Source organism: Pseudomonas sp. LAMO17WK12:I10, assembly GCF_900215185.1.
In the GTDB taxonomy this organism is placed as follows: domain Bacteria; phylum Pseudomonadota; class Gammaproteobacteria; order Pseudomonadales; family Pseudomonadaceae; genus Aquipseudomonas; species Aquipseudomonas chlororaphis.
This window is the reverse complement of the sequence record NZ_OBDX01000009.1, coordinates 54,254-165,668: the sequence shown is the minus strand read 5'-3', so window position 1 is coordinate 165,668 and position 111,415 is coordinate 54,254. Positions and strand designations below refer to the sequence as shown.

Below are 111,415 nucleotides of genomic sequence, written 5' to 3'. Positions count from 1 at the left end.
CAGCCGCTGTTGCTGCAAACCTACACCCGCGATACCGGCGAGCTGATGCACGATTTGTCGGTGCCGATCAGGGTCAAAGGCCGGCATTGGGGCGGCCTGCGCCTGGGCTACAAACCGGAGCAGGCCGCCGTGGCCGCGCGCGGTTGAGCCTGGACAAGGGCCGGTCATTGTTACCGGCCCTGCAACGAAGCTGTGCCAGAGATGGCTTTTTCCCAGCATTGGAACTCATTAGTATGAGCGACATTGTTAGCTAGCTAACTAGTTACCAGGAGAAGTCCTCATGCAAAGCAAAGTCGATGTCGCAGTGATGATTGGTAGCGGTGTACCGGCCACCTTTCGCGCGGTCGGGCTGAATGTGTGCTGGGTCGTGCTGGTCAATGGCGAGCGCCGCGGCGCGCCGTTCGCCAGCCGGGAAGAGGCCCTGGAGTGCCAGGCGTCCTGGCTGGCCCAGCTGGCGCGGGACAAGGCCGGACACCCAGTGTTCAGCCGTTCGGCCTAACGGCGCTGATGCAGGCGCAGGTTGAGCTCGTCGACCACCCGCGCCCAATCGGCGTCTTCGCGCAGTTCTTCCTTGAGAAAGGCCGCCTGCCGGGGCGTCCAGAAGTCGGCGTCGATCATCCGCACGTCCGCGGGCAGTGGTGAATGTCGCTCGATGAACGCGTCGATGGCGTTGGGGCTGGAGTCCAGGCCGAGTTGATCGAACAGCCCTTTGAGGTCGTGGGTCGGCGAGTCCATGTTGATCTCCTTGCTGAGGGATTATCCGGGCATTGTCTTGCATCTGAGGTGCCGGGCAACCAGGAGTTCGATTGGCTTGCCGGGGGCTCAGACCTCGCTGCCGATCACCGCGCTTTCGGCCTGGAACAGCGCCACCTGGGCCATCGACAAGGCGCTGCTGGCGGCCTGCGCCTGGGCCCGGGCGGCGGACAATGCCTGCATGTGCGCGTCGGTTGTGCGATGCCGGGCGGCGCTTTGCACCATTGCCAGGCGCTCGTTGGCCTTGCGCAGCCGTTGCTGCAATTGCTCGATCTGTTTGCGCAGCAGCTTGATGCGTTTCTTTTTCGCTTCGAGCACGCCGTCGGGCGCGGCATTGGTTGCCCGGGTGATCGCGGTGCGCAGGTCAAACGGATCGCTCGCCGGGCTTTCGCTGGCCGCCGCGCCGGGCAGGGCGAACTCGGCCAGGGACGGCAGGCGGGCAGGTGGGTTGAGGTCGATCATCATGGCGCTCTTTATCGGAAGGCTCGCCAATATGTCGGTCGGGCGCGGCAATCCTTTATTGCCGTTCAGAGGTTCAGGGCGCCCTGGTCGACGGCCTGCTTGAGGGCGCGGGCGGCGTCCTTGGCGGCGGCTTCGGCCAGTTCCGCGGTCTTGAACCAGCGGTCCTTTTCCACCTGGTGGCAGCGCACGGTGCGCAGCGGTGGCTTGGCGCGCATCACGATCACGGCCTGGAACTCGCCCTCGACATCCCGGGCCTCGCCATGGATGAAAAACTCGCCTATATCGAATTCCGTCACGTCCGACTTTCCCCTGGAAATTATGTTGGTGAAGCCTGGCCGGTGGCCGGCTTCAAGGTCGCGGCAGTATGGCAGTTGTTGCCGGTCGATGGCTGAGTTAAGTCACGCAAGTGGCTGACCGGCAGGGTGAAAGAGGTTTTTTCAGCGATTTGCTAACGCATGGGTTGCTCTGAATACATAAAGTTGCTCTAGAATTGCCCCGGCAGTCAGAGATTGATGTTTACCTGCAGCACTCCCGTCCCATTAAGGGTTACGAAAGGATCGTGAGGTTTTCCGATCGACAGTGAGTGCGCAGCTTTCTCGGCGAGCTGGAATCACTTCTTCTGCGCTTGATGCGGGCCAAACGGTCCGGTAGTCCTTCCGGTCTTACTGGGGAGGGGCGCTCCGGTGTTTGCGCCTACGCGTTGGCGGGTGGTGCTTTTTCGGATTGTTTTCATGTGGAGTCACGGCGCCGGTTCGGCCGCCTTTTTCTGCTGTCCGTCGTTTACGCGGGCAGAGTCATTTTCAGTTTCGGGGATCTTTCCTTGGCAGTCAGTAATCTTGATATGCACGCGTTGTTCGTCCTGGGCGACTTGCGCGCAAAGTTGGTCAAACAGTTCCAGTCGCGTTTCGTCTACATCACCGAACAGACGCCGGAAGGCATTTACGTCGCCGAAATCGATACCGAGACGGCGCTGGTCGTGGACGACAAGCCGCGCCTGGAACTCAAGGTCGGCGACCATTTCCGCGCCGCGGTCCTGCCCAGCCGTGAGGGCGGCAAGTTCGAAATCCGGTTTCGCGAGATCAAGCTGGCCGTCTACGGCCTGGGCGAGTACGCCTTTGTCAGCACCGCCGACGGCCACGCCATCCTGTTCAAGGAAGGCCACAGCGTGGTGACGGTATTCGCCGCCAACCAGCAGTTGCAGGAAGGCCTGACCAAGACCCTGAAAGCCGTGACCGGCAAGGCCGCCAAATGGCGCAAGGGTGAACTGGTGAGCTTCAAGGCCAGCGAGTGAGCCGCGCCGAATTCCACCAGCAGCATCTTGCGCGCGCCCGCGCCGAGGCCCAGCGCCTGTTCGAACGCAAGGCCGTGCTGCAAGGCGCCTGGCTGGCCTGGGTGGCCTCGCAGCTGTATGTCCTGCAGCCGGCGGCATACGCCAGCATGGTGCGCCGCGAGTTGCAGCGCCTGCAGGAGCAGGGCGAAAACTGAAGTCCCCTCGAAAGCAGGAACCTCTACTACAGTCAGATGACTCAATTAGTCAGAGGCTTGCGGTCCCCGATCGCAAGACCATCCTGCAACGCTGTGAACAGCCAAAGGGGCACAGGCATGAAAGGACTGCGGACACTGCTGGGCGGCGCGCTGCTTGGCTTGGGTATTTTGCTGGCGCCCGCCGGCGCTTCGGCGGCACCGTCGGTACAGCCGGCACAGGCGCCGATCCACTTCGCCGACCTGAACTGGGAAAGCGGCAGCCTGATCACCGATATCCTGCGCACCATCGTCGAGAAGGGTTACGGCCTGCCGACCGACACCTTGCCGGGCACCACCATCACCTTGGAAACCGCGCTGGCCAATAACGATATCCAGGTCATCGGCGAAGAGTGGGCCGGACGCAGCCCGGTGTGGGTCAAGGCCGAGGCCGAGGGCAAGGTGGCGGCCCTGGGCGACACCGTGAAGGGCGCGACCGAAGGCTGGTGGGTGCCGGAATACGTGGTCAAGGGCGACCCGGCCAAGGGCATCAAGCCGCTGGCGCCGGGCCTGCGCAGCGTCACGGACCTCAAACGCTACAAGGACGTGTTCAAGGACCCGGAAAGCCCGGGCAAGGGGCGTTTTCTCAACAGCCCCATCGGCTGGACCTCGGAAGTGGTGAACAAGCAGAAGCTCAAGGCCTATGGCCTGACCGACAGCTATGTGAATTTCCGCAGCGGTTCCGGCGCGGCGCTGGACGCCGAGATCACTTCATCGATCCGTCGCGGCCAGCCGGTCCTGTTCTACTACTGGTCGCCGACCCCGCTGCTCGGCCGCTTCAAGCTGATCCAGCTGGAAGAGCCGCCGTTCGATGCCGAGGCCTGGAAAACCCTGACCGACGCCGAGCACACCAATCCACGCCCCACGCGCTCGCTGGCCTCGAAGCTGTCGATTGGCGTGTCCACGCCGTTCCAGAAGCAGTACCCGCAGATCGCCGAGTTCTTTAGCAAGGTCGATTTGCCGATCGAAGCGCTGAACAAGGCCCTGGCCGAGATGAGCGAGAAGCACACGCCGCCCCGGGAGGCGGCGCGGGCATTCCTCAAGGCGCATCCGGACGTGTGGCGGGCTTGGTTGCCCGGGGATGTGGCGGACAAGGTCAGCGCCAGTCTCGACTGAAGACGCTGTGGCGAGGCTGAGATCGCTATCGCGGGCAAGCCTCGCTCCTACAAGGGATGTGTCGTTCATACGGCCGTTGTAGGAGCGAGCGGGCGGCGATCCGTCTTGCTCGCGATGCCTTTAGAAGCGGCTTTGCACTGCCAGCTCGAAGGTCCGCGGCGTACCCAGGTAGTAAGCCGGCGACACATGGGCGAACTCGGCGTAGACCTCGTTGGTCAGGTTGCGTACCCGCCCGGTGATCGAGGTGTGGCTGTCGAGCTTATAGGTCAGGAAGGTGCCGTACAGGGTGTAGGAGGGCACGGTCAGGGTGTTGGCCGTGTCGGCGTACACCGAGGCCACATAACGCGCATCCACCCCGGTCTGCCACTGCGGCGCCAGGTCATAGGTCAGCCACAGATTGCCGACCCGGTCCGGCACGTTGGTCGGGGTATTGCCCTTGCGGGACACCACCACGCCCGCGGCGTTCTTCTCGGTGAACGCGTCGTACTGCGCATCGACCCAGGCGAAGTTGCCCTCGAGCAGCAGCTTCGGGGTGACCCGCAGCGAGCTGGCCACCTCGATGCCCCTGGAGGTCTGCTGGCCCACCGGGATGCTCAGGGTCGGGTCCAGCGGGTCGGTCACCGCAAAGTCCTTGCGCTCGATGCGGTAGGCCGCCAGGGTCGCCGAGCCGCGGCCGTCCAGGTAATCGAACTTGCTGCCCACTTCCCATTGCTTGCCCGTGGAGACATCGAAGTCCTGGGTGGCGCTGTTGGGCTGTTCGGCGGCAGTGCTGTATTGCACATAGACGTTGGCGCTCGGGAGGAACTGGTAGGTCAGGCCGACCCGGCCGGTGACCGGCTCCCAGCTGCGCTTGAGGTGCCGCGGGTTGCTCGCCGTCACCTGGCGGTGGTTGGTCACGTCCAGGTCGATGTGGTCGTAGCGCAGGCCGCTGAGCAGGGTCAGCCGGTCGGTCAGGGCCAGGCGATTCTCGACGAACAGCGCCTGGGTGGTGACCTCGTTGGTCTTGTCGGCGACAAAGCCCTGGCGGGTGCCCGGCAGGTCGTAGAAATGCCCCGGCTGGTAGTTGTTCGGGTCGACGCTGTTGGCCGCCTTGACGTTCAGTGGCGAGTGGGTGGTGCGGTTGACCTTGTACTCGAAGCCGCCGGACCAGGTGGTGTCGAGGCCGAAGATCGAGCTGTCGTGGCGCAGTTCGAACTGGTTGCCGTCCTGCTCGCCCTGGTGCCGCACCTGATAGGCCGTGGAGCGGTTCACCGCGCTGTTGTCGGCGTTGTACTGGTAGGTTTCCAGGTTGCGGTAATCGCGCTGGCTGTCCAGGTGATAGAGGGTGTTGCGCAGGCGGGTGCTGTCGTTGATCCGGTAGTCGACGATCGAGCGCACCCAGATCGTGCGCTGCTCGTAGCGGCCGTCCTCGACGTTGTAGTTGTTGAAGCGATTGTGCTTGTCGATCTTCAACTCGCCGGCCTTGGGGTTGAGCACCGGGGTGCCCCAGTACGGGCTGTCCTCGTGTTCGTCCTGGTACTCCACGGCCAGGGTGTGGGACAGGTTCGGCGTCAGGTCGCTGAGCAGGGAAAACGCCAGGCTCCAGGCATCCCGCTCCTGGCGGTCGATGTAGCCGTTGCTGGTGTTGTGGCTGACGTCGAGGCGGGCATAGTGCTGCATCTCGTCGCTGGCCTCACTGAGGGCGTGGTTGAGGCCGAAGGCGGTTTGCGTGGTGTCGTAGCTGCCGTAGCTGACCCGGCCCTCGATGGCCCGCTCCTGGCGGTCGGCCAGCTTGGTCACGTAGTTCAGCGAACCACCCACGGAGCCGGCGCCGTTGACCAGCGAAGAGGGGCCGCCGAGCAGTTCGACCCGGTCATAGATCCAGGCGTCCACCGGTCGCGCCAGACCGCTGGACACGTTGATGCCGTTGAACATCTGGGTGATCTGGCTATTGCTGAAACCACGGTACGAGACAAAACCGCCGAACCCCGGTGGGGCGCTGGCATTGACCCCGGGCAGGGTGTTGGCGGCGTCCTGGAAGTTCTGCGCGCCGCGCCGCTCGATATCGTTGCGGTTGGCCACGGCCACCGAGGCCGGGGTTTCGCGGACGCTCAGGCCCAGGCGCGAGGCCATGCCGCTGGACTGGTCGAGGGCCAGGCCGGGTTCGGCGGGTTGCTCGCCGTCGATGGTGATCGGCGCCAGGTCGACGCTGGATTGCGCCCAGGCGCTGACGGACAGGCAGCCGCACAGGCTGGCCAGCAGGGGAATGTGTTTCATCGGTAGATCCTGAATGCTTGGCTAGGAAGCAGCCCACGAACAAACACCGTGGGTTAAGGCACGGGGCGGGCTGGTGACAAGGACGAAAGACTCAGGCGAAGGCGGGCGGCGCGCGCGGGTGGGCCGCGGGCCAGGTGAAGCGGGTGGGGACGTCGGCGGTGGCGCGCGGCGCCAGCGGTGGGCTGTGGTGCTGCGGCAGGATCGCCAAGGTCAGGCTGGAGTTGAACGCCGGGCCCATGCCGCCGGTGGAGCACAGTGGGCAACCGAAGGCCTTGGACAGGGTCGGCAGCGATTCATCGACAGGAGTGGAGGAGGCCGGCGCCTGGGTGCGCGGGTCCACCGTACAGAACTGGCCGCCGATCCCGTTGAGCTGCTGGCCGACCATTTGCCCGTGGCCGATGCTGCAGGCGAACACGTTGAACAGGACGCAGCAATAGAGCATCCAGGCAACGAGCGAGCGATCGGTTCGGGCTAATTTCATGGGGCGGCACTTTACCATCGCAGGCGACGAACGTACTTACAAAAACGTGCGGGTGGGTCCATTCTTCAGCGACATTTTTTTGCCATGGACGTTTGCACATGAATGTTTTGATCGCGCAAGGGATGGCGGGAGCCTTCCTGCTGATCAGCCTGATCCACCTGTACTGGGCCGCCGGCGGCAAGCGTGGCAGCGACGCGGCGATTCCCCAGGTGCCGGGCAGGAGGCCGGGCGAGCTGGAGCCGGCGTTCAAGCCCTCGGGGTTCGCCACCTTGCTGGTGGCGGTGGGCCTGCTGCTGATCGCGATGCTGGTGTGCCTGCGGGTGGGCCTGTACCTGCCGACGGTGAGCCACCCGGCGCTGCAATGGGTGATCAGCGCGATGGCCTTGCTGATGTTCGCCCGGGCCATCGGCGACTCGAACCTGGTGGGGTTCTTCAAGGAGGTCAGCGGGTCCCGGTTCGCCCGGCTGGACACCCTGTTCTATTCGCCGCTGTGCGTGGTCCTGGGGGCGGGGCTGCTGGTGGTGGCCTGGAATTGAGTGGCTGAACTCAGCTGCCGCTTTCGCTGCGCCGGCTGCTGACCTCCGCCGGTACGTCGTCGCCGGCCATGCGCTTGCGGAACAGCGCCGCCCGCGCCAGCAGCAGGGTGGTCACCGGCACGGTGATCGACAGCAGGATCGGGATCAGCCAGGCGTGCAGCACCGGCCCCGACTTCATCCCCGAGAAATACAGGATCGACGCCAGGGCCACGCACCAGGCGCCCAGGGTCGAGGCCAGGGCCGGCGGGTGCATGCGCTGGAAGTAATCCTTCATGCGCAGCATGCCCAGGGCGCCGATCAGCGCGAAGCTGCTGCTGAGCACCAGCAGGATCGCCACCGGTATCTCGATCCACCACGACAGTTCACTGACGGCATTCATTCGATCACCTCGCCACGCAGGAGGAATTTGGCCAGGGCGAAGGAGCCGACGAAGCCGAACAGGGCGATCAGCAGCGCCGCCTCGAAGTAGGTGTCGCTGGCGTAGCGGATGCCCAGCACCAGCATCATCAGCATCGCCAGGATGTACAGGTAGTCCAGGGCCAGGACCCGGTCCTGGGCCGAGGGGCCCTTGAACAGCCGGACCAGGGTCAGGACCATGGCCACGGAAAACAGGAACAGGCTGAACAGGATCGCATTCGCGAGCAGGGCGCTCATTCGAAGATCTCCATCAACGGACGCTCGTAGGTCGTCTTGAAGTGGTGGATGAAAGCCGCTTCGTCGTCCAGGTCGAACACATGCAGCAGCAGGATGCTGCGGTCCAGGGACAGCTCGGACCACACCGTGCCCGGCACCACCGTGGTGATGGTCGAGAGCGCGGCCAGGCCGTTGGCGTCGCGCAGCTCCAGGGGGATCTTGACGAAGCGCGAGCGCGGCGGGCGGCGCCTGGCGTTGAGTACGCCCCAGGCCACGGCCAGGTTCGACAGCAGCACATCGCGGCCGACCACCAGGAGCAGGCGCAGGATGGTCGCGGGGCGGCGGATGCGGATCGGCAGCGGGCGCAACGGCCGCATCATCAGGGGCGCGCAGAACCCCAGCAGCGCGCCGAGCAGCAGGTTGCCGGGGCTGACGGACAGGTTCAGCACCAGCCACAGCAGCCACAGCGCCAGCGACAACCAGGGAGCGGGGAACAGGCGCTTCATGGCTGCACCTCCTGCAACGCCGCCTGGGCCTCGGGGCTGGGGACCGCCCGGGTGCCGAGCACGGCCATCACATACTGCTGCGGATCGTTGAGGCTGTCAGCGGCGGCCTGGGTAAAGCGCAGCAGCGGCTCGGCCTTGACGGTCAGCAGCATGCACAACCCAAGCAGGGCGATGATCGGCACGCACTCGAAGCGCCGCAGCAGCGGCGACGGCCGTTCTTCCGGGGTCCAGAAGCGCTGGATGCCCAGGCGCGAAAAGGCGATCAGCGACGCCAGGCCGGAAAGGATCAACAAGGCCAGCAGGCCCCAGGCGGCGCCGGACAACGGCGCATCCGTGGCCTGGCCCAGCCCGGCAGGGTTGAGCAGGGCGCCGATCAGGCTCAGCTTGCCGATGAAACCCGACAGTGGCGGCATGCCGATGATCAGCAGCGCGCAGGCGATGAAGCTCAGGCCGAGGAAGGCCATGGTCCAGGGAATCACCTGGCCGACCACGGCTTTCTGTTCGTCGTCGAGGTTGGTGCCCGGAGGGGGTTGCAGCGACTCCTGGGGCCGGGGCAGGGTTTCGACTTCATCCTCGAGGGGGATCTCGTTGGCCGAACGCGAACGCTCGATCAGCTCGGCCAGCAAGAACAGCGCGCTCAGGGCCAGGGTCGAGCTGACCAGGTAGAACAGCGCGCCGGCAATCAGCCTGGGCTGGGCGAAGCCGATCGCCGCCAGGAGGATCCCGGCCGAGACCAGGATACTCAGGCTGGCCATGCGTTCCAGGCGTTGCGCGGCGAGGATCGCCAGGGCCGCGCCGACGATGGTCGCCATGCCGCCGTAGATCAGCCAGTCGCCGCCGAAGTAGGCCGAGGCCCCGGCCTGGCCGGAGAACAGCAGGGTCCACAGGCGCAGCAGGGTGTAGACGCCGACCTTGGTCATGATCGCGAACATCGCCGCCACCGGCGCGCTGGCCGCGGAGTAGGCCGGCACCAGCCAGAAGTTCAGCGGCCAGATGCCGGCCTTGGCCAGGAACGCGGTGGCGAGGATCGCCGCGCCGGCGTGCAGCAGGCCACGGTCGGCTTCCGGCACCAGCGGGATCTTCAGCGCCAGGTCGGCCATGTTCAGGGTGCCGGTGACGCCGTAGATCAGCGCCGCGCCGATCAGGAACAGCGACGAGGCCAACAGGTTGATCGCCACGTAGTGCAGGCCGGCGGACACCCGCGCCCGCCCCGAGCCGTGCAGCATCAGGCCGTAGGAGGCGGCCAGCAGCACTTCGAAGAACACGAACAGGTTGAACAGGTCGGCGGTCAGGAAGGCACCGTACAGGCCCATCAGCTGGATCTGGAACAGCGCGTGGAAGCTGGCCCCGGCGCGGTCCCAGCGAGCCATGGCGAACAGCAGGGCGCTGACGCCGATGATCCCGGTGAGCACCAGCATCAGCGCCGACAGGCGATCGACCACCAGCACGATGCCGAACGGCACCTGCCAGTTGCCCGGCAGGTACACGCCGACGGAGCCGGGCACGCCGGTCTGCTGGGTCCAGCACAGCAACAGCACGGAAATGCCCAGGCCGAGCATGCTGGAGAACAGGTTGATCCTGGCTTTGAGCGGGCGATGTTTCTCGCCGAGCATCAGCATCACCGCGGCGGTCAGCAGCGGCAGCAGGATAGGCGCGACGATCAGGTGCGGCATCAGGTTCATTCCTTGGGCTCCCGGCCATCCACATGGTCGGTGCCGGTCAGGCCCCTGGACGCCAGCAGCACCACCAGGAACAGCGCGGTCATGGCGAAGCTGATGACGATCGCCGTGAGCACCAGCGCCTGGGGCAGCGGGTCGGTGTAGTGCAGCAGGTCCTGGGGCACGCCGTCCTTGATGATCGGCTCCTTGCCGATGAACAGGCTGCCCATGCTGAAGATGAACAGGTTGACCCCATAGGACAGCAGGCACAGGCCCATCACCACCTGGAAGGTCCGTGGCCGCAGCACCAGCCAGACGCCGGAGGCCGCCAGCACACCAATGGCGATTGCAATGACTTCTTCCATCAGGCGGCTCCTGGCTTGGCTTGGGGTTTGACTTGGGCACGCACCGACTGGTGCGCCAGCGCGGTGAGGATCAGCAGGGTCGAGCCGACCACCACGGCATACACGCCGATGTCGAAGAACAGCGCGCTGGCGATATGGATATCGCCCAGCAGCGGCAGGTCCAGGTGCAGGGTATGGGTGGTCAGGAACGGGTAGCCGAACGCCAGGGCGCCGAGCCCGGTCAGGGTAGCGAACAGCAGGCCGGTGCCCATCCAGCGCAACGGCCGCAGGCTCATCTGGGCCTCGACCCACTGGGTGCCGGCGACCATGTATTGCAGGATGAACGCCACCGACATCACCAGGCCGGCGACGAAACCGCCGCCCGGCAGGTTGTGGCCGCGCATGAACAGGTAGAACGACACCACCAGGGCGATCGGCAGCAGCAGGCGCACCAGCACCGCCGGCACCATCATGAAGCCCAGGGCGGTGTCGCTGGCGTGGCGCGGGTTAACCAGGTCGGTGACCACGTCGGGCGCCAGCAGGCGCTGCTGGGCCGGCAGCTGCATGCTTTCCTTCGGCGGGCGGAAGCGTCGCAGCAGGGCGAACACGGTCAGGGCCACGGCCACCAGCACGGTGATCTCGCCCAGGGTGTCGAAGCCGCGGAAGTCCACCAGCATCACATTCACCACATTGCTGCCGCCGCCTTCCGGCAGGGCGCGGCTGAGGTAGAACGAGGAAATGTCGTTGGGGGTCTGGCGGGTCAGCATGGCGTAGGACAGCACGGCCATGCCCAGGCCGACGGCGATCGACAGCAGCAGGTCGCGCAGGCGGCGGGCACGGGCCTTGGGCAGGCTGCTGGGCAGCGGCGAAACATCCTCGATCCGCCGGGGCAGCCAGCGCAGGCCGAGCAGGATCAGCACCGTGGTCACCACTTCCACCACCAGCTGGGTCAGGGCCAGGTCCGGCGCGGAGAACCAGACGAAGGTCACGCAGGTCATCAGCCCGCAGACGCTGACCATGGTCAGGGCCGCCAGACGGTGGTACTTGGCTTGCCAGGCGGCGCCGAGGGCGCAGGCGATGGCCAGCAGCCAGAGGGTGACGAAGACGATGGAGCCCGGGATCTTCGGTCGGTCGCCCCAGCTCAGGCTGCTGTAGAGCATCGGGATCAGGCCGGCCAGCACCGCCACCAGCACCAGCAGGAACAGCTGGGTCTGCAGGCGCTGGGTGCTGATCCGCCGTTCCAGGCGCCGGGCCAGGCGCATCATGCTCACCAGGCTGCGCTCGAACAGGCGCTTGCCGTTGAAGCGGCCGATCAGCGGCGGATAGGCAAAATCACCGCGCACCAGCGGGGCACGCAACAGCAGGTAGAGCACGATGCCGCCGGACATGGCGATCAGGCTCATGATCATCGGCGCATTCAGGCCGTGCCAGATCGCCAGGCTGTACTCCGGCAGCGTGCCGCCAACCACCGGCTGGGCGGCCGCGGCCAGCAGCGGGCCGACCATCTGCGCCGGGAAGATCCCCACCAGCAGGCAGGTGAACACCAGCAGTTCCACCGGCGCGCGCATCCAGCGTGGCGGCTCGTGGGGCGTGTGCGGCAGGTCTTCGGCCGGCTTGCCGAAGAACACATCCACGGTGAAGCGCAGGGAGTAGGCGACGCTGAAGGTCCCGGCGATGGTGGCGATCACCGGCAGGGCGGCCTCGACCCAGGCGGTGGAATTGATGAACACCGTCTCGGCGAAGAACATCTCTTTCGACAGGAAACCGTTGAGCAGCGGTACGCCGGCCATGGAGGCGCTGGCGACCATGGCCAGGGTCGCGGTGAACGGCATCAGCTTGATCAGGCCGTTGAGCTTGCGGATGTCGCGGGTGCCGCTTTCGTGGTCGATGATGCCGGCGGCCATGAACAGCGAGGCCTTGAAGGTGGCGTGGTTGAGGATGTGGAACACCGCGGCCACCGCGGCCAGCGGGCTGTTCAGGCCCAGCAGCAGGGTGATCAGGCCCAGGTGGCTGATGGTCGAGTAGGCCAGCAGGCCCTTGAGGTCGTTCTGGAACATCGCGCAGTAGGCGCCCAGCACCAGGGTCGCGGCCCCGGCGCCGCCGACGATCCAGAACCATTCTTCGCTGCCGGACAGCGACGGCCAGAGGCGAGCGAGGAGGAACACCCCGGCCTTGACCATGGTCGCCGAGTGCAGGTAGGCCGAGACCGGTGTCGGCGCGGCCATGGCGTGGGGCAGCCAGAAGTGGAAGGGGAATTGCGCGCTTTTGCTGAGGGCGCCGATCAGGATCAGCGGCAGGAGAATGGGGTAGAGGGCATGGGCTCGGATGAGATCTCCGGCAGCCAGGACCTGGTCCAGGTCGTAGCTGCCGACCACATGGCCGAGCAGCATGACCCCCGCCAGCAGGCACAAGCCCCCTGCGCCGGTGACCATCAGCGCCATGTAGGCGCCGCGCCGGGCATCGGAGCGGTGGTGCCAGTAGCCGATCAGCAGGAAGGAGAACAGGCTGGTCAGTTCCCAGAAGAACACGATCTGGATCAGGTTGCCGGAAATCACCAGGCCGAGCATGGCGCCCATGAAGGCCAGGAAAAACGCGAAGAAGCGCGGCACCGGGTCTTCCGGCGACATGTAGTAGCGTGCGTACAGCGACACCAGGGTACCGATGGCCAGCACCAGCATGGAGAACAGCCAGGCGAAGCCGTCCATGCGCAGGACGAAGTTCAGGCCGAGGCTAGGCAGCCAGTTGAATTCTTCACGGATCACGCCGCCATGGGCGATCTGCGGGTACATCGAGGCCACCGCCACGCTACCGGCCAAGGCGACCAGGCCTGCCAGCAGGGACTCGGTGTTACGCGCGTTGTGCGGCAGCAAGGCCGCCAGACAGCTGCCGATAAAAGGCAGAAGCAGTAGAACTATCAGGGACATAGGCTTCTAATCTGCGGGAAATTGTGATGCATCATACGTGCCGACTCTGTGATCACCAACCTTGAAGCTGTGGCAGGATCCTACAAAACCCCTTCGAACGGCGTTCAAGGCCGGGGACAAAAAGCCGGCTAGTGCGAAAATCATGGCAGTTTGCCCCGGGTGAATGACAACAAAGCGCTGCGCGCGGTGTTATGGTCGCGCCCCTCGGCAACGGACCCGCTTGAAAGGAAGCAGACAGGCCCTTTATGACCCTCGGAACCTTTATCCGCAAAACCCTCGCCAGTCTGCTGCTGATGGCCCTCGGCGGCTGGATCGTCTGGCTGTGGCTGACCCTGGCCGGACCCACTGCCGGCATGAGCCGCTTCAAGACCCTGGAACCCTTGTCGATCGAGGGGCAAGCGGCGGCGGCCTTGCCCGCCGGCACCGTGCTCTATTACGACACCGGCTTTGCCGAGGGCCATGGCCGTTACCTGGCGTACTTCTATCACAAGGGCGTCATCGCCCAGGAAGCCTTGCCCAAGGCCTTCTGGCCGGGGCAGGAGCAGATCAGCCCCTTGTGGTTGTGGAATATCGATCCCGAGCAGGTCGCGGATAAAACCATGACACGAGAAGACATTGTCGCCGCCGTACAGGCCGGCCAGCTCTCCCGGCAGGAACTGGCGGCCATCCTCCAATCGTTGCCGCGCTAGCTCAGCGTTGCGAGTCCGCGGTCTCATCCAGCCGATCCGCCTCGATCACCTCGCCACCTTTACCCTTGGTCTTCAACTCGCTGACGATCACCGCCGCGACGATCAGCGCGCCGCCCAGCAGGGCCAGGGCCGGCAGGCGTTCGCCGGCGATGCGCCCGACCAGCCCGGCCCACACCGGTTCGCCGGCGTAGATCAGGGTGGCGCGGGTCGGCGAGACGCTTTTCTGCGCCCAGTTCATCGCCACCTGGATCGCCGCGCTGGCGGCGCCCAGGCCCAGGGCGCTGGCCAGCAGCAGCCAGGAAAAGTCCGGGATGGCTTCCTGGGTCGGCACCACCATCAGGAACGACAGCACCGAGGTGGCAGCCAGTTGTACTACGGTGACCCGGCGCACATCGACCTGGCCGGCATAGGTGCTGATCAGGATGATTTCCGCGGCGATGGCCACGGTGCTGATCAGGGTGGCGATTTCTCCCGGGCTGAAGTCCAGCGCGGCGCCGCTGGGCCCGGAGAGCAGCATCAGGCCGGTGAAGGCCAGCATGATGCCGATGCTCGGCATCAGCCCCGGGCGCTTGCCCATGAACAGCCATTGCAGCAGCGGCACGAAGGGCACGTACAGCGCGGTGATAAAGGCCGACTGGCTGCTGGGAATGCTTTGCAGGCCCACGGTCTGCAGGCCGTAGCCGAGCATGATGGCGGTGCCGATGAAGACCCCGGCCTTGAGTTCGAACAGGGTCAGCCCGCGCAGGCTACGCAGGGAGAACAGCCCGACGATGCAGGCCGCCGCGGCGAACCGCAGGCCGACGAAGAACATCGGGCCGCTGACGGTCATGGCGTGCTGCACCGTGAGAAAGGTGCCGCCCCAGACCATGGTGATCAGCACCAGCACGCACTCGGCTTTGCTCAGTTTGAGGAAGAAGGAAGAAGATTTGCTGGAGTTCACCGACGTCATGCCCTTGCGTGCTACCCGGGGCGGCCGCACAATGCGCCGCGAAGTTGGGCAGTATACTGCGCAAATCCATACAGTGAGCAATATAGTGCACAAAGATCCTGGGCAGCGCGCTTCCGTGCTGCAGCATGTCAGTCACAACGTCCGGCGCCTGCGCCACGCCGCCGAGCTGAGCCAGAGCGCCCTGGCGGAAAAGTCCGGGGTCAGCCGGCGCATGCTGGTGGCCATCGAGGCCGGTGAGAAGAATGTCAGCCTCAGCACCCTGGACCGGGTGGCCGAAGCCCTGGACGTGGCCTTCAGCGACCTGATCCAGGCCCCCGATGCCCGCGACCCGAGCCGGATCAACGAGCTGGCCTGGGCCGGGCTGATTCCCGGGAGCAAGGCGGTGCTGCTGGCCAAGGCCAACGCCTGCCGCGAAGTGGAGCTGTGGGAGTGGCGCCTGGAGCCGGGCGAGCAATACCTGTCGGAACCGGACGCCGAAGGCTGGAGCGAGCAGTTGTATGTCTTCGAGGGTTGCCTGACCCTGGTCCTGGGCGAGCAGGAGCGGCGCCTGGACAGCGGCGAGTTCTTCATGTTCGCCAGCAACCTGCCGCATGCCTATCGCAACGATGGGGCGGTGGCGGTGCGTTTCGTGCGCAACGTGGTGATCTGAGCACTGTTGCCTGGGCAACAGTGCTTGAACATTTTGCCTGTTTTCAATTGATGCTGTTTCTTATAAATATCAATCAACTTACTGATTTATAAGACTTATAGTCTTCGGCACGACTTCTGCAATCTCCAGGTCAGAACGGATCTTCCGCATTCGACAGGACCTGGAGTCGGCCATGACAGCCACTGCTCAACCCACCCGAACCGCCCACATCATCCACTCCGACGCCGAGGCTATCGCCGTTGCCCGGACCCTGGCCGAACGTTTCGCCGTCGAAGCCAGCGTGCGCGATCGCGAGCGGCGCCTGCCGTTCGCCGAGTTGGACGAGTTCTCCGCCAGCGGCCTGTGGGGCATCACCATTCCCAAGGCCTACGGGGGCGCCGGGGTGTCCTACGTGACGGTGGCGCAGGTGATCAAGATCATTTCCGCCGCCGACTCGTCCCTCGGCCAGTTGCCGCAGAACCACCTGGGCGTGCTCGACATCCTGCTGCAGACCGCCAGCGAGGAGCAGAAGCGCTACTACTTCGCCAAGGTGCTGCAGGGCTATCGCTTCGGCAATGCGTTCTCCGAAGCCGGCAGCAAGCATGCCGGCGCCTTCGAGACCCGCATTCGTTTCAACGCCGACGGCGCGCGGATCGACGGCGAGAAGTTCTACTGCACCGGCGCCTTGTTCGCCCATATCGTGCCGGCGGTGGCGGTCGACGAAGAGAACAAGGCGTTCATCGCCTTTATCGAGCGGGACAACCCCGGCCTGACGGTGATCGACAGCTGGGACGGTTTCGGCCAGCGCACCACGGCCAGCGGCGGGGTCACCCTCGATGCGGTGCAGGTGCCACTGAGCGCGGTGATCCCGGCCCATCGCGCATTCGACGAGCCCACCGCCGACGGGCCGATCTCGCAGATCATCCAGGCGGCGGTGGACACCGGCCTGGCAGTCGGCGCCCTGGAAGAAGCCAAGCGCCACGCGCGCCAGTCGCGCCCCTGGATCGACAGTGGCCAGGATCATGGCTGGCAGGACCCGTTCACTATCGCCGCCATCGGCGACCTGGAATGGCGAGTGCACGGCACCGAGGCGATCCTGGAAAAAGCCGGCCTGGCCATCGACCAGGCACTGCGCGAACCCAACGAAGACACCGTGGCCCAGGCCTCGGTGGTGGTGGCGCAAGCCAAGGTGCTGTCGGCGGAAAGTGCCTTGCTCGCCAGCAGCAAGCTGTTCGAACTGGCCGGCACTCGCTCGGTGCTGGGCAAGTACAACCTCGACCGCTACTGGCGCAACGCGCGGACCCACACCTTGCATGACCCGGCGCGCTGGAAATACCACCTGATCGGCAACTTCCTGCTCAACGGCGTCAAGCCGGCCCGCCACGCCTGGAACTGAGGAACCGCCCATGAACGCATTGAGCCAAGCCACCGCCCATGAAAAACGCGCCGATGAACAGCCCGAGCACAGTCAGGACGACCTGCGCCGCGCCCGCGAACTGCTGCAATCGACCCTCAAGTTTGTCCGTGAGCAGGCCAAACCCTGGCCCGGCAGCGGCCTGGCCCGAGCCAGCGACGACCCTTATGTGATCAGCCGCTTTGGCGACCTGCTGATCCGTATCGAAGTCGCCGCCGCCCTGCAGGAACGGGCGCAATCCCTGCTCGCCAGGGAGCACGACGTCGCCGAAATCGGCGTGGCCCAGGCCGAGGCGGCCATCGCCAGCCGCGAGGCCTTGCTCGCGGTGAGCAACGCCGAGTTCGAGCTGACCGGCCAGCGCAGCCCGCTGCCCGCCGCGCAGGGTGAACCCTTGCGCTGGAAATACCCGTTGATCGGCAACTACCGCCTCAATGGTGTGGTGCCGCCCAGTTTCAGGAGTGCTGTTTGATGGCCCGGGAAATCCGTCTCAACGCGTTCGACATGAACTGTGTCGGCCACCAGTCGCCGGGCCTGTGGGCCCACCCCCGGGATCGCTCCTGGCAGTACAAGGACCTCGAATACTGGACCGACCTGGCGCGGATCCTCGAACGCGGCAAGTTCGACGGCCTGTTTATCGCCGATGTGCTGGGCATCTACGACGTCTACCAGGGCAACGGCGAGGCGGCGATCCGCCAGGCGGCCCAGGTGCCGGTCAACGACCCGCTGCAACTGATCCCGCCCATGGCCCTGGTCACCGAGCACCTGGGCTTCGGCCTGACCGCGTCGCTGTCGTTCGAGCATCCCTATCCCTTCGCCCGGCGTCTTTCGACCCTCGACCACCTGACCCGCGGCCGCGCCGGCTGGAACATCGTCACCTCCTACCTGGAAAGCGGGGCGAAGAACCTGGGGCAGAAAGCCCAGACCGAGCACGACGCCCGCTACGACTACGCCGAGGAATACCTGCAGGTTTGCTACAAGCTCTGGGAAGGCAGTTGGGAAGAGGGCGCGGTGCTGCGCGACCGGGAACGGCGGATCTTCAGCGACCCGAGCAAGATCCATGAGATCCAGCACTTCGGTAAACATTTCCAGGTGCCGGGCATCCACCTCTGCGAGCCTTCGCCGCAACGCACCCCGGTGCTCTTCCAGGCCGGGGCGTCGAGCCGTGGCAAGCAGTTCGCCGCCGAGCAGGCCGAGTGCGTGTTCGTCGCCGCGCCGTCCAAGGTGCTGCTGAAGAAGACCGTGGCCGATATCCGCCGCCGCGCCGCCGAGGCCGGGCGCGATCCGGCGCAGATCCTGATCTTCAACCTGCAGACGGTGATCCTCGGCGAGACCGACGCCAAGGCCAGGGCCAAGTTCGAGGAGTACAAGTCCTGGGTCAGCTACGAGGGCGCCATGGCGCTGATTTCCGGCTGGACCGGCATCGACTTCAGCCAGTTCAAGCCCGACGAGCCACTCAAGCATGTGCACACCAACGCCATCCAGTCGGCGGTGGAAGCCTTCTCCACGGCCGACCCGAACAAGGTCTGGACGCCCCATGAGCTAGCGGACTGGGTCGGCATCGGCGGCTTCGGCCCGCTGTTCGTCGGCAGCCCGGAAACCGTGGCCGACCTGCTCCAGGAGTGGGTCGAGGACACCGATGTGGACGGCTTCAACCTGGCCTATGCGCTGACCCACGAAACCTTTGTCGATGCCGTCGAACTGCTGGTCCCCGAGTTGCAGAAGCGCGGCGTGTACAAGACCGAATACGCCCCCGGCACCTTGCGCGAGAAGCTGTTCGGCGCCGGGCCGCGTTTGCCGCAGAACCATCCGGGCAGCGCTTATCGCGACCTGGCGGCCTTGCATCGCCAGGAGCAGCAGGTGGCCTCCATCCGGATACCGTCCCTGTAGCCGCTGCCGCAGGCTGCGATAGGTCCGAAGGACCTTCAGCGTCAGTGTGATCGTCACGACCTGTCGGTCGATCGCAGCCTTCGGCAGCGGCTACAGGTGCAGTGCAAACCAAAAAACAGCCAGCGGACCACCGCACGCTTTTGCCCAAGGAATCGAGGTCAGTCCATGAGCGTGCATGAACTCAAGCGTTCACCCCCGGCGGACGCGCGAACACCGGAACACACTGTGCTGCTGCCCGCGGCCCTGGAGCTGTTGCAGCACTGGGCGCAGGTCAGCCCGCTGGCCAGCGCGTTGCGTCACAAGCACCACGGCCATTGGTACAACTGGCGCTGGATCGACGCCGCGCGGGATGTCGAGCGCCTGGCCGACGGCCTGCGCCAACAGGGTTTCGACGAAGGCTCGCGACTGGCGTTGAGTGGCCTGTTCGAGCCCAACCTGCTGCTCCTGGCCCTGGCCGCGCAACGGGTGGGCGGCCAGGTGCTGACCCTGAGCGACGAGCTCGACCCGCAAGCCCTGCGCCAGGCCCTGTGGAACCTGCGCCCCAGCCATGCCTTCGTGCATTCGCGCCAGCAACTGCTGCGCTGGGTCGCGGCCGGCGAAAACGGCATGGCCCCGCAATTATTGATTGCCCATCAACCTGTTCCGCGCCTGCCGGAAGGTTCGCGCCAGCCGGTGCTGGCCTTCAGCGACCTGCTCGGCAGCCGGGAAAAGCCCCAGCGCCAGAACCACTGGCGGCATCCGGCCCATGCCGCGCAGCTGTGGAGCGAGGAGGGCACGCACTGGCCGGAAGGCCTGAGGGTCTTGCTGCACCAATGGCTGCACAGCGGCCATAGCCTGGCCTTCCCGGAAAGCCGCGGTTCGGCCAGCCGCGACCGCCGCGATGTCGCCCCCAGCGGCCTGCTGCTCTCGGGCCCTTGCCTGCAACGCCTGGCCGACGACATCGAAAGCCGCCTGGCGCCCGTGGGCAGTTGGCGCCGCCGCCTGTGCGACTGGGCCATTGCCCAGCCGCACCGCCCCCTGCAACGGCTGCTGAAGAACCGGGTGCGCCGGCTCCTGGGGTTCCAGCGCCTGGATTACATCTGGCAGGCCCCCGGCAACCCCTCGACACCTTCGGCGCCGGTGTGGCTGGCCGAACTCAAACGGAATATCGCATGAGCGCCGCCGACCCCATCCTGCAAGTCAATGCCATCTCCCTGTCGTTCAAGGGGGTGAAGGCGATCAACCAACTGTCCTTCGCGGTCGCGCGCGGCGAGATCTGCGCGCTGATCGGGCCCAACGGCGCCGGCAAGAGCTCCTTGCTCAATATCCTCAATGGCGTCTATCGCTTCGACGCCGGCTCGATTGTCTTCGACCGCGAAGCGTTCCAGCGCATCGACCCCTTGCAGGCCGCGCGCCGGGGCATCGGCCGCACCTTCCAGAACAACGCGCTGTTCAAGAAGATGAGCGTGATCGACAACCTGCTCAGCGGCCTGTCGCGGCACACCCGCGCCAGCTTTATCGAACAGGCCCTGGGGCTGCCCCGGGCGCGGCGCGAGGCCGAGGCCCATCGGCAACTGGCCCAGGGCATTCTCGAGTTCCTCGAGTTGCAGGCGCAGCGCGACGTGCCGGTGGGCAACCTGTCCTACGGCCTGCAAAAGCGCGTCGAGCTGGGCCGGGCCCTGATCGCCGGGCCCAGCCTGTTGCTGCTGGACGAGCCCATGGCCGGGATGAACGCCGAGGAAAAACAGGACATGGCGCGTTTCATCGCCGACATCAACCGCGACCTGGGCACCACGGTGGTGCTGATCGAGCACGATATGAACGTGGTCATGGACCTGTCCGACCATGTGGTGGTGCTGGACTACGGGCGCAAGGTCGGCGACGGCACCCCGGCCGAAGTGCAGGCCGACCCCGAGGTGATCGCCGCCTACCTGGGGGCGGTGCACTGATGAGCTTTTTCCTCGAAACCCTGCTGGGCGGCCTGCTGGCCGGCACCCTGTATTCGCTGGTGGCCATCGGCTTCGTGCTGATCTACAAGGCCAGCGGCGTGTTCAATTTCGCCCAGGGCGCGATGTTGCTGTTCGCCGCGCTGACCTTCGTCAGCCTGCACGACCAGGGCGTGCCCTTTGTCCTGGCGCTGCTGGCGACGGTGCTGGTGATGATCGCCGGCGCCTGGCTGATCGAGCGGCTGGTGCTGCGGCCATTGGTCAATCGTTCGCAGATCACCCTGTTCATGGCCACCCTGGGCCTGTCGTTCATCATCGAAGGCCTGGCCCAGGGGCTGATGGGCTCCCAGGTCAGGGCGCTGGACCTGGGCATCGACGACGTGCCGCTGTTCCTCGGGCCGTTGATGCTCAGCCAGTTCGACCTGATCGCCGCGGCCACGGCCGTGGTGCTGGTGACGGTGCTGGCGCTGCTGTTCAACAAGACCCGGATCGGTGTGTCGCTGCGGGCGGTGGCCGACGACACCACGGCCGCGCTGTCGATCGGCATCAACCTCAACCGCATCTGGCAGATCGTCTGGGCCGTGGCCGGCATCGTCGGGCTGGTGGCCGGGCTGCTCTGGGGCGCGCGCCAGGGCGTGCAGTTCTCGCTGTCGCTGGTGGTGCTCAAGGCTTTGCCGGTGCTGATCATCGGCGGCTTCACCTCGATCGGCGGGGCTATAGTCGGCGGGCTGATCGTCGGCGCCGCGGAGAACCTGGCCGAGGTCTACATCGGCCCGCTGATCGGCGGCGGCATCACCCCCTGGTTCGCCTATGTGCTGGCCCTGGCCTTCCTTTATATCCGTCCCGCCGGCCTGTTCGGCGAGCGCGCCATCGAGCGAGTCTGAACCCATGTCCATTCCCCTGACCCAGGCCACCGCGCCTGTGCTGTTGATCCCGCGCCGCCTGCCCTGGGGCCTGGGCGGCCTGCTGTTGCTGGCCCTGGTCGGCGTGCCCCTGGTGGGTAACGACTATTGGCTCAACGCCATTCTGATTCCGTTCCTGGTGCTGTCCCTGGCCGGGCTCGGCCTCAACCTGCTCACCGGCTACACCGGCCAGACCTCGGTCGGCGCCGCCGGCTTCATGGCGGTCGGAGCCTTCGCCACCTATGGCTTCCTGCTGCGCCTGCCGGAGCTGGGCCTGCCCCTGGCGCTGCTCGGCGGCGGCTTGATCAGCGCGGCGGTGGGCTGGCTGTTCGGCCTGCCCAGTTCGCGGATCAAGGGCTTCTACCTGATGGTCACCACCCTGGCGGCGCAGTTCTTCCTGGAGTGGCTGTTCGTCAAGTTTCCCTGGTTCTACAACTACGGCTCCTCGGGGACCATCTCGGCGCCCCGGCTGAGCCTGTTCGGCCATGACCTCAATACCCCGGTCGGGCGTTACCTGCTGACCCTGGCCTGCGTGCTGCTGTTGACCTGGGTCGCGTTGAACCTGGTGCGCAGCCAGGTCGGGCGCAACTGGATGGCGATTCGCGACATGGACACCGCGGCGGCGGTGATCGGCATTCCGGTGGCGCGCTACAAGCGCCTGGCGTTCGCCGTCAGTTCCTTCTACCTGGGCATCGCCGGCGCCCTGTGGGCCTTCGCCTACCTGGGCACCGCCAGCGCCAGCAGCTTCGATATCAATCGTTCGTTCCAGATCCTGTTCATCATCATTATCGGCGGCATGGGCAGCGTGGCCGGCAACTTCGTCGGCGCGGCCTTTATCAGCCTGCTGCCGATCCTGTTGAGCCACGCCGGGCAAACCCTGGCGGGCGGTGCGGTGGATGCCGGGCAGTTGCAGAACCTGCAGAAAATCATCTTCGGCGTGCTGATCATCCTGTTCCTGATCAAGGAGCCGGAGGGCTTGATCCGCTTGTTGGGCAATCTCCGTCAACGGCTGGGGCAGTGGCCGCTGCGTTTCTGAATTCCACTCCTGAGTAGAGAGAAGATATGCGTGCATCCTTGAAACGTTCCCTGGCCGGCGTCGCGGTGGCGCTGGCGATCCTCGGCGGCGCGGCGCCCGTGGCGCAGGCCGCGGCGGACCAGCAGTTCTTTCCGCTGGCCACTTACCGGGTCGGCGCCTATGCCTCCAGCGGGGTGCAGGTGTGGGCCGGCATGATCGACTACCTGAACTACATCAATCAGGTGGAAGGCGGGATCAACGGGGTCAAGCTGGTCTGGCAGGAGTGCGAGACCGAGTGGACGGCGGAGAAGGGCATCGAGTGCTACGAGCGCTTCAAGAACGGCCTGGATGGCGCGCCGGTGGCGGTCTACCAGCCCAACGGCGCACCGGCGGCCTATGCCCTGAGCGAGCGCGCCGAGGTCGACAAGATCCCGCTGATCACCCTGGGTTACGGCCGTACCGAAGCCACCGACGGCACGGTGTTTCCCTATAACTTCCCGGTGATGCTGACCTTCTACAGCGAGGCGTCGACCCTGGTGAACTATATCGCCGAGCGCGAGGGCGGCTTCGACAAGCTCAAGGGCAAGAAGATCGCCACGGTCTACCACGATTCGGCCTATGGCCGGGAAACCCTCGGCCCGCTGAAGCTGCTGGCGCAGAAGTACGGCTTCGAGAACATCCAGATTCCGGTGGCCGATCCGGGTAACGAGCAGTCGGCGCAATGGCGCCAGGTGCGCCAGCAGAACCCCGACTGGGTGTTCCTGCGCACCTGGGGCGTCTCGACCCCGGTGGCGGTGAAGACCGCCGCGCGCTTCGGCTTCCCGGTGGACCACATCATCGGCGACATCTGGGCCAGCTCCAGCGAAGACGTATTGCCGGCCGGCGCGGCGGCCAAAGGCTACCTGGCGCTGACGCCTTATCCGGCGGGAAGCGATTTCGACATCCACCGGCGTCTCAAGCAACACATCCTCGACCAGGGTAAGAGTGACCTTGCGGACCTGAAGAACTTCGGCAGCGTGTACTACAACTCCGGGCTGGTGAACGCCGCGGTGGCGGTCGAAGCGATCCGCACCGCCCAGGGCAAGTTCGGCCAGCGCCCGCTCAACGGCGAAGAAGGCCGCTGGGGCCTGGAGCACCTGAACATCGACGACGCCCGGCTCAAGGCCATGGGTTACCTGGGGTTGATGCAGAACCTCAAGCTGTCCTGCCGCGATCACGAGGGCGGCGGTTCGGCGCGGGTGCAGCAGTGGGACGGCGCCCACTGGACCCTGATCAGCGACTGGATCGCCGCCGACCGCGCCTTGCTGCGGCCGCTGATCGACGAGAAGTCGGCGGCCTTCGCCAAGGAGAAGAACCTCACGCCACGCAGCTGCGCCGGGGATGAATGAAGCATGAGCCAGACCGCTCCGGCCGCTACGGCCGACGACCTGTTGCAGGTGCGCGATATCGAGGTGATCTACGATGGTGCGATTCTCGCGGTGGCCGGGGTCTCCCTGAGCGTGCCCGAGGGCGGCATAGTCGCCTTGCTGGGGGCCAACGGCGCCGGCAAGAGCACCAGCCTCAAGGCGATCTCCGGGCTGCTGCGCGCCGAGCGGGCCGAGGTCAGCTGTGGCTCGATCGCCTTTCTCGGCCAGGACAGCGCCGGCGTCGATCCGAGCCAGCGGGTGCGCCAGGGCATGGTCCATGTGCTGGAGGGGCGCCATGTGTTCCCGCAGTTGACGGTGGAGGACAACCTGCGCAGCGGCGGTTTTGTCCGTGGCTTGAGCCGCCGGGAGCTGGCCGCCGACCTGGAGCGCATCTACGCCTGGTTCCCGCGCCTGAAGACCAAGCGCGGCACCCGCGCCGGGCTGACCTCGGGCGGCGAGCAGCAGATGGTCGCCCTCGGCCGCGCGCTGATGACCCGGCCGCGCCTGGTGCTGCTGGACGAACCGTCCATGGGCCTGGCGCCGATCATCGTCCAGGAGATTTTCGAAATCGTCGCGCAACTCAATCGCGAGGCGCGGGTGAGCTTCCTGATCGCCGAACAAAACATTAATGTGGCGCTCAAGTACGCCTCCAGGGCCTACGTGCTCGACACCGGGCGCGTGGCCTGGTCCGGCACGACCGATGAACTGCTGGCCCGGGGCGATCTGCAGGACTTCTACCTAGGCAGGCACTGACCCGTGAGAACCCCATGAGCCAAACACCCAACGGACAGGCGAGCGGCGCCACCCGTGACGCCGATGTGCTGATTGTCGGCGGCGGCCTGAGTGGCGCCTTGCTCGCCGCCCAACTGCTGCGCCTGCCGGGCCGGCGCCAGGTGCTAGTGATCGAGCCGCGCAGCGAACTGGGGCGCGGCGAGGCCTACAGCGCCGTCGAACTGGGTCACACCCTGAACGGCAACGCCGCGCGCATGAGCGTCGACCCGGACAACGCCGATGACCTGACTCAATGGCTGACCGATTACATCGCCGCCGGTGGCTGGCCGGAGTCGAAGCAGCAGCCTGTGCCCATCAGCGAGCTGTTTCCTCCGCGCGGGATCTTCGGCCTGTATGTCCAGCAGCGGCTGGCCGAGGCCCAGGCGATGGGCGCCTCGCAGGGCTCGACGGTGGCGCATGTGCGCGCCGAGGTGGTGGGCTTGCAGGCCGACGCCGAGGGTGCCTGGCTGACCCTCAACGACGGCCAGCAACTACGCGGCGCCTTTGCCGTGCTGGCCACCGGCATGTTCCCGGCGGCACGCACGCCGCAGACCCAGTCCAGTGGCCTCAATGCCGCCGCGCTGGACCCCTGGGACGTTTCGGCCATGAGCCGGCTCGACCCGCAGGCCACGGTGCTGATCATCGGCTCCGGGCTGACCATGGTCGACGCCGTGGTGTCCCTGGAGCAGGCCGGGCATCGCGGGCCGATCGAGGTGTTCTCGCGCCACGGCCTGTTGCCCCATGTGCGGCGCCAGCCACCGGCCTGGGTCGACTTCCTCGCCGAGGATCCCAGCCTGCGCAGCCCGCGCCAGTTGCTGCGCGAGCTGCGTCGGCAATGTCGCCAGGCCCTGGCGAATGGCGTGGACTGGCAGGCGCCGCTGGACACGGTGCGTGCCCATATCGGGCGCTTGTGGAGCCAGGCCACGGACGTGCAGCGCCGGCAGTTCGTGCGCCATGTGCGGCCGTGGTGGGAAAGCCATCACCACCGTTCGCCGCCGCTGAGCGCCGAGCTGGTGGCGCGTTTGCACGGGGAAGGGCGCTTGCGCATCCAGGCGGCCTCGTTCAAGGGCCTGGAGCCTTCGGCGGATGGGCGCCTGGCGATTTGCATCCGCCGCCGTGGCGAAGCGCAAGCCCGCTGGGTCGCGGGGGATGCGCTGATCAACTCCAGCGGCATCGAATACGACTGGCGCCGGGTCGCTCGGCCGTTGCCGCAGCAACTGCTGGCCCGTGGCCTGATCACGCCGGGGCCGCTGGCCCTGGGGATCTGTGCCGATGCTGGCGGCGCGGTGGTGGATGGCGAAGGGCAGGTCGCCCGCCGGCTGTTCGCCATGGGCCCGCCCTTGCGCGGCATGTGGTGGGAAAGCACCGCGGTGACCGACGTGGCCAGCCAGGCCAAGGCTCTGGCCGCACGCCTGGCGGCATTACCCTTGTAGCCGCTGCCGCAGGCTGCGAACGGCTGCGCAGCAGACGCCGCGATCCTGAGGCCGCCAAGCAAGGTCCTGCGGACCTTTTCGCAGCTTCGCCTTGGCTCAGCAGCGGCTACAGGGTCACCCAGCGCTGTTCGGCGGCGGCAAGGCGGATCGCCGCCGCCAGGCGCTCGACCTGCCAGGCCTCGGCGAAATCCGTCCCGTCTTGCCCTTGGCCGCTAAGCGCCATGATCAGCTCATGGACCTCCAGGGTCTTGAGCTCGTTGTAGCCCAGTTGATGCCCCGGGGCCGGGCTAAAGGCGGCGTAGCCGGGCAGGGCGGGCCCGGCCAGCAGGCGCTGGAAGCCGCTATCGCCGGCCCGGTACAGGCGCAGTTCGTTGAGGCGTTCCTGGTCGAAGGCCAGGGTGCCGCGGGTGCCGCTGATCTCGAAACTCAGGTGGTTCTTGTAGCCGTGTTTGAGCCAGCTGCTGCTGAAGGTGCCGCGGGCGCCGCTGGCGAAACGCAGCAGGGCGTGGGCCTGGTCGTCCACGGCGATCGGGCGCTGCTCCTGGCTACCGGCGCTGGCCGGGCGTTGGTGGTGCACGGTCTGGCTGTCGGCGCAGACCGCCTCGACCTCGCCCAGCAGATAACGCGCCATGGCCAGCAGGTGGCTGCCCAGGTCGGCCAGGGCGCCACCGGCGTGCTGCGGATCGCAGCGCCAGGAGAAGGGCGAGGCCGGGTCGGCCATGAAGTCTTCGCTGAATTCGCCCTGGAAGCTGACGATCTGCCCCAGTTCGCCGCTGTCGATCAGCGCCTTGGCCTGCACGATCATCGGGTTGTGCTGGTAGTTGTAGCCGACCCGGGTGACCACCCCGGCGGCCTTGGCCGCTTGCTGCATCTGCTGCGCCTGTTCGACGCTGACCGCCAGGGGCTTTTCGCAGTACACCGCCTTGCCGGCCTTCAGGGCGGCCATGGCCATGGGGAAGTGCAGGTGATTGGGGGTGGTGATCGCCACCAGGTCGACCCTGGGGTCGTCGATCAGCCGTTGCCAGTCGCCGTGAGCCCGGGCGAAACCCCAGGCCGCGGCGCAATGTTCGGCGCGCTGGCGGTCGGCATCGGCCAGCGCCGCCAGGTGCAGGCGCACCGGCAACTCGAACACCGCGCTGACATTACGGAACGCCAACGCATGGGCCCGGCCCATGAAGCCCGTGCCGATCAAGCCTATTCCAAGTTCACCCATCGCCGACCCCTTGCAGAATTGTTGTTGTAAGGAGTGCTCTTTATGGAATAAAAATTCCGTAATTGCAATCTATGGAATAAATTTTCAGCAGCGCGCTGCTGCTCGGCAACCCGGCCGGGAAAGCCGAAGGGCGCAAATAAAAAGGGTGCAATGAACAGTCATTGCACCCATGGGCCGATCACCTGAGCAGGGTCAGAACTGGAAGGTGAACCCCAGGTTGACCGAGCTGCCACCGCCATGGCCGGACACCAGCCCGGTGTAGTTCAGCGACACCAGGGTGTCTTTGCTCATGGCCATTTCCGCAGCGGCCTTGACCACCGCGCCATCGCGAGACACCGGCACGCCGTTCACCGCAAAGGCCGCCGCACTGCCGGCAAATTTCAATGAGGTTTCACGATCCAGGTCGCCGTACTGGTGTTCCCAGCCCAGCTCGCCACGCAAGGTCACCGAGCGGGTGGCGCTCACCGGCAATTGCGTATGACCTCGCAGGCCAAGGGTCGAGAGCGTGGCGTCCTGGCTTTGCTTGCTGCCATGCAAGGCTGCTGCACCGCCGCGTTCCTTGAACGAGTCGTTCTGGAAGTTGATGTAGCTGAGGTTGGCGAAGGGCTCGAAAGCCGCCCACCGGGTGTAGCCGATTTCGCCGAACACCTGATCGGTACGCGCGTTGTAGTTGGCTTTTTCATGGCTCGACTGGTTGCCGTACGCCACGTCACGGGAAGTGTCGAAGCGGTGCCAGGTGGTGGCTCCGCCGAGGCGCAGGGCGATGCTGTCGAAACGTTTGCCGCCATAGATCGACAGGTGATAGTTGTCGCTGTCGGCGGAAGTCCTGGAGGCTCCGTTCAGATCGGTTCTGGTGTAGCCGGTTGCCGCACCGACGCGCCAGCCATCGCCGACGTCGGTGTCCAGACCGAGCAGGACGCCGGTGGTGGAAGTGCTGTAGCGCGTGGCGTTGTGATCGGCGTCGACTTGCCTGTGGCCGCCGAGCAATTGCACCCAGCCACCATTGCTGCTGGCCTGGATATCCATATCGGTATCCAGGACCTGAGCCTGTTGCAGGCGGCCGTTGACTGCGTCGCGCAGGTAACGGCTGTCAGCGATCTGCGCAGCGGCGATGTCGGAGTGCACCTGGCCATCGAGCTGGTTGAAGGCTTGTCGCGCCAGTTCCGCCGAGTCGGAGGCCAGGATGCTCTCGTACACCGGATTACCTGCGCTCAATGTGTCGATGGCGCTGGCGACGGCACGCTCGTTACGGGTCAAGGCTACGCTGGCGAACGCGGTCTGGTTGCGGTAGATGCCCAGGTTCAGCTGGTTCGGCTGGTAGTTCAGGCGGGTGTCGAGGAACAAGAAACCGGGGGCGACGGAAGCGAACTGGCCGTTGATACCCTGGCTGGCGCTGAGGATGTTGAACTGCTGGCCCAGGTAGCTGCTGGCCTGGGCCGCAGACAGCAGGTTGGGGCTGTTTTCCATGGAGAGGGTGACCTGTCCGCCGTTGAGAGTAGCCACGCCCGTGCTCTGGAGGGTGTCGGTCTGCCCGTTGGCGGCGACTTCCACCGCGTACACCGAACCCGGGTTGAACGTGACGTCGCCGGTGTGCAGGGTGCCGACCGAATGGCCGGGGGCCACGGTACCGCCGTTATTCACCAGCAGGGTGCCGATGCTGCCGTTACCCGCCAGGGTGCCGCCGATACGGGTGACCACCTGGTTATTGGCATCGACGGTGCCCACGGCGCTGCCATCGACCGTCACGCTGGAGGTCAAGCTGCCGTCCACCGAGAGCTTGCCGCCACGGACCCAGGTACTGCCCGAATAGCTGCTCTGGCCGTCGAGTAGCAGTTCCCCATCCCCGGACTTTATCAGGCTGCCGACATAGGTCTGGCCGGTCAGCGGGTCCAGGCCGCGGGTCAGCGTTGCCTGTTCCCGGGTCATGCCGATCTCGTACTGGAATTGATCGTCCGCCGAGGCCCCGGCCGGTAGACCGTTGCCCCAACCTTTGTGCTGCTTGATCGCGCTCCAGGTGGCCTGTTCGGCGGCGTCTTCACTGCGTCGGGCACGGATCGCTTCGTCGGAGATGTCGTTGGCCCAGATATCGCGGGTGCCGGCGGGCAGCGCCACGGCCAGTGCTCCGACGAACTGTCCCGGGCCCTGCATGGCCTTTTTCAGGTTGGGCAGGCCCCAGCCGTTGACCACGCCTGGCACCTGCGGGGTGCCGGGAGCGGCGTCGTGCACCGGTTGCAGGTTGTCGTAGGTGCGTCCGCCCGTTCGGTCGCCGACCGCGGTGTCCGGGCCGTCCGGGGTTTGCAGGGTGGAGGTGGTCAGCAAGACATCGCGGGCCTGGCTCGCGGTCATGTAGGGAAAGCGCTGGATCACCAGGGCCAGGGCGCCGGAAACGCTGGGGGCGGCCGCCGAGGTGCCGTTGGCGTTGGGGATGATCTCGCCTTCCGGTCCTGCGGACGGAATGCCGGAAACCCCCATGACGCACCACCACTTGGAGGTGCCGCAGCGGTTGTAGACCTGGGCGCCGCTCTCGTCATAACCGGTGATGGACAGCCACTTGGATTCCAGGTCCGGCTTGAAATAGGGGAGGTTGGCGTTGGTGTCCGGGTTGGCGCCATGGCTGTCGTTGCCGGCGGAGATGATCTGGATGAACGAGTACTGCCGGCCGGCGTCGGCCATGGCATCCATCCAGGTCTTCTGGCCCGCGTGGGCCTTGTCCCAGAACGGCCGGTAGGCGGCGGTCATGTCCCTGAGGATATCCTGCGGGCTGTCGCCGACAGTGCCGAAGTGGTTCTCTACGTCATTACGCGAGTTCTGCCCCCAGCTCTGGTTGACGATCGACACTTTTTTCGCCGCCAGCGCGTCGTAGCTGGCCATGAAGGCGTTGTAGTCGAGGTCGTTGGAGCCTTGATAACGGTCGTTGTCGCTGCCGCCGGTGTTGGCCACGAACAGATTGGCGTCGAAGGCGATGCCGTGCATGCCGGTACCATTGCGACTGGCTGCCAGTACTCCGGACATTTCCGTGCCGTGGCCGTCGTTGAAGCTCGGGTCGTACTCACCCGCAATACTGAAGTGCTCACCTTTGTGGAACTCGCCGGCAGGCACCTCCAACCGATAGCGCGGATGGGTTGCGTAGTATTCGCCGGTAGAGGTGACTGCCTGCACACGGTTTTCGCCTGCGGCGTTCTTGCCCTGGAATTCCGAATGTTCACTGAGGATGCCCGAGTCCAGCACGCCGACGTTTACCCCTTTCCCGGTGATACCCAGGGCATAGGCGTAATAGGCGTTGGTCCGGTCCAGGCCGGAGTTGACCTGGGCTTCCGGAGTCTTCCAGGTTTGCGCGTTATTGCTCCAGTTGCCGGTCGCGGCGGACCATGACTGTCCGGCATTGAGTTGTTTGTGCAGGTCCGTGGCCACACCCGGCTCTATATAGGTATAAGGTTGGGCCGCCGGCAGGTTGGCAATAATCGCTTTGGCGAAATCGAATATGTTCTGGGTATAACGGCCGGAGTTGCTGAACAGGCGGCTTTTATAGCGATCCAGATTGTTGTTGTAATCAAGTGGCTTGCTCGTATCGCCGAGCATTGCACTGATCGACAGGTTTTCCGTCTGCAACTCGTAGTTCTGCTGGAGCAACGAGTCGAACTTTGTCGATTGTGCGGCAAACTCTTTGGCTGCCAGGTCCAGGGTATTGCCTACACCAAAACGCAAGTTGGTATACACGGCGGTACCCGGCGCGAATGACGCAGCGGCTTTCCTGAACGCAGCCTCCAATACCTGGGGTGTATAGGGCGAGCCGGTGGGCGGATTATCTGCCAGAGCCATCTGGCCCTGACCCAGCCACAAGGCGATGGCCATTGCGACAGGGCTCAGGGAAGCCGGTTTTAAATGGTTGCTGCGTTTGTCTGAAGCGATACCTGCTACGTCCATGTTCCTTTTCCTTGAGATATGTCCTTGGTCGAAACTGATGTTTCGATCTCTTGTAATAGGCAGGGTGTAAATGATGGGCTGAAACAAAGGTGCTGTTTAGAAGCACGTGGTGTGCTTATTGTTTTTACTGAGCAATAGGGAGTTCAGTCTCGGTTATCGTTACTGTATCGCTTGATACTCACTAGGTGGTACATATTGGGAAGTCGACAATCAACGAATGGTTAGTTGTTGATCCTCAAGTTGTTTTTCTTTAAGACACACATCGACCTCCGCTGTTTTCAAACAATGGTTTTTCGCATGAGTGGTGTTGCAGAAAACTAACTGCGAGAGGGTTATAGCATGACAAATGAGCGTGTAACAAAATATTTATAGAGTGTTACGAGCTTGATACCAGAACTGTGACAGGTTTGGTTTTCTGTTTGAGAAAGGTTGGGGCGAGGTGCTGGTGCCGGGCACTAAAAAGGCAGCCCGCAGGCTGCCTTTGTTGTATTGCGAAGGTCGATCAGGACAGGAAACCGCCGTCCACATTCAGCGATACGCCCGTGGTGTAGCTCGAGGCATCACTGGCCAGGTAGAGCACGGCGCCGGCCATTTCGCTCGGGTCGGCCACGCGCTTGAGGGGGATCTGCGCCAGGGCGGTCTTGAGGATGGCGTCGTTCTTCACCAGCGCCGAGGCGAACTTGGTGTCGGTCAGGCCCGGCAGCAGGGCGTTGCAGCGGATACCGAACTGCGCGCATTCCTTGGCGAAGACCTTGGTCATGTTGATCACCGCGGCCTTGGTCACCGAGTAGATGCCCTGGAAGATGCCCGGGGACACGCCGTTGATCGAAGCCACGTTGATGATGCTGCCGCCGCCGCTGTCGCGCATCAGCTTGCCGGCCTCCACCGACATGAAGAAGTAGCCGCGGATGTTCACATCGACGGTCTTCTGGAAGGCGCTCAGGTCAGTGTCCAGCACGTTGCAGAACTGCGGGTTGGTGGCGGCGTTGTTGACCAGGATGTCCAGGCGCCCGAACTGTTCGCGGATACCGGCGAACACCTGGCTGATCTGCTCCATCTCGCCGATATGGCAGGCGATGGCGGTGGCCTTGCCGCCAGCGGCGACGATGGCGTCGGCCACATGCTGGCAGCCTTCGAGCTTGCGGCTCGAGACGATCACATGGGCGCCTTGCTGGGCCAGCAGCTTGGCGATGGCTTCACCGATGCCGCGGCTGGCGCCGGAGACGAAAGCGATCTTGCCGTCGAGGTCGAACAACTGAGTCTTGGACATGGTTTTTCCTTATTGTGTGCCTGGCGCGTCGGGACGATCAGAGGCTGGATTTCTTGATGACTTGCAGGCTCATCTGCTCCAGCAGCTTGTTCATGTGAATGAACTGCGCGAAGCGTTTGTCCTGGGTCTGGCCATGGAAGAAGCGGTAGTAGATCTGTTGCACGATGCCGGCCAGGCGGAACAGGCCGTAGGTGTAGTAGAAGTCGAAATTGCCGATCTGGATGCCGGCGCGTTCGGCGTAATAGTCGACAAACTGCTGGCGAGTCAGCATGCCCGGGGCGTTGCTCGGCTGGCGGCGCATCAGTTGCACCGGCGCCGGGTCGCCCGCTTCGATCCAGTAGGCCAGGGTGTTGCCCAGGTCCATCAGCGGATCGCCGAGGGTGGTCAGCTCCCAGTCCAGCACGCCGATGATCTGCATCGGGTTGGCCGGGTCGAGGATCACGTTGTCGAAGCGGTAATCGTTGTGCACGATGCTGGAGGTCGGGTGATCGGCCGGCATCTTGTCGTTGAGCCAGGCCTTGACCGCTTCCCACTTGGGCGCATCCGGGGTCAGGGCTTTCTCGTAGCGGTCGCTCCAGCCCTTGATCTGGCGTTGCACATAACCTTCGGGCTTGCCCAGGTCGCTCAGGCCGCAGGCCTTGTAGTCGACGCGGTGCAGCTCGACGAACTTGTCGATGAAGCTCTTGCACAGGGCTTCGGTCCTGGCCGCGTCGAAACCCAGCTCCGGCGGTAGGTCGGAGCGCAGGATGATGCCCTTGACCCGTTCCATCACATAGAACTCGGCGCCGATCACCGATTCGTCGGTGCAGTGCACATAGGCTTTCGGGCAATACGGAAAGCCGTCCTTGAGCTGGTTGAGGATGCGGTATTCGCGGCCCATGTCGTGGGCCGACTTGGCCTTGTGGCCGAAGGGCGGGCGGCGCAGGACGAATTCCTGCCCGGGGTATTCCAGCAGGTAGGTCAGGTTCGAAGCGCCGCCCGGAAACTGGCTGATCTGCGGGGTGCCGGTCAGGCCCGGAATATGCGCCTTGAGGTACGGATCGATCAGGTTGGCATCGAGTTCCTCGCCGGAGCGAGTACGGGTGGACTGGTCAGTAAGCGCCATGCTTATCCCTTCTGCTTATTCTGGAGGCCAGAGATTATTGGCTAATCTAATGCGCCCACCTGAGCGCCACAATCGCCGCAGGCCTTTATAGGTGAGCGTGTTGCCGGGCAATCATTGCTTTTGATACAAGCGTTTGAATGGGCCCGGCTTGACTCTAGTCCAGTTCGCCGGGCCTGAATGAGTATTCCGACCGGAGCGGCGCACAACACTGTTTCTGCCTAGCGCCGAAGGCGCCCAGCGCGGGGCATGGCCTGCGTGGCGTCTGTGGCGGCGCCTGGTTCAGTTCGGGGCAGGCAGGGCGATGGGGGTCAACAGCGGCTGGCCGCTGAAGTGGGCGACGAGGTTCTTGCCCACCAGCTCCACCGTGGCCTGGGTCGCTTCCGGCGACAGCCCGGCGACGTGGGGCGTCAGCACCACATTGTTCAGGGGCTTCAAGGCGTCCGGCACCCGCGGTTCGTCGTCGAACACGTCCAGGGCCGCGCCGGCGATGCTGCGTTGCTCCAGGGCTTGAAGCAGGTCGGCGGTGTTCACCACGCTGGCGCGGGCGATGTTCACCAGGAAACCCTCCGGCCCCAGGGCCTGCAGCACGGCTTTGTCGATCAGTTGGCGAGTGCCTATGCCGCCAGGCGTGGCGACCACCAGGAAGTCCGAGTGCCGCGCCAGTTCGGTCGGGGTCGGGCAGAAACTGTAGGGCACGTCGCTGCGGACCTGCCGGTTGTGGTAGCTGACGCTCATGTCGAAACCGTTGGCGCAGCGCTTGGCGATGGCCAGGCCGACGGCGCCGAGGCCGAGCACGCCCAGGCGCTTGCCGGCCAGGGACGGGCGCATGACTTTCGGCCATTCGCCACGTCGCACGGCGGCATCGGCGCGGGGGATGTCACGCACCAGCGACAGCAGCAGGGCCATGGCATGGTCGGCCACCGACGAGGCGTTGACCCCGGCGCCGTTGCTCACCGCTATCCCGCGGTTGCTCGCCGCCTGCAGGTCGACCTGCTCGTAGCCGGCGCCGATCACACAGATGATTTCCAGGTGCGGCAGGGCGGCGATTTCTTCGGCGCTCAGGCCCAGCGGACCACGGGTGAGCACCGCGTTGATCTGCCCGGCATGGGCCCTGATGGCGTCCGCCCGCTCGCTGGGCGTCGGCGCGAGGATCAGGTGGAAGCCCTGGTTTTCCAGGATCCACAGGTAGTCATTGATGGTTTCGACGAGGACCAGAACGGTGGCGGGCATGCGTGTCTCCTGAAGGACTGAAGAGGGACGGACGGCGTATGGCGCAGCGACGGCAACCGGCGTACGGCTCAGGGAGCTGCGGTACCGTGATAAACCACTCAAGGGCTCAAGATTGCGGATTGCAGGGCGCTTTGGCAAGGCGCGGTCGCGGGTTTTTCCCGCGACCTCGGCCTGGAAAGCGTCGCCGCCCTCGAGGGCCTTATCGCCAGCAAGCTTGGCTCCTGCAGAAGCAATCTCAACTCTGCCTCGCTCCTGCAGAGAGGGCATTCAGAAGCGGATATCGGCGGTTTTCACTCGCCGGACAAAGGCGCCGTCCAGGGTCGCGTTGTGGTGGTCGATGATCGCCCGGGCCGGGAGCGCCGGCGTGTCCATGCAGGTATGGGCATCCTCCGCCAACACGGCGGCAAACCCCAGGTCCAGGGCGGCGCGGCAGGTGGCGTCGATGCAGTACTGGGTTTTCATGCCGACGATCACCAGCTCATCGACCTGCGCCGCCCGCAGGTGTTCGGCCAGCCCGGTGCCGACAAAACAATTGGGGCGGGTTTTGTCCAGCCGTTGGTCGCTGGCCTCGAGTTGCAATTGCGCCAGCAGTTGCCACGGCGCGCTGCCGGCGGCGATGGGCGAGCCTTGCGGGCCGGTATGGCGCACGGCGATCACCGGCGCGCCGGCCTGCCGGGCGCGGTGGATCAACTGGTTGATGTTGTCGAGTACGCGCTGCCCCTCGAAGGGCTGCTCTGGCCCGTGAAACAGGCCGACCTGCATGTCGACGATCAATAGGGCTGGGCGCTGGGCCTGGGGTGACGGCATGGTGTTTCTCCTTGTGAGCCAGCTGGACGGAGAAACAAAAGGCCCCGTCCATTGCTGGCGGGGCCTTGGGTTCGACTGCGCTGTTGTCAGCTCATGCAGCGACCACACGACCCGCCGGAAGCGGTCGTGGTGGTCGTGCGGGTGAGATGGCGCGGGAAGAGATTCATGGCGCCGATCTTGGGGCCGGGGGTAGCCCACTGTCAATCCGAGGGGGATGCTTGTTTGGGCCGGGCGTGGGCGTAATCGACATCCCCGTGGATGACGCTGACCTTGCTTCAGCTTCTTGAGCGCAGGCGGGTCAGCGCTCCTGACCTCTAGGTCGCTTTCAGGACACGATGGGTCGCCTGGGTGCAATCGCCGGACCATGGCGATGGGCAAGCTTCCAGGATGCCCCGGACCCGGTGCGCCAAGACACTTGGCCGGAGAGCAAGAATGGCGACCGACAATCCACGCCTCCGTGACGTGGCCGGGCGCTGCAGCCGAAGACTCCGGACGGCTACCGCTATGTAGCGATGTCGTTCGAGATGCCGAGGTACGTTTATGTCTGATGACACGCTTCACCTGCCTCTGATTCACAGCGTGTTGGAGCGCGAAAAGGACACCCCCGGTGCCTTGTTGCCCATTCTCCACGCCATTCAGGACGGTTGCGGGTACATTCCCGACACCGCCATCCCCGAGATTGCCCATGCCCTCAACCTCAGCCTGGCTGAAGTGCACGGCGTGATCAGCTTCTACCACGATTTCCGTACCACGCCGCCCGCGCGCCATACCCTGCGCCTGTGCCGGGCCGAGTCCTGCCAGAGCCGGGGCGCCGAACGCCTGGCTGCGCAGCTGCGCGAACAACTGTTGCTGGACGACCATGGCACCACCGCCGACGGCAGTATCAACCTGCGACCGGTCTATTGCCTGGGGGCCTGCGCCTGTTCGCCGGCCCTGGAACTGGACGGCGAACTGCACGCTCGGATCACCCCCGAGCGCCTGCGCCAGCTGGTGAGTGGCTGCCTGGAGGATGGCGCATGCTGAAGCTCTATATCCCCCGCGATTCGGTGGCCCGTGCCATGGGCGCGGACAAGGTGGCCGTTGCGCTGGCGCGTGAGGCCGAACGTCGACAATTGCCGTTGGAGCTGTGCCGCACCAGCTCCCGTGGCCTCTATTGGCTGGAGCCGCTGCTGGAAGTGGACAGCGCCGACGGCCGCCTGGGTTTCGGCCCCCTGACCCCGGAGGACGTGCCGAGCCTGCTCGACGCCCTGGCGGGCGACCCCGGCAGCCATCCATTGGCCCTGGGGCCGGTGGAGCAGATCCCTTATCTGCAGAGCCAGCAACGCCTGCTATTTGCTCGGGCCGGCATCACTCAACCGCTGTCCCTGGATGACTACCGCGCCCAGGGCGGTTTCCGCGGCCTGGCCCGGGCCCTCCAGATGGAGGGCGCGCAGGTGGTCGCCAGCGTGCTCGACTCCGGCCTGCGCGGTCGGGGGGGCGCGGCCTTTCCGGCGGGGATCAAGTGGCGCACCGTGCGCGAAGCCGCGGGTGCCCAGAAATACGTGGTCTGTAACGCCGATGAAGGCGACTCCGGCACCTTCGCCGACCGCATGCTGATGGAAGGCGACCCCTTCCTGCTGATCGAAGGCATGATCATCGCCGGCATCGCCGTGGGGGCCAGCAAGGGCTACATCTACGTGCGCTCGGAATACCCGGACGCCATCGGCACCCTGAACGAGGCCCTGCGCATCGCCCGCGAGGCCGGTTACCTGGGGGCGAACGTCGGCGGTAGCGGCCGTCCCTTCGAGCTGGACGTGCGGGTGGGGGCCGGCGCCTACATCTGCGGTGAGGAAACGGCGCTGCTGGAGTCCCTCGAGGGCAAGCGTGGCACGGTTCGCGCCAAGCCGCCGCTGCCGGCCCTGCAGGGCCTGTTCGGCTTGCCAACGCTGGTGCACAACGTGCTGACCCTGGCCTCGGTGCCGATCATCCTGGAGAAGGGCGCGCCGTTCTATCGCGACTTCGGCATGGGGCGTTCCCTGGGCACCATGCCTTTCCAGCTGGCCGGCAACGTTCGCCAGGCGGGCCTGGTGGAACGCGCCTTCGGCCTGAGCCTGCGCGAGCTGGTGGAAGGTTATGGCGGCGGTACCGCCAGCGGCCGGCCATTGAAGGCGGCGCAAGTGGGTGGGCCGCTGGGGGCCTGGGTGCCCCCCGCGCAGTTCGATACGCCGCTGGACTACGAGGCGTTCGCCGCCATGGGCGCGATGCTCGGCCACGGTGGCGTGGTGGTCGCCGACGACAGCCTGGACATGGCCCACATGGCCCGTTTCGCCTTGCAGTTCTGCGCCGAGGAATCCTGCGGCAAGTGCACGCCGTGTCGGATCGGCTCGACCCGTGGGGTGGAGGTGGTGGACCGCTTGATCGCCAGCACCGACGCCGCGGCCCGTGAGGAACAGGCGCTGCTGCTGCAAGATCTCTGCGACACCCTGCAATACGGCTCGCTCTGTGCCCTGGGCGGGATGACTTCCTACCCCGTCGCCAGCGCCCTCAAGCACTTTCCCGCCGACTTCGGTCTGGCGACCACGGAGGCCGACCAATGATCAATATCTTCGACCCTACCAGTGATATCGACCTCGGCACCCCGGCCCGCGAAAGCGCGGTACAGGTCAGCCTGACCATCGACGGCCGCGAGATCAGCGTCGCTTCCGGCACCTCAGTGATGCGCGCCGCGGCGTTGCTCGGCACCACCATCCCCAAACTCTGCGCCACCGACAGCCTGGAAGCCTTCGGTTCCTGCCGCATGTGCCTGGTGGAGATCGAGGGCATGCGCGGTTATCCGGCCTCCTGCACCACGCCGGTGACCGAGGGCATGGTCGTCCACACCCAGACTTCCAAGCTCGCCAGCCTGCGGCGCAACGTGATGGAGCTGTATATCTCCGACCACCCGCTGGACTGCCTGACCTGCTCGGCCAACGGCAACTGCGAGTTGCAGACGGTGGCGGGGCAGGTGGGCCTGCGGGAAGTGCGCTACGGCTACGAGGGCGCCAACCACCTGGACGAACAGAAGGACGTTTCCAACCCTTATTTCGACTACGACCCGAGCAAGTGCATCGTCTGCAACCGCTGCGTGCGTGCCTGTGAGGAAACCCAGGGCACCTTCGCCCTGACCATCAGCGGGCGCGGCTTCGATTCCCGGGTGGCGGCGGCCGGCGGCGACAGTTTCCTCGACTCCGAGTGCGTATCCTGCGGCGCCTGCGTGCAGGCCTGCCCGACCGCCACCCTGATGGAAAAGAGCGTGGTGGAAATCGGCCAGCCCGAGCGCAGCGTCATCACCACCTGCGCCTACTGCGGCGTGGGCTGCTCCTTCCGCGCGGAAATGAAAGGCGAGCAACTGGTGCGCATGGTCCCGGACAAGAACGGCCAGGCCAACCACGGCCATTCCTGCGTCAAGGGCCGCTTCGCCTGGGGCTACGCCACCCACCCGGACCGCATCACCAAGCCGATGATCCGCAAGCACATCAGCGATCCGTGGCAGGAAGTCAGCTGGGAAGAGGCGGTCACCTACGCGGCCAGCGAGTTGCGCCGCATCCAGCTGAAATACGGACGCGACTCCATCGGCGGCATCACCTCCAGCCGTTGCACCAACGAAGAGACCTACCTGGTGCAGAAGCTGGTGCGCACCGCCTTTGGCAACAACAACGTCGACACCTGCGCCCGGGTCTGCCATTCGCCCACCGGCTACGGCCTCAAGCAGACGCTGGGCGAATCCGCCGGCACCCAGAGTTTCGACTCGGTGATGCAGGCCGACGTCATCCTGGTGATGGGCGCCAACCCCACCGATGCGCACCCGGTATTCGGCTCCCAGCTCAAGCGTCGCCTGCGCCAGGGCGCGCGGCTGATCGTCATCGACCCACGACGCATCGACCTGGTGGATTCGCCCCATGCCCGTGCCGACCTGCATTTGCAGCTGCGCCCGGGCACCAACGTGGCCATGCTCAACGCATTGGCCCATGTGATCGTCACCGAGGGTCTGGTCAACCAGCCTTTCGTCGATCAGCGCTGCGAAGCGGCGGACTTCGCCCGCTGGCGCGATTTCGTCAGCCTGGCGGAGAATTCCCCCGAGGTCCTGGGGCCGATTTGCGGCGTGCCGGCCAGACAGATCCGCGACGCCGCGCGGCTTTACGCCACCGGCGGCAACGCGGCCATCTACTACGGCCTGGGCGTCACCGAGCACAGCCAGGGCAGCACCTCGGTGATGGGCATCGCCAACCTGGCGATGGTCACCGGCAACATTGGGCGCGAGGGTGTCGGGGTCAACCCGCTGCGCGGGCAGAACAACGTCCAGGGCTCCTGCGACATGGGTTCCTTCCCCCACGAGCTGCCTGGCTATCGGCATATTTCCAACGAGGCGGTGCGCGCCGAGTTCGAACAGGCCTGGAACGTGACCCTGCAACCCGACCCGGGCCTGCGCATCCCCAATATGTTCGAGGCGGCCCTGGACGGCACCTTCAAGGCGCTCTACTGCCAGGGCGAGGACATTGCCCAGAGCGACCCCAACACCCAGCACGTGACCGCCGCCCTGACGGCCATGGAGTGCGTGGTGGTGCAGGACATCTTCCTCAACGAGACGGCCAAGTTCGCCCATGTGTTCCTGCCGGGCAGCTCCTTCCTCGAGAAGGACGGCACCTTCACCAACGCCGAGCGCCGTATCTCGCGGGTGCGCAAGGTGATGGAGCCCCTGGCCGGCAAGGCCGACTGGGAGGCCACCATCGCCCTGGCCGAGGCCCTGGGCTACAAAATGCAGTACAACCACCCATCGGAGATCATGGATGAGATCGCGCGCCTGACGCCGACCTTCCACCGCGTCAGCTACGCCGAGCTGGACCGGCACGGCAGCCTGCAATGGCCGTGCAACGATGCCGCGCCGGACGGCACGCCGACCATGCACATCGATGAGTTCGTGCGCGGCAAGGGCCGCTTCATGCTCACCGGCTACGTGCCCACCGAGGAGAAGGTCAACAGCCGCTACCCGTTGCTGCTGACCACCGGGCGCATCCTCAGCCAGTACAACGTCGGCGCCCAGACCCGGCGCACCGACAACGTGGCCTGGCACGAGGAGGACCGCCTGGAAATCCACCCGACCGACGCCGAGAACCGCGGTATCGTCGATGGCGACTGGGTCGGCATCGGCAGTCGCGCCGGGCAGACAGTGCTGCGGGCCAAGGTCAGCGAGCGGGTGGCGCCGGGGGTGGTCTACACCACCTTCCACTTCCCGGAGTCGGGCGCCAACGTGATCACCACCGACAACTCCGACTGGGCCACCAACTGCCCGGAATACAAGGTGACGGCGGTAGAGGTGGTGCGGGTCAACCAGCCTTCCGAATGGCAGAAGCGTTATCAGGCGTTCAGCGATGAACAGGGGCGCCTGCTGCGGGAGCGTCGTCACGCCGAGAAAGCCGAGGTGCGCCGATGAGCAGCGAAAGCCTGATCAAGATGGCCAACCAGATTGCCCAGTTCTTCGCCAGCGAACCGGACAAGGCCCAGGCAGTGCGTAGCGTGCGCCAGCATCTGAAGAGCTTCTGGACGCCGGCCATGCGCAGAGAGTTGACCGCCTGGGAGGTGACACACCCCGGCGCGGCGCTGCACCCCCTGGTGCAGGCGGCGTTGAAGGACGAGGAAGCGCAGACCTAGCGTTTGCCGATGGCGGGCACACCTTGAACCGGACCGCCTCGTTGCAGCTAACCAGAAGCCAGGGCCTTGCCCTGGCTTCTGCTTTTGATGGGCACACCTGCTGCCTTCAGGGGTATGCCGATGGGGATGATGATCCGCGCGCCCGGCACGCAGGCCAGCCGAAACCCGGGGCCAGCGCTTGCCACAGATCAATGAAACCTTGTGCCCGACCCCGCAAAACCGCGCTCCAGACATCTGCACCGGCAAACCGTTCCTCAGCTAAGTCTTTGCTTCTGGTGAGTAATCCCGGACAATCGCGCCCCTGTTTCGGCGAGGGCTCTGTCTGTCGGGTACTCCGACGCGCCCTGGCCGAGTGGCAAATGACCGGAATGTGGAGATCCCACCGGATGAATGATCAGGCCAACAGCGTTGATCAACGCTTTGAAGCGGCAGCCCCAGCGACCCTAGCTAGCTGGAATCGCCAAGACACTACCTGGATGCTGGGCCTGTTCGGCACCGCCATCGGCGCTGGCACCCTGTTTTTGCCGATCAACGCTGGCCTGGGCGGCTTCTGGCCGCTGCTGGTCCTGGCGCTGCTGGCCTTTCCGATGACCTTCTTCGCCCACCGTGGCCTGACCCGCTTCGTGCTTTCCGGGCGTGACGGCGCGGACATCACGGAAGTTGTAGAAGAGCATTTCGGGATCAAGGCCGGCGCCCTGATCACCTTGCTGTACTTCTTCGCCATCTTCCCGATCCTGCTGATCTACAGCGTGGCCCTGACCAACACCGTGGGCAGCTTCATGGAGCACCAGCTGCACATCATGCCGCCGCCGCGCGCCGTGCTGTCGCTGGTGCTGATCCTCGGCCTGCTGGCCGTGGTGCGCTGCGGCGAGCAGGTGATCGTCAAGGCCATGAGCCTGATGGTCTACCCGTTCATCGTCGCCTTGCTGTTCCTCGCGGTGTTCCTGATTCCGCACTGGAACGGCGGCATCCTCAGCACCGCCAGCACCCTGCCTGAGCCTTCGGCGTTCCTGCACACCCTGTGGCTGGCGATCCCGGTCATGGTGTTCTCGTTCAACCACTCGCCGATCATCTCGGCCTTTGCCGTGGACCAGAAGCGCCGGTATGGCGCCCACGCCGAAGAACGCAGCTCGCAGATCCTGTCCCGCGCCCACCTGCTGATGGTGGCGATGGTGCTGTTCTTCGTCTTCAGCTGCGTGCTGACCCTGTCGCCGGCCCAACTGGCCGAGGCCAAGGCGCAGAACCTGTCGATCCTGTCCTACCTGGCCAACCACTTCAGCAACCCGACCATCGCTTTCGCCGCGCCGTTGATCGCGTTCGTGGCCATCGCCAAGTCGTTCCTGGGCCACTACATCGGCGCCAGCGAAGGCCTCAAGGGGCTGATCGTGAAAAGCGGCCGTCGCCCGGGCGCCAAGGCCCTGGACCGCATGACCGCGGCCTTCATGCTGGTGGTGTGCTGGATCGTCGCCACGCTCAACCCGAGCATCCTCGGGATGATCGAAACCCTGGGCGGCCCGGTCATCGCGGCCATCCTGTTCCTGATGCCGATGTACGCCATCCGCAAGGTGCCGGCCATGGCCCGCTACCGTGGCCAGGCCTCCAACGTGTTCGTCACCCTGGTCGGCCTGGTGGCGATCACCGCGCTGGTCTACTCCCTGAGCGCCTGACTCGCCGGCGGCCCACCGCGCGTTGGCGGTGGGTTGCCGCGCAGAAATGCCTGATTCAGCGAAGCCACGGCCGCTGACTGCGTATAAAGCGCGGCGCGGCCGTTTTTCTGATAGGCCGCAAAGTCCAGGGCCAGCAAGTGGTCGCGGTTGACCCATTGCGGCTGGCCGAGCCGGCTCAGCGCCACGCCATGGCGCAGGAAATAACGCTCCAGCGCCGGCGTGGTCACCGCCACCACCGAGTTCGCCCCCAGGGTCCAGGCGGTGTGCAGGGTGTGCCAGAACACCCGCATCGGCAGCTTGCCGCCTTCCAGCGCCGAGGCGGCGAAACGCGAGATTTCCCAGGTGTCGTACTGCCGTGGCAAGGGCCGGTCGCAGAGAAAGCCGAACACGTCCGCCAGCAGATAGGGCTGGGTGGTCGGCAGCAGCCGGGCGCAGCCGTGGACCTTTTCCTCGCTGTCCAGTGCCAGGGTGTAGCGGGTGTCGGCGTGGTCGAACTGATCGAGCTCCTGCCCGCACTGGCTGGCGCTGGAGGGCAGTCGCCAACCCAATTGCTTGATGAAGACCGCATGGCGATAGCGGCTGAGGTCGTCGCGCAGGGCCGGCGAAAGCTGGCTTTCATGCCGTGAAATCACAGTGATCATGGGTCGATATCCTTATCGTCGGATGAAGCGTCAGATCAGCCCCAGGACGGCGGCGTAGGCGGCGGCCAGGGTCTTGTTGGCCGCGCCGAATTTTTTCTGGATGACCTTGAGGTGAAAGTTCACGGTATTCACCGAGATGCCCAGGATCAGGGCAATCTCTCCGGAACTCTTGCCGTCGGCCGTCCATTGCAGGATTTCCCGCTCGCGCGCGCTCAGCTCCAGCTGTTCGGCCTGGCTGCTGGGGTGCCCGAGTTCGCCGAGGCGCATGGTCGCCAGTTCGATGATGCAGCGCAGGCGCAGGCGGATTTCTTCCAGTTCCACGGCGCTGATCGCCGTGCATTCACGGGCCACCGACAATACGCTCAGGGCACTGTCGGGCGTGTGGATGGGCAAGGTGGCGCCCACCCGCAAGCCCCATTCCCGGGCCTCGCCCCACAACACCGAGCCTTTGCCGAACAAGGCGTCGCTCCAGACCACCATTTCCGTGGAACGCAGGCCGTTGAGGATCGTTGGGTCGATCGCGGCGTAGTTCTGTTGCTGGTAACGCTCCACCCAGGCTTGCGGATAAGAGCCATAGATGTCGATTTTCGGGCGGGTGAAGGGGATCGAATGCCTGACTCCGTAAGCGTAAAAATCAAACCCCAGGGACCGGACTTCCCGTTCCAGCAGCGCAAATACCTGTGCGCTCTCCTGTTGCTTGAGCATCTCCATGCGCAGGTCGTTCCACCAGTGCATGAAATCCTGTCGTTTCTCCATGGCGTTCGCCTTGATTCCTTGCACGTCAGGGAATCTAGTCCAGGGCAATACGCTGTCAATATTCATGAAATTCATAGGAAACCCCGCAACGGCCCTGATCCGGCGCTCTGCACCAGGCCACCCGGGTGCGGGGCCGTCAATTCGGGCGGTGGTAGGCGTGGAGGGGGCTCACGGCCGAGGCTGGCCTGCGGCGCTATGTCACTGTGTGGCGGGGTGCCGCAAAGGCACTGGCCAGGCCGATAAGGGCAAAAGACCTCCCCGGCAAAACCGCTGGCGAGCATGCGCATAACTCTTTTCCTTGAGTGTTCTGGCCGTCTCTGGCCAAGGGGCAGGGGACAGCTTCAGGCAAGGCGCAGGCGGGTGATGGGTTCCACAGCGGTGGCTGGCTCGCGGGCTGCCCGGGCGCGATGCACGCTGTCGGCGGCGGTTCTCGATTCCAGGTCGAGAAAATGCCCGCTACCCTCGACCACCGCGAAGCGGCAATCGCGCACATGAGTCTTGCGCTGCGGGTCGTTGCTCGGTTGTTCGACATGTCCGGGGTAGTCGTTGAGCGCTTTCTCGATCACACAATGGTTACGCCACATAGCACACCTCCATTTGTTGCTTTTGACGGGGCGAAAGAATCCGCGGCAGCTGAGATCCAGCTGTCGTGCGCGGAATGTTTTTATAGTCGTGTGAGCGCTTCGAACGATCGGCGCGGGTTGACAGCTGTCATCCCAAGGCCATGGCAAGCAGGCAGCGTTCGACATTCGGGCGAGCGTCGGGCGCCGTTGGCAGTGGCGTGATTTTTAGCAAGGGCGGGGGAGGGCTAACAACTACCAGATCTGGTAGGTAAAGACGCCTGGCGTTCTGCCGCCAGAGCGACTAGCGAGCGGATCGCCGGGATAAAAAAAACGCCGCGTATCGTCGTGGGATACGCGGCGTTCTTCATTGCCTTGCAGCCTTAGGCTTGAACCACCGGAATCTTGGCGTTCGCGGCAGCCTCACGGAACTCGGCGATCTGGTCGAAGCTCAGGTAGCGGTACACGTCCGCTGCCATGCTGTCGATCTTGCCGGCGTATTCCATGTACTCCTCGACGGTCGGCAGGCGACCCAGGATGGACGCGACGGACGCCAGCTCGGCCGAAGCCAGGTAGACGTTCGCGCCGTCGCCCAGACGGTTCGGGAAGTTACGGGTCGAAGTCGAAACCACGGTGGAGTTCGGCTCGACGCGGGCCTGGTTACCCATGCACAGCGAGCAGCCCGGCATTTCCATGCGCGCGCCAGCCTTGCCGTAGATGCCGTAGTAGCCTTCCTCGGTCAGCTGGTGAGCGTCCATCTTGGTCGGCGGCGACAGCCACAGACGGGTTGGCAGCTGGCCCTTGACCTGATCCAGCAGCTTACCGGCAGCGCGGAAGTGACCGATGTTGGTCATGCAGGAACCGATGAACACTTCGTCGATCTTCTCGCCAGCGACGCTGGAGAGCAGGCGAGCGTCGTCCGGGTCGTTCGGCGCGCAGAGCACAGGCTCCTTGACGTCGGCCAGATCGATCTCGATGACTTCGGCGTACTCGGCGTCCTTGTCGGCTTCCAGCAGCTCAGGGTTGGCCAGCCAGGCTTCCATCGCCTGGGCGCGACGCTCCAGGGTACGGGCATCGCCGTAGCCTTCGCCGATCATCCAGCGCAGCAGGGTGATGTTCGACTGCAGGTATTCGGCGATCGACTCTTTGGACAGCTTGATGGTGCAACCGGCAGCCGAACGTTCGGCCGAGGCGTCGGACAGTTCGAAGGCTTGCTCGACGGTCAGGGTTTCCAGACCTTCGATCTCCAGGATGCGGCCGGAGAAGGCGTTCTTCTTGCCTTTCTTCTCGACGGTCAGCAGGCCTTTCTGGATCGCGTAGTAAGGGATGGCATGGACCAGGTCACGCAGGGTGACGCCAGGCTGCAGCTTGCCCTTGAAACGGACCAGGATCGATTCCGGCATGTCCAGCGGCATGACGCCAGTGGCGGCGGCGAAGGCCACCAGGCCGGAACCGGCCGGGAACGAGATGCCGATCGGGAAGCGGGTGTGGGAGTCGCCACCGGTGCCGACGGTGTCCGGCAGCAGCATGCGGTTCAGCCAGCTGTGGATGATGCCGTCGCCCGGACGCAGGGACACGCCGCCACGGGTCATGATGAAGTCAGGCAGGGTGTGGTGGGTGGTGACGTCAATCGGCTTCGGATAGGCCGCGGTGTGGCAGAACGACTGCATCACCAGATCGGTGGAGAAGCCCAGGCAAGCCAGGTCCTTCAGTTCGTCACGGGTCATCGGGCCAGTGGTGTCCTGGGAGCCGACGGTGGTCATCTTCGGTTCGCAGTAGGTGCCTGGACGCACGCCTTTCACGCCGCACGCCTTGCCGACCATTTTCTGCGCCAGGGTGAAGCCCTTGGTGCTTTCGGCCGGCGCTTCCGGCTTCTTGAACAGGTCCGAAGGTGGCAGGCCCAGTTCGGTGCGGGCCTTCTCGGTCAGGCCGCGGCCGATGATCAACGGGATACGACCGCCGGCACGGACTTCGTCGAGCAGGACCGGGGTCTTCATTTCGAAGGTGGCCAGGACTTCGTCGCTGTTGTGCTTGGTGACTTTACCGGCGTGCGGGTACAGGTCGATCACGTCGCCCATGTTCATCTTCGACACGTCGAATTCGATCGGCAGGGCGCCGGCGTCTTCCATGGTGTTGTAGAAGATCGGTGCGATCTTGCTGCCGAAGCAGAAGCCGCCTGCGCGCTTGTTCGGTACGTAAGGAACGTCGTCGCCGAAGAACCACAGCACGGAGTTGGTCGCCGATTTACGCGACGAACCGGTACCGACCACGTCGCCGACGTAGGCGATCGGGAAGCCTTGGCCGCGCATTTCCTCGATCTGCTTCATCGGGCCGGTCTTGCCTTGCTCGTCCGGAACGATGCCGTCACGGGCCATTTTCAGCATGGCCAGGGCGTGCAGCGGGATGTCGGGACGGGACCAGGCATCCGGGGCAGGGGACAGGTCGTCGGTGTTGGTTTCGCCCGTCACCTTGAACACGCGCAGGCTGATCTTGTCGGCCAGTACCGGGCGGTTCTTGAACCACTCGCCGTCGGCCCAGGATTGCAGTACGCCCTGGGCGTGAGCGTTGCCGTTCTTGGCTTTTTCCGCGACGTCGTGGAAGGCATCGAACATCAGCAGGGTGTGCTTGAGCTGTGCGGCCGCGACCGGCGCCAGCTCGGCGTCGTCCAGCAGCTCGACCAGGGTCACGATGTTGTAGCCGCCCTGCATGGTGCCCAGCAGTTCAACGGCGCGCTTCTTGTCCAGCAGAGGGGATTTGGCTTCGCCTTTGGCCAGCGCGGAGAGGAAACCGGCCTTCACATAGGCGGCTTCGTCGACTCCTGGCGGAACGCGATTGGTGATCAGGTCAACGAGGAAGGCTTCTTCGCCAGCGGGGGGATTCTTCAGCAGCTCGACCAGGCCTGCAGTTTGTTCGGCGTTTAGCGGCTGGGGAACGATACCCAGGGCTGCACGCTCTTCGATATGTTTGCGGTAGGCTTCAAGCACAGTATTACCCTCATCAGTGGTCCCAAATGGGTGTCCGGGACGCTCATCCCGAAATTGCCGTACTCATGCGCTGCGTGACGTTATGGGTCGCTTAGCCAGAATTACCGGCAATTCCTTACAGAAGCTGCTTTCAAAGTTTTACGCCTGCAGAACGGGAGCTGATGAGGGTTGGCGCTGGGCTTTCCCCGCTGGAAAGACCCATCGCCAACACCGCTCTGAAGGAACGACTGTGCTCGTGACGCTTTGAAAACAGCTTCTAACGGACATTGGCGCCTAAAAAGGCTGGCTGATTCTACGGCAAAAAAAATTTAAAGGTAAGACAGGGTCTATTGGACTTTGGTGGCGAGCCGCGTTGCTGGGCCAACGTGTGCGAGGCAAGGCGCGGGATGCCGCCAATGGTTGTTCCCTTGGCAAATCCCGCAACGCAGCCTCGCGCACGTTGGCACGCAACCCGAAGGGACGGGGCCCGCTTGGTGCAGGGCTGCGTTGCTCGGAACTTATTTGGAACAACCAAACTGCGTTCCTCGCGCCTTGCCCTGCACCAAGCGGGCATCCGTCGCGGCCGCCACCAAAGTCCAATAGACCCTGATGCCTCGAAGTTTGAGGGGTGATCAATGTTAGACAAAGGGCTAACATGCGGGCCTGTTTCGCTTTTTCCGCCAATTGCCTACTTATGCCCAATCAGACCATCAAGACCCCCTGCGTCGGCCTCTGCTCCACTGTCTACGGTGACCTGGTGTGCCGTGGCTGCAAGCGTTTCCACCATGAAGTGATCCACTGGAACGGCTACAACGAGGAAGAAAAGCACGCGGTGTGGCTGCGTCTCGAGCAATTGCTGGTGCAGGTGATGGTGGCCAAGCTGGAAGTCTTCGACCCCCAGCGGCTGCGCGAGCAACTGGAGCAGCGCAAGATCCGCTTCGTGCCGCACCAGTCGGAATATTGCTGGGCCTATCAGTTGATCGCTCGCGGGGCGCGGGTGATCAACCAGCTGGAAGCCTATGGGATGGTGTTGCTGCCGGAGTTTCGCGACTGGGAACTGCCGGAATTGCGCGATGCCATCGATCGGGAGTTTTTCCTCCTGTCGGAAGCCCACTACCAGCGTTATATCGCCCCGGGGTTCCTCAAGGACGCCTTTGGCGCCTGACCGCTAAAAGCATCGCGGGCCAGTCGGATCGCCCGCGATAGCGCTCTCTTACCCATCCCTCAATGCTTGCCGGCCAGCTCTTCCAGGTGCTCCATGATGTCCTCCGGCTTGAGCACCAGCACGTCGCTTTCCAGGGCATCGAGCACCACTTCCGCGGTGTTGCCGATCAGCGCCCCGGAAATCCCGGTGCGCGCCACGGTGCCGATGATGGTCAGCGCCGCCTGCAGCTCATGGGCGGTGTGCGGGATCAGCACGTCCGCCGGGCCTTCCTCTATATGCAGGTGGGTATCGTCGATGTCGAATTCGGCCTGGAACGCCTTGCACTGCTCGCGGTAGCGCGCCTCGATGGTTTCCTTGAGCTGGAACACCGGGTCGGACGCCGACAGCATCGGCGACGGATGGGCGCTGATCACATGCAACTGCGCCTTGGCCAGGCTGGCGATGTCGAAACCATGGTCGATGATGCTGGCATGCAGGGTGCGGTGCTCGCCGTCGGTGTTGCCGACGTCGATGGCCGCCAGGATCACGCCGCCGGCCCAGGGCTTGACGGTTTTCACCAGCAGCACCGGGCTTGGGCAGTAGCGCAGCAGTTTCCAGTCGGCGGGGGTGAGCAAGGCCTTTTTCAGCGGGTTGTCGGCAAAGTGTTGCTTGATCACCAGGCCACAGCCTTCGGCCTGCTGCACGTCGATGATGGTGTTGTGCAGGCTGTCGTTCCAGGCCTGCTCGGTGGTCACGCTGTAGCCCTCGCTCAGCAGGCTGCTCTTGAGCACGCTCAACAGCGCCGAATGCTCGTGCTTCTTGTCGCACACCAGCAGGTGCAGATGGGCCTGGGTCACCCCGGCGATCAGCTTGGCGCGCTTGAGTGCGAGGCTTTCGGAATGCTCGGGCTCGATGACCACCAGGATGCTGCGGATGGCTTGCATGGTCGGGATCTCCAGAGAGGGATGAAGGCTATGTTGCACAACTATAGTTGCTGCGCGTCGCCGTGGCTGTTGACGCACATCAAGCGCCGCGGCTGGTGGTCTGTGGCGCGGCCGGTATAATCGGCGCCCTTCGCCGTGAACCCTTATGCCGTGAGCCCCATGTTATCGATCCCTGAAGTCGCCACCGTCCTGCCTTGCGCGATCATTCCCTTGAAGGCTGCCCTGAAGGACGAACGACCATGAACCTGCCAGAAATTCATGAGTTCCTCGGCTGCCGCACGCCGGATGCCTGGGTCCGGGCGGCCCTGGCGGATCAGGAAACCCTGCTGATCGACCACAAGAACTGCGAGTTCAAGGCGGCCAGCACGGCCCTGAGCCTGATCGCCAAGTACCACTCCCATGTCGACCTGATCAACATGATGTCGCGCCTGGCCCGGGAAGAGCTGGTGCACCACGAACAGGTCATGCGCCTGATGAAGCGGCGCAAGATCGAACTGCGCCAGCTGTCGGCCGGGCGTTATGCCTCGGGCCTGCGCAAGGTGGTGCGCAGCCACGAACCGGTGAAGCTGGTGGACACCCTGGTGGTCGGCGCCTTTATCGAGGCCCGCAGCTGCGAGCGTTTCGAGGCGCTGGTGCCGCACCTGGACGAAGAGCTGGGCAAGTTCTACTTCGGCCTGCTGAAAAGCGAGGCCCGGCACTTCCAGGGTTACCTGAAGCTGGCCTATCAGTACGGCGACGCCAAGGACATCGCCCAGGTGATCGAGAAGGTGCGCGCCGCCGAGCGCGAGCTGATCGAGTCGCCGGACGTGGAGTTCCGCTTCCACAGCGGCGTGCCTACTCTGTAGAACGGCCCAAGTCGGTTCAAAACTACGGGCAAATTGTAAAAAATTCTTAAAAGCATGAAACATCATTGAAAACCGGCCATCTGGGCCGGTTTTTGCTGTCTGCCCTGGTCTCAGATTTATCCGATGCCGCCTATAATGCGCGCCCCAATTGTGTGCACTCAGACTGGTATTTATGGATAACCCGGGTCTTGGCAAAGTATTGCTGGTGGAAGATGACGAGAAGCTCGCCGGGCTGATCGCGCACTTCCTGTCCCAACACGGTTTCGAGGTCCTGACGGTACATCGTGGCGATGTGGCGCTGGCGGCCTTTCTCGAGTTCAAGCCGAAAATCGTCGTCCTCGACCTGATGCTGCCGGGCCAGAGCGGCCTGCACGTGTGCCGGGAGATCCGCAACGTGGCGGACACGCCCATCGTCATTCTCACCGCCAAGGAAGACGACCTGGACCATATCCTCGGTCTTGAGTCCGGCGCCGACGACTACGTGATCAAACCGATCAAGCCGCCGGTGCTGCTGGCCCGCCTGCGCGCCCTGCAACGGCGCCAGGTGCCGGAGCCGACGGTGCGCGGCGCGCTGGAGTTCGGCAGCCTGACCCTCGACCGCAGTTGCCGGGAAGTGCGCCTGGCCGGCGAGCTGATCGAGCTGACCACCATGGAGTTCGAGCTGCTGTGGCTGCTGGCCAGCTCGGCGGGCAAGATCCTCTCCCGCGACGACATCCTCAACCGCATGCGCGGCATCGCCTTCGACGGTCTCAATCGCAGCGTCGATGTCTACATCAGCAAACTGCGCGGCAAACTCCAGGACAACCCTCGCGAGCCGGTGTGCATCAAGACCATCTGGGGCAAGGGCTATCTGTTCAATCCGTTCGCGTGGGAGCTCTAGATGCTGCGGCTGTTTCTGCGTCTGTACATCATCCTGGCCCTGGGGCTGGCGGGGGCCATCTGGGCGGTCAACTACACCTTTTCCGAGCTGTTGCCGGACGCCAACGAAACCTACAACCGCGAGGCCATGCGCGGGCCGGGATACAGCCTGGTCAACCAACTGTCGCCGGTCACGGGGGCGGCGCGCGAGCAGCGGCTGGCCGAGCTGCAACAACACTACGGCATGCGCCTGAGGCTGTTGCAGGCGGATGGGCTGGACCTGTCCGAACGCGAACGCCAGCTGCTGGCCGAGAACAAGCTGGTGGTGCGCGGCGACTTCAGCGAGTTCATCGCCAACCTCGACGGCGGCCCGCAGTTGCTGAGCATCCGCCTGCCGGAAGAACCCAAGTGGCTGTACATCTGGGCCTATGCCTTCCTCGGGGCCAGCCTGGCGTTGGTCCTGTATTTCTGGGTGCGCCCGCATTGGCGCGATCTGGAACTGATTCGCCTGGCCGCCCAGCGTTTCGGCAATAACGACCTGGGCTCGCGCATCCGCTTGTCGCGGCGCTCCAGCGTGCGCGACCTGGCGCAGCACTTCAACCAGATGGCCAGCCGCATCGAAGGCCTGATCGCCAATCAGCGCGAGCTGACCAACGCGGTGTCCCATGAGTTGCGCACGCCCATCGCCCGCTTGTCGTTCGAGCTCGACCAGCTCAAGCAGTCCGACCCGCAGCAGAACCGCGAGCTGATCGCCGACATGTACGCCGACCTCGGCGAGCTGGAGGAAATGGTCTCCGAACTGCTGACCTACGCCAGCCTGGAACACGGCGCCACGGTGATCAACCGCGAGACCATCCAGGCCCGCAACTGGCTCGACAGCGTGGTCGGCAGTGTCGCCCTGGAGGCGGAAGCGGCGGGGGTGCAGATGGCGATCCGGGCCTGTGAGGTCGAGTACATCAGCATCGAACCGCGGTTCATGGCTCGGGCGGTGATCAACCTGCTGCGCAATGCCATTCGCTACGCCGAACGGCGCGTCGAGGTGTCCCTGGTGCAGCTCGGGCAGGGCTATGAGGTCCAGGTCAACGACGACGGCCCGGGCGTGCCGGTGGCAGGGCGGGCAAAGATCTTCGAGCCGTTCTCCCGGCTCGACGCCAGCCGCGACCGCCGCACCGGCGGTTTCGGCCTTGGCCTGGCGCTGGTGCGGCGGGTGTCGCAGTCCCACGGCGGCCAGGTCGAGGTGACGGATTCGCAATGGGGCGGCGCGTCGTTTCGCATGACCTGGGCGCAGCTCGAATAGCCCAGGCAGCTTGCGCGCGATAACGTCAGAACGGCCAACACCGCTTAAAAGCTGTACTCCAGGGTGGTGGCCAGTGACGTCTGCAGCCGCCGCTCGACAATCGGGCTGTCCGCCGCCTCCCGGCCCAGGTACTGCAGCGCCAGCACCGTCGATACGTTCATCTGTTCACTGACCGGCACTGTCCAGGTCAGGTCGCCGCCCCGGCTGAGAAAACCGCCCTTGGGCCGATAGGCGCCGAAGCGGGTCCTGTCGGCCTGGGCGCTGCTGACGCCATACCAGGTGCGCAGGTAGTCGCCGTCGCCGAACTGGCTGTTGAGACTGCCCTCGAGGCGCCCGTACCGGCCCTCATACAGCATGCTGCCGATGCTCAGTTGCAGGTGGTTGTAGGCCGAGCCGGTGTCGTGATCATCATTCTTCTTCAGCGCGTGCTGCAGCGTGGCCCCGAGCTCCACGGTGCCCAGGGTGTAGCCCAGGTGAGCGCCAAACTGCGCGCGGGACTTGATCGAGCCCATGCCGGCGAGATGGTCCGAACCCTTGTAGCCACTCTTGCGGTCCTTGCGTGCCGCGCTGGGGCCGACCCAGGTGCTGAACGCCAGGTCGCCCCATTCGTTGCCCCAGCCAAGGCCCTGTTCGGTGTTGAGAAACACCCCGTAGGGGCTGACGATTGCGCCGCCCAGGATCGGCGCGACTGTGCGTTCGTCGCTGCCGCTGTAGCGCGGCAGGCTGGCCACGCCGGCTTGTAGTTGGTATTGCCAGTCCGCGGCGTAGAGCGGGCCGCTGGATGTCAGCAGGCACAGCGAAGCCAGAGGCAGCGTAGCAAGGGACAGGCACAAGGTTTTCGGACGGATCGAGGTCTTCATCGCGGCTAGAAACTCAGCAGGGTGTGGGAGTGGTCGTTGGCTTTGGAATAGGAACTGCCCAGGCCATCGCGCGGGCGCTGGGCGACCTTGCGCGCCGGGGCGACAGGGGCTGGCTTGGCGCGGAGGGCGGTCTCGGGTGGCGTGGCGATTTCAGGCGGCGGTTCGACGCTGGGCGTCGGGGGCGGCGTGCCCTGGCAACTGAGGCCGCCGAGCAGCACACCCATGAGAAGCGTGGAAAACCGACCGTACATGGCGCACCCGTGGGGAAATGGATGCGCTCATGCTAGGGACGCGGGCGCGGGCAATCTTTGGCAGCTTTGTCGCAAAACTGTCAAAGACTGTGAATGCCCGGCGCTTAGCGTTGCAGGTCCAGGCGCTCATGCCACTGGGCGATGGACTCCTCGGGGTAGTGGGCGAATTGCAGGTCGTGGGGATGCCAGTCGATTTCCACCCAGGGCGCCCGGGAGTCGAGCATCAGGTGGGTGTGTTCCGGTGGTATCGGCAACGGCGTGTCGATGGCCGAGGCAAAGGGATGGATCAGTTCCGGCCACTCTGGGCTGAACAGCCACAAACCGGAGCCGCAGCGGCTGCAGAAATGCCGTTCGGCGCTGCTGCGCCGGGCGCGTTTGCCGGGTTCCCTGAGCAGCGCGTGGTAGATCGAGATGTGCTGGCGGCCGCGGACTTTCAGGCTGGCGGCATCGCCGCCGAGGTTGATCGCATACCCACCGCCGCCCTGGGTCTTGCGGCAGATCGAGCAGTAGCAGCGCTGATAAGGGTAGGGGTGGGCGCTGTTCAGGCTGAAGTGGACAGCGCCGCAATGGCAGGAACCTTCGAGTTGCATGACGACCTCCGGCGATCCATGGGCTATGACCGTCAGCCTAGCCGCGTTTTTGCCAGCAGTGCGGGACCTCGCTGCAGCCCGCCGCGTGCCGCCAGTGCGGCAGCACGCTGGGCGCCGGCGCGCGGTTTTGCGCGCAGTGTGGCGGGGCGGCGGGCTGAGGCCGGCCTACAGCGCCAGGTGGTAGCGGACCTGGGTCGCGTCGTCCGGATCGATGGCGCGGTGGAAACCCAGGGTCGCGGCCAGTTCGCGCATGCGGTGATTGGCCGGGCAATCCAGGGAGTACATCTGCTTGAAGCCCTGGTCCTTGGCCCGGTCGACCAGATGGCGCATCAGCAAGGCGTCCAGGCCCTGGTGCTGCCATTCGTCGGCCACGGTGACGGCGAACTCGCAGGTGTCCGCGTCGGCGCCGATGGTGGCGTAGCGGCTGATGCCGATTTCCCGCAGCGAGCCGTTGTCGTGGACCAGGGCCACGTAAGCCACGCGCTCGCAGCCATCGACGTCCATCAACTGGCTGAGCAGGGCCTCGCCGACTTCCTTCACTTCACCGAGGAAGCGGTGGTGCCGGGTGGTCGGCGAGAGGTTCTCGATAAAGGCCTTTTCCCGCTCGCGGTCTTCGGCGCGCAACGGGCGGATCAGCACCGGGCTGCCGCCGTTGAGGGCGTCTATCCAGTGTTCGCCTTTGTACTGGGCGAAGGCGGCCAGGGCAGGCGTGTGGAGGGCGGTGCTGGTCATGGGCAAGTCTCCGTGAAGGTGCAGAGGATTGCCTGAACATTCACACCTGTCAGGCGCCGGGCCCTTGATTCAGGTCAACGGGCGGCGGTGTCGCAGAGGGTTTTGCGCCAGGGGGTAGATTGGCCCCGAGCGATCAGGCCTCGGGCATCAGGGTGGCGATCAGCGCCCGCACGGTGCCGGGCAGGGCCTCCAGCTCACGGACGATGATGCTGCGCTCGCGCACCGCCCAGGCCTCGTCGAGTTTCACCGTCACCAGCTGCATGGTGTGGCTGTGCCGGATCGCGGCCGATTCGGGAATGATGCCGATGCCCACACCGGCCTCGACCATGCGGCAGATCGCTTCGAAGCTCGATACCTGGATCCGCAGCGACAACTGCTTGCCGGTGCGCTCCACGTGTTCGCGCAAAAAACTCAGCAAGGTGCTGCCTTCGTGCAGGCCGATGTGCTGGTAGGCCAGGGTCTGCTCCAGGGTCACCGCCGGCTGCGTCGCCAGCGGGTGGTCGACCGGCAGGATCAGCACCAGGTGGTCGGTGCTGAAGTGCAGGACCTGCAGGCCGCTGGCCTCCACCGGGCCGGCGATGATGCCCATGTCGGCGGTGCCGTCGAGCACGCCACGCACGATGTCGCGGGACAGGCGCTCCTGCAGGTCCACCGTGACCCCCGGGCGTTTCGACAGAAAGCCGGCGAGGATCTCCGGGAGGAATTCGGTCACCGCCGTGGTGTTGGCGAAGATGCGCATATGCCCGGTGGAATCGCCGCCGTACTGGGTGAACTCGCTTTTCAGGTAATCCACCTGGCGCATGATCAGCCGCGCATGCTGCAACAGCCGCTCGCCGGCCGGAGTGACTTCGACACCGCGGCTGTCGCGGTACAGCAGGCGGGTCTCGAGCTGGCTTTCCAGGGCCTTGATCCGCGCGCTGGCCGCCGCCGGCGAAAGAAAGGCGCGCTTGGCGCCCTGGGTCAGGCTCGGCGATTCGGCGATATGGATAAACAGGCGCAGGTCGGCCAGGTCGAAATGCATGGGCGGGCTCCTGGAGTGAAGAGGGGGCAAAGCGGCGTTCAGCATAACCGAACGCCGGTTTATTGAAATGCAAATTCTCAGAACGCACAGCGGCTTGCATGATCGGGCGCACCACCACTGCCACAGGACCCGACCCGATGAGCGTGACCGACCCCAGCGCCTGGACTGGCCGTAGCCAGCAAGCCCGAGACCTGCTCAGCGACAACCTGCTCAAGCGCATCGCCGCGACCTTTGGCGAACCCGTGCCGGCCCCTGGCGAGGCCTTGCCGCCGCTGTGGCAATGGTGCTTTTTCCAGGAGCCGCTGGCCGAAAGCGCCCTGGGTGGCGACGGCCATCCGGCCCGTGGCGGCTTCCTGCCGCCGGCGGCCAATCGCAACCGCATGTGGGCCGGTGGCCGGCTGGAGTTCTTCGAGCCGCTGCGCGCCGGGTTCGAAGCGCAATGCGTGTCGACCATCAGCCAGGTCGAGGAAAAGACCGGGCGCACCGGCGCGCTGCTGTTCGTTACTGTGCGCCATGAGTATTCCCAGGACGGTCGCCTGGCGATTCGCGAGGAACAGGACATCGTCTACCGCGAACCGACCCCGCCCAAGCAGGGCAGCGGCGAGCCGCTGATCCAGGGTGACTGGCGCGAACCCGTCGAGCCCAGCCCGACCCTGCTGTTTCGCTACAGCGCCGTGACCTTCAACGGCCATCGCATCCACTACGACTTTCCCTACGTCACCGCGACCGAAGGTTATCCGGGGCTGGTGGTCCACGGCCCATTGATCGCCACCCTCAGCCTGCGCGCCTTCTGTCGCGCCCATCCCGAGGCCCGGCTGCGGCGTTTCTCTTATCGCGGCCTGCGGCCCTTGATTGCGCCGCAGCCGTTCGAGGTCGGCGGGCGCATCGTCCGCCCCGGCGTCGCCGAGCTCTGGGCCGGCAACGAAGCCGGCCTGGCCCAGCGCGGCGAAGTGCTGTTCGACGCCATTCCGGAATGACCCCATCCCAGCACAATAACCACAGGCGGAGAGCCGTTCGATGAACCCCAACAGCAACGAAGAATTGAATGCCATCCGTGAAGGCGTGCGCGCCCTGTGCGCCGAATTCGATGCCGCCTACTGGCGCAAGATCGATGAAGAAAAAGGTTTCCCGGAACGCTTCGTCAAGGCCCTGACCGACGCCGGCTGGCTGGCGGCGATGATCCCGGCCGAATACGGCGGCTCGGGCCTGGGCCTGGCCGAAGCCTCGGTGATCCTGGAAGAGGTGAACCGCTGCGGCGGCAACTCCGGCACCGTGCACGGGCAGATGTACAACATGTTCACCCTGCTGCGGCACGGCAGCGAAGCGCAGAAGCGTTTCTACCTGCCCAAGCTCGCCAGCGGCGAACTGCGCCTGCAATCGATGGGCGTCACCGAGCCCACCACCGGCACCGACACCACCAAGATCAAGACCACCGCGATCAAGCGTGGCGACAAGTACGTGATCAACGGGCAGAAGGTGTGGATCTCGCGGATCCAGCATTCCGACCTGATGATCCTGCTGGCGCGCACCACGCCGCTGGCCGAGGTCAAGAAGAAATCCGAAGGCATGTCGATTTTCCTGGTCGACCTGCGCGAGGCCATCGGCCACGGCCTGACCGTGCAGCCGATCGCCAACATGGTCAACCACGAGACCAACGAGCTGTTCTTCGACAACCTGGAAATCCCCGCCGACAGCCTGATCGGCGAGGAGGGCAAGGGCTTCAAGTACATCCTCGACGGCCTTAACGCCGAGCGCACGCTGATTGCCGCCGAGTGCATCGGCGACGGCCGCTGGTTTATCGAAAAGGCCAGCCAGTACGCCCGCGACCGCGTGGTGTTCGGCCGGCCCATCGGGCAGAACCAGGGCGTGCAGTTCCCCATCGCCGAAGCCCATGTCGAGATCGAGGCCGCCGACCTGATGCGCTGGCGCGCCTGCGAGGAATACGACAGCGGCGGCAACGCCGGGGCCAGCGCCAACATGGCCAAGTACCTGGCGGCCAAGGCCTCGTGGGAGGCGGCCAACGCCTGCCTGCAGACCCATGGCGGTTTCGGCTTCGCCTGCGAATACGACGTCGAGCGCAAGTTCCGCGAGACCCGCCTGTACCAGGTGGCGCCGATCTCCACCAACCTGATCCTGTCCTATGTGGCCGAGCACCTGCTCGAACTGCCGCGCAGCTTCTGAGGAGCCGAGCATGAGCCATACCCAAGCCTTGGCCGGGTTCCTTGCCGGCCTGAGTTACCCGCAGTTGCCCGACAGCGTGCTGGCGCGCACCGAAGAGTTGTTCCTCGACTGGCTCGGCTCGGCCCTGGCCAGCCAGGGCGCGCATCCGATCCCGTTGTTCGAGCGTTACGCCCAGCAGATGGGCCCGGCCGATGGCCCGGCGCGGATCCTGGTCAACGGCCGCGGCAGCTCGGCCTATTTCGCCGCCCTGGTGAACGCCGCGTCTTCCCACCTGGTGGAGCAGGACGACCTGCACAACAGCTCGGTATTGCACCCGGCCACCGTGGTGTTCCCGGCCGCGTTGGCGGCGGCCCAGGACCTGGGCAAGTCCGGCCAGGAGCTGCTGCTGGCGGCGGTGGCCGGCTACGAGGCGGGGATTCGCATTGGCGAGTTCATGGGCCGCTCCCATTACCGGATCTTCCACACCACGGCCACCGTCGGCACCCTCGCTGCCGCCGTGGCGGTGGGCAAGCTGATGGGCTTCGACCAGGCGCAGTTCATCAACCTGCTGGGTAGCGCCGGGACCCAGGCCGCCGGCCTCTGGGAGTTTCTGCGCGACGCCGCGGACTCCAAGCAGCTGCACACGGCCAAGGCCGCGGCCGACGGGCTGCTCGCCGCCTACCTGACCCGCGACGGGCTGACCGGCGCGCGCAATATTCTCGAAGGCGAGCAGGGCATGGCCGCGGGCATGTCCTGGGATGCCGAGCCGGCGCGCCTGTCCGACCGTCTGGGCAGTCGCTGGGCCTTGTTGGAGACCTCGTTCAAGTTCCACGCCTCCTGCCGCCATACCCATCCGGCCGCCGATGCCTTGCTGGCGCTGATGCAGCGCGAAGGCCTCAGCCATGAGCGGATCGTCAGCGTGGAAACCCGCGTGCACCAGGGCGCCATCGATGTGCTGGGGCGGGTGAGCGTGCCGCAGACCGTGCACCAGGCCAAGTTCTCCATGGGCACCGTGCTCGGCCTGATCGCCGTGCATGGCAAGGCCGGGCTGCCGGAGTTCCAGGAGCTGGCGCTGAACGACCCGGCGGTGGCGGCGTTTCGCGACAAGGTGTCGATGGTCCTCGACCCCGAGGTGGACCGCGCCTATCCGCAGCGTTGGCTGGGCCGTGTAGTGGTCGGCACCGACGATGGTCGCACCCTGCACGGTGCCATCGACGAGCCCAAGGGCGACCCGGGCAACGGCCTGTCGCGGGCCGAGCTGGCGGACAAGTTCCAGCGCCTGCTGCGCTTCTCCGGCGCCCGCACCCCGGAGCAGGGCGCGGCCCTGATCCGCCAGGTGTGGAACCTGCGCGACACCGCGCGACTGAACGAATTGCTTTGAGCCCGCCCCGAGGACGCCTTATGACACTCAATACCGCACAACCCCGGCCGCTGGACGGCATCACCGTGGTCAGCCTGGAACACGCCATCGCCGCGCCGTTCTGCACCCGCCAACTGGCCGACCTGGGCGCCCGGGTGATCAAGGTCGAGCGCCCCGGCAGCGGCGATTTTGCCCGTGGCTACGACGAGCGCGTGCGCGGCCTGGCCTCGCATTTCGTCTGGACCAACCGTTCCAAGGAAAGCCTGACCCTGGACCTCAAACAGGACGCCGCCGGCGACATTCTTGAACGCCTGCTGGCCCAGGCCGACGTGCTGGTGCAGAACCTCGCCCCGGGCGCGGCGGCGCGCATGGGCCTGTCGTTCGAGGCGCTGCATGAACGCTTTCCGCGGCTGATCGTCTGCGACATTTCCGGTTATGGCGAGGGCGGCCCCTATGAGAAGAAAAAGGCCTATGACCTGCTGATCCAGAGCGAGGGCGGGTTCCTGTCGGTGACCGGCGGCCCGGGCGAGGAGCAACTGGCCAAGGCCGGCTGCTCGATCGCCGACATCGCCGCCGGCATGTACGCCTACAGCGGCATCCTCTCGGCGCTGTTGCTGCGCGGCAGGACCGGGCAGGGCAGCCGCATCGACGTGAGCATGCTGGAAAGCCTGGTGGAGTGGATGGGCTACCCGATGTACTACGCCTTCGACGGCGCGCCGCCACCGCCCCGGGCCGGCGCGGCGCACTCGACCATCTACCCCTACGGGCCGTTCCCGGCGGGGGATGGCGGCACGGTGATGCTCGGCCTGCAGAACGAGCGCGAGTGGGCGGCGTTTTGCGACAAGGTGCTGCTGATGCCCGGGCTGGCCGGCGACGAACGCTTCTCGGCCAACTTCAAGCGCTCGGCCAATCGCCAGGCGCTGCGGCAGATCATCGTCGACAGCTTCGCCCGGCTGACGGTGGAGGCGGTGATCGAGCGGCTGGAGCAGGCACAGATCGCCAGCGCCCGGGTCAACGACATGCAGGGCGTGTGGCAGCACCCGCAGCTCAAGGCCCGCGACGGCTGGCGCGAGGTCGACAGCCCGGCCGGCAAGCTGCCGTCGCTGCTGCCGCCGGCGCGCAATGCCGCGTTCGAGCCGCGCATGGACGGCGTCCCCGGGCTGGGCCAGCACAACGGCGCGATCCTCGCCGAACTGGGGCTGTCCAGCGATGCCATCGAGCAGCTGCAGGCCAATGGCGTGATCTGAAGTCCCGGCTTTTCTACTCCCCACGTACAAGGAGGGGGAGACAGCACGGTCCACGGACCCCACATCACTTACAAGGAATTCAACATGTCCAACCCTATTGTCCGCTCTGCCTTGTTCGTCCCGGGCAGTCGTCCCGAGCGTTTCGGCAAGGCCCTGGCCAGCGGCGCCGATGCGGTGATCGTCGATTTCGAGGACGCCGTGGAAGAGCCGCTCAAGCGCCAGGCCCGGGACAACCTCGGCCAGTTCCTCAACAGCCAGCCCCAGGCGCGGCTGTGGGTGCGGGTCAATGCCCCGGAACATGCCGAACATGCCGCCGACCTGGCGTTCTGCAAAGCCCAGGCCGGGGTGGTCGGCATCCTGCTGCCCAAGGTCGAAAGCGCCGCCCAGGTGGCGACCGTGGCGGCCACCGGCAAGCAGATCTGGCCGATCATCGAAAGCGCGCGCGGGCTCTTGGCTTTGGCGGAAATCGCCCGGGCTCCTGCGGTGCAGCGCCTGTCCTTCGGCGGCCTGGACCTGGCGCTGGACCTCAACCTGTGCAGCGGTTCGGCGGCAGCGCAGTTTGCCCTCGACCAGGCGCGGCTGGCGCTGATCCTGCATTCGCGCGCCGCCGGCCTGGTGCCGCCATTGGATGGTGTGCACCCGGCGATCGATGACCCCGAGGGTTTGCGCCAGTCCATTCGCCACGCCTATGAAATGGGTTTTGCCGGCGCCTTGTGCATCCACCCGAAACAGGTGCCGGTGATCCACCAGGCCCTGGCCCCCAGCGCCGAAGACCTGGCCTGGGCGCAACGGGTGGTGGACGCCGGCAGCCACGGCGCCGGCGCCTACCAGATCGACGGCCAGATGGTCGACGCGCCAGTGCTGCTGCGGGCCCAGCGCCTGTTGGCGCTGAGTCCCTGAATACTGCAATCGCGCAGGAGCGCGTTACCAACTGCCATAGGGAATGCCGTATCGCTCTATGTAGCGCTTGGAGTTTTCGGACAGGGGGTAATAGTGGCCGTTGGATTTGCCCAGGTGTGGGCCCAGTGGCTCGATTTCACCCTGGGCGCGGGCGACTTTGACCGGGTGATGGCATTCGTCCCTGACCCAGACTTGTACGATGCCGCCAGGAGCGAGGCCCAGATAGACCGATGCCATATAGCGGGCAGTCTGGTGCGGAGTTTCCGGGCAGCGTCGATTCGTCGAGGTGGTCATGATTTTCCGGGCTTCTTCCGGGATATCTACCCAGGCTCGATAAGTTTTGGGTTCCACGACCGATTGCCAGCGCACGAAAATGCGTTTGGGTAGGTCTGCGCCAACTACCGATTTACCGTTGCCTCCAACTCCACCACTCCATCCTCTGGCCCACTCTTTGTCGTAACCCATATCACCGCCCGCAGCGGAGCCGCCACCAGTACGACGGAATAGCTTGCCGTTGATATCTTCAACAGCGCTGTCTTCGACCCAGACCTCCATGTAGAACGGCTCGATAAAGCCAAGCTCCCACCAAGGATCTTTGGGGTCGTGTTTTCCGGAAAGCGGATCAGCGTGGCAACCAATTAACAGAAGTGTGCCCAGCAGGGCGATGAATACTCTCATTACCAAAGCGTCCAGTCAGGTACGTGAGGATGTTGCACACGCACGGCATCTACCGTGGGGGCGTTGATATAGACGACTTTAAGGCTGCCGCCGTGTTGTTTGCCTAACGGGTGATTCCAGTGGGCCGAGAGATGGATATAACGCAGCTTGAGCAGGGTCTCCTCGGCTGGCGTCGTACTGTAATCACCGGCGACAAATCTGTCACAAAGGGCTTGAAGCTCTTGCGGGATGGCGTAGTCCGGATCCTGTTCGTCGATGACCTTGAAGCGCACGCCATTCTGCTTGGCCAGTTCATACATGACGCGTAGATACGCCCTCGATAACCTGTTGCTTATAGAGCGCTTGAGCTGCAGGCCGGCATACACCCGTTTTCTGCGGGGGGCGAGGCGGTCCTGGAGATCCTGGGGCAGCAGCATCGGCTCCGGCGTGACGATTTCCAGCCATTGTGCAGGCCAGCTCTCGGCCAGCCAGCGTTTTCTCGTCTGGACCGCCTCCCGGTAAATCGAGGTGTGGATCACATCGGTAGTGATCGGCACCTCCAGCGCCTGCATCGGACTGATCAGTACACATTCCTGAGCATCATCCAGATAACCGCCGCCGATATCCGAATGGGCGCCAGGCAGGGTGATTTCCACATGGTCGGGACTGACCCGGCTCAGGGCAAAGTTGGCCCGGTACTCGTCGCGCGCGACCAGTTGCACCACCGAGCGAAAGTAGCGGCGGTCGAGGTGCAGCTTGATACCTGGGGCAATGGCGCTGCGCACGTTGCCCAGATTGTCCAGCCCGGCAACCGACGGCACCGTATCGAACAGACCAATAAAGCCCATGTCTACGTCGTGGCCGTACTGTCGGTTGAAGCGAGGGCTGAAGGCACTGGAGTAGTCGTGGAGAATTAGCTCGAGTGGTCCGAGCCAGCGCACCACTTCATTGGCGAAATGTCGGGCCGCCGCCGCACCTCGGCTAAAGCCGAAGGCATCGAAGGTCAGAGAAGTGATTTCGCTTTCGGGATTATCTTCGTGGGCTTCACGGATACGTTCCTTGATCGCACGAAATGCTTTCTGCACGCACCCTGAGATTCCTGTGTCGCCACGCCCTGTACCCGAGGTGAGCAGGCTGTCTTTTTCACCGGCCTGTGTGCCGATGCCATCAATATAGATTGAGCGATAGGCGCGCTTTTGCAGTTCCTCACCCTCTACTTTCCGGTTGGAATAGTACAAGTCACTCAACCGCTTAACATTGCTCACATCATTCCCATAACTACTCTGCGGATCGCTCATATACGGCTTGCAACTGGCATCGATGTCTTTGGGCTCGATGGCATGCTGGGCCCCGCAAATCTCACCCATCGCCGAGTTGCCAGCGTTGTTGCCGGTCCCGTCGAAAAACACGCCGATGCGCAGCGCTACCTGGGCTTTGGCCGGCGGTGGGATGGGTTCCTTGGCATATTTCTCGTACTGCGCCCAGAGCTGTTCGCCGTAGCTGGGTTGTTCGGTCTCTGCGGCTCGTTCAGCGGGGCTTTGGTTGGGATTGGCGGGCCGTAGAAGGTTGGGCATTGGCCCGGGTCCGTTGCTGGCCATGGCGGGTCCTGGTTCAAGCGAAAGGGTCGCTGAAAACCGTACCGGGAAGGGCGGGGCAGGGATTTAGGAGGAATCTGCAACAGGCTCGGTTGCGGCTGATTCCATCGTAGGGGGATGGAACTTCAGGCGCCTATCGCCGGTAGCGCGCGGCGTTCGGCCCAGGCGAACGCAGGTATCAAAAATTCAAAATTCTCAATACGCGTGCCCTTAGGCACTCTGCGATCAACCACAACAATAAGAAGGTGAAGTCCATGTTCAAGCTCTCCCGGGCGTTGTTCTGTGCCGCCGCATTGCTGGGCGCCGGTCTTGCGCAGGCCGCCGACCCCATCGTGATCAAGTTCGCCCACGTGGTGGCGGAAAACACCCCCAAGGGCCAGGGCGCCCTGCTGCTCAAGAAGCTGGCCGAGGAGCGCCTGCCGGGCCGGGTCAAGGTCGAGGTGTATCCGAACTCCTCGTTGTTCGGCGACGGCAAGGAAATGGAGGCGTTGCTGCTGGGCGATGTGCAGTTGCTCGCGCCGTCCCTGGCCAAGTTCGAGCAGTACACCAAGAAGGTGCAGATCTACGACCTGCCATTTCTGTTCGATAACCTCGCCGCCGTCGACCGCTTCCAGCACGCCGAGGGCAAGCAGCTGCTGACTGCCATGCAGGACAAAGGCATCCTCGGCCTGGCCTATTGGCACAACGGCCTCAAGCAGCTGTCGGCCAACAAGAAGCTGGTGGAACCCAAGGACGCCCGTGGCCTGAAGTTCCGCGTGCAGGCTTCCAGCGTGCTCGAGGAACAGTTCAAGGCGGTGCGCGCCAACCCGCGCAAGATGAGCTTCGCCGAGGTCTACCAGGGCCTGCAGACCGGCGTGGTCAATGGCACCGAGAACACCTGGTCGAACTATGAAAGCCAGAAGGTCCATGAGGTGCAGAAGTACTTCACCGAGACCGACCACGGCCTGATCGACTACATGGTGATCACCAACGCCAGGTTCTGGAGCGGCCTGCCGGCGGATGTGCGCGGCGAGCTGGAAAAAATCATGGCCGAGGTCTCGGTGGAAGTGAACAAGCAGGCCGAAGCCCTGAACCAGACGTCCCGGCAGAAGATCATCGACGCCAAGACCAGCGAGATCGTCGCCCTGACTCCCGAGCAGCGTAACGAGTGGCGCGAAGCCATGCGCCCGGTGTGGAAGAAGTTCGAGGGCGACATCGGCGCCGACCTGATCCAGGCCGCCGAAGCCGCCAACCAGGCGCCATAACCACCTGCATCCCGGCCGCTGCGCTCGCAGCGGCCCATCGGCAGCCGCTATCGGGCTGCACTCAACTGGCACTTTCGCGGAGAACCTCAATGCACAGGCTGAGGCGGTTCTGGGAACATTTTGAAGAGGCGTTCATCGCCTTCCTGCTGGCGGCCATGACGCTGGTGACTTTCGTCTACGTGGTGCTCAACAACCTGTACCCGCTGTTCTACGCCATCGGCGATGCCTGGGAAGGGGGCAGCACGCTGTTCCTGGGGATCGGCGACTTCCTCATGGAGCTGGCCCAGGAGATGGTCTGGAGCGTGGCGCTGACCAAGATGCTGTTTGGCTGGCTGATCTTCTTCGGCATTTCCTACGGCGTGCGCACCGCCGGCCACCTGGGGGTGGACGCGCTGGTCAAGCTGGCCTCGCGCCCGGCCCAGCGCCTGCTGGCGGTGATCGCCTGCCTGTGCTGCATGGTCTACGCCGGGCTGTTCATGGTCGCCAGCTTCAAGTGGCTGATGGCGCTGATCCAGGCCGGCATCGAAGCCGAGGACCTGGACCAGTTCGGCATCCACCTGTCGCACATCGCGATGATCGTGCCCTTCGGTTTTGCCCTGGTGCTGATCCGCTACCTGGAAATCATGTGGCGCATCCTCATGCGCGGGCAGATCAACCTGGGCCTGGCCGATGAGGCGGCCGAGGCCAGCAAGCTTGCCAGTCACCACGAGGATCAGCACTGATGGCCATTCTCTGCCTGTTTCTGATGCTGTTCGTGTTCATGTTCCTCGGCGTGCCGATCGCCATTTCCCTGGGCCTGGCCGGCGCCACGTCGATCCTGCTGTTCAGCCCGGACTCCCTGAGCTCCCTGGCGATCAAGCTGTTCGAAACCTCCGAGGCCTATACCTTGCTGGCGATCCCGTTCTTCCTGCTGTCCGGGGCCTTCATGACCACCGGCGGGGTGGCGCAGCGCCTGATCGATTTCGCCAACGCCTGCGTCGGCCATATCCGTGGCGGCCTGGCGATTGCCGCGGTGCTGGCGTGCATGCTGTTCGCGGCGCTGTCCGGGTCGTCGCCGGCGACCGTGGCGGCGGTGGGTTCGATCGCCGTGGCCGGCATGGTGCGTTCCGGCTACCCACGGGAGTTCGGCGCCGGGATCATCTGCAACGCCGGGACCCTGGGCATCCTGATCCCGCCGTCGATCGTGATGGTGGTGTACTCGGCGGCCACCGAAACCTCGGTCGGCAAGCTGTTCATGGCCGGGGTCGTACCGGGCTTGCTGCTGGGCGTGATCCTGATGGTGGTGATCTACATCGTCGCGCGGATCAAGAGGCTGCCGGCGCAACCGCGGGTGTCGTTCCGCCAATGGCTGAGCACCGCGCGCCGCGCCTTCTGGGGCCTGCTGTTGCTGGTGATCATCCTCGGCGGCATCTACAGCGGCCTGTTCACCCCGACCGAAGCGGCGGCGGTGGCGGCGGTGTATTCGGCCTTCGTCGCGCTGTTCGTCTACAAGGACATGCGCCTGCGCGACTGCCCGAAAGTGCTGGTGGAGTCGGGGCGGCTGTCGATCATGCTGATGTTCATCATCGCCAACGCCATGCTCTTCGCCCATGTGCTGACCACCGAGCAGATCCCGCAGCAGATCACCACCTTCGTCATGGACGCCGGGCTGTCGCCCATCGGCTTCCTGCTGATGGTCAACGTGGTGCTGCTGGTGGCGGGCAGTTTCATGGAGCCCTCGGCCATCGTGCTGATCCTGGCGCCGATCTTTTTCCCGATCGCCATGAAGCTGGGCATCGACCCGATCCACCTGGGGATCGTCATGGTGGTCAACATGGAGATCGGCCTGGTGCATCCGCCGGTGGGCCTGAACCTGTTCGTCACCTCGGCGGTGACCGGCCTGACGCTCGGCCAGACCATCCGCGCGGCCTTGCCGTGGCTGATGATCCTGCTGGCGTTCCTGATCCTGGTGACCTACGTGCCGTTCATTTCCCTGGCGTTGCCGAACTGGCTGGGGATGAACTGAAACGTGGGCGTGCAGGGGCTCTGCAGGAGCAGCCGGTCGACGCTTGATGACTGGCGATGAGGGCCGTGAGGGCGATGTCGTGATCGTCAGCCAGCCTGGCAAGGCTTGCCGCCCGGCCCCGAGCGCAGGCAGCATGGATGCCTTCATTTCGGGGGCTTGGATATGCGACGTCTGCCTTCCCTGGCGGCATTACGGACTTTCGAGTGCGCGGCGCGGCATGCGCATTTTGGTCGGGCGGCGGCCGAGCTGTGCGTCACCGACAGCGCGGTGAGCCATCAGATCCGCCAGCTCGAAGAGCAACTGGGGGTGTCGTTGTTCGTCCGCGAGGGCCGGCAGATCCGCCCAACCCTGGCGGCCGGGCGGCTGATGCAGAGCCTGCAGCAGGCTTTCGAGCTGATCGGCGAAGCCTGCGACGAGCTGCGCGATCCGTCTTCCCTGGCGGTGCTGCGCCTGGCGGTGACCGCCGAGCTGGCGCAGAAATGGCTGATGAGCCGGCTGGCGGACTTTTCCGCGCGTTACCCGCATATCACCCTGCATCTCTATGAACAGCCGATCGACGCCAGCGTGCCGGGCGAAGACATCGACCTGGCGATCACCTACGGCAGCGGCCCGCAGGACAGCAGCGCCTACTTCGTGCGGCCGTTGCCGAGCCTGCAGTTCTTCCCCGTGTGCAGCCCCGGGCTGTTCAACCAGGGCACCCTGAAAAGCCCGCGGGACCTGGCCCGCCATTGCCTGTTGCACGACGATCAGGACGGCAAGACCTGGACCGCCTGGCTGACCAGCCATGCCGGCGATTTGCGCCCGGCGCGCCAGTTGTATTTCGCCCATGCCGGGCTGGCGCTGGAAGCGGCGGCGCAAGGGCAGGGCGTGGCCATGGGCGATAACCTGACGGCCCAGGAAGACCTGCTCAATGGCCGTCTGATCCGGCCTTTCAACGCCGCCAGCATGACCGCCCTGGGGCAGTACGCCCTGGTGTGCGAGCGGGTGCGCCTGGAGCGCCCGGCGCTGATGCAGTTGCTGGACTGGTTCAGCGATCAGTTGAGCGATTGATGAGTTGAATTCAACTGTTGCGCAATATTCATCGTTGGTGCCTTGACCCGGTGCGGCGCTAGTTTGGTGGCCATTCCCCAGCACCGACGAGGTTTGCCCCCATGGCCCGATTGCTCGACACCACTCCCAAACACGATGGTTTCCGCCTGCCCGGCGAATTCGAAGCCAAGGCCGGTTGCTGGCTTGGCTGGCCGGAGCGTACCGATGTCTGGCGCAACGGCGCCAAGCCGGCGCAGAAGGTCTGGGTGCGGATCGTCACGGCGATTGCCCAGAGCGAACCGGTCACCGTCTGTGCTTCCGCCGCCCAGTTCGCCAATGCCCGCCGGCTGTTGCCGCCGCAGGTGCGGGTGGTGGAAATGACCTGCAACGACACCTGGTTCCGCGACAGCGGGCCGTGCTTCGTGGTCAACGACCAGAGTGGCGAAGTGCGCGGCGTCGACTTCGAGTTCAACGCCTATGGCGGCCTCGACGGCGGCCTGTATTACCCCTGGGACAAGGACGACCAGATCGCCGCCAAGATCCTCGAGATCGAAAACCTCGACCGCTATCGCGCGCCGCTGATCGCCGAGCTGGGCGGCATCCAGAGCGATGGCCAGGGCAGCATCCTCACCACCGAGCAGTGCCTGCTCAACCGCAATCGCAACCAGCACCTGGGCAAGGCCGAGGTCACCCGACGGCTCACCGACTACCTGGGCGCGGAACAGGTGATCTGGCTGCCGCGGGGCTGCAAGTTCGACGAGACCGACGGCCATGTCGACGATCTGGCGTGCTTCGTGCGCCCCGGCGAAGTGGTGCTGCAATGGACCGACAACCGCGACGACCCGCAGTGGGAAATCTACCAGGAGGCCTACGACATCCTGCGCAGCACCCGCGACAGCCGTGGCCGCGAGCTGGTGGTGCACAAGCTGCCGCAGCCCGACGTGCTGGAATGGACCGCCGCCGAAGCCGAAGGCCTGGACCAGCTGGACAGCACCCATGCGCGCCAGGCCGGCACGCGGATCTGTGCCTCGTACATCAACTACTACGCCGGCAACAGCGCGATCGTGGTGCCGCTGTTCGGCGACCGTAACGACAAAACAGCGTTGGCCACCCTGGCCGAACTCTTCCCCCGGCACCGCATCGTCGGCATCGACAATTCGCGGGAAATCCTCCTCGGCGGCGGCAACGTCGCCTGCATCACCATGCCGCAATACGCGGCTCCCCGGCGCGCCGGCGAAGAGGGCTGAACATGAACCTGCACAGGCTGGGCGGCGCGTTGCTGCTGGTGCTGGCGCCGTTGTGCGCCCAGGCGGCCGACGAGGCCGAACCCACGGTCAATCTGTATATCTGGGGCGAGTACCTGGCCCCGGACACCCTGGACAACTTCGAGCGCCAGACCGGCATCCGCGTGGTGGTCGATCACTTCGATTCCCTGGAAACCGTGGAGACCAAGCTGCTGACCGGGCGCAGCGGCTACGACCTGGTGCTGACCGCCGGCCAGCACCTGTCCCGGGCCATCGCCAGCGGCGCGCTCCAGCCCCTGGACAAGCAGCGCCTGCCGCACCTGGCCGGGGTCGGCGAGGAGTTCCGCCAGCACATGGCGGTGTTCGACCCGGGCAACCGTTATGCCGGGATCTATGCCTGGGGCACCACCGGTGTGGGGTATCAGGAGCAGGCGGTCAGCCAGCGCCTGGCCGATGCGCCGCGGGACAGCTGGGCGATGCTGTTCGATCCGGCGGTGGTGGCGAAATTCGCCGACTGCGGGGTCAGCCTGCTCAACGATCCCAACGAGGTGTTCGCCGCGGTGATGAAGTACCTGGGCCTGGACATCAACCGGCAGAACCTCGACGAGCTGAAACTCGCCGAGCAGCAACTGGCGAAGATCCGGCCCTATATCCGCTACTTCGACAACGACCTGAACATCAGCGACCTGGCCAACGGCAACACCTGCGTGGCCATGTCGTGGAACGGCAACGTGGCGATCGCCGCCGGGCAGGCCGAGGCGGCGCACAAGCCCTTCACCTTGCGCTATCGCATCCCCAGGGAGGGCACGCTGATCTGGTTCGACGCCATGGTCATTCCCAGGGACGCACCGCACCCCGAGGCCGGGCTGGCGTTGATGGATTACCTGATGACCCCGCAGGTGATCGCGCCGATCACCGACACCATCCATTACGCCAACGCCATCAGCGCCGCAGATGCCCTGGTCGATCCGGCGATCCGCAACGACCCAGGCACCTATCCGACCCCCGAGGTGCGGGCCTCGCTGTACAGCAAGAACGACAACGGCAAGGCCTTCAACCGTGCGTTGATCCGCGCCTTCAGCCGCCTCAAGTCGGGGCTGTGAGCGCGCGCCAGGCGGCGTAGGCTGGCGCCAGGCAGCGGGCGCAGGGCCGATAACCGGCGCTGCGGGCGCTGGCCTCGTCGGCAAAGAACACCCGCTGGCGGACATACCCGCCGCGGGCGATGGCGCGCAGGGCGGCCGGGCAATCCAGCCGCCCGTAGATCCGACTGCCACGGTGGCCGCCGAGGGTGCCCGGTTGTTCGCTGAGAAAGGTATTGCCCTGGGCATCGAGCAACCGCCAGCTTTTTTCGGCGTTCATCCGTCCCTCCTGCATCCGTCCCTCCTGTAGCCGCTGCCGAGCCTGCGAGGCTGCGATCGACCGCGTAGCGGTCGCCAGGCCAACGCCAACTGTATCGCCAGGCTTACGGGGCTGCGCCCCGATCGCAGCCTCGCGGGCTCGGCAGCGGCTACAAGTGTTGGCATCCGCTGTACCTGCGCGATGAACACACCTGTCAACGCCCCGGCACCCGCCACAGATACCAGGCCGCCACCGTGCGGTGCGGGCGCCAGGACAGGCCGATTTCGATCATCTGCTTGCGGGTCGGCTGCTGTTCCAGGCCCTTCAGGCGCCGGTAGCCTTCGCGCACGCCGAAATCGTCGGCGGGCAGGATGTCCAGGCGTTCCAGGCTGTAGATCAGCAGCATCTCCACGGTCCAGCGACCGATGCCGCGCAGGCGGGTCAGGCGCTCGATCAGCGCCTCGTCGTCCATGGCCCGGGCCGCGTGGTAATCCGGCACCACACCGCTCAGGGTCGCCTCGGCGATGCCGCGGAGGGTGGCGATCTTGCCGGCGGAAAAGCCACAGGCGCGCAATGGCTCGAAATCGGTGGCGAGGATCTGCTCGGGGGAGGGGAAGGTTTGCCCATACAACCCCAGGAAGCGCCCGAGAATCGCATCGCCGGCGCGAGCGTGCAGTTGCTGATAGGCAATCGCCCGCACCAGCGCCTCGCAGGGCTCGCGGGCCGGCTTGGCCTGGTGCAGGCACGGGCCGACCGCCTCGACGTGGCGGGCCCAGTCAGGGTCGAGCCCGGCCAGAAAGGCGCGGGCCTCAAGAAACGGATCGGGCATGGAGAGTCCTGGACCATGGGCGTTGCCAGAGATTAACCAGCAATGCCTGGCGCTGCACTCGGTCTCTTGCGCTGGAATTCCGTGAACCTAGATCGAACGCTGATTGACCCGGCTGGACAGCGCCGCGGCGCTTTCCTTGCGTTCCGAGTAGCGGTCCACCAGCAGGTCGGCGCGGCCGCGCAGGAGCAGGGTGAACTTCATCAGCTCCTCCATCACATCCACCACCCGGTCGTAGAAGGGCGAGGCCTTCATGCGGTCGTTGTCATCGAATTCGAGAAAGGCCTTGGGCACCGAGGACTGGTTGGGGATGGTGAACATACGCATCCAGCGGCCCAGCACGCGCAGCTGGTTGACCGTGTTGAACGACTGCGAGCCGCCGCAGACCTGCATCACCGCCAGGGTCTTGCCCTGGGTCGGGCGTACCGCGCCGAGGGTCAGGGGGATCCAGTCGATCTGCGCCTTGAACACCGCCGACATCGCGCCATGGCGTTCCGGCGAGCACCAGACCTGGCCCTCGGACCACAGCACCCGTTCGCGCAGTTCCCGGACCTTGGGGTGATCCACCGGCGCATCGTCCGGCAGAGGCAGGCCGCTAGGGTCGAAAATGTAGGTTTCGGCGCCGAGGAACTCGAGAATGCGCGCCGCTTCCCGGGTCAGCAGGCGGCTGAACGAGCGCTCGCGGGTGGAGCCGTAGAGCAGCAGGATGCGCGGTTTGTGCGCGGCGGTTGTCGGGGTTTCCAGATGCTCCGGCGCCAAGGCTTGCAGCAGCTCAAGATCAAGGGCGGACAGCGGTTCTTCGCTGCGCTTGCGGTCGTCGTTCATCACAGCGCTCCGATGCGGTCGAGGGCATTTTTCAGCTCGGTGGGCGAGAGGTGGTCGAGGTCCAGGGCGAAGAAGGCGGCGCAGCGCTGGCGGATTTTCTCCACGGTCTGCTCGAAGGCGGCCTGGATTGCCTGCTCATCGCCCTGGACCTCCGAAGGGTCCTCCAGCCCCCAGTGGCTTTTCAGCGCCGGGCCGAAATACACCGGGCAGGGCTCGCCACTGGCTTTGTCGCAGACGGTGATGACGATATCGGGCGGGCTGTCGGCGAAGACTTCCGAACCTTTGCTGTACAGGCCTGCGGTGCTGATACCGGCCTGTTCCAGGGTGGCCAGGGCGCGGGCGTTGAGCGTGCCGCTGGGGAAGCTGCCCGAACTCACCGCCTGATGAGCGGCCGGCGCCAGGTGATTGAACAGGGCTTCGCAAAGAACGCTGCGGCAGCTGTTGGCGGTGCACATGAAGAGGATTTTCATCGGGGGCTTCCGGGCAGGGGGGGAGCCATGACGTTAAACAGGCGTCACGGGTTTTAATATATGGTTATTCGAATATACGGATGTGAAAGAGCGTTGCCAAGCCGCCGATAGGGGGAGCGACCGAGCGTAGCTGCGCGTCTCGGTGCCGGATTGGGCAGGGGGGCTGCGCGCGCAGCCGCTTCCAGGCGGGTACCCAAAACTGGGACAAAAAACTGCTGGCGCTGGCTCCCGCCGCGCTGGCAGCAGCGCTGCTGGTCCTGCGCACGTCATGGGAGGACCAACTGTTGCAGGCCGAGTTGCCCGGTTATGCCGACTATTGCCAGCGGGTGCGCTGGCGCTTGGTTCCCGGCCTCTGGTGAGCCTCGGGAGCGATTACGCCCGGACGAAATGGCGCTGGCGCAAAAGCCGCTTTGCTACAGCAGCTGGTCGATCAGCACCGCGTTGCTGTAGATCAGGCTGCCATCGCTGGCTCGGTGCCCCACCAGATGGAACTGGCCACGGCCGTGCTGCAGGTAGACGCGCATCCGGCAGTCGGACAGAGGGGCGTACCCCTCGGGCATGATCAGCTCCATGGTGTCCATGTCGACGTCGACCATGGCGTCCTGTTCATGGGTTTTCTGCAGGCGTTCCTCGGCTTCTTCCAGGCGCAGGTGCAGGGGGCCATCGACGTAGAAATGGATCTCTCCCAGCGGCGTGGATTTTTGCCCATCGCCGGCCTTGCACCAGCCTTCGATTGTCAGGGCGCTCATGACGAGACCTCCAGTGTGAATGACAGGGCGTTGTGGTGCGGCCCCATTCTCAATGCCATCACTGTTCAGACCGTTGCGAGGGTTGGTTCGTTTCCTTGGCGGGTGCCTGGCGGGCTACCGCGGGTCGCGTCAGGTCTTCGCGGGTCGATGGTCGCAAACGCCAGGCTTTTGCCAGCTTGCGCGCCACCTTGCCCGGCAGCACCGTGGAGCCGCTGTGCCGCACCGTCCTGGCATGCTCGGCCAGCCCCTCGACCAGCACGGCCCATTCCGGCCGCGGGTCGTTGACATAATCCCAACCCAGCCCCAGCCAGGGGCAACGCCCACCGATCCAGGCCTGCACCGCGGGTGTCGCGCGCCGGACATAGTCGGGGGCCTTGGCCGCCTTGGGTCGCAGCGCGCGCGCCTTGACGGCCGGTATCTGCAAGCGTGGGGTGCCGTCTGCCTCCTGGGTCACCTGCATGGCTCCGAGCAAGGCAATGTCGAAAGGTACCGGCTGGCCTTGGGCGGCATAAAAATACGCCAGGCGCCGGATGCTGTCGTAGTCGGCAACGGCACGGTACAGGTAGGCGCAGATCACCCCCAGCATGGGGTCGGCATGCTTTTTATGGCACACGCCAGCGGCGAACCGGTCGATGTCTTCGGCCTGTAGCCGGCCAGCGGCGAAATCGTCGATCGCGCCAAGCATCGCCAGGTATCTGTCGGGGGCCTTGGGCATTCCATAGGCCTGGAAAATATCGCCGAGGGGGCTGGGCATCACCACGGCGTACTGACCCGCATAAGGCACCACCGGGGTAGAGGTGCCATCGGCCAGTTCCACCAGGACCGGCATTCCCTGGGGATCGCTGGTGGCGCGGAACGTCTCGAACCGCGAGGAGCTGTCCAGTCGCTCGATCCGGGCCCGGGACAGGAGCTTCGCGCCCCTGCCATAGACGATCAGATTGGCCTCGCCAGGGTCGCCGATCTGTTTCATCCGGCGGCGAACTTCGGTGGCCGCGGACTTGCGCATATCGGCGGCGGCATCCGCTTCCAGGCGCTGGACCAGCGCCTTGACCTTCTGTTTTTTCTCGGGAAAACGCGGGCTCTGCTGGCGGAGCACCACCAGATCCTGCAGCAGCTCCTTGCTCGAGTCGGGAATGCTGATCATCTGGTCGGCGGGAACCGCCAGGTCATGCTGCTTGAGCCCGAAATCGGCGCCGAGCATGCGCTCGCGAAAGGCCGCGTCGCTGTGTACCCGCTCCAGATTGTGCTCGGCGGAATCCGCCGGGCCGGCCGCCGGGGACGGGCCCATGGTGGCGGCGTTGCCCGCGGCTGGCCAGGGCTGCAATGCGGCGGGGTCCGGCAACGGCTGGGCGGTGTTGTAGAGCACGGCCGGTTCCGGATCGACCAGGCACTGCGGGTTGAGCTTGAGGCGATATTCTTTCGCCCGCTCGGTGGTGCGCGAGCGCACGCACATGCCGAGGGTCGCGGTGGTGATCAGGCCATTGCTGATGGCGGTCGGCTCGATGCCCCACAGCGCATCGGCGATCACCCCGGAGAACACGCATTTGCCCGGAACGCCGGACATCGGTTCGGACACCATGTAACCCAGCTGCCCGTCCTGGCAGGCGGCCAGGCGATCGAACCTGGGGTTTTCCACTTGCGTGCCTTGCACGACGATCCCGCGCACCGGATCCAGTCGCGTCAGGTCGAGATTCTTTGGCGCCTCGCGGCAGGCATCGGTAATCAGGGTGATGCGCTGCACGCCGTGCAGCAGCAGCTCGGTGTAGAACGAGTCGGCCAGGACGCGGTATTTCTGGCGCAGCGAATCGCTGAACAGCCAGGAGATCGAGCCGATATTCGCGTCGGTCAGGCCGTGGCCGCAAAACGCCAGGATCAATTGCTCGACCACTTCGGCGCCCGAGGGAAACAGCTCATCCACCGCTTGTTGCACCCGTTCGCGGGTGACCGGATTGCCCTGGCCGTCTATGGGACCGTCGTCGACGATCCTGACGTTGTCGGCGCCGAAGCCCGAGCGTAGCGCCCAGTCGCCGATCGAACGGGCGGCGAGCACGGCGCCGTCCAGGTAGGCGAAGCGCAGCGTCTGGTTTGGCAACGGCGTCAGCGTGCTCACGCCGATCGCCAGGCAGGTCCGTCTAGTCATGGGAGTGCGCCACCTTGCGCGTAGTCAGGAGCCAGAGATCGACTCGGGGGAGTATCACCGGCCAGTGCCAGCGCGGCCGATCGCCCGGTGCCAGGCGTTCGACCAGCATGATGGCCCCGGCCACCAGCATCAGCGGAATGTGCCAGGCCCCGCCCAGCAGCGGCACCAGCATCCAGGCCCAGCATGAGGCGATGCACCAGGCCCCGTGGCTTGCGCCGAAGACCAGGCAATCGCGGTCGGCGGCCCAGCCGAAGAGGCCGATCCGGCGCAGGCGATGGCCACGGTTGAGCGCCGCGCGTTGCCACGGGCTGGCGCTCCACAGCAGGGCAACCAACAGCGCCGTGGCCAGCGCCGCGTCGGCGACGCTCAGTTGCAGCAGCAAGGCAAGCACCATCAACAGCGGACCGGCGGCCAGCCATAAGGCGCTGTAGCCCAGCAGGAAGCCGAGCGCCGCGCGGATGCGCCGGCGCGGCAGGCTGGAGCGCCACACATGCACGAGCGGCATCGCCAGCAGCGGCGGCATCATCGCCAGCAGCATCAGGGCCCAGTCCGCCAGCATCTGTTGCACCGGGTTCAGGGCCAGCTCGGCCTCCAGCACGGTGGGCCAACTGGCAACGATGGACAGCGCGGAACCGCAGAAGGCGGGCAGGGTGCTGTGCCCGGCGGTGTAGAGACACAGGGCGAGGCCCAGCCCGGCCGTCGCGAACAGCAACGGCCAGGGCGCCCGGGTGAAGCTGAGCAAGAGCGGTCCGGGTTGCATGGGGCGTGACTCAGCTGACGATACCACTGCGCTTGAGCACGCTGATCCGCTCCACGGTCACCGGTTTATCCGCCGATACCTGCTCGCCCGGGACCAGGGTCACCCGCAGATAGTCGGGATCGAAATCGCCGGCGTCGGTCAGGCGCTGGGCCAGGTCGGTGATGTCGATCGTATAGCCGAGCCCGTGGCCGCCATGGCCGCCGTCTGGCCGCGAGGCGACGTTCAGCCCAAACAGCGTCAGGCTGCCGGCATGGCACTCGGGATGCTGCTGCGGATCGCTGTCTTTCGGCAGGTTGATGTACACCGCAAGCTGCGGCGAGGGCGCGGAGCCGCGCACCGATTCCAGCGCCAGGTAGAGCCGGGTCACCGGCTGGCCCAGGTCCGTCGCGCCCATCGCGGCGATGCCGGTGCTGGTGGCCTGGCGGTCGAGGTCGACCTGGGTGCGCACCGGCGCGCCGCCGACCGTGACCACCGAACGGTTGGCACCGATCGGTTCGATGTTCTGTTGTTCCGGCGCACCCATCTTGACCCGTGTCACGGCCTCTACTCCTGGTTTCACGCCCGTGCCGATGCTCAAGTCGGCATAGCGCGGATGCAATTTGCCATCCTTCAATGTGTCGCGGCCGGTGAACTTCATGCCAGGGTCATTGCCGCCGACCTGCGGCATGATGAAACGGCGGTCGGCCGGACCGTCGAGCCAGCGCGGATCGTGGACCATGGTCTTGCCCGGGGTGTTCATCCAGGCCTCCCAGAGCCGGTCGACGTTGCAATGGTGCAACCAGAAGAGCGGGTCCAGGGCGGCGAGGTACGGGTCGGCCATGAAGCCTTCGCCCCCGCCGATCAGACGATGCACGGTGTTGTGCGGGTTGTTCTCCAGGTCGCCGGTCCAGCGGGCGAACTGGGCGAAATTGCCGGTGACCCCGCCGCCGAAGCCGATGCTGCCGTCATTGCCGACCTGGAAATCGTTCTCCTGCATCGCCGCCAGGCTGAAGGCATCGAGGGAGTTCGGCCGCAGCGTGGTAAAGCCCTGCCGGCGAGGGTATTTCTTCAGCGGGTTGGGGCTGCCGTCAGGCAGGGTGTCGGCCAGGAACGCCTCCGGGGCCCGCCGCGCATCGGGGTTTTTGCTATTGAGGTAGTTCCAGTACGGCAGCGCCCAGTCGTCGCCCGTCAGTTCCTTGACCTTGGCCGCGACAATCGCCTCGAAGGCCGCCAGGTAGCCGCGGTGCCAGGACAGGAAGTACCAACTGCCGTGCTGGCACTGGCTGCCGTAGGTAAAGTTGGTCAGGTCCTTGGGAACCGGATCGGCATCGCCCAGGACATCCACCTCGACCCACAACTGCCGATCGAAGCCGTGGATGGCGCCGAGGAACTTCCAGCTGTTGCGGTTGGTGATCGGCAGTTTGTCCAGCTCGCGCATGGCCAGCGCGTAGTTGAGCAAGACCTTGTTGTCCCATCCGGAGCCGAGTGTTGCCACATCCTGTCGGATCGTGTTCATGAATGCACCTTCCTTGCAGCATCAGGCCAGGTGACGCGTATGGCGCCACACCCCTCGCAATCCTTTGCCGCTGGCGACTTCATGTTCACGGCGGAACTGCGCTCAGGAGGCCCGCAGTGCCGGTGCGCGCCTCGTCGAAAATGAGTATAGAGGCCTGGCAAAAACGCCATGGCCGATTCCCATTATCCCGATGAACGACACGGGTTCCGGTGGCTTGGGCGGACGGACGGGGGATTGGCGTGGGTGTAATGAAGGTGGTTCACAACGCCTGCAGCAGGCGCTGCAACTGCTGGTGTTCCCAGATGCTCAGCAGTTTGACCGGGTCGGTGCCGTAGCGCTGCCAGGCGTCGAGCGTTTCGACCCGGCCATCCGGCGAGCGGCACTGCTCGCAGTGGCTCAGGGTCTGGCCATGGTTGACCAGGGTCAGGGTCCAGCCTTCGATGTCGAGCCGCACGTGCCAGCTATCGTCCGCCGCCAATACGCGCTGGCTCGATGGGCCCAGGGTGCGGGTGCCGAGGGCCAGTTCTCTGAGCACCTGGCAGATTTCGCGGGCGGTAAGGGTGGGGGTGGCTGGAATGGGACAGTCTCGGGCGTGGGCGGCGGCTATTTTGCCATTGTTGCGGGCCGGCATCAGGCGGAATGACTGATGCCCTAGGCTGAAAAAAATGCCCGTATCGCGCGATACGGGCATTTTCCATGGGCCTCCACCTGGTCCAGGCGGGGCCGGCCGGGAGGCCATCAGCGGTATTCAAAGAAGGGGGCAAGGCTTACTTGGCGGACTTTCGCACGTTGGACGAACGCCAGGCCTTTTCTTCCCCGGGATGCTGCAGGGTCAGGTAGGCCCTCACGCCCAGTCCCGCCAGACAAAAGACCATGCCTGCGATGAATTGAAATGTAGTCATGACATGCCTCCAAAACAATCAACAGGAGACCATCTCATTTAAGCGCTGCCTGGGCCAGCCGGAGTTGTTACAGGTTGTCTAAGGACGAGCTCATCCGGCTGATGAAGGATGGGCGTAATGGCAACGGTGCCGGTTCGGGGTTCAACTGGTCGGCACGCGGGCCGGTTCCGCGGTGGCGACCTTCGCCGGCCGGGCGTGCAGCAGGGTATTCAGGGCCTGGCGGTAGCGCTCGCCGGCCAGGCGCATGCTGTTGTTGTGGGTGGCTCCGGGAACCAGCAGCAGTTGCTTGGGCTGTCGCGCGGCGTCGAACAATTGCTGGCTGAAGCGCGCCGGCACGTAGCGGTCGTCCAGGCCGTGGACGATCAGCAGCGGCATGCCGATATGGGCGATCTTGTCGAGGGAGTCGAACTTCTGCGACAGCAGCCAGCGCACCGGCAGCGAGGTATTGCCCAGCTCGGCGGCGATAGCGGCCAGGGAGGTGAACGAGGATTCGACGATCAAGCCGCGGGCCGGAATCGGCGTGCCGTCGCGGACTGCCTGCTGCCCCAGTTGCGCGGCCAGTTCCACCGCCACCGCGCCACCCAGGGAATGGCCGTAGATCAGGCGTTTGCCGGCGTCGGGTTGCAGCCTTTGCAACTGCTCCCAGGCGATCCGCGCGTCCTCATAGACGCTGGTTTCCGACGGTGGTTCGCCCAGGCTCTGGCCGAAGCCGCGATAGTCGATGGCCAGCACCGAGAACCCCAGGGCGTGCAGTTGCTCGATGCGGAACAGCTGCCCGGTGAGGTTCCAGCGCACCCCATGCAGATAAAGGACGGCCGGCGCATCGGCCCGCTGGGCCGGCCACCACCAGGCATGAATGTTCTGCTCGGGCTTGAGGCTGTCGCCCTTGAACTGCAGTTCGCGTACTCCGGCCGGCAGGCCGCGATACCAACTGGCATTGCCCGGCTCGACGCGAAACACCAGTTCGCGCTCCTTGTGCTCCAGCACCTGGCAGCCCACCGGCAGGCCTATCAACAGGGCAGCCATGCCAAGCAGCGACCACCAGCGAGGTCGCCAGCGCGAGAAGAATGAGGAGGACATGGGCTGTGGCACCGCGTACGGATAAAAACCGCGTTTTAGCAGATGTCCCACCGGCGCAATAATCATTTCGCCAATCGGTGGCCGGGGATGCTTTACAAAATGTGGCGGCAGGGCCGGAGGCGGGGGCTCTGAAAGATAAGGTCACAACCCTTGAGGTGGACTGTCGGTCCATGGATAAAAGCTGTGCGTTTGCCCTGAGGGTTTTGATGTATTGGATCCATTGTTGCCGGGCTCTGTAGCCATTCACAGCCAGAGGATCCTCAACAGCCTGTGCCTTCTAAGTCTGGTCGATAATCGCCCGAAAATATCAGTCAACGATTTATTGATTAAGTCATTGATTTTTATATTTTAAATAAAAATTCATCAGACTTTCTCCAGAAGCTTAAGCGATTTTTCCAAGGCTTCGCCCGATCTCGCCTCTTGTGAGTGGATCCATTGAATGATTGATTAGCCACCTGGCGATGGCGGGTCCCTCCCGACCGTCCCCCGATAAAAACTACAAGAAGGGTCTCGTCATGAATGGCTTATCAAGGGCGCGGAACTGCCTGGGTTCCGTCCGCCACCTCTCTGTGTGCACGCCGCTGTTTTCCCTCTCGCCGTCGCCGGTAGGCGGTGTGGAGGTGCGCTCATGACGCTCGACCTGAAGAGCCGCGTGGACAGCGGGCCGATGAGTTCCTTCCAGTGCCTGGCCATCGGCATCTGCATGGTCTTGAACATGATCGATGGCTTCGACGTGCTGGTGATGGCCTTCACCGCGGCCTCGGTCTCGGCCGAGTGGGGGTTGAACGGGGCGCAGGTCGGCCTGTTGCTCAGTGCCGGGTTGTTCGGCATGGCGGCGGGTTCGCTGTTTATCGCGCCCTGGGCCGACCGGTTCGGCCGGCGCCCGCTGATCCTGTTCTGTCTGGCGCTGTCCGGGCTTGGCATGCTGCTCTCGGCCCTGAGCCAGACACCCCTGCAACTGGCGCTGCTGCGCGGCCTGACGGGTCTGGGGATCGGCGGCATCCTGGCCAGCAGCAACGTGATCGCCAGCGAATATTCCAGCAAGCGCTGGCGCGGCCTGGCGGTCAGCCTGCAATCCACCGGTTATGCCCTGGGCGCCACCCTGGGCGGGCTGTTGGCGGTGTGGTTGTTGAGCCATTGGGGCTGGCGCTCGGTGTTCCTGTTTGGCGGCGCGGTGACCTGGCTGGTGATTCCCCTGGTGCTGCTGTGGCTGCCCGAATCCCTGGACTTCCTGCTTGCCCGCCGCCCGGGCAATGCCCTGGTGCGGATCAATCGCCTGGCCCGGCGCCTGGAGCAGCCTGAGCTTGCACAGTTGCCGCCAGAGGTGCCCAGGCAAGCCGGCGCGCCCAGTGGTTTCGGCCAGTTGCTGGCGCCGGCCATGCGCCGCACCACCTTGCTGATCTGGCTGCTGTTTTTCCTGGTGATGTTCGGCTTCTACTTCGTCATGAGCTGGACCCCGAAACTGCTGGTGGCCGCCGGGCTGTCGGCGCAGCAGGGGATCACCGGCGGGGTGCTGCTCAGCGTCGGCGGGATCTTCGGCGCGGCGCTGGTCGGCGGCCTGGCCTCGCGCTGGCCGCTGGGCCGGGTGCTGGCGCTGTTCATGCTGATCACCGCCGGCCTGCTGGTGCTGTTCGTCGGCTCGGCCTCGTCGATCGCCGCGGCGCTGGGGCTGGGGCTGCTGATCGGGCTGTTTGCCAACGGCTGTGTGGCCGGCCTCTACGCGCTGTCGCCGGTGGTCTACGACGCCTCGGTGCGCGCCACGGGTGTCGGCTGGGGCATCGGCATCGGCCGCATCGGCGCGATTCTTTCGCCGACCGTGGCCGGTTTCCTGCTGGATGGCGGCTGGCAGCCGCTGCATCTGTACGGGGTGTTTGCCAGCGTGTTCGTGATCGCCGCCGGCTGCCTGTTGCTGCTCAAGCCGGCCCGGGCCCGGGCGCAGCCGGCGATGGCCAGCGTCTAGCCCTGGCCCTGGCCGCTGATGATGGCGTCGGCGATGGTGTCGCAGAACCAACGCAGGGCGGCGGAGCTGTCGCTGTTGGGGTGCCAGTTCAGGGACACGGCGAACTCGGCCACCGGGAATGGCAGTTCGAGCATCTTCAGCTCGCCCTCGTGGATGAACAGCCGGGCGATCTGCGCCGGCAGCACCGCCAGCAGGTCGGTGCCGGGAATGATTTTCGGCAGCACCGAAAAGTGCGGCACATGCAGGCTGATGCGCCGTTCCACGTTCATGTTTTTCAGCACGTCTTCGACATTGCCGTGGCCGCTGGTGCGGGTCACGGCGACGTGCCGTTCGGCGAGGAACTGTTCGAGGCTCAGCTGCTGCTCGATGCGCGGATGGCCGGTGCTCAGCAGGCACACATAACGCTCGTGCATCAGCACCCGGCTGCGGATACCGGGGACCGGCTGGCGGCAGATCGCGGCATCGACCTTGCCGCTGGCCAGCCACTCGCCGACCTGGTCCACCTGCAGCGGCAGGACCTCGACTTCGGCCAGCGGCGCGTCCTGGTTCAGGCGCGCCAGGATCAGCGGCAGGAAGCCGATTTCGCCGAGGTCGGAGAGGGCGATGCGAAAGCGCCGCTCGGTGCTCGCCGGGTCGAACTGGCGGCAGCCCTGCACGGTGCTTTCGATACGGGTCAGGGATTCGCGCAAGGGGCCGTACAGCTGCTCGGCGACAAAGGTCGGCTGGATGCCGTCGCGGGTGCGGCTGAACAGCGCGTCGTCGAACAGTTCGCGCAGGCGCGCCAGGCCATAGCTGACCGAGGGCTGGGTGACGAACAGGCGCTCGGCCGCCAGGGTCACGCTGCGGGCTTCGTAGAGGGTGACGAAGGTGCGGATCAGGTTCAGGTCGATGTGGCTCATGCTGGCTCTGGATATAGACCGATTTTATTTTTGATAGAGATAGTATCGATTTGATCAATTTCGTAGCGGCTGCAAGAGTAACCCGAAACCTAACAACAAGGGTCCTTATGAAAACCGTTCACTCTGCGTCCTACGAGATTCTTCGCGAACAAGGCCTGACCACCATCTTCGGCAATCCTGGCTCCAACGAGCTGCCGTTTCTCAAGGGTTTTCCCGAGGACTTCCGCTACATCCTTGGCCTGCACGAAGGCGCGGTGGTCGGCATGGCCGACGGTTACGCCCTGGCTACCGGCAAGCCGATCTTCGTCAACCTGCATGCCGCCGCCGGCACCGGCAACGGCATGGGCGCGCTGACCAATGCCTGGTATTCCCACAGCCCGCTGGTGATCACCGCCGGCCAGCAGGTGCGCTCGATGGTCGGCGTGGAAGCGATGCTGGCCAATGTCGATGCGGCGCAGCTGCCCAAGCCCCTGGTCAAGTGGAGCCACGAGCCGGCCTCGGCCCAGGACGTGCCGCGCACCCTGAGCCAGGCGATCCATATGGCCAGCCTGGCGCCACGCGGGCCGGTGTATGTGTCGATTCCCTATGACGACTGGGCCTGCGCGGCGCCGGCCGGGGTCGAGCATCTGGCGCGGCGCCAGGTGGCCAGCGCCGGCCTGCCTTCGGCGGCGCAACTGCAAGCGCTGGCCGAGCGCCTGGCGGCGGCACGTAGCCCGGTGCTGGTGCTCGGCCCGGATGTCGACGGCAGTGGCAGCAACGGCCTGGCGGTGCAACTGGCGGAAAAGCTGCGCATGCCGGCCTGGGTCGCGCCTTCCGCTTCGCGCTGCCCGTTCCCCACCCGCCACCCGTGTTTCCGTGGCGTGCTGCCGGCGGCCATCGCCGGGATCAGCCGCTGCCTGGCCGAGCACGATTTGATCCTGGTGGTGGGCGCTCCGGTGTTCCGTTACCACCAATACGCTCCGGGCGATTACCTGCCGGCGGACTGCGAACTGGTGCACTTGACCTGCGACCCGGGCGAGGCGGCGCGGGCGCCCATGGGCGATGCGCTGGTGGGCGATATCGCCCTGACCCTCGAAGCCCTGGTCGGCGCGCTGGCACAGAGCGAACGGCCGCTGCCGAGCGCCTTGCCGCTGCCGGCGCCGGTGCGCGAGGAGGGCGGCCTGCTGCGCCCGGAAACAGTCTTCGACCTGATCAACCAGCTGGCGCCGCGGGACGCGATCTACGTCAAGGAATCCACCTCCACGGTGAGCGCGTTCTGGCAGCGGGTGGAGATGAGCCAGCCCGGCAGCTACTTCTTTCCCGCCGCCGGCGGCCTGGGTTTCGGCTTGCCGGCCGCGGTCGGCGTGCAGCTGGCGACGCCCGGGCGGCGGGTGGTGGCGATCATCGGCGACGGCTCGGCCAACTACGGCATCACCGCGCTGTGGACCGCCGCCCAGTACGGCATCCCGGTGGTGTTCATCATCCTCAAGAACGGCACCTACGGCGCGCTGCGCTGGTTCGCCGATGTGCTGCAGGTCAGCGATGCGCCGGGGCTGGACGTCCCGGGTCTGGATTTTTGCGCCATCGGCCAGGGTTATGGCGTGCATTCGGTGCATGCCGCGACCCGCGCCGAGTTCGCCGCTGCCTTCAGCGCGGCCCTGGCCGGCAATCGCCCGGTATTGATCGAGGTGCCGACCCTGACCATCGAGCCCTGATTCTCAAAGTCCGGGCTCCCGGCGCCGGGCTGAAGATCCGGCAATGCCAAGCGCGCCTGGCGCGTACACCACAACAATAAAAAGAGGTGGCTATGAACACGACTTCGGTCAGTGAAGTTATGGAGGCTGGGCCCCAGCGGTCGAGCCCGGTTTCCGGCAGTGCCGACATCGGCACCTTGCTCGACGACGGGCCCTACACCGGGATGCAGAAGATCGTGGTGTTGTTGGCTGCGCTGTCGATCGTGATGGACGGTTTCGACGGCCAACTCATCGGTTTCGCCATACCGCTGATGATCAAGGAATGGGGGATCACCCGTGAGGCCTTCGCCCCCGCGGTGGCCGCCGGGCTGATCGGCATGGGCATCGGCAGCGCTTGCGCGGGCCTGTTCGCCGACCGTTTCGGCCGGCGCATGGCGGTCATCGCCAGCGTGATCCTGTTCGGCACCGCGACCTGCGCCATCGGCCTGGCGCCGGATGCGTTGACCGTGGCGGCGCTGCGCTTTATCGCCGGGCTCGGCATCGGTGGCGCGCTGCCCAGCGCCACCACCATGACCGCTGAGTTCACCCCGGCGCGCCGGCGGACCCTGGCGGTCACCGCGACCATTGTCTGTGTGCCCCTGGGCGGGATGTTGGCGGGGCTGTTCGCCTCCCATGTACTGCCGCTGTACGGCTGGCGCACGCTGTTCTTTATCGGCGGCAGCCTGCCCATCGTGCTGGGCCTGTTGCTGTTGGCGACGCTGCCGGAGTCGCCGCGTTTCCTGGCGCGCCGGCCGCAGCGTTGGGGCGAGTTGACTGCGCTGCTGGGACGCATGGGCCGACCGATGCCCGAGGGCGTGCGCTACACCGATGCGCTGGAGCAGAAGAGCGAGCAGCAGGGCGGCTTTCGTGCCTTGTTCGCCCCCGGCTACGGGCGCGATACCGTGGCGGTCTGGGTGGCGTTCTTCATGTGCCTGACCGCGGTCTACAGCGCCTTCAGCTGGCTGCCGACCATGCTCTTGTCCGAAGGCCTGTCGCTGGCGGTGGCCGGTTCCGGCCTCACCGCCTACAACCTGGGCGGGGTGATCGGCGCGCTGCTCTGCGCGGTCGCGATGACGCGCTGGGGCTCGTTCTGGCCGCTGCTGATCTGCTGCGCCGGCGGCGCGGCCAGTGCCTTCGCCATGCAGGCCGTGGACGTCAACCAGAACACCAGCCTGCTGATCTTCGGCTTTGGCGTGCATGGCCTGTTCGTCAACGCCGTGCAGTCCACCCTCTATGCGCTGTGCGCCTTTATCTATCCCACCGCCGTGCGCGCCACCGGCACCGCATCGGCCCTGGCCTTCGGGCGCATGGGCGCGATCCTCAGCGCCTTCGTCGGCGCCACGGTGATCACCCAGGGCGGCGCCCACGGTTATCTGACGCTGCTGGGAACGGTGATGGTGCTGGCGCTGATCGCCCTGGTGCTGGTGCGCCGCCATATTCCCCGGCGGGTGCCTGGGTCAGCCCGGGCCGACAAGCAGCAACTTGCCGATCAACCCTCACAGCCATAAGGAGGTTCGATGAACATCAGTATTCTCGGGGCCGGCGCCATGGGCTCGCTGTTCGGCGGCCTGCTGGCGGAAAGCGGGCAGAGCGTCACGCTGCTGGACATCAACGACACGCACCTGGAGGCGATCCGCCGCCAGGGCTTGCGCCTGGACACCGACAGCGGCGAGCGGCGCATCGGCGGCCTGAGCGCCTGCCGGCCGGAGCAGGTGACGGGTCAGCCCGACCTGCTGCTGGTCTTCACCAAGGCCCAGCACACCGACAGCGCGCTGCGCAGTATTGCCGGCCATATCGGCGAGCACACGCGGGTGCTGACCTTGCAGAACGGCCTGGGCAACGCCGAAGCGTTGTGCCGCCACGTCGCCCCGCAGCAGGTGATGATCGGCATGACCACCTGGCCCGCCGACATGGTCGGGCCCGCCCATGTCCGCTCCCATGGCCAGGGCGTGGTCCGGCTGCTGTCGCTGGATGGCATCGAGCGCCAGGCCAGCACCCAGGTGGCCGCGGTGCTGGAGGCGGCGGGGCTGCACTGCGCGGTGGACCCGCAGGTCTGGACCTCGATCTGGGAGAAGGTGGCGTTCAACGCGGCCTTGAACAGCCTGTGCGCCGTCACCGGCTGCACGGTGGGGCAACTGGATGCCGCGCCGCAAGGCCCGGCGCTGGCCCGGGCCATCGTGCTGGAGGTGCTCAGCGTCGCGCAGTCGGTGGGAGTGGCCACGGATGCGCGGCGCTGCCTGGACAGCGTGGCCTATGCCATTGCCCACCACCGGGCGCACAAACCGTCCATGTTGCAAGACGTGCTGGCCGGCCGGCCCACAGAAATCGGCGCGATCAATGGCGAGGTCCTGGCCAGGGCGCGCCAGGCCGGCATCGCCGTGCCGCACACCGAAACCCTGCTGGGGCTGCTGCGGCTGATCGAGGCGCGGGCGGCCACCGGAGGCAGTCATGCATAGCCACGTAAACCCGGTTCGGCGCCCTGAGTCGCGAGCCCATCTTTCCTGTGAATCCTGCCTTCGAGGAGTTTTGTCATGAGTGAGTCTCCAGCTGTCTACAGCGACCTGCACCTGCAACCCATCGCCGGGGAGTGGCGCGCCGGCGCGGCCGGTAAAACCCTGGCGGTGAGCAACCCGTTCGACGGCGCGCTGTTGCTGGAAGTGGCCCAGGCCAACCGCGCCGACCTGGATGCCGCCTATGCCAAGGCCGCCGCGGTGCAGCCGCACTGGGCGGCGCTCGGGCCGTCGGCGCGGGCGGCGGTGCTGCATCAGGTGGTGGCGGTGTTCGACCGGCGTCGCGAGGAAATCGTCGACTGGATCATTCGCGAGTCCGGCAGCACCCGGCTCAAGGCGCAGCTGGAGTGGGGCGCGGCGCGGGCCATCGCCCTGGAGTCGGCATCGTTCCCGGCGCGGGTCCACGGCCGCATCGTCGAGTCCGATGTGCCGGGCAAGGAGAGTCGGGTCTACCGCAGCGCCCTGGGGGTGGTCGGGGTCATCAGCCCGTGGAACTTCCCGCTGCACCTGACCCAGCGTTCGATAGCCCCGGCGCTGGCCCTGGGCAACGCGGTGGTGGTCAAGCCAGCCAGCGATACGCCGGTCTGCGGCGGCCTGCTGCTGGCGAAGATCTTCGAGGAGGCCGGCCTGCCGGCGGGCGTGCTCAGCGTGGTGGTGGGGGCGGGCAGCGAGATTGGCGATGCCTTTGTCGAGCACCCGGTGCCCTCGCTGATCACCTTTACCGGCTCCACCCCGGTGGGCCGTGGTATCGGCCGGATCGCCAGCGGTGGCGCGCACCTCAAGCACGTGGCCCTGGAGTTGGGCGGCAACAGCCCGTTCGTGGTCCTGGCCGACGCCGACCTCGAACAGGCGGTGAACGCGGCGGTGTTCGGCAAGTTCCTGCACCAGGGGCAGATTTGCATGGCGGTCAACCGGATCATCGTCGACGACAGTCTCTACGACGCCTTCGCCGCGCGCTTCGTCGAACGGGTCAAGGGGCTCAAGGTCGGCGATCCGCAATCGATCGAGACGGTGATCGGTCCGGTGATCAATACGCGGCAATTGCAGGGCCTGCGGGAGAAGATCGAGCTGGCCCGCCGCGAAGGCGCCGAGCCGCTCTACGAGGGTGGGGCCCAGGGCAATCTGCTGGCGCCCCATGTCTACGGCGAGGTCACAGTCGACATGGACCTGGCGCGCAACGAAATCTTCGGCCCGCTGGTGGGGCTGCTGCGCGCGCGGGACGAGGCCCATGCCCTGGAGCTGGCCAACGCCAGCGAATTCGGCCTGTCCAGCGCGGTGTTCAGCCGCAACCTGGAGCGCGGGGTGAACTTCGCCCGGCGGATTCGCGCGGGCATGACCCATATCAACGATATCCCGGTGAACGACGAGGCCAACGCGCCCTTCGGTGGGGAAAAGAACTCGGGGCTCGGGCGCTTCAACGGCGACTGGGCGATCGACGAGTTCACCCGCGATCACTGGATCAGCGTGCAGCACTCGGCGCGTCGTTATCCCTTCTGATGCCTTGAACTGAGGATATCGCCCGGCCCCTGAACAAGGCCGGGCATTTTTGCAGCCGATAGAAGGCGGGCCTGGAGCGGCCTGTCGGGGAACGGCTGCGCCTATGCAAAGCGGAGAACAATAATAATGAACACCCCTCACTGCATCCTCGCGCGCTCGCTGGCCGCGGCTTCACTGGCACTGGGTACCGGTCTGCCAGCCTGGGCCGAAGAAGGCGGTTTTTTCGAAGACGCCAAGACCGACCTGGTGCTGCGCAATTATTACTTCAATCGGGATTTTCGCGACCCGGGGGCGGCCAAGAGCAAGGTCGAGGAATGGGCCCAGGGTTTTATCCTCAAGTTCAATTCCGGCTACACCCCGGGCGTCGTCGGGTTCGGCCTGGATGGCATCGCCATGTTCGGCGTCAAGCTCGATAGCGGGCGCGGCACCAGTGGTTCCGAGCTGCTGCCGGTGCATGACGACGGGCGCGCGGCGGATAACTACGGCCGCGCCGGCGTGGCGGCGAAAATGCGCATTTCCGCCACTGAGCTGAAGGTCGGCGAGTTGCTGCCGGACATCCCGCTGCTGCGCTACGACGATGGCCGGCTGCTGCCGCAGACCTTCCGTGGGGCGATGCTCGATTCGCGGGAAATCGCCGGGCTGGGGTTGCAGGCCGGGCAGTACCGTTCGGTGAGCCTGCGCAACTCCTCGGACATGCAGGACCTCTCGGCCTGGGCCGCGCCCGGGGTGACCTCCGATGGCTTCACCTATGCCGGCGCCGAGTACCGTTTCAACCAGCAGCGCACCTTGATCGGCGCCTGGCATGCGCAGCTGGAAGACATCTACCAGCAGAGCTACTTCAACCTGCTGCACAAGCAGCCGGTGGGCGACTGGGTGCTGGGGGCGAACCTCGGGTATTTCATCGACAAGGATGACGGCCAGGCGCGCATCGGCGAGATCCGGAGCCGCACCGCCTATGCCTTGCTCTCGGCCTCCACCGCCGGCCATACCCTGTATTTGGGCTTGCAGAAGGTCAGTGGCGACAGCCCGTGGATGTCGGTGTATGGCAGCAGCGGCCGGACCCTGGGCAACGATATGTTCAACGGCAACTTCAGCAACGCCGACGAGCGTTCCTGGCAGGTGCGTTATGACTACAACTTCGCCGCCATGGGCGTGCCGGGGCTGTTGGCCATGGTGCGCTATGGGCATGGCGAGAATGCGACGACCAAGGCTGGGAGCAATGGCAAGGAATGGGAGCGGGATACGGAGGTGGGGTATACCTTTCAGAGTGGGAGTCTGAAGAACCTTAGTGTGCGGGTGAATAACGCCACTAACCGGCGCAGTTTCAACAGTGATTTTGATCAGACTCGGGTGATTGTGAGTTATCCGTTGTCGTTTTGAGTTTTGCGGCGTTGTCGCGGGCGGGAGCGGTCGGTCGATGCTCGAATTGCTCGCGATGGCGGTGGTGGTTTCGCTGTCTGTTTTGGACGGGGTACATATCCGTTTCTGCGGTAACGGCCACTTAGGGTTCCGCCCTTACGGCGGGTCACTTTTGGCAAACGCCCCAAAAGTAACCAAAAGGTCTTGCCCCACCACTCGGTGCCTCGCCTAGGCTCGGCATGCCCGAACGCAGGCATTGATCCGTGGGCCGCCGCCACAGGCCATCCATGGCCTGGGGCGGCTAACCCGGCATCCCTGCCGGGTTACCCACGGCTCAATGCCTGCGTTCGGCCATCGTGGTTAACGGGGCTTTCGGATCAAAAGCCAAAGCAAGAGCAAAGCAAGACGGCGGCCTGCCGGCCGGCCTGGGGGGGGCTTCCTGTAGCCGCTGCCGAGCTTGCGAGGCTGCGATCGACCCCGAAGGGGGCGCAAGGTCTGGAGATCGCTGAAGGCCTGCGGCCTTATCGCAGCCTGCGGCAGCGGCTACAGGGGAGGTGTGTCTTCCGTGGGAGCGAGGCTTGTCCGCGATGGTGTCCGTGAGGTCGCTATCGTCGGCGCGGCGCTATCCGCATGCCGCCGGCGCAAGGCTTGCGGTACTATGGCCGCCCACGTTTTCTGGAAGTTGCCTGGATGAGTAAGCCCGGTCAATTGGTGCTGGTCGCGTTGCGCAAGATGATCGCCTCGGGCGAGTTGGCGGCGGGAGAGCGGTTGATGGAGATTCCGACCGCGGAGTTGTTCGGGGTGTCGCGGATGCCGGTGCGCATGGCGTTCCGTACCCTGGAGCAGGAAGGCCTGCTGGTGCGGTTTGGCGGGCGGGGGTTCCAGGTGCGTTCGGTGAGTGCCGAGGACATCGCCGGCGCGGTCGAGGTGCGGGGTGTGCTCGAAGGGCTGGCGGCGCGCCAGACCGCCGAGCGCGGGTTGTCGGAGGCGGCGCGGGCGGCCCTGGAGTTGTGCCTGGCCCAGGGTGACCAGTTGTTCGCCAAGGGCTATGTGACCGAGGACGACCTGGAGGTCTATCACGACCTCAACATGCGTTTTCACCAGGTGATTGTCGAAGGCAGCCACAACCCGGCGATCGCCGATGCCCTGGCGCGCAACGATCATCTGCCGTTCGCCTCGGTGACCGCGCTGGCGGTGGATCGCCAGGACATGGCCCGCGAATACCGGCGCTTCAACTACGCCCATATGCAGCACCATTCGGTGTTCGATGCCCTGGTCAATCGCCAGGGCGCGCGGGCCGAGGCGATCATGCGCGAGCACGCCAACGCGACCCTGCGGTATGCCGAGATCTTCAGCAGCGCAGCGGCGGACGAGCGGATGAAGGTCATCCTCCGCCCCGCCTGACTCCCTTCAGATATCCAGCACCAGCAGCGGCGTTTTCGAGCGTGAGCAGCAGGGGGTGAACTGGTCGTTGCGCGCCTGTTCGTCCTCGGTGAGGAACAGGTCGCGGTGTTCCGGCACGCCCTCCAGCACCCGGGTCAGGCAGGTGCCGCAAATCCCTTGTTCGCAGGACATGGCAATGTCGATGCCATGGCTTTCCAGGACCTGCACCACGCTCTGGTCGGCGGGCACTTCGAAGACCTGGCCGCTGCTGGCGACCTTGACCGAGAAGCTGCCATCGGCGCGAGTATCGACGGGGGCGGCGGCGAAGTACTCGCGGTGCAGGCAGTCCTCCCGCCAGCCCGCGGCCTTGGCCGTGTCCAGCACGTGCTCCATAAAGCCGCCGGGGCCGCACACATAGACATGAACATCGTTGCGCGGCGTGGCCAGGACCTTGGCCGCGTCCAGCGCTGTCTCGGGTTCCTGGTCGAAATGCAGGAACACCCGCTCGGCGAAGGAGGAATTGCGCAGGCGTTGGACAAAGGCCGCACGCTCGCTGGAGCGGGCGCAGTAATGCAGTTCGAAATCCGCGCCGCTGTGGGCCAGGCGTTCGGCCATGCACAGGATCGGAGTGATGCCGATGCCGCCGGCGAACAGCAGGCTGCGCCGGGCTTCATGGGCCAGCGCAAACAGGTTGCGTGGCTCGCTGATGTGCAGCCGCGTGCCGGCGTGGATCTGCTCGTGCATGGCCAGTGAGCCGCCGCGGGAGGCTGGGTCCTTGAGCACGCCGATCAAGTAGCGATGGCGTTCTTCGGGGTGGTTGCACAGGGAGTATTGGCGGATCAAGCCGCCGGGCAGGTGCACATCGATATGCGCGCCGGCGCTGAAGCCCGGTAGTGGGCGCTCATCGGCACTGGCCAGTTCATAGCTGCAGATGTCCTGGGCTTCGTCGTTACGGGATACCACCACCACATCGATCATCGTCGGTCCTCCGAGTGCTGCCGCCCAGGGCGGTCACTTCTGTTTCTCTTTTGTTGGATAAAGGCTGGGTAAAGGGCAGGGCGCGGCACGGGTGCACTACCGGCGTAGTGCCGCGCAGGGCTCAGGCCGTGGCCGTGGCGATCAGTTGTGCTTCGCCGGCGCGCTCCTTGGCGATCAGGCGCTCCAGCACCCGCCGCGACTGCACGCCGCCGGCGTCGATATTCAGCTTGAGCAGGTTGCGCGTGGGGTGGGCCAGCAGGTTCTGTTGCTGGCGTTCGAGCATCTCCAGGTCTTCGCTGAAAATCTTGCCCTGGCCCTCGCGAATGCTCGCGGTCAGCGCCTCGTCCCGCGGGTTGAAGTTGCGCGCCATGCCCCAGAAGTACCAGATCGAGGTGTCGCTCTCCGGGGTGATGAAGTCGACCACTATGCTCGAGGCCTTGGAGTGCGCCGGCGCGTTGTAGCCGCCCTGGCCGGCGTGGGCCACGCCGACTTCGATCAGCACATGGCTGGGCGGGGTGAAGCGGCAGATCTGCCAGCGGTCCACCGGCACGTCGTCGGCCAGGCCGTTGCCGCGCAGGGCCATGCGCCAGAACGGCGGAGCCATGATGTTTTCCATATGCCGCGCGGTGACCACCTCGTCGCCTTCGACCGTGGTCACCGGCGGCGCCTCGTCGATTTCCTTCTGGCCGATGCTGGAGGCGTGGACGTAGGTTTCGTGGGTCAGGTCCATCAGGTTGTCGATCATCAGCCGGTAGTCGCAGGCGATATGGAACAGCCCGCCGCCGTAGGCCCACTCGTCGCTGACCGCCCATTCCAGATGATGGATCTGCGCCGGGTCGGCCAGCGCCTGGTCGCCGGGCCAGACCCAGATAAAACCGTAGCGCTCGACCACGGCATAGGTCTTGTTGCACGGGAAGCCGCGCACCCGTTGCCCGGGCATTGCCACGGTCTTGCCATCGCAGCCCATCACCAGCCCGTGATAACCGCACACCAGGTTGCCGTTTTCCACATACCCCAGGGAGAGCGGTGCGCCGCGATGGGGGCAGAAGTCCTCGACCGCCGCCACCCGGCCTTCCAGCCCACGGTAAAACACCATCTTCTCCCCACAGATCTGCCGGCCCAGGGGCTTGTCGGCGATTTCATCGGGGGGGCAGGCAACGTACCAAGTGTTCTTGGGGTACATGTAGGCTCTCCAGGGGAGTGATTGTTTTTATTTAATGGATCCATTAGAGAGGCTGCGGTGTTTGAGTGTCAACGATGATGTTCAAGCTATAGGCTTATTTATGGGCGATTATCGGACTTGCAGCTGTTGACTTGTTTTTAATGGATCCATTGGCAAGTGTTGTTAAACACCCCCCCAATGACAGAAAAAACGCCAGCGATGAAGGAGGGATGTCGACGTTCGTCGACCCGAGCTGGCGAGAGTGCGACTGGGCCGGGCGCCAGGCATCGATGCCGAGGATGTGATGGTGGTGATTACCACCACTGAGGCAGAAGCCTGGTCGTTTGGCGGTGGGCGGGGCAATTAGTCTACCTATGCGTTTCTGGTATCAGTCCTATCCAATCCAACGGATCGAAGCGCTCGGTGGTGTCCATCCGGATATTGCGCAGGCCCAGGGTTTCCAGGTGCGAGGCATAGAGGGGCTCGGAAAAATAGCTGATCAGGAGCGAGCGACGGCGTGCGCCGCTTGGGTTCAGGCAGCCCGCGTGCAGCAGATCGACATCGAACACCAGGATGTCCCCGGCGGAGCCTGAAAGCTGCACGGACCGCGACTCGTCGGTGAAGTCGAGTGGCGGCTCTCCCGGCCCGGGGCGATGGCTGCCGGGGACGATACGGGTGGCGCCGTTCTCGGGGCCATAGTCGTCGAAAAAAGCCAGGGCGTTGGCTATGTCGCCTGGCCGCTGGGCCGACAGGTCGCGGTGCAGCTGCTGCTGACCACCCCCGGCAAGGGGTTCGCGGCCCTCCACCTGGGAGAGGAAGAAGCGCTCCCCGATCAACTCGCTCACCACCGCCAGCACCTGCGGCAGGCGACACACCGCCTGAACCTTCGAATCCGCGTCCAGCAGCGAATGGCGCCAGTCCATGCCACGGGGCACAGGCCATTGGTTCGACGGCATCACGCCCGCGTCGAACACGGCACGCAGCTCACCCAGCCACTCGGCCGGGATCGCTTGGCGCAGCAGCACGTAACCCTGTCGATGGAGTTGCTCGCGGTCGGTCATGCTTTCCTTGACTCCCTTATCCGCAACGCTCCCCACGCAACGCTCCGGAGCCAGACAAAAGTGCGGGTCAATGACCCAGCGTAGCTTTTGCCAGTCCTGGGCGCGGAGCGAATGGTGCCGAGTGCCGTAATGGGGGGGGCAGAGGTTGGCACCTTGCTTGAGCACTGCCTTCACAGGCCAATGCCATCGATGAGCTAGGAGGCGTGAAGCCCGGATTGGTCCCGCCGATACATCAGGGATTCGTACTGAAATGACACCAGGAAATGTGCGTCGGACTCGGCGGCAATGGCCTCGACGAACATCTTCAGGTCATCGAGTGGAGAGCTGTCTTCGGGGGCAGGGCCTTTGATTCTGAAGTCGCAACGAACCACGACCGGAAATGACAGCCCCCGGGTGTCTTCCGCATAAATAGCCTGCTCGTCAAATGAGCGTTTGGCGCGGACTGACAGGCCGGATGGGAAATGGGCGAACACCGAGCTGTCATCGCCGACCAGATCCAGCCCACCCAGGGTACGCGCGACGTTAGTGAGTAGGTTCAGTGAAAGGCGCTCGTCAGCCTCGAGATGAATATCGAGTCCCATTTTTTAAGGTGAACCTCTGATTGTGAGTGTTTCTAGACGGGCAGTGCCCTGCTGGCCAGTGGGCTGGCCAACAGCAGGTATCGAGTCGAGTGACGCCAGTAGATCACGAGGCGCCACGATGACCGGCTCAACGGCTATTTTTTGCACTCCGCCAACACCACTTTGCAGGTGCCGGGCGTGCCGCCGGAACGGCCGGCATAACGGATGCAGTTATTCAGGGATTTCTGGCGCGCCATGCTCAGGGTGGAGCCCCAGGCCAGGCCGCCCTCGCCGGAAGTGGGCAGCGCCTTGGCGTAACAGTTCGAGCCGATGCTGGCGGTCGAATAACGATACTTGGCGGCGTTGCTTGAGCATCCCGCGATCAGCGCCAGGTTGATGGCGAGCAGGGAAAACAGGATCCATGACGAGTAGTGGCGTACTGCTTTTCTGGTCATTCCGGTTCCCCTGTATCAAGACGGTAGAAACGTGTTTGCAGTGCTGCTCTATTCAGCTTAGAGGGTATCGCGCCTGGCCTTGGAGCCGTCTGGCGGAGTGGGTGCGTTTGGCCGTGCCTTACGTCGGTTGCCATCCGTTTTTGCCTTGTTGCCGTCATGGGTGTTGCGACCAATGATCCTGGATTTCGTACCACGCTGCCTTGAACGCCACCTGAATGTGTTTCTGTTTATCGGCGGTGAAGGGCGTATCCAGGGTGCCCAGGGCGATCGAGATCCAGTCGGCGTGTTCGCCCTGGTCCCTGGACCAGAACAGTGACGAACCGCACTGGCCGCAAAACTGGCGCAGCACCGATTCGGAGGATCGATAGGACTGGAGGCTCTCGGCACCCTGAACGATGCGCAGATCGCTGCGCAACACACTGCCATAGCTGGCGAATGCCGCCCCATGGCTTTTCCGGCACTGGCTGCAATGGCAGTGGGAAAGTGCCTTGGGGCGGGACGAGAGCTGGTATTCGACGGCGCCGCAAAGGCAGCTGCCCTGGAAGGTGTCAGTCATTTAAGGGCGCACCTTGAACGGAAGGGCGCCCATTTAAGCAGTCGGTGCTGGGGATGTCGAACGGTTGGATCCACAGCCTAAAGCGGACGTTCAACCTTCTCACCAAAGGCCGCGAACAGCGTTAACGATGAAAACTATGCACGGCGGTTCGAGTGTGGGCTTTAATGCTCGTGCTTAAATGCAGCCACATTGCTTCGACTCCGTACGGAGGTGGATGCGCCTGATGGCGGATTCAGGTTGCTGCGCACTTGTCTCATTCAAGGAAGAAACGACATTGAAAATAGCTTTCGGCGCCCTGTTGTTGACCTGGCTGGCTACTACCGCACTCGCTGACGAGACCCCTGTCGGCTTCCAAACTTCCATACTGGCGGACTCGCACAATGGGCGCGCGCTGGAGATGGTCGTCTGGTACCCCAGCGCAACTACCGCAGCCACGCAGATGATTGGCGATGATGTGGTGTTCGTCGGGGCTCCTGCCGTTCGTGACGCGCCGCCCGCTGCTGGCAAGCATCCATTGTTGGTGCTCTCCCACGGGTACAGAGGTAACTGGAACAACCAGATCTGGCTTGCCAGTGCCCTGGCTCACAGGGGTTACATCGTCGCCGCACTCAATCACCCTGGCACCACCACTCATGACCTTAGCCCTCAAGCCGCGGCGCAGTTATGGCAGCGGCCCGTCGATTTGCGCCGAGTCATTGACAGGGTCACGACTCAACCTGAAAAGTTCGGCTCGGTCGCCAATGACCGAATTGCGGTAGTGGGTCATTCACTGGGCGGCTGGACCGCCCTGGAGATCGCCGGTGCTCGTTTCGATCCAGACCGCTTCGCCCAGGAGTGCAAAGCCCACCCGCAGTTATCAAGTTGCACCAACTATGGAAAGATAAAACCCGCAAGAACCTCGGAGTCAAAGGCCGCGTTGGCCGCCGATTTGCGCGATAAACGCGTCACTGCCGTGGTTGCATTGGACTTGGGTTTTTCACGGGGGCTGACCGATGAAAGCCTGGCCGCGCTGCCGGTACCAGCGCTGGTGATCGCTGCCGGCGCACCATCGCACGACCTTCCCGCTGAGTTGGAGTCTGCCAACCTGGCCAAACGCCTGCCTCCGGCGTCAAGCCGCTACGTCGAAATCAGCGACGCAAGCCATTTCAGCTTCTTGTCGGTATGCAAACCTGGCGCGGAGCTCATGCTCGAAGAAGACGTACCAGGCGATGGCATCATTTGCCGGGATGGCGACAGCGCTCGCTCGCGTGAGGTGATTCAACAGCAGGTTGCATCGCTGATAGCAGAGTTTCTTCAGTCATCCATCGACAAAGAAGACAGTTTGTAGGCTCGTGATACGAGAGCTGCCGCAGCTCAACAAAAAAACCGCTGGAGCAGTTTCAGCGCCGGTGCAATCTTTCGGATCGGTTGAATCCCCAGCCCAAAGCGGACGTTGTGCCGGGAAGGCGACCCTGCATTCATTCAAGGCAGGCTTCGGGCGTCGCCGGCAAGCTGTCGAGAAACGCGGCAATCTGCCGGGCACCGCGCAAGTGCAGCGTGGGAATCTGCGGGCCTATGGTCAGGCGCACCGCTTCGATCCCTGGGCGATAGTCGCGATCGAAAGTCCAGACGAAACGCAGGAAGGTCAGGAACGCCCGGTTGAGCTTTTCCGTGCAGCCTGCGGCAAGGTCAGGCCGGGGACGGTTCAGGAGGCTGCGTATGATCACCCGGGTGAAACAGGTGAGCCGTGGCGTATCGAGCCAGATGATCAGGTCGGCACGGGGCAGGCGAAGGTCGAAGGTGCGCCGGGCATAGTTGCCTTCACACACCCAGGCAGCCGGTGCGAGCGCCGCGCGGACCCGTTCGCGGAACTGCTCGGCGTCGGGTTCGACCCAACCGGGTTCCCAGAACAGCGTGTCCAGGTGGACCACAGGCAGATTCCGGCGCTTGCCGAGGGCACGGGCGAGGGTGGATTTGCCGCTCCCGGCATTACCCAGAATTACAATCCGTTGCATGGGCGCTTCCTGTCGCGAAAAAAGCCGGCGATTGTGCAGGTTTTGCATCGCCAGTTAAAGGCGAATAGCGGGGGCGACTGCACCGGGAATGGAGTGTGTGTTGCCAGTGTGGGGCCTGAAGCCGAGAGCGGGATGTCGATCCATCCTGGTCCCCATTGAACACCCGCTTCCGGTCCTGTCATGAAAAGCCGCTTCCGACCCTTTGTCGCCTGTCGGCAGCGCTCGCCTTTTCGGGGTGTCTACTGCTAGTGAAGCCCTGTAGGTACAGGGAGGAGAGCAGCATGAGCAATGAACAGGTAGCACCGGAAACCAAAGGGGTTGCAGTGCAGGTACTGGCAACCATTGACCTGGGTCCCGAAATCGAGGGCATGGCCGGGCGCCAACTCAGAATGCGCCTGGTGACCATCGAGCCTGGAGGCGTATTCGGGCCGATCCACAACCATAAAGACCGGCCTGGCGTCGTCTACATACTGGAAGGCACCATCACTGACCATCGCGAGGGCGGCGACACGGACTATGGCCCGGGAGTGGGGTGGCCCGAGGACCGGGACACCACGCACTGGCTTGAGAACAAAGGGCCGATTCCGGCGCGGGAGATCTCGGTCGATATTATCCGGCAAGAGTGAGCCCGGGCCGAACATCGATACGGGCGAGCCCGCCGCGCGGTTCGCCCAATGCCCATCATTCCCCCGCCCCCGCCGCGCCATTGGCAGGGTCGCCCTCGGCCAGCAGGCGCATCAGGATTTCCCGTTCCTTCGGCCCTGGCACCAGGCCGCGGGTCTGGCCTTCCCGAGGCTGCACCTCATCACCCGTGACCTGCCGGCCTTCCAGCTGCTTTATGATGACCGCCTGTCCAAGCTGCCCAACGTCCAGCGCCTGACCTCGACCCGGTGATGAAGCGGCTGATTCAGGCCTGCTCGCTAGCGCTGTGAGACGCGTCGACGCATACATCAGAACAACACTTCAGGGAGATACCGATGCGTGAACGAAAATCGGCAAGATTGCTGGTCATCAACCCTTCGCGAAAGGTCCTGCTGTTCCGGTTCCTGCACAAGGAAGGGGCGCTGGCGGGGGATGACTATTGGGCCACGCCCGGTGGCGGGCTTGAAGGGGACGAAACCTTCCAGGTCGCGGCGATTCGTGAATTGCACGAGGAAACCGGTATTCAGGTCTGCGCGGTGGGAGAGCCGGTGGCCGGTCGCCGGTTCCCCATGCAGTTGCCCTGTGGCGAGTGGGTGACCTCTGTCGAGCAGTATTTTGTGGTGCATGCGCCAGACCAGCCGCTCTCTCGTGCAGGCTGGACCTCGGCCGAGGCCCAGGTAATGGCCGATCATCATTGGTGGTCCGCCGATGATCTGCGATCCACCGAGGCCATCGTCTGGCCGCAAGCGTTGGTGGAGATGCTGGAAGAGGCGGGGGTATTCGAGCCGTCCTTGTAGCGTTTTTTTTCCGCGGGCTGATCCTGGCTTGATGCGGGGCTGTCGATACCCCGCGCAGTCGGGACGTTCCGGCTGGCGGCTTATGCCGTCGATCCAGATTCGCCCTCGACATTCACAACGGTGCCGTCGGTTCGTTCCTCTCTCTACCAACCATTAGAGGGAACGCCCGATGAAAAACACCGAACTCAGCCACATCATCCTCAGTGACCACTCGCGCATCGAGGCCGCCATCAGTACCGGCGCGGCCTGGGAAGTCTGGTTCCAGGTCGAGTTTCTGATCCTGCTACGCACAGCCCGCCTGGGGGTCGCTCGCGAAGTGCCTTACCCAGAGCCGAACGAGACCCGGCGTCTGGATGTACTGGCCAGCCAGGGGGTCAAGAGCTATGCCATCGAGGTGAAAGTCGAGAGCGCCACCAACGCCGGCGACAAACTGCTGGCGAAAGCCCGCAAGGATATTGTGAAAATCGCCAAATACACCGAGCCGGTCGAGGCCCGCTGGGTGGTTGCCCTGGCCTATAGCGACGAGGCCAAGCACATGTTGCACGGTTTCACGGTGGAGAACAGCGGCCACGCCATCTACAACGAGGCCGGTTCGATCGGCTGCATGATCTTCTCGGTCTGACCCGCACAGGCGCCAGCAGGACATGAGGCCTTCCTGGCGCCTTTCGACAGTTCGCGCCCTTAGTGAGAGAACAACTGCCGGTCGCCCTGTTTCTGCGAGCCTGCGGCGTAGTACGCCTCGAACCAGGCGGGCTGGCCCGAGATCGCCGTGGGTCTTTTCAGCACCAGTGGCGGTGGCTGTCTCCCCTGGGTCTCATCGGCGCTGGTGAAGGCTTTTTGCATCACGCTGCGAAAGTGCAGGTGATCGAATATCAGCAGGGCCTGGATGGCATAGACCACGGCGATTTTCTGGTCCTCGATCAGGATCAGGTGATCGCCGTTTTTTTCTTCCCCCGAGACCGACAGGTTCGAGGAACCGGTGAAGACCTTGGCGCTCGGCAGGTTGAAATCGGTGACGACAAACTTGTTGTGCACGGAAATGCCGGTGCCGCCGGACCACTCGCTGCGAAAAGGCTCCGGTGCGTACTTGGCGAGATAGGCGAAATCCACCTCGGCCGATGTGCCATCGGGCTTGATCACATCCATGCCCGAGGCCTTGTCGGTCACGCCATAGTTGAACACCGGACGCTTGTAGAGGCGGCTGATCGACTCGTACAGGGGGCCGCTGGTGATCTGATTGAGGAAGGCGATGTTGAACAGCACCGAGCGGCTGGCCTGGTCGATCGCGCCGCCGATCGGGCTGAGCGACAGGTCGCTGCCGCTGTGTGGCGAGAAACAGAAATGCAGGCGCGGGCCGGCGGTCGTCGCGGTGCCGGTTTCGATCACGTGCCATTTCTGCGCCAGGTCGCTGGCCTCGAAGTTTTTCGGATCGCTGAAGCTGGCGTCGAAGACCCGGCCGAACAGGTCCGCTACCTCGAGATGCTTGAACAACAGTGCATTGTTGTTCTGCACATAACAGCCGCGGAAGCTGAAGTTGGTGGAGCCGCACAGCACCTGGTAAGGCTTACCGTTGCGCCGGGCGATCAGCACCTTGTGATGCTGCAGGCCATGGAAATGACTGCGTCGAACCCGGTCCGCGCCGGCCGAGTCCACCAGGCGGCTGGCGGCCCGGGTCTCGCAGCTGTCGGGGGCGGCGTGATCGCCGGCGTCGTCGATAATGATGCGCAGGCGACTACCCAGCGCCTCCAGTCTGGCGAGGATGTCCGGTTCGTTGAAGTCGTAGGCGAAGACATCGAGGGTGGTGCCCGGCTGCCGCAGGACTTCATCCAGCACCGCGAAAATCATCGACACCGCCTCGAAGCCGAGCCATTGGTACATGGCTGTCTCGGTCTTCGGGTGGTCGAGCCCGTCCTTGGTTTTCGATGGAATCAGGCTCTTGCCATACACATCGACCTTGACGCCCGCGGGTACCCGGTCGCGGAAGGCCTGCGAGGAGGTGAAGCCCCGGGTGAAACCAATGTCGAGGATGCCTTCGTAGCTGATGGGGTCGAGGTCGATCGCCAGTTCGATGGCCGTGCCGGGAACCAGCTGGCCGTCATTGGCCATGTGCATCATCCGGCCCCGGTAGGTGAAGGTGCCTTGCTCGACCTCATGGGGAACGTGAACCCAGCGAAACTTCTGGAAGGGCGCTTCCAGCGAGGAAAACTTGCGCTGGCCATCGACCGCGCTGTGGGTGGGCTCGTCGTAGGCAAAGGCGATGCGGTTGAGCAGGGGCTTGAACGCGTCGGTGCCGGGGAACCTGCATTCGATGGCAAAGCCCACGAGGTCCGCGGGAGGACTCTCGACATCGAAACCGATCAGACACATGCGTTCGCCGCGCCACAGTTTCATGGTGAAACCATCGATCGTCTGTGCGTTCTGGAAAGCGGACATGAGCAGCGCTCCTTGCTGTGGCATGTGGGTCAAGAGGGTATCCAGCATTCTGTAGCCTAGAGCAAAACGCCAGCCCCTTCATGGCGGGGGGCTGGCAGCAGAACCCTGGTCAAAGACGATCCGCATCGATCACCGCCTGGGCGAATGCCCGCGGGTCTTCCTGCGGCAGATTGTGGCCGATGCCGCCGCTGATCAGGCGGAACTGGTATTTGCCGGTGAAGCGCTTGGCGTAATCCGCGGGGTTCGGGTGCGGCGCGCCGTTGGCATCGCCTTCGAGGGTGATGGTCGGCACGCTGATGGTTGGGGCCGTGGCCAGTTTCTGCTCCAGGGTGGCGTAGCGGCTTTCGCCTTGAACCAGCCCCAGGCGCCAGCGGTAGTTGAACACCGTGATGTCGACGTGGTCGGGGTTGTCCAGGGCCTTGGCGCTGCGCTCGAAGGTGGCGTCGTCGAACGTCCATTGCGGCGAGGCCAGTTGCCAGATCAGCTTGGCGAAGTCGTGAGTGTTTTTCTCATAGCCGGCGCGACCGCGATCGGTGGCGAAATAGAACTGGTACCACCACTGCAATTCCGCCTTGGGCGGTAGCGGATTCTGGCCGGCCGCCTGGTTGCCGATCAGGTAGCCGCTGACCGACACCAGCGCCTTGACCCGCTCCGGCCACAGCGCCGAGACGATGTCCGCCGAACGCGCGCCCCAGTCATAACCGCCAAGCACCGCTTGCTTGATCTTCAGCGCATCCATGAAGTCGATGACGTCACTGGCCAGCGCGGCCGGTTGGCCATTGCGCAGGGTTTTCGCCGACAGGAAACGGGTATCGCCATAGCCGCGGGCATAGGGCATCAGCACCCGATAACCCTTGGCGGCCAGCAAGGGCGCGACCTCATCAAAGCTGTGAATGTCGTACGGCCAGCCGTGCAGCAGAATCACCACCGGGCCATCGGTCGGGCCGGTTTCGGCGTATGCCACGTCCAGCAGCCCGGCGTTGACATGCTTCAACGGGCCGAAAGGCGAGGGGGCGGCATAAGTGGTGCCGGTGCTACCCGCGTCGGCTTGCGCCGCCGTGTTCGTCTGCGCCTGGGCCGTGCCGAGGATGCCGAACAGGGTGAGGGCCAGGACCGACGCGCCGATTGTGTGGTTGCGCAGTGTCATCTTCATGCTGATCTCTCCATTGGATTGCAAGCCGGGGGTGAGGATCTGGCCGATCCCCTTCAACCTGGGTTGCATTTGACGGCTGCGACGTATCTGGCCTGTGTCCGAATCCCGGGGCGGATGCAAGCTTATGTAGCGGGAGGTGATGTAGACACACTGCGATACATAGGGGATGGGCAGAAGGGCTGGGGCGTCCCATTCCCGCCTCCCGGGCTGCGCAAAGCTCGAGGCAAAAGTGGCTTTTGCCCCGGCTTGCCTTGGCGCCGATACGCGAGCGGCGGGGCGGGGCGAACCAGGGGGCCGGTCGCATAAATTTGAAATGCACGGCATTGCCCGACAGAATCGCGCCCTGATCCGGCCAAAGGCGCCGGAGGTTCGTGGTGAAAAGGGGCGGCAGTTGAACCAACAGACATTGTCCATGCGCCTGGAGCGCGTGGCGGCGCATGTGCCAGTGGGTGCGCGCCTGGCCGATATCGGCTCGGACCACGGCTACCTGCCGGTGGCGTTGCTGCGCCGGGGCCTCATCGCCGCGGCGGTGGCCGGCGAGGTGGCGGTGACGCCGTTCCACGCGGCCCAGCGCAGCGTGCGTGAAAACGCCCTGGAGTCGGGCATCAGCGTGCGCCTGGCCAACGGCCTGGCGGCGATCGAGCCGGAAGACGGAATCACGGCAATCAGCCTTTGCGGCATGGGCGGCGAGACCATCCGCGACATCCTCGACAGCGGCAAGGCGCGCCTGAATGGCCAGGAACGCCTGATCCTGCAGCCCAACGGCGGCGAGCAGCCCCTGCGCCAATGGCTGATGGAGCATGGCTACCGCATCCTCGACGAGGAAGTGCTGCGGGAAAACCGCTTTTTCTACGAAATCATCGTCGCCGAGCGCGCCGGGCCGGTGAGCTACACCGCCGAGGAACTGTACTTCGGCCCGCTCCAACTGCAGGCCCGCAGCCCGGCCTTCCTGGCTAAATGGCAACGCATGCTGCGCCTGAAACACAAGACCTTGGCCCACTTCGCCCGGGCGCGGCAGGCCGTGCCCGAGGAGAAGGTCCAGGACATCGTCCGGCAGGCCCGGTGGATCAGCGAGTTGCTGGCTTGAGCGCGGTAAACTGGAAGCAGGCTGCAACTTCCGTGTCCCAGAGGCTGACCGTTCAGTTGGAAGCGTTGTTCAACTGCTGAAGCTCAAGTTGCTTGGCAGCACTGGCTTCGAGGGTTGCACGCTCTTCATCCAGATACCGATAGATGCCTTGGAGGTTGGCGATTTTCTGTTTGATTTCTGCCATCTTCTTTTCAATTAGCTTGGCGCCGTCAGCACAATCGATCAGCTTGTTGCGCTGCGCATCCAGAATCTCGCCTATTTCCCCCAGGGAAAACCCCATGCTTTGCGCGCGCTGGATAAAGTCCAGGTCCTGCAGAGTTTGCATTGTGTAAACGCGATAGTTGTTAGTTTGCCGCAGCGGTGAGATCAGGCCGATTTGCTCGTAGTAACGCAGCGTATGGCGGCTGGCGCCGCTGCGGGCTTCGAGTTCGCCGATCTTCATGAAAACACCGCTTGACCATAGAGTTGGGTCGATAGTTTACGCTCGATTTCTCACCTTAAACAAGGAACAGGGAAATGAGCGTGGAGTGTTTTGTCACCGGGGGTACCGGCTTCATCGGTCAACATCTGGTGGCGTACCTGAGTGCCAAAGGTCACACAGTTCGGGTGTTGATGCGTCGCCCGGAGCGACTGGCTGCACTGCGCGAGCAAGTCGATAATTTGGGAGGGTGCGCAACCCGGGTATTTGCCGTAGCTGGCGATCTGGAACAGGACAACCTCGGGCTGAGTCTTGCTGACCGAGAAGTGCTAAGGCACGCCAGAGTCATATTCCACCTGGGCGCCCACTTCGCATGGGGGCTTTCAGTGGAGCAGTCTCGTGCGGTGAATGTGGAAGGGGCAAAGCGCGTGGCGCTGTTGGCGGCTGAGCAAAAAAGCCGGTTAGTGATGATCGGCGGCTACATGCTGAAAAATCATGAGCATCTGCAACGCATCGGAATTGATCCTCGTTATCCGCAGCGGACGAATTGGCCTGCCGTCTACCGACAGGTCGGTGGTTACGAGGGGAGCAAGCTGGAGGCGCATTTTGCGACCCTGGAGGTCATGTCCGCCAAGGGCGGGGAGATGACCGTTGTCCACCCTGCGACGGTCTGTGGCCACAGCCGCACGGGGCATATCCTTGACGGTCAGCCGTTGGTGGCGCTGATACGCAACCTTGTGCAGGGAAAGCTGACGGCAGTGCCCGGTACCGCCGAGCACTGGCTGCCGCTGGTCACCGTGGATTACCTGGTTGAGCTGGTGGCGGTGTGTGCTTTCGATCCTGCCATGGTGGGCCAGGAACTGCTGGCGCTTGATGACCAGACTCCCAACTTGCGAGAACTCCTGGTACAGGCGGCACAACCTCTGGGCTTAAAGTCCCCCAAGCATTACATTCCACTGCGATTGCTGAAGTTGCTACTGAGTATTGCTCCCGTCGCGCGGTTTTTGAACACAAAACCCGAAGCCTTGGACTTTATCCAGACCACGCGTTTTGATACGGTCGCGGCCGAGCAATTTGCCAACAGGCATGGAATAGCCAAACCGGATATACGCCAGTCCTTGCAGCACACTGCGACGTTCGTCAACTCATATTGCCTAGCCAAGGGCCAGGCCCTCTGACTTCTCCCAGGGGAGTGAACCTGATCCACCCACTTTTTTCCGCCATTTCGTACGGAAACTTCAAGAGGCCGACAGCCCCCTACTGGGCGATCCAGCTGATGCCTCAATAAATACTTGGTGTGGTGGATCTTCGTATCCTCAAACTTTGCGCCGTCGATGTAGGGCGGCATTCTATCGAACGACAATTCAGCGACAGGGATCGTTATCAATGCCATCTACTTTCAGCAAAGGCGTCATATTTGCACTCTCCGCTGCGGCACTGAACGCAACGATCGGTGTACTCAGCAAAGTTCTCATGAGTAATGGTTTTACCGCTAGCAGTGTCGCTGTCATCAAGACCGTACTGGGTTGCCTGCTTCTCTCGATCTTGCTGTTTTTCCTCAAGCGCCCGTCGACGTCGACCAAGTGGGCTCAGGCGGCTATCTGCGCATTCCTTGGCATCTTTGTGCTGTTCCATTTCGAAACGTCCGCCTATCGACACTACGCTGCGGCAGGTGTGGTGGTGGTGCTGATGGCCAGTGCCTCGATTTCCTCGATCATTCTGGGGCGCGTTTTCCTCAAGGATGCCATCACCGCGAACGCTACCGTTGGCGCCGCACTGGCTATCGCTGGGATCTCGGTGATCTTCGGCGGCGACCTGCAGCAGGGCTTTACCCTGCAAGGTGCTGCGCTCGCCTCCATGGCCGGCTGCGGCTATGGGGCCTTTTCGGTTGCCATGAAGCGTATGGGGGTGTCGGGGGGGCTGCACTTCACCCGACAATTGTTGTTCTTTGGCAGCCTGTACCTGCTGATGCCGGCGGCGGCCGATGGTTTCGCGATAGGCGAGCTGTCGCCGCTGGCGATCGCCGCGCTGCTGGCGCTGGCCACGCTGCCGACGATCCTGGGGTTCTTCTGCACCACCAAGGCCATCGAGTATCTCAAGCCATCCCAAGTGCAAGCGCTGGAGCTGACCGAGCCACTGTTCGCCGCGCTGCTGGCGTTTGTGGTGCTCAATGAAGTACCGCGCGAAAGCCTGTACGCGGGAGCGGCACTGATCATCGTCGGCCTGTGTTTCTCCAATGAACTCATCCGCTTGGGCAGCAAAGCATCCGTCCCTTCGACCGAGTGAGCTTTTTTCGGAGCCTGATGACTTTGGCAATCAGTGGTTTTTAAGTGTTTTGAGCGACTGACCGCTCCTGGCTGTGGACTCAACCGGTCGAAGCACCGCTCATGCACGGTTCTGAGGAGACCTGCGCCTGGTCCGCCTTCCCGCGAATACGGGAGGGCTTGGACGGGGCACAGGCCTGATACCCACGGGCGCTCAATAGTCCCAGAAGGCGGCAATCCAACGGAACGCATCACCGTCGACCGCCACTCGGCCGACCGAGGGGAAGGGCAGGTGAGTGGCGACGAACAGCTCGCCGCTCGCCGCCGCTTCCTGTAGCAGGCGGACCCTTACACGAACCGATTCCTCGGGGTCATGCTCGAAGCCGTTGTGCCAGTCGGGATGGTCGAAGGCCACCGGGAACAGGGCGTCACCGGCGAAGGTCAGGCGCTCGCCGCCGGAGTTGACGTAGACCACGCAATGCCCGGGAGTGTGCCCGCCGGTAAGTTTGGCGACCACGCCCGGCGCGACCTCATGCTCATCCTCGAAAATGCGCAGCTTGCTGCGGTAGTGCTCCATGAACTGGTTGGCGGTCCTGCGCAGGACATCCGGCACGGGTTGTGGCATCGCGGTGTGGGTGAAGTCGGGGGTGGTCCAGAAGTCGACTTCGGTGGCGGTGACATGGATGCGCACGTCGGGCCGCAGGCGGTTCTTCACCTCATCGACGAGCAACCCACCGATATGGTCCATGTGCATGTGGGTGATCACCACGTCGGTGATAGACCCGAGGTCGATTCCGGCGGCTTCCAGGCGCTTGGGGAACTGCCCGGCCCGCGGGAACCCGGGGAACTGGCCGCCCAGCCCGGCGTCGACCAGGATGGTCTGCTCGCCGCTGCGCACCACCAGCACGTTCAGGGCCCAGTCGAACATGTCCGGCCCCAGGTACATGTCCTTGAACCAGGCCGCGCGGGCGGCCGGGTCGGCGTTGGTGGACATGGTCTCGGTCGGCAGCGGCAGCACGCCATCGCTGACCACCAGTACGTCGATCTCGCCGAGTCGCAGCGCGTAGCGCGAGGGCACCAGTTCTTCGGCGGCCGCGTACTGCCGGGCGCCATCCTGCTGGAATGATTTCAGAGGCAGGGTCATGTTCGTTCTCCTATTGCTTGGGTCGGATACATCAGGCGAATGCCGCTCTAACGACGGCAGGGAAAGCGCGCAAAGTGCTCAGGCCACCGGGATCAGCGGGTCGGCCGCGGCCAGGGCGGTGCGCCGGTCGGCGGCTGGCGGGTAGATCCACAGGGTGTTGATCTGGGTCTTGAGCTCCTTGGCTTCTGCCTTCACCAGCTTCAGCTGACGATCCCAGCCTTCGGTGTACACCGCGCCCCAGGCGCCCAGGTCCAGGCAGGTCACGTACTTGGGCTGGCGGTAGAGGGTCGCGGGGACGCCCAGCAGGTCGGCGGCCGCGTTGTTGCCGGCGTGGCGGCCCAGGCTGATCGCGTGCTGGCAGGACATCACGGCGAAATTGCCGATATCGTCGGTGGCCGCGTAGGCCACATCGCCTGCGGCGAACACCTTGGCCTGGCCACGGACCTTCAGGTGGCCGTCAACGTGCAGACGGCCCTGGCCGTCGCGCTCGCCAGTGAGCTGCTCGGTGAGGGGGCTGGCGCGGAACCCGACGGTCCAGATCACCGTGTTGCTCTCGATGTGCCGGCCGTCGGCGAGGGTGACGCCGTTGGCGTCCACCGAGGCCACCGTTGCCCCGGTGATCCACTCGATGCCCAGCGCCTCGCAGGCTTCGACGATGGAAGGGCGAATACCGTCGCCCATGGCGGCGGCAATGCGCTCACCGCGATCGACGATCACCACACGTATGTCCTGCTCCGCGCCCAGCACGGCCCGCAGGCGGGCGGGCATTTCGGTGGCGGTCTCGATGCCGGTGAAGCCGCCGCCGGCGATCACTACGGTGTTGCGGGCGCGGCTGGCCGGTTGGTTGCCGAGCGACATCAGGTGACGTTCCAGGCGCGCGGCGGATTCGATCTGGTCGACGTTGAAGGCGTGCTCGTTCAGGCCCGGCACCGGTGGGCGCGACAGCTGGCTGCCGGAGGCCAGCACCAGCCTGTCATAGGCCAGTTCGGCGGGGCGCCCGGCCTCGTCGCGATAGCCGACCCGACCGGCCTGCTCGTCGATGCGCTCGGCGATACCTTTGACGAAGCGCACGTTCACCGCGTTGAGCAGGGCGTCCAGCGGGGCGAACATGCTGTGCACATCGGGCTCGTAGAAGCGCGGGCGAATGCGCAGTTCGGCTTGCGGCGCCAGCAGGGTGATCTCCACATCCTGGCGGTCGTGCATGTCCAGCAGGCGAGCGGCGCTCAAGGCACTCCACAGGCCGCCAAACCCCGCGCCAATAACCAGAAGTTGCTGTTTCATGATGTGCTCCTGACTCGAATGGATGAATGAAACTTGCAGCAGGACTGCAAGTTCGGCGTGACGACTAATGATCGCCGCGCCCTACAAGCGGTGTTGTTCTGTTGCCACTCTTCCGCTGTGGATTTCATGCTAGGGGAGTGAACTTCGAGGCGCACTTCTCCATCGGTGTGCGGGCATTACGCATCCGTCGAATAAAGTTATACGAAGGTATCGGTCGGGGACGTCGCGAGGGTATTCAGTGCCGGTGTCGCAAGGCGGTTTCGACACACTCCAGTAACTGTTCGGCAGGGAACGGCTTGGGCAGGCAGGCGATCACCCCGGGCATGCCGGAAGTGATGCGTGGCTTCTCGCCGGGGTAAGCGGTGATGAAGATCACCGGGATGCGCAGGCCGCGCGCGCGCAAGGCCTCGTAGAGCTCTACGCCACACATCCCGGGCATCTGGATATCGCAGATCAGGCAGCGGGCCTGGGCCGGACCGTCGGAGTCAAGGAACTCGCGGGCCCCGTCATAGGTGCGCGCCTGGTAGCCGGTGGCGCGTAGCAGGCCTTCCAGGGCCGTGCGAAGGGAATCGTCGTCGTCGACAACGGCGATGAAAGCCCTGTTGCGCAGTTCAGTCTGTTGGATCATGTGGGGCACTCGTGACGGCGCCTGCCGTACTTGCAAGATACGCCGTCGCCCGAGTCGGAGAAGTATACCTAGGTATAAGTGAGCACCACCTAAGTGTAGAAACCCTGGCTGGAAGTTTGCTGTTCATGTTATTGGCCACGGGAAGTTCGAGAGCAGAATACCCAAGTATAAGTTTGCGCTCCCAAGGGATGTTTTCATTGACCCCATGAACTAAAGACTCACCCGCTTTACCTGAATACGCTGGAACCATATCGCCGCTCCCGACTTTTTATCCGGCTGCGACGAGGCGTTCTTTCAATCCATTGTTTCAATCCAGTGTTCCAATCCAACTTCACCGGGTGGGTGGGCAAAATGAACAGAAACGATCTGCGGCATGCCGACATCAATCTGCTGGTGGTCTTCGAAACCATGATGCGTGAACGCAACGTCACCCGGACGGGCGAACGTCTGTTCTTGTGCCAGGCCTCCGTCAGCGGCGCGCTGGGGCGGCTGCGGTCGATGTTCGATGATCCGCTGTTCATCCGCACCGGGCGGGTGATGGAGCCCACGGCCCGGGCCGAGGAAATCCACGCGCGCCTGGCGCCCGCGCTCGAAGGCATTGCCCATGCCCTGAGTTGCAGCCAGGCGTTCGATCCGCGTACCAGCGAAGCCTCCTTCCATGTCGGGCTCTGTGACGATGTCGAGTACGCGCTGCTGCCCGGGTTGATCAAGCACCTGCGCGCCGAGGCGCCCAACGTCACGCTGGTGGTGCATCGGGTGGATCAGTGGCAGCTGCCGCAATTGCTGATCAGCGGTGACATCTCCGTGGGCATCAGCCTGGCCCAGGACCTGCCGGCGAATGCCCGTTGCCGCAGTGTGCGACCCATGCAGCCGATGTTGCTGCGCGCCGACGCGGCGGCCGG

107 protein-coding genes and 4 pseudogenes (2 of these 111 cut by a window edge) are annotated in these 111,415 nt (G+C 64.8%); 56 read left to right on the top strand and 55 right to left on the bottom strand.

Annotation, left to right across the window (positions count from 1 at the left end):
- Both CRO75_RS12865 and CRO75_RS12860 read left to right on the top strand, forming a co-directional pair.
- On the top strand, positions 1-147 hold the end of the coding sequence (locus CRO75_RS12865) for a methyl-accepting chemotaxis protein (RefSeq protein WP_097135748.1). 1,479 nt of this gene lie to the left of the window's left edge; only the last 147 of its 1,626 coding nucleotides appear in the window; its start codon lies off the left edge, out of view; it ends in the stop codon at positions 145-147.
- A gap of 133 nt (positions 148-280) precedes the next feature.
- Positions 281-499 carry a hypothetical protein gene (locus CRO75_RS12860; protein ID WP_009043389.1) on the top strand — a complete coding sequence of 73 codons (219 nt, stop codon included), beginning with the start codon at positions 281-283 and terminating at the stop codon, positions 497-499.
- Here the strand turns inward: CRO75_RS12860 and CRO75_RS12855 are convergent.
- The 3 genes from CRO75_RS12855 to CRO75_RS12845 all read right to left on the bottom strand — a co-directional run bounded on the left by CRO75_RS12855 (position 496) and on the right by CRO75_RS12845 (position 1,511).
- Positions 496-735, bottom strand: a complete 240-nt coding sequence (locus CRO75_RS12855; protein ID WP_097135746.1) for a DUF2789 domain-containing protein — start codon at positions 733-735, stop codon at positions 496-498. The genes CRO75_RS12860 and CRO75_RS12855 overlap by 4 nt on opposite strands.
- 87 nt (positions 736-822) lie before the next feature.
- Entirely contained in the window at positions 823-1,215 is a 393-nt protein-coding gene (locus tag CRO75_RS12850; protein WP_175534807.1) for a hypothetical protein, read from the bottom strand.
- Between the two features lie 65 nt (positions 1,216-1,280).
- Complete coding sequence (locus CRO75_RS12845; protein ID WP_007923647.1) at positions 1,281-1,511, bottom strand: hypothetical protein; 231 nt, start codon at positions 1,509-1,511, stop codon at positions 1,281-1,283.
- 545 nt (positions 1,512-2,056) lie between these two features.
- Here CRO75_RS12845 and CRO75_RS12840 point away from each other — a divergent pair.
- The 3 genes from CRO75_RS12840 (at position 2,057) to CRO75_RS12830 (ending at position 3,852) form a co-directional block, all read left to right on the top strand.
- Positions 2,057-2,506, top strand: coding sequence for a hypothetical protein (locus tag CRO75_RS12840; RefSeq protein ID WP_007923648.1), 450 nt, complete (start codon positions 2,057-2,059; stop codon positions 2,504-2,506).
- Positions 2,503-2,700, top strand: coding sequence for a hypothetical protein (locus CRO75_RS12835; protein ID WP_007923649.1), 198 nt, complete (start codon positions 2,503-2,505; stop codon positions 2,698-2,700). The genes CRO75_RS12840 and CRO75_RS12835 overlap by 4 nt, the downstream gene beginning before the upstream one ends.
- Positions 2,701-2,817: 117 nt before the next feature.
- The gene (locus CRO75_RS12830; protein WP_097135744.1) at positions 2,818-3,852 is read left to right on the top strand and encodes an ABC transporter substrate-binding protein; all 1,035 of its coding nucleotides are present in this window, start codon (positions 2,818-2,820) and stop codon (positions 3,850-3,852) included.
- Positions 3,853-3,972: 120 nt separating this feature from the next.
- On the opposite strand, the gene CRO75_RS12825 is transcribed toward CRO75_RS12830, so the two are convergent.
- Both CRO75_RS12825 and CRO75_RS12820 read right to left on the bottom strand, forming a co-directional pair.
- Entirely contained in the window at positions 3,973-6,108 is a 2,136-nt protein-coding gene (locus CRO75_RS12825) for a TonB-dependent receptor (RefSeq protein WP_097135742.1), read from the bottom strand.
- A gap of 91 nt (positions 6,109-6,199) precedes the next feature.
- Positions 6,200-6,589, bottom strand: a complete 390-nt coding sequence (locus CRO75_RS12820; RefSeq protein ID WP_097135740.1) for a DUF2946 domain-containing protein — start codon at positions 6,587-6,589, stop codon at positions 6,200-6,202.
- A 98-nt stretch (positions 6,590-6,687) separates the two neighbouring features.
- Here CRO75_RS12820 and CRO75_RS12815 point away from each other — a divergent pair, with 98 nt between their 5' ends.
- Positions 6,688-7,125, top strand: a complete 438-nt coding sequence (locus CRO75_RS12815) for a DUF3995 domain-containing protein (protein ID WP_062825509.1) — start codon at positions 6,688-6,690, stop codon at positions 7,123-7,125.
- Between the two features lie 10 nt (positions 7,126-7,135).
- Here CRO75_RS12815 and CRO75_RS12810 read toward each other — a convergent pair whose 3' ends face one another.
- The 6 genes from CRO75_RS12810 to CRO75_RS12785 are packed head-to-tail and all read right to left on the bottom strand — an operon-like array spanning position 7,136 to position 13,190.
- A complete protein-coding gene (locus CRO75_RS12810; RefSeq protein WP_007932797.1) occupies positions 7,136-7,504 on the bottom strand; it encodes a Na+/H+ antiporter subunit G in 369 nt (122 codons plus the stop codon).
- On the bottom strand, positions 7,501-7,779 hold the full coding sequence (locus CRO75_RS12805; RefSeq protein ID WP_009043397.1) for a K+/H+ antiporter subunit F: 279 nt from the start codon (positions 7,777-7,779) through the stop codon (positions 7,501-7,503). Before CRO75_RS12805 ends, CRO75_RS12810 begins: the two co-directional genes overlap by 4 nt.
- Positions 7,776-8,264, bottom strand: coding sequence for a Na+/H+ antiporter subunit E (locus CRO75_RS12800; RefSeq protein ID WP_092418344.1), 489 nt, complete (start codon positions 8,262-8,264; stop codon positions 7,776-7,778). Before CRO75_RS12800 ends, CRO75_RS12805 begins: the two co-directional genes overlap by 4 nt.
- Positions 8,261-9,946 carry a monovalent cation/H+ antiporter subunit D gene (locus CRO75_RS12795; RefSeq protein ID WP_092418343.1) on the bottom strand — a complete coding sequence of 562 codons (1,686 nt, stop codon included), beginning with the start codon at positions 9,944-9,946 and terminating at the stop codon, positions 8,261-8,263. Before CRO75_RS12795 ends, CRO75_RS12800 begins: the two co-directional genes overlap by 4 nt.
- Positions 9,943-10,287, bottom strand: a complete 345-nt coding sequence (locus CRO75_RS12790) for a Na+/H+ antiporter subunit C (protein WP_003202835.1) — start codon at positions 10,285-10,287, stop codon at positions 9,943-9,945. Before CRO75_RS12790 ends, CRO75_RS12795 begins: the two co-directional genes overlap by 4 nt.
- Positions 10,287-13,190 (bottom strand): monovalent cation/H+ antiporter subunit A, encoded by a 2,904-nt coding sequence (locus tag CRO75_RS12785; RefSeq protein ID WP_085531356.1) that lies wholly within the window; start codon positions 13,188-13,190, stop codon positions 10,287-10,289. Before CRO75_RS12785 ends, CRO75_RS12790 begins: the two co-directional genes overlap by 1 nt.
- 245 nt (positions 13,191-13,435) lie before the next feature.
- Here CRO75_RS12785 and CRO75_RS12780 point away from each other — a divergent pair, with 245 nt between their 5' ends.
- Positions 13,436-13,879: a hypothetical protein gene (locus CRO75_RS12780; protein ID WP_097135738.1), complete on the top strand. Its 444-nt coding sequence runs from the start codon at positions 13,436-13,438 to the stop codon at positions 13,877-13,879.
- Between the two features lies 1 nt (position 13,880).
- Here CRO75_RS12780 and CRO75_RS12775 read toward each other — a convergent pair.
- Positions 13,881-14,898 (bottom strand): annotated as a pseudogene (locus CRO75_RS12775) (DMT family transporter).
- Positions 14,899-14,913: 15 nt separating this feature from the next.
- Here CRO75_RS12775 and CRO75_RS12770 point away from each other — a divergent pair.
- From CRO75_RS12770 to CRO75_RS12720, 11 genes are all read left to right on the top strand, one after another.
- Entirely contained in the window at positions 14,914-15,477 is a 564-nt protein-coding gene (locus CRO75_RS12770; protein ID WP_009043403.1) for an XRE family transcriptional regulator, read from the top strand.
- 172 nt (positions 15,478-15,649) lie between these two features.
- Positions 15,650-16,852, top strand: coding sequence for an SfnB family sulfur acquisition oxidoreductase (locus tag CRO75_RS12765; RefSeq protein WP_009043404.1), 1,203 nt, complete (start codon positions 15,650-15,652; stop codon positions 16,850-16,852).
- A gap of 10 nt (positions 16,853-16,862) precedes the next feature.
- Positions 16,863-17,339, top strand: coding sequence for an acyl-CoA dehydrogenase (locus CRO75_RS12760; protein ID WP_097135736.1), 477 nt, complete (start codon positions 16,863-16,865; stop codon positions 17,337-17,339).
- Complete coding sequence (locus tag CRO75_RS12755) at positions 17,339-18,757, top strand: LLM class flavin-dependent oxidoreductase (RefSeq protein WP_097135733.1); 1,419 nt, start codon at positions 17,339-17,341, stop codon at positions 18,755-18,757. Before CRO75_RS12760 ends, CRO75_RS12755 begins: the two co-directional genes overlap by 1 nt.
- A 165-nt stretch (positions 18,758-18,922) precedes the next feature.
- Positions 18,923-19,912 (top strand): AMP-binding protein, encoded by a 990-nt coding sequence (locus CRO75_RS12750; RefSeq protein WP_097135731.1) that lies wholly within the window; start codon positions 18,923-18,925, stop codon positions 19,910-19,912.
- On the top strand, positions 19,909-20,685 hold the full coding sequence (locus CRO75_RS12745) for an ABC transporter ATP-binding protein (RefSeq protein WP_062825516.1): 777 nt from the start codon (positions 19,909-19,911) through the stop codon (positions 20,683-20,685). The genes CRO75_RS12750 and CRO75_RS12745 overlap by 4 nt, the downstream gene beginning before the upstream one ends.
- Positions 20,685-21,566: a branched-chain amino acid ABC transporter permease gene (locus tag CRO75_RS12740; RefSeq protein WP_097135729.1), complete on the top strand. Its 882-nt coding sequence runs from the start codon at positions 20,685-20,687 to the stop codon at positions 21,564-21,566. The genes CRO75_RS12745 and CRO75_RS12740 overlap by 1 nt, the downstream gene beginning before the upstream one ends.
- A gap of 4 nt (positions 21,567-21,570) precedes the next feature.
- Positions 21,571-22,620, top strand: coding sequence for a branched-chain amino acid ABC transporter permease (locus CRO75_RS12735; RefSeq protein WP_097135727.1), 1,050 nt, complete (start codon positions 21,571-21,573; stop codon positions 22,618-22,620).
- Positions 22,621-22,646: 26 nt separating this feature from the next.
- Positions 22,647-23,987 carry an ABC transporter substrate-binding protein gene (locus tag CRO75_RS12730; RefSeq protein WP_097135725.1) on the top strand — a complete coding sequence of 447 codons (1,341 nt, stop codon included), beginning with the start codon at positions 22,647-22,649 and terminating at the stop codon, positions 23,985-23,987.
- A gap of 3 nt (positions 23,988-23,990) precedes the next feature.
- Entirely contained in the window at positions 23,991-24,758 is a 768-nt protein-coding gene (locus tag CRO75_RS12725) for an ABC transporter ATP-binding protein (RefSeq protein WP_097135722.1), read from the top strand.
- Between the two features lie 14 nt (positions 24,759-24,772).
- Positions 24,773-26,209: an FAD/NAD(P)-binding protein gene (locus CRO75_RS12720; RefSeq protein WP_097135720.1), complete on the top strand. Its 1,437-nt coding sequence runs from the start codon at positions 24,773-24,775 to the stop codon at positions 26,207-26,209.
- A gap of 106 nt (positions 26,210-26,315) precedes the next feature.
- Here CRO75_RS12720 and CRO75_RS12715 read toward each other — a convergent pair whose 3' ends face one another.
- The 6 genes from CRO75_RS12715 to CRO75_RS12690 all read right to left on the bottom strand — a co-directional run bounded on the left by CRO75_RS12715 (position 26,316) and on the right by CRO75_RS12690 (position 35,758).
- Positions 26,316-27,422 carry a Gfo/Idh/MocA family oxidoreductase gene (locus CRO75_RS12715; RefSeq protein WP_097135718.1) on the bottom strand — a complete coding sequence of 369 codons (1,107 nt, stop codon included), beginning with the start codon at positions 27,420-27,422 and terminating at the stop codon, positions 26,316-26,318.
- Between the two features lie 192 nt (positions 27,423-27,614).
- Positions 27,615-31,346 carry an autotransporter serine protease gene (locus tag CRO75_RS12710; RefSeq protein WP_097135716.1) on the bottom strand — a complete coding sequence of 1,244 codons (3,732 nt, stop codon included), beginning with the start codon at positions 31,344-31,346 and terminating at the stop codon, positions 27,615-27,617.
- 502 nt (positions 31,347-31,848) lie between these two features.
- Positions 31,849-32,616: an SDR family oxidoreductase gene (locus CRO75_RS12705; protein ID WP_097135714.1), complete on the bottom strand. Its 768-nt coding sequence runs from the start codon at positions 32,614-32,616 to the stop codon at positions 31,849-31,851.
- 37 nt (positions 32,617-32,653) lie between these two features.
- Entirely contained in the window at positions 32,654-33,721 is a 1,068-nt protein-coding gene (locus CRO75_RS12700; RefSeq protein ID WP_009043417.1) for a phosphotransferase family protein, read from the bottom strand.
- 279 nt (positions 33,722-34,000) lie between these two features.
- The gene (locus CRO75_RS12695; protein ID WP_097135712.1) at positions 34,001-34,951 is read right to left on the bottom strand and encodes a 2-hydroxyacid dehydrogenase; all 951 of its coding nucleotides are present in this window, start codon (positions 34,949-34,951) and stop codon (positions 34,001-34,003) included.
- 267 nt (positions 34,952-35,218) lie between these two features.
- On the bottom strand, positions 35,219-35,758 hold the full coding sequence (locus CRO75_RS12690) for a cysteine hydrolase family protein (protein ID WP_097135709.1): 540 nt from the start codon (positions 35,756-35,758) through the stop codon (positions 35,219-35,221).
- 540 nt (positions 35,759-36,298) lie between these two features.
- On the opposite strand from CRO75_RS12690, the gene CRO75_RS12685 reads away from it, so the two are divergent.
- The 5 genes from CRO75_RS12685 (at position 36,299) to CRO75_RS12665 (ending at position 43,092) form a co-directional block, all read left to right on the top strand.
- Positions 36,299-36,781 (top strand): formate dehydrogenase subunit gamma, encoded by a 483-nt coding sequence (locus CRO75_RS12685; RefSeq protein WP_007923877.1) that lies wholly within the window; start codon positions 36,299-36,301, stop codon positions 36,779-36,781.
- A complete protein-coding gene (locus CRO75_RS12680) occupies positions 36,775-38,334 on the top strand; it encodes a formate dehydrogenase beta subunit (protein ID WP_097135707.1) in 1,560 nt (519 codons plus the stop codon). The genes CRO75_RS12685 and CRO75_RS12680 overlap by 7 nt, the downstream gene beginning before the upstream one ends.
- On the top strand, positions 38,331-41,207 hold the full coding sequence (fdhF, locus tag CRO75_RS12675) for a formate dehydrogenase subunit alpha (protein ID WP_097135705.1): 2,877 nt from the start codon (positions 38,331-38,333) through the stop codon (positions 41,205-41,207). Before CRO75_RS12680 ends, fdhF begins: the two co-directional genes overlap by 4 nt.
- Positions 41,204-41,425: a formate dehydrogenase subunit delta gene (locus tag CRO75_RS12670; RefSeq protein WP_097135702.1), complete on the top strand. Its 222-nt coding sequence runs from the start codon at positions 41,204-41,206 to the stop codon at positions 41,423-41,425. The genes fdhF and CRO75_RS12670 overlap by 4 nt, the downstream gene beginning before the upstream one ends.
- A gap of 386 nt (positions 41,426-41,811) precedes the next feature.
- Positions 41,812-43,092 (top strand): serine/threonine transporter, encoded by a 1,281-nt coding sequence (locus CRO75_RS12665; RefSeq protein WP_009043431.1) that lies wholly within the window; start codon positions 41,812-41,814, stop codon positions 43,090-43,092.
- On the opposite strand, the gene CRO75_RS12660 is transcribed toward CRO75_RS12665, so the two are convergent.
- From CRO75_RS12660 to acnB, 4 genes are all read right to left on the bottom strand, one after another.
- Entirely contained in the window at positions 43,074-43,733 is a 660-nt protein-coding gene (locus CRO75_RS12660) for an acyl-homoserine-lactone synthase (protein WP_097135699.1), read from the bottom strand. The genes CRO75_RS12665 and CRO75_RS12660 overlap by 19 nt on opposite strands.
- A gap of 30 nt (positions 43,734-43,763) precedes the next feature.
- On the bottom strand, positions 43,764-44,489 hold the full coding sequence (locus CRO75_RS12655; protein ID WP_085531315.1) for an autoinducer binding domain-containing protein: 726 nt from the start codon (positions 44,487-44,489) through the stop codon (positions 43,764-43,766).
- 341 nt (positions 44,490-44,830) lie between these two features.
- A complete protein-coding gene (locus CRO75_RS12650) occupies positions 44,831-45,073 on the bottom strand; it encodes a hypothetical protein (RefSeq protein WP_097135697.1) in 243 nt (80 codons plus the stop codon).
- A gap of 359 nt (positions 45,074-45,432) precedes the next feature.
- Positions 45,433-48,033 (bottom strand): bifunctional aconitate hydratase 2/2-methylisocitrate dehydratase, encoded by a 2,601-nt coding sequence (acnB, locus tag CRO75_RS12645; protein WP_097135695.1) that lies wholly within the window; start codon positions 48,031-48,033, stop codon positions 45,433-45,435.
- Positions 48,034-48,706: 673 nt separating this feature from the next.
- On the opposite strand from acnB, the gene CRO75_RS12640 reads away from it, so the two are divergent.
- Positions 48,707-49,177 carry a DUF1289 domain-containing protein gene (locus CRO75_RS12640; protein ID WP_097135693.1) on the top strand — a complete coding sequence of 157 codons (471 nt, stop codon included), beginning with the start codon at positions 48,707-48,709 and terminating at the stop codon, positions 49,175-49,177.
- 59 nt (positions 49,178-49,236) lie between these two features.
- Here CRO75_RS12640 and CRO75_RS12635 read toward each other — a convergent pair whose 3' ends face one another.
- Positions 49,237-50,100: a universal stress protein gene (locus tag CRO75_RS12635; RefSeq protein WP_097135691.1), complete on the bottom strand. Its 864-nt coding sequence runs from the start codon at positions 50,098-50,100 to the stop codon at positions 49,237-49,239.
- A gap of 239 nt (positions 50,101-50,339) precedes the next feature.
- Between CRO75_RS12635 and miaE the strand changes: the two genes are divergently transcribed.
- The 3 genes from miaE to CRO75_RS12620 all read left to right on the top strand — a co-directional run bounded on the left by miaE (position 50,340) and on the right by CRO75_RS12620 (position 53,100).
- Positions 50,340-50,945, top strand: a complete 606-nt coding sequence (gene miaE / locus CRO75_RS12630; RefSeq protein ID WP_062825533.1) for a tRNA isopentenyl-2-thiomethyl-A-37 hydroxylase MiaE — start codon at positions 50,340-50,342, stop codon at positions 50,943-50,945.
- Positions 50,946-51,117: 172 nt separating this feature from the next.
- Positions 51,118-51,825 (top strand): winged helix-turn-helix domain-containing protein, encoded by a 708-nt coding sequence (locus CRO75_RS12625; RefSeq protein WP_007923858.1) that lies wholly within the window; start codon positions 51,118-51,120, stop codon positions 51,823-51,825.
- On the top strand, positions 51,826-53,100 hold the full coding sequence (locus CRO75_RS12620) for an ATP-binding protein (RefSeq protein WP_097135689.1): 1,275 nt from the start codon (positions 51,826-51,828) through the stop codon (positions 53,098-53,100).
- A gap of 44 nt (positions 53,101-53,144) precedes the next feature.
- Here CRO75_RS12620 and CRO75_RS12615 read toward each other — a convergent pair whose 3' ends face one another.
- From CRO75_RS12615 to CRO75_RS12605, 3 genes are all read right to left on the bottom strand, one after another.
- On the bottom strand, positions 53,145-53,960 hold the full coding sequence (locus CRO75_RS12615; protein WP_097135687.1) for a MipA/OmpV family protein: 816 nt from the start codon (positions 53,958-53,960) through the stop codon (positions 53,145-53,147).
- Positions 53,961-53,965: 5 nt separating this feature from the next.
- Complete coding sequence (locus CRO75_RS12610; RefSeq protein ID WP_097135685.1) at positions 53,966-54,211, bottom strand: hypothetical protein; 246 nt, start codon at positions 54,209-54,211, stop codon at positions 53,966-53,968.
- 104 nt (positions 54,212-54,315) lie between these two features.
- Positions 54,316-54,801 carry a GFA family protein gene (locus CRO75_RS12605; RefSeq protein ID WP_009043442.1) on the bottom strand — a complete coding sequence of 162 codons (486 nt, stop codon included), beginning with the start codon at positions 54,799-54,801 and terminating at the stop codon, positions 54,316-54,318.
- Between the two features lie 56 nt (positions 54,802-54,857).
- Here CRO75_RS12605 and CRO75_RS12600 point away from each other — a divergent pair.
- A pseudogene (locus tag CRO75_RS12600) lies at positions 54,858-54,959 on the top strand (zinc ribbon domain-containing protein); the annotation flags it as partial.
- Between the two features lie 7 nt (positions 54,960-54,966).
- On the opposite strand, the gene CRO75_RS12595 reads toward CRO75_RS12600, so the two are convergent.
- Together CRO75_RS12595 and CRO75_RS12590 are read right to left on the bottom strand one after the other, a co-directional pair.
- A complete protein-coding gene (locus CRO75_RS12595) occupies positions 54,967-55,533 on the bottom strand; it encodes a GNAT family N-acetyltransferase (RefSeq protein ID WP_097135683.1) in 567 nt (188 codons plus the stop codon).
- Positions 55,534-55,666: 133 nt separating this feature from the next.
- Positions 55,667-56,554, bottom strand: a complete 888-nt coding sequence (locus CRO75_RS12590; protein WP_097135681.1) for a LysR family transcriptional regulator — start codon at positions 56,552-56,554, stop codon at positions 55,667-55,669.
- Positions 56,555-56,691: 137 nt separating this feature from the next.
- On the opposite strand from CRO75_RS12590, the gene CRO75_RS12585 reads away from it, so the two are divergent.
- From CRO75_RS12585 to CRO75_RS12565, 5 genes are all read left to right on the top strand, one after another.
- Positions 56,692-57,531 carry a MaoC family dehydratase N-terminal domain-containing protein gene (locus CRO75_RS12585; RefSeq protein ID WP_097135679.1) on the top strand — a complete coding sequence of 280 codons (840 nt, stop codon included), beginning with the start codon at positions 56,692-56,694 and terminating at the stop codon, positions 57,529-57,531.
- 40 nt (positions 57,532-57,571) lie between these two features.
- Positions 57,572-58,735 carry an acyl-CoA dehydrogenase family protein gene (locus tag CRO75_RS12580; protein WP_092418321.1) on the top strand — a complete coding sequence of 388 codons (1,164 nt, stop codon included), beginning with the start codon at positions 57,572-57,574 and terminating at the stop codon, positions 58,733-58,735.
- A gap of 10 nt (positions 58,736-58,745) precedes the next feature.
- Positions 58,746-60,095 (top strand): MmgE/PrpD family protein, encoded by a 1,350-nt coding sequence (locus tag CRO75_RS12575; protein ID WP_097135677.1) that lies wholly within the window; start codon positions 58,746-58,748, stop codon positions 60,093-60,095.
- Positions 60,096-60,115: 20 nt separating this feature from the next.
- On the top strand, positions 60,116-61,321 hold the full coding sequence (locus CRO75_RS12570; protein WP_097135675.1) for a CaiB/BaiF CoA-transferase family protein: 1,206 nt from the start codon (positions 60,116-60,118) through the stop codon (positions 61,319-61,321).
- An 84-nt stretch (positions 61,322-61,405) separates the two neighbouring features.
- Positions 61,406-62,221, top strand: a complete 816-nt coding sequence (locus CRO75_RS12565; protein ID WP_097135673.1) for a CoA ester lyase — start codon at positions 61,406-61,408, stop codon at positions 62,219-62,221.
- 24 nt (positions 62,222-62,245) lie between these two features.
- Here CRO75_RS12565 and CRO75_RS12560 read toward each other — a convergent pair whose 3' ends face one another.
- Both CRO75_RS12560 and CRO75_RS12555 read right to left on the bottom strand, forming a co-directional pair.
- Positions 62,246-62,899, bottom strand: coding sequence for a DUF2931 family protein (locus tag CRO75_RS12560; protein ID WP_097135671.1), 654 nt, complete (start codon positions 62,897-62,899; stop codon positions 62,246-62,248).
- Entirely contained in the window at positions 62,899-64,476 is a 1,578-nt protein-coding gene (locus CRO75_RS12555) for a DUF2235 domain-containing protein (protein ID WP_097135669.1), read from the bottom strand. The genes CRO75_RS12560 and CRO75_RS12555 overlap by 1 nt, the downstream gene beginning before the upstream one ends.
- Positions 64,477-64,727: 251 nt before the next feature.
- On the opposite strand from CRO75_RS12555, the gene dctP reads away from it, so the two are divergent.
- From dctP to CRO75_RS12525, 6 genes are all read left to right on the top strand, one after another.
- Positions 64,728-65,717 carry a C4-dicarboxylate TRAP substrate-binding protein DctP gene (gene dctP, locus CRO75_RS12550; protein WP_097135667.1) on the top strand — a complete coding sequence of 330 codons (990 nt, stop codon included), beginning with the start codon at positions 64,728-64,730 and terminating at the stop codon, positions 65,715-65,717.
- 89 nt (positions 65,718-65,806) lie between these two features.
- A complete protein-coding gene (locus CRO75_RS12545; protein WP_041986451.1) occupies positions 65,807-66,439 on the top strand; it encodes a TRAP transporter small permease in 633 nt (210 codons plus the stop codon).
- A complete protein-coding gene (gene dctM / locus CRO75_RS12540) occupies positions 66,439-67,722 on the top strand; it encodes a C4-dicarboxylate TRAP transporter large permease protein DctM (protein WP_097135665.1) in 1,284 nt (427 codons plus the stop codon). Before CRO75_RS12545 ends, dctM begins: the two co-directional genes overlap by 1 nt.
- A gap of 162 nt (positions 67,723-67,884) precedes the next feature.
- Complete coding sequence (locus CRO75_RS12535) at positions 67,885-68,772, top strand: LysR substrate-binding domain-containing protein (protein ID WP_087087845.1); 888 nt, start codon at positions 67,885-67,887, stop codon at positions 68,770-68,772.
- A gap of 101 nt (positions 68,773-68,873) precedes the next feature.
- The gene (gene aguA, locus CRO75_RS12530) at positions 68,874-69,998 is read left to right on the top strand and encodes an agmatine deiminase (protein WP_097135662.1); all 1,125 of its coding nucleotides are present in this window, start codon (positions 68,874-68,876) and stop codon (positions 69,996-69,998) included.
- 2 nt (positions 69,999-70,000) lie between these two features.
- Complete coding sequence (locus CRO75_RS12525) at positions 70,001-71,098, top strand: extracellular solute-binding protein (protein ID WP_097135660.1); 1,098 nt, start codon at positions 70,001-70,003, stop codon at positions 71,096-71,098.
- Here the strand turns inward: CRO75_RS12525 and CRO75_RS12520 are convergent.
- From CRO75_RS12520 to CRO75_RS12470, 11 genes are all read right to left on the bottom strand, one after another.
- Positions 71,082-71,354 carry an Ada metal-binding domain-containing protein gene (locus CRO75_RS12520; RefSeq protein WP_097135658.1) on the bottom strand — a complete coding sequence of 91 codons (273 nt, stop codon included), beginning with the start codon at positions 71,352-71,354 and terminating at the stop codon, positions 71,082-71,084. The genes CRO75_RS12525 and CRO75_RS12520 overlap by 17 nt on opposite strands.
- 193 nt (positions 71,355-71,547) lie before the next feature.
- Complete coding sequence (locus CRO75_RS12515; protein WP_097135656.1) at positions 71,548-72,162, bottom strand: DNA-3-methyladenine glycosylase; 615 nt, start codon at positions 72,160-72,162, stop codon at positions 71,548-71,550.
- 87 nt (positions 72,163-72,249) lie between these two features.
- Positions 72,250-72,984 carry an arsenical resistance protein ArsH gene (arsH, locus tag CRO75_RS12510; RefSeq protein ID WP_097135653.1) on the bottom strand — a complete coding sequence of 245 codons (735 nt, stop codon included), beginning with the start codon at positions 72,982-72,984 and terminating at the stop codon, positions 72,250-72,252.
- Positions 72,984-73,454, bottom strand: a complete 471-nt coding sequence (locus CRO75_RS12505; RefSeq protein ID WP_097135651.1) for an arsenate reductase ArsC — start codon at positions 73,452-73,454, stop codon at positions 72,984-72,986. Before CRO75_RS12505 ends, arsH begins: the two co-directional genes overlap by 1 nt.
- A gap of 413 nt (positions 73,455-73,867) precedes the next feature.
- Positions 73,868-74,203, bottom strand: a complete 336-nt coding sequence (locus tag CRO75_RS12495; protein ID WP_085531274.1) for a hypothetical protein — start codon at positions 74,201-74,203, stop codon at positions 73,868-73,870.
- A gap of 58 nt (positions 74,204-74,261) precedes the next feature.
- Positions 74,262-76,343, bottom strand: coding sequence for a hypothetical protein (locus CRO75_RS12490; RefSeq protein ID WP_097135650.1), 2,082 nt, complete (start codon positions 76,341-76,343; stop codon positions 74,262-74,264).
- Positions 76,336-77,103 (bottom strand): DUF2182 domain-containing protein, encoded by a 768-nt coding sequence (locus CRO75_RS12485; protein WP_097135647.1) that lies wholly within the window; start codon positions 77,101-77,103, stop codon positions 76,336-76,338. The genes CRO75_RS12490 and CRO75_RS12485 overlap by 8 nt, the downstream gene beginning before the upstream one ends.
- Before the next feature lie 10 nt (positions 77,104-77,113).
- Positions 77,114-78,598, bottom strand: a complete 1,485-nt coding sequence (locus CRO75_RS12480) for a tyrosinase family protein (protein ID WP_097135645.1) — start codon at positions 78,596-78,598, stop codon at positions 77,114-77,116.
- Positions 78,599-78,857: 259 nt separating this feature from the next.
- A complete protein-coding gene (locus CRO75_RS12475; protein ID WP_097135824.1) occupies positions 78,858-79,175 on the bottom strand; it encodes a hypothetical protein in 318 nt (105 codons plus the stop codon).
- A 190-nt stretch (positions 79,176-79,365) separates the two neighbouring features.
- On the bottom strand, positions 79,366-79,500 hold the full coding sequence (locus CRO75_RS33530) for a hypothetical protein (RefSeq protein ID WP_256596204.1): 135 nt from the start codon (positions 79,498-79,500) through the stop codon (positions 79,366-79,368).
- 141 nt (positions 79,501-79,641) lie between these two features.
- Positions 79,642-80,580: an alpha/beta hydrolase gene (locus tag CRO75_RS12470; RefSeq protein ID WP_097135643.1), complete on the bottom strand. Its 939-nt coding sequence runs from the start codon at positions 80,578-80,580 to the stop codon at positions 79,642-79,644.
- Positions 80,581-81,208: 628 nt separating this feature from the next.
- Between CRO75_RS12470 and CRO75_RS12465 the strand changes: the two genes are divergently transcribed.
- On the top strand, positions 81,209-82,540 hold the full coding sequence (locus tag CRO75_RS12465; protein ID WP_097135640.1) for an MFS transporter: 1,332 nt from the start codon (positions 81,209-81,211) through the stop codon (positions 82,538-82,540).
- On the opposite strand, the gene CRO75_RS12460 is transcribed toward CRO75_RS12465, so the two are convergent.
- Positions 82,537-83,439 (bottom strand): LysR family transcriptional regulator, encoded by a 903-nt coding sequence (locus CRO75_RS12460; RefSeq protein ID WP_097135638.1) that lies wholly within the window; start codon positions 83,437-83,439, stop codon positions 82,537-82,539. The genes CRO75_RS12465 and CRO75_RS12460 overlap by 4 nt on opposite strands.
- A gap of 107 nt (positions 83,440-83,546) precedes the next feature.
- Here CRO75_RS12460 and mdlC point away from each other — a divergent pair, with 107 nt between their 5' ends.
- The 6 genes from mdlC to CRO75_RS12425 all read left to right on the top strand — a co-directional run bounded on the left by mdlC (position 83,547) and on the right by CRO75_RS12425 (position 91,921).
- Positions 83,547-85,133, top strand: coding sequence for a benzoylformate decarboxylase (gene mdlC, locus CRO75_RS12455; RefSeq protein ID WP_097135636.1), 1,587 nt, complete (start codon positions 83,547-83,549; stop codon positions 85,131-85,133).
- A 92-nt stretch (positions 85,134-85,225) separates the two neighbouring features.
- Positions 85,226-86,659 (top strand): MFS transporter, encoded by a 1,434-nt coding sequence (locus CRO75_RS12450; protein ID WP_097135634.1) that lies wholly within the window; start codon positions 85,226-85,228, stop codon positions 86,657-86,659.
- A gap of 9 nt (positions 86,660-86,668) precedes the next feature.
- The gene (locus CRO75_RS12445) at positions 86,669-87,607 is read left to right on the top strand and encodes a 2-dehydropantoate 2-reductase (RefSeq protein ID WP_097135633.1); all 939 of its coding nucleotides are present in this window, start codon (positions 86,669-86,671) and stop codon (positions 87,605-87,607) included.
- A 75-nt stretch (positions 87,608-87,682) separates the two neighbouring features.
- Positions 87,683-89,158 carry an aldehyde dehydrogenase family protein gene (locus tag CRO75_RS12440; RefSeq protein WP_097135631.1) on the top strand — a complete coding sequence of 492 codons (1,476 nt, stop codon included), beginning with the start codon at positions 87,683-87,685 and terminating at the stop codon, positions 89,156-89,158.
- Positions 89,159-89,284: 126 nt separating this feature from the next.
- Positions 89,285-90,538: an OprD family porin gene (locus CRO75_RS12435; RefSeq protein WP_097135629.1), complete on the top strand. Its 1,254-nt coding sequence runs from the start codon at positions 89,285-89,287 to the stop codon at positions 90,536-90,538.
- Between the two features lie 669 nt (positions 90,539-91,207).
- Positions 91,208-91,921, top strand: a complete 714-nt coding sequence (locus CRO75_RS12425) for a GntR family transcriptional regulator (protein ID WP_007932043.1) — start codon at positions 91,208-91,210, stop codon at positions 91,919-91,921.
- 6 nt (positions 91,922-91,927) lie between these two features.
- Here the strand turns inward: CRO75_RS12425 and CRO75_RS12420 are convergent, their stop codons facing one another.
- The gene (locus CRO75_RS12420; RefSeq protein ID WP_097135625.1) at positions 91,928-92,878 is read right to left on the bottom strand and encodes a PDR/VanB family oxidoreductase; all 951 of its coding nucleotides are present in this window, start codon (positions 92,876-92,878) and stop codon (positions 91,928-91,930) included.
- A 121-nt stretch (positions 92,879-92,999) separates the two neighbouring features.
- Positions 93,000-94,061 carry an aromatic ring-hydroxylating dioxygenase subunit alpha gene (locus tag CRO75_RS12415; protein WP_097135623.1) on the bottom strand — a complete coding sequence of 354 codons (1,062 nt, stop codon included), beginning with the start codon at positions 94,059-94,061 and terminating at the stop codon, positions 93,000-93,002.
- A gap of 244 nt (positions 94,062-94,305) precedes the next feature.
- Here CRO75_RS12415 and CRO75_RS12410 point away from each other — a divergent pair.
- Positions 94,306-94,407 (top strand): annotated as a pseudogene (locus CRO75_RS12410) (tautomerase family protein); the annotation flags it as partial.
- 1 nt (position 94,408) lies between these two features.
- Here the strand turns inward: CRO75_RS12410 and CRO75_RS12405 are convergent.
- From CRO75_RS12405 to CRO75_RS12390, 4 genes are all read right to left on the bottom strand, one after another.
- Positions 94,409-95,101 carry a phytanoyl-CoA dioxygenase family protein gene (locus tag CRO75_RS12405; RefSeq protein ID WP_102063191.1) on the bottom strand — a complete coding sequence of 231 codons (693 nt, stop codon included), beginning with the start codon at positions 95,099-95,101 and terminating at the stop codon, positions 94,409-94,411.
- Positions 95,102-95,295: 194 nt separating this feature from the next.
- Entirely contained in the window at positions 95,296-95,682 is a 387-nt protein-coding gene (locus CRO75_RS12400) for a hypothetical protein (protein WP_097135621.1), read from the bottom strand.
- A gap of 134 nt (positions 95,683-95,816) precedes the next feature.
- Positions 95,817-96,116: a DUF4189 domain-containing protein gene (locus CRO75_RS12395; RefSeq protein ID WP_097135619.1), complete on the bottom strand. Its 300-nt coding sequence runs from the start codon at positions 96,114-96,116 to the stop codon at positions 95,817-95,819.
- 154 nt (positions 96,117-96,270) lie between these two features.
- Positions 96,271-96,672 carry a GFA family protein gene (locus CRO75_RS12390; protein WP_097135617.1) on the bottom strand — a complete coding sequence of 134 codons (402 nt, stop codon included), beginning with the start codon at positions 96,670-96,672 and terminating at the stop codon, positions 96,271-96,273.
- A 274-nt stretch (positions 96,673-96,946) separates the two neighbouring features.
- Between CRO75_RS12390 and CRO75_RS12385 the strand changes: the two genes are divergently transcribed.
- Complete coding sequence (locus tag CRO75_RS12385; protein ID WP_097135615.1) at positions 96,947-97,999, top strand: alpha/beta fold hydrolase; 1,053 nt, start codon at positions 96,947-96,949, stop codon at positions 97,997-97,999.
- Positions 98,000-98,129: 130 nt separating this feature from the next.
- Here the strand turns inward: CRO75_RS12385 and CRO75_RS12380 are convergent, their stop codons facing one another.
- On the bottom strand, positions 98,130-98,666 hold the full coding sequence (locus CRO75_RS12380; RefSeq protein ID WP_097135612.1) for an AAA family ATPase: 537 nt from the start codon (positions 98,664-98,666) through the stop codon (positions 98,130-98,132).
- A 281-nt stretch (positions 98,667-98,947) separates the two neighbouring features.
- Here CRO75_RS12380 and CRO75_RS12375 point away from each other — a divergent pair, with 281 nt between their 5' ends.
- The 4 genes and pseudogenes from CRO75_RS12375 to CRO75_RS12355 all read left to right on the top strand — a co-directional run bounded on the left by CRO75_RS12375 (position 98,948) and on the right by CRO75_RS12355 (position 100,727).
- Positions 98,948-99,292, top strand: coding sequence for a cupin domain-containing protein (locus tag CRO75_RS12375; protein WP_037004663.1), 345 nt, complete (start codon positions 98,948-98,950; stop codon positions 99,290-99,292).
- A gap of 169 nt (positions 99,293-99,461) precedes the next feature.
- A pseudogene (locus CRO75_RS12365) lies at positions 99,462-99,598 on the top strand (AsnC family transcriptional regulator); the annotation flags it as partial.
- Between the two features lie 45 nt (positions 99,599-99,643).
- Positions 99,644-100,105: an NUDIX domain-containing protein gene (locus CRO75_RS12360; protein ID WP_097135611.1), complete on the top strand. Its 462-nt coding sequence runs from the start codon at positions 99,644-99,646 to the stop codon at positions 100,103-100,105.
- Positions 100,106-100,274: 169 nt separating this feature from the next.
- Positions 100,275-100,727: a hypothetical protein gene (locus CRO75_RS12355; protein ID WP_097135609.1), complete on the top strand. Its 453-nt coding sequence runs from the start codon at positions 100,275-100,277 to the stop codon at positions 100,725-100,727.
- A gap of 59 nt (positions 100,728-100,786) precedes the next feature.
- Here the strand turns inward: CRO75_RS12355 and CRO75_RS12350 are convergent, their stop codons facing one another.
- Positions 100,787-102,538, bottom strand: a complete 1,752-nt coding sequence (locus CRO75_RS12350) for a phospholipase D-like domain-containing protein (RefSeq protein WP_097135607.1) — start codon at positions 102,536-102,538, stop codon at positions 100,787-100,789.
- 109 nt (positions 102,539-102,647) lie between these two features.
- The gene (locus CRO75_RS12345; protein ID WP_085531229.1) at positions 102,648-103,691 is read right to left on the bottom strand and encodes an alpha/beta hydrolase; all 1,044 of its coding nucleotides are present in this window, start codon (positions 103,689-103,691) and stop codon (positions 102,648-102,650) included.
- Between the two features lie 391 nt (positions 103,692-104,082).
- Between CRO75_RS12345 and CRO75_RS12340 the strand changes: the two genes are divergently transcribed.
- Positions 104,083-104,778 (top strand): tRNA (adenine(22)-N(1))-methyltransferase TrmK, encoded by a 696-nt coding sequence (locus CRO75_RS12340; protein WP_097135822.1) that lies wholly within the window; start codon positions 104,083-104,085, stop codon positions 104,776-104,778.
- A gap of 52 nt (positions 104,779-104,830) precedes the next feature.
- On the opposite strand, the gene CRO75_RS12335 is transcribed toward CRO75_RS12340, so the two are convergent.
- A complete protein-coding gene (locus CRO75_RS12335) occupies positions 104,831-105,220 on the bottom strand; it encodes a MerR family transcriptional regulator (protein WP_097135605.1) in 390 nt (129 codons plus the stop codon).
- A 74-nt stretch (positions 105,221-105,294) separates the two neighbouring features.
- On the opposite strand from CRO75_RS12335, the gene CRO75_RS12330 reads away from it, so the two are divergent.
- On the top strand, positions 105,295-106,374 hold the full coding sequence (locus CRO75_RS12330) for an SDR family oxidoreductase (protein WP_097135603.1): 1,080 nt from the start codon (positions 105,295-105,297) through the stop codon (positions 106,372-106,374).
- A gap of 208 nt (positions 106,375-106,582) precedes the next feature.
- Positions 106,583-107,482: an EamA family transporter gene (locus tag CRO75_RS12325; RefSeq protein ID WP_097135601.1), complete on the top strand. Its 900-nt coding sequence runs from the start codon at positions 106,583-106,585 to the stop codon at positions 107,480-107,482.
- Positions 107,483-107,674: 192 nt separating this feature from the next.
- Here the strand turns inward: CRO75_RS12325 and CRO75_RS12320 are convergent, their stop codons facing one another.
- The 3 genes from CRO75_RS12320 to CRO75_RS12310 form a co-directional block, all read right to left on the bottom strand.
- Positions 107,675-108,604: an MBL fold metallo-hydrolase gene (locus CRO75_RS12320; protein WP_097135599.1), complete on the bottom strand. Its 930-nt coding sequence runs from the start codon at positions 108,602-108,604 to the stop codon at positions 107,675-107,677.
- A gap of 78 nt (positions 108,605-108,682) precedes the next feature.
- Entirely contained in the window at positions 108,683-109,885 is a 1,203-nt protein-coding gene (locus tag CRO75_RS12315) for an NAD(P)/FAD-dependent oxidoreductase (RefSeq protein WP_097135597.1), read from the bottom strand.
- 235 nt (positions 109,886-110,120) lie between these two features.
- Entirely contained in the window at positions 110,121-110,513 is a 393-nt protein-coding gene (locus tag CRO75_RS12310; RefSeq protein WP_097135595.1) for a response regulator, read from the bottom strand.
- 351 nt (positions 110,514-110,864) lie between these two features.
- On the opposite strand from CRO75_RS12310, the gene CRO75_RS12305 reads away from it, so the two are divergent.
- Positions 110,865-111,415, top strand: the 5' portion of a protein-coding gene (locus CRO75_RS12305) for a LysR substrate-binding domain-containing protein (protein WP_097135819.1). The gene runs 385 nt beyond the window's last position; only the first 551 of its 936 coding nucleotides appear in the window; it begins with the start codon at positions 110,865-110,867; its stop codon lies beyond the right edge, outside the window.

Bases quoted from the DNA above. Each gene is read 5' to 3' on its own strand.
- CRO75_RS12625 (WP_007923858.1), top strand. From the start codon at position 51,118: ATGGATAACCCGGGTCTTGGCAAAGTATTGCTGGTGGAAGATGACGAG.
- CRO75_RS12535 (WP_087087845.1), top strand. From the start codon at position 67,885: ATGCGACGTCTGCCTTCCCTGGCGGCATTACGGACTTTCGAGTGCGCG.
- CRO75_RS12640 (WP_097135693.1), top strand. From the start codon at position 48,707: ATGCCCAATCAGACCATCAAGACCCCCTGCGTCGGCCTCTGCTCCACT.
- CRO75_RS12560 (WP_097135671.1), bottom strand. From the start codon at position 62,899: ATGAGAGTATTCATCGCCCTGCTGGGCACACTTCTGTTAATTGGTTGC.
- arsH (WP_097135653.1), bottom strand. From the start codon at position 72,984: ATGAACGACGACCGCAAGCGCAGCGAAGAACCGCTGTCCGCCCTTGAT.
- CRO75_RS12610 (WP_097135685.1), bottom strand. From the start codon at position 54,211: ATGTACGGTCGGTTTTCCACGCTTCTCATGGGTGTGCTGCTCGGCGGC.
- CRO75_RS12335 (WP_097135605.1), bottom strand. From the start codon at position 105,220: ATGAAGATCGGCGAACTCGAAGCCCGCAGCGGCGCCAGCCGCCATACG.
- CRO75_RS12315 (WP_097135597.1), bottom strand. From the start codon at position 109,885: ATGAAACAGCAACTTCTGGTTATTGGCGCGGGGTTTGGCGGCCTGTGG.
- CRO75_RS12390 (WP_097135617.1), bottom strand. From the start codon at position 96,672: ATGACTGACACCTTCCAGGGCAGCTGCCTTTGCGGCGCCGTCGAATAC.
- CRO75_RS12465 (WP_097135640.1), top strand. From the start codon at position 81,209: ATGACGCTCGACCTGAAGAGCCGCGTGGACAGCGGGCCGATGAGTTCC.
- dctM (WP_097135665.1), top strand. From the start codon at position 66,439: ATGGCCATTCTCTGCCTGTTTCTGATGCTGTTCGTGTTCATGTTCCTC.
- CRO75_RS12785 (WP_085531356.1), bottom strand. From the start codon at position 13,190: ATGTCCCTGATAGTTCTACTGCTTCTGCCTTTTATCGGCAGCTGTCTG.
- CRO75_RS12415 (WP_097135623.1), bottom strand. From the start codon at position 94,061: ATGTACCCCAAGAACACTTGGTACGTTGCCTGCCCCCCCGATGAAATC.
- CRO75_RS12325 (WP_097135601.1), top strand. From the start codon at position 106,583: ATGCCATCTACTTTCAGCAAAGGCGTCATATTTGCACTCTCCGCTGCG.
- CRO75_RS12635 (WP_097135691.1), bottom strand. From the start codon at position 50,100: ATGCAAGCCATCCGCAGCATCCTGGTGGTCATCGAGCCCGAGCATTCC.
- CRO75_RS12790 (WP_003202835.1), bottom strand. From the start codon at position 10,287: ATGGAAGAAGTCATTGCAATCGCCATTGGTGTGCTGGCGGCCTCCGGC.
- CRO75_RS12485 (WP_097135647.1), bottom strand. From the start codon at position 77,103: ATGCAACCCGGACCGCTCTTGCTCAGCTTCACCCGGGCGCCCTGGCCG.
- CRO75_RS12860 (WP_009043389.1), top strand. From the start codon at position 281: ATGCAAAGCAAAGTCGATGTCGCAGTGATGATTGGTAGCGGTGTACCG.
- CRO75_RS12685 (WP_007923877.1), top strand. From the start codon at position 36,299: ATGTCTGATGACACGCTTCACCTGCCTCTGATTCACAGCGTGTTGGAG.
- CRO75_RS12310 (WP_097135595.1), bottom strand. From the start codon at position 110,513: ATGATCCAACAGACTGAACTGCGCAACAGGGCTTTCATCGCCGTTGTC.
- CRO75_RS12520 (WP_097135658.1), bottom strand. From the start codon at position 71,354: ATGAACGCCGAAAAAAGCTGGCGGTTGCTCGATGCCCAGGGCAATACC.
- CRO75_RS12750 (WP_097135731.1), top strand. From the start codon at position 18,923: ATGAGCGTGCATGAACTCAAGCGTTCACCCCCGGCGGACGCGCGAACA.
- CRO75_RS12725 (WP_097135722.1), top strand. From the start codon at position 23,991: ATGAGCCAGACCGCTCCGGCCGCTACGGCCGACGACCTGTTGCAGGTG.
- CRO75_RS12735 (WP_097135727.1), top strand. From the start codon at position 21,571: ATGTCCATTCCCCTGACCCAGGCCACCGCGCCTGTGCTGTTGATCCCG.
- CRO75_RS12395 (WP_097135619.1), bottom strand. From the start codon at position 96,116: ATGACCAGAAAAGCAGTACGCCACTACTCGTCATGGATCCTGTTTTCC.
- miaE (WP_062825533.1), top strand. From the start codon at position 50,340: ATGAACCTGCCAGAAATTCATGAGTTCCTCGGCTGCCGCACGCCGGAT.
- CRO75_RS12795 (WP_092418343.1), bottom strand. From the start codon at position 9,946: ATGAACCTGATGCCGCACCTGATCGTCGCGCCTATCCTGCTGCCGCTG.
- CRO75_RS12605 (WP_009043442.1), bottom strand. From the start codon at position 54,801: ATGCAACTCGAAGGTTCCTGCCATTGCGGCGCTGTCCACTTCAGCCTG.
- CRO75_RS12435 (WP_097135629.1), top strand. From the start codon at position 89,285: ATGAACACCCCTCACTGCATCCTCGCGCGCTCGCTGGCCGCGGCTTCA.
- CRO75_RS12780 (WP_097135738.1), top strand. From the start codon at position 13,436: ATGACCCTCGGAACCTTTATCCGCAAAACCCTCGCCAGTCTGCTGCTG.
- CRO75_RS12330 (WP_097135603.1), top strand. From the start codon at position 105,295: ATGAGCGTGGAGTGTTTTGTCACCGGGGGTACCGGCTTCATCGGTCAA.
- CRO75_RS12705 (WP_097135714.1), bottom strand. From the start codon at position 32,616: ATGTCCAAGACTCAGTTGTTCGACCTCGACGGCAAGATCGCTTTCGTC.
- CRO75_RS12695 (WP_097135712.1), bottom strand. From the start codon at position 34,951: ATGCCCGCCACCGTTCTGGTCCTCGTCGAAACCATCAATGACTACCTG.
- CRO75_RS12615 (WP_097135687.1), bottom strand. From the start codon at position 53,960: ATGAAGACCTCGATCCGTCCGAAAACCTTGTGCCTGTCCCTTGCTACG.
- CRO75_RS12710 (WP_097135716.1), bottom strand. From the start codon at position 31,346: ATGGACGTAGCAGGTATCGCTTCAGACAAACGCAGCAACCATTTAAAA.
- CRO75_RS12730 (WP_097135725.1), top strand. From the start codon at position 22,647: ATGCGTGCATCCTTGAAACGTTCCCTGGCCGGCGTCGCGGTGGCGCTG.
- CRO75_RS12590 (WP_097135681.1), bottom strand. From the start codon at position 56,554: ATGCATTTCGACCTGGCCGACCTGCGCCTGTTTATCCATATCGCCGAA.
- CRO75_RS12525 (WP_097135660.1), top strand. From the start codon at position 70,001: ATGAACCTGCACAGGCTGGGCGGCGCGTTGCTGCTGGTGCTGGCGCCG.
- CRO75_RS12585 (WP_097135679.1), top strand. From the start codon at position 56,692: ATGAGCGTGACCGACCCCAGCGCCTGGACTGGCCGTAGCCAGCAAGCC.
- CRO75_RS12815 (WP_062825509.1), top strand. From the start codon at position 6,688: ATGAATGTTTTGATCGCGCAAGGGATGGCGGGAGCCTTCCTGCTGATC.
- CRO75_RS12825 (WP_097135742.1), bottom strand. From the start codon at position 6,108: ATGAAACACATTCCCCTGCTGGCCAGCCTGTGCGGCTGCCTGTCCGTC.
- CRO75_RS12805 (WP_009043397.1), bottom strand. From the start codon at position 7,779: ATGAGCGCCCTGCTCGCGAATGCGATCCTGTTCAGCCTGTTCCTGTTT.
- CRO75_RS12490 (WP_097135650.1), bottom strand. From the start codon at position 76,343: ATGACTAGACGGACCTGCCTGGCGATCGGCGTGAGCACGCTGACGCCG.
- CRO75_RS12810 (WP_007932797.1), bottom strand. From the start codon at position 7,504: ATGAATGCCGTCAGTGAACTGTCGTGGTGGATCGAGATACCGGTGGCG.
- CRO75_RS12450 (WP_097135634.1), top strand. From the start codon at position 85,226: ATGAACACGACTTCGGTCAGTGAAGTTATGGAGGCTGGGCCCCAGCGG.
- CRO75_RS12765 (WP_009043404.1), top strand. From the start codon at position 15,650: ATGACAGCCACTGCTCAACCCACCCGAACCGCCCACATCATCCACTCC.
- CRO75_RS12830 (WP_097135744.1), top strand. From the start codon at position 2,818: ATGAAAGGACTGCGGACACTGCTGGGCGGCGCGCTGCTTGGCTTGGGT.
- CRO75_RS12515 (WP_097135656.1), bottom strand. From the start codon at position 72,162: ATGCCCGATCCGTTTCTTGAGGCCCGCGCCTTTCTGGCCGGGCTCGAC.
- CRO75_RS12445 (WP_097135633.1), top strand. From the start codon at position 86,669: ATGAACATCAGTATTCTCGGGGCCGGCGCCATGGGCTCGCTGTTCGGC.
- CRO75_RS12755 (WP_097135733.1), top strand. From the start codon at position 17,339: ATGGCCCGGGAAATCCGTCTCAACGCGTTCGACATGAACTGTGTCGGC.
- CRO75_RS12850 (WP_175534807.1), bottom strand. From the start codon at position 1,215: ATGATCGACCTCAACCCACCTGCCCGCCTGCCGTCCCTGGCCGAGTTC.
- CRO75_RS12740 (WP_097135729.1), top strand. From the start codon at position 20,685: ATGAGCTTTTTCCTCGAAACCCTGCTGGGCGGCCTGCTGGCCGGCACC.
- CRO75_RS12555 (WP_097135669.1), bottom strand. From the start codon at position 64,476: ATGGCCAGCAACGGACCCGGGCCAATGCCCAACCTTCTACGGCCCGCC.
- mdlC (WP_097135636.1), top strand. From the start codon at position 83,547: ATGAAAACCGTTCACTCTGCGTCCTACGAGATTCTTCGCGAACAAGGC.
- CRO75_RS12545 (WP_041986451.1), top strand. From the start codon at position 65,807: ATGCACAGGCTGAGGCGGTTCTGGGAACATTTTGAAGAGGCGTTCATC.
- CRO75_RS12660 (WP_097135699.1), bottom strand. From the start codon at position 43,733: ATGATCACTGTGATTTCACGGCATGAAAGCCAGCTTTCGCCGGCCCTG.
- CRO75_RS12715 (WP_097135718.1), bottom strand. From the start codon at position 27,422: ATGGGTGAACTTGGAATAGGCTTGATCGGCACGGGCTTCATGGGCCGG.
- CRO75_RS12855 (WP_097135746.1), bottom strand. From the start codon at position 735: ATGGACTCGCCGACCCACGACCTCAAAGGGCTGTTCGATCAACTCGGC.
- CRO75_RS12360 (WP_097135611.1), top strand. From the start codon at position 99,644: ATGCGTGAACGAAAATCGGCAAGATTGCTGGTCATCAACCCTTCGCGA.
- CRO75_RS12480 (WP_097135645.1), bottom strand. From the start codon at position 78,598: ATGAACACGATCCGACAGGATGTGGCAACACTCGGCTCCGGATGGGAC.
- CRO75_RS12460 (WP_097135638.1), bottom strand. From the start codon at position 83,439: ATGAGCCACATCGACCTGAACCTGATCCGCACCTTCGTCACCCTCTAC.
- CRO75_RS12380 (WP_097135612.1), bottom strand. From the start codon at position 98,666: ATGCAACGGATTGTAATTCTGGGTAATGCCGGGAGCGGCAAATCCACC.
- CRO75_RS12320 (WP_097135599.1), bottom strand. From the start codon at position 108,604: ATGACCCTGCCTCTGAAATCATTCCAGCAGGATGGCGCCCGGCAGTAC.
- CRO75_RS12665 (WP_009043431.1), top strand. From the start codon at position 41,812: ATGAATGATCAGGCCAACAGCGTTGATCAACGCTTTGAAGCGGCAGCC.
- CRO75_RS12565 (WP_097135673.1), top strand. From the start codon at position 61,406: ATGTCCAACCCTATTGTCCGCTCTGCCTTGTTCGTCCCGGGCAGTCGT.
- CRO75_RS12700 (WP_009043417.1), bottom strand. From the start codon at position 33,721: ATGGCGCTTACTGACCAGTCCACCCGTACTCGCTCCGGCGAGGAACTC.
- CRO75_RS12760 (WP_097135736.1), top strand. From the start codon at position 16,863: ATGAACGCATTGAGCCAAGCCACCGCCCATGAAAAACGCGCCGATGAA.
- dctP (WP_097135667.1), top strand. From the start codon at position 64,728: ATGTTCAAGCTCTCCCGGGCGTTGTTCTGTGCCGCCGCATTGCTGGGC.
- CRO75_RS12595 (WP_097135683.1), bottom strand. From the start codon at position 55,533: ATGACCAGCACCGCCCTCCACACGCCTGCCCTGGCCGCCTTCGCCCAG.
- CRO75_RS12505 (WP_097135651.1), bottom strand. From the start codon at position 73,454: ATGAAAATCCTCTTCATGTGCACCGCCAACAGCTGCCGCAGCGTTCTT.
- CRO75_RS33530 (WP_256596204.1), bottom strand. From the start codon at position 79,500: ATGACTACATTTCAATTCATCGCAGGCATGGTCTTTTGTCTGGCGGGA.
- fdhF (WP_097135705.1), top strand. From the start codon at position 38,331: ATGATCAATATCTTCGACCCTACCAGTGATATCGACCTCGGCACCCCG.
- CRO75_RS12670 (WP_097135702.1), top strand. From the start codon at position 41,204: ATGAGCAGCGAAAGCCTGATCAAGATGGCCAACCAGATTGCCCAGTTC.
- CRO75_RS12650 (WP_097135697.1), bottom strand. From the start codon at position 45,073: ATGTGGCGTAACCATTGTGTGATCGAGAAAGCGCTCAACGACTACCCC.
- CRO75_RS12655 (WP_085531315.1), bottom strand. From the start codon at position 44,489: ATGGAGAAACGACAGGATTTCATGCACTGGTGGAACGACCTGCGCATG.
- aguA (WP_097135662.1), top strand. From the start codon at position 68,874: ATGGCCCGATTGCTCGACACCACTCCCAAACACGATGGTTTCCGCCTG.
- CRO75_RS12420 (WP_097135625.1), bottom strand. From the start codon at position 92,878: ATGATCGATGTGGTGGTGGTATCCCGTAACGACGAAGCCCAGGACATC.
- CRO75_RS12440 (WP_097135631.1), top strand. From the start codon at position 87,683: ATGAGTGAGTCTCCAGCTGTCTACAGCGACCTGCACCTGCAACCCATC.
- CRO75_RS12840 (WP_007923648.1), top strand. From the start codon at position 2,057: ATGCACGCGTTGTTCGTCCTGGGCGACTTGCGCGCAAAGTTGGTCAAA.
- CRO75_RS12345 (WP_085531229.1), bottom strand. From the start codon at position 103,691: ATGAAGATGACACTGCGCAACCACACAATCGGCGCGTCGGTCCTGGCC.
- CRO75_RS12580 (WP_092418321.1), top strand. From the start codon at position 57,572: ATGAACCCCAACAGCAACGAAGAATTGAATGCCATCCGTGAAGGCGTG.
- CRO75_RS12800 (WP_092418344.1), bottom strand. From the start codon at position 8,264: ATGAAGCGCCTGTTCCCCGCTCCCTGGTTGTCGCTGGCGCTGTGGCTG.
- CRO75_RS12350 (WP_097135607.1), bottom strand. From the start codon at position 102,538: ATGTCCGCTTTCCAGAACGCACAGACGATCGATGGTTTCACCATGAAA.
- CRO75_RS12690 (WP_097135709.1), bottom strand. From the start codon at position 35,758: ATGCCGTCACCCCAGGCCCAGCGCCCAGCCCTATTGATCGTCGACATG.
- CRO75_RS12400 (WP_097135621.1), bottom strand. From the start codon at position 95,682: ATGGGACTCGATATTCATCTCGAGGCTGACGAGCGCCTTTCACTGAAC.
- CRO75_RS12375 (WP_037004663.1), top strand. From the start codon at position 98,948: ATGAGCAATGAACAGGTAGCACCGGAAACCAAAGGGGTTGCAGTGCAG.
- CRO75_RS12495 (WP_085531274.1), bottom strand. From the start codon at position 74,203: ATGAGCGCCCTGACAATCGAAGGCTGGTGCAAGGCCGGCGATGGGCAA.
- CRO75_RS12405 (WP_102063191.1), bottom strand. From the start codon at position 95,101: ATGACCGACCGCGAGCAACTCCATCGACAGGGTTACGTGCTGCTGCGC.
- CRO75_RS12820 (WP_097135740.1), bottom strand. From the start codon at position 6,589: ATGAAATTAGCCCGAACCGATCGCTCGCTCGTTGCCTGGATGCTCTAT.
- CRO75_RS12620 (WP_097135689.1), top strand. From the start codon at position 51,826: ATGCTGCGGCTGTTTCTGCGTCTGTACATCATCCTGGCCCTGGGGCTG.
- CRO75_RS12575 (WP_097135677.1), top strand. From the start codon at position 58,746: ATGAGCCATACCCAAGCCTTGGCCGGGTTCCTTGCCGGCCTGAGTTAC.
- CRO75_RS12570 (WP_097135675.1), top strand. From the start codon at position 60,116: ATGACACTCAATACCGCACAACCCCGGCCGCTGGACGGCATCACCGTG.
- CRO75_RS12720 (WP_097135720.1), top strand. From the start codon at position 24,773: ATGAGCCAAACACCCAACGGACAGGCGAGCGGCGCCACCCGTGACGCC.
- CRO75_RS12745 (WP_062825516.1), top strand. From the start codon at position 19,909: ATGAGCGCCGCCGACCCCATCCTGCAAGTCAATGCCATCTCCCTGTCG.
- CRO75_RS12355 (WP_097135609.1), top strand. From the start codon at position 100,275: ATGAAAAACACCGAACTCAGCCACATCATCCTCAGTGACCACTCGCGC.
- CRO75_RS12680 (WP_097135707.1), top strand. From the start codon at position 36,775: ATGCTGAAGCTCTATATCCCCCGCGATTCGGTGGCCCGTGCCATGGGC.
- CRO75_RS12425 (WP_007932043.1), top strand. From the start codon at position 91,208: ATGAGTAAGCCCGGTCAATTGGTGCTGGTCGCGTTGCGCAAGATGATC.
- CRO75_RS12470 (WP_097135643.1), bottom strand. From the start codon at position 80,580: ATGTCCTCCTCATTCTTCTCGCGCTGGCGACCTCGCTGGTGGTCGCTG.